The sequence below is a fragment of the Lysinibacillus sp. NPDC097279 genome, assembly GCF_044761745.1.
GTDB lineage: Bacteria > Bacillota > Bacilli > Bacillales_A > Planococcaceae > Lysinibacillus.
In genome coordinates, this window is record NZ_JBIWDA010000001.1 from 1,139,137 (window position 1) to 1,254,479 (window position 115,343).

Annotated in this window: 111 protein-coding genes, 1 pseudogene, 1 riboswitch and 1 other annotated feature (2 of these 114 only partly in view); of the genes and pseudogenes, 85 read left to right on the plus strand and 27 right to left on the minus strand. The window is 35.7% G+C overall.

The window, feature by feature from the left end:
• The 12 genes and pseudogenes from ACIQ1H_RS05815 to ACIQ1H_RS05870 form a co-directional block, all read left to right on the plus strand.
• Positions 1-3,584 carry the 3' portion of a DNRLRE domain-containing protein gene (locus tag ACIQ1H_RS05815; RefSeq protein WP_402887218.1) on the plus strand. The gene continues 403 nt to the left of window position 1, outside the view, so 3,584 of the gene's 3,987 nt are visible here — the last part of the coding sequence; its start codon lies off the left edge, out of view; it ends in the stop codon at positions 3,582-3,584.
• 13 nt (positions 3,585-3,597) lie between these two features.
• Positions 3,598-4,008 carry a hypothetical protein gene (locus tag ACIQ1H_RS05820; RefSeq protein WP_402887219.1) on the plus strand — a complete coding sequence of 137 codons (411 nt, stop codon included), beginning with the start codon at positions 3,598-3,600 and terminating at the stop codon, positions 4,006-4,008.
• A gap of 251 nt (positions 4,009-4,259) precedes the next feature.
• Positions 4,260-4,745: an RHS repeat domain-containing protein gene (locus tag ACIQ1H_RS05825; RefSeq protein ID WP_402887220.1), complete on the plus strand. Its 486-nt coding sequence runs from the start codon at positions 4,260-4,262 to the stop codon at positions 4,743-4,745.
• Entirely contained in the window at positions 4,738-5,595 is an 858-nt protein-coding gene (locus tag ACIQ1H_RS05830; RefSeq protein WP_402887222.1) for an RHS repeat-associated core domain-containing protein, read from the plus strand. Before ACIQ1H_RS05825 ends, ACIQ1H_RS05830 begins: the two co-directional genes overlap by 8 nt.
• A 617-nt stretch (positions 5,596-6,212) precedes the next feature.
• Positions 6,213-6,323 (plus strand): annotated as a pseudogene (locus ACIQ1H_RS05835) (hypothetical protein); the annotation flags it as partial.
• 181 nt (positions 6,324-6,504) lie between these two features.
• Complete coding sequence (locus tag ACIQ1H_RS05840) at positions 6,505-6,627, plus strand: hypothetical protein (protein ID WP_402887224.1); 123 nt, start codon at positions 6,505-6,507, stop codon at positions 6,625-6,627.
• Positions 6,628-7,183: 556 nt separating this feature from the next.
• Positions 7,184-7,654, plus strand: coding sequence for a hypothetical protein (locus ACIQ1H_RS05845; RefSeq protein WP_402887225.1), 471 nt, complete (start codon positions 7,184-7,186; stop codon positions 7,652-7,654).
• A gap of 214 nt (positions 7,655-7,868) precedes the next feature.
• A complete protein-coding gene (locus ACIQ1H_RS05850; RefSeq protein ID WP_402887227.1) occupies positions 7,869-8,603 on the plus strand; it encodes a metallophosphoesterase in 735 nt (244 codons plus the stop codon).
• Between the two features lie 612 nt (positions 8,604-9,215).
• A complete protein-coding gene (locus ACIQ1H_RS05855; RefSeq protein WP_402887229.1) occupies positions 9,216-9,905 on the plus strand; it encodes a FadR/GntR family transcriptional regulator in 690 nt (229 codons plus the stop codon).
• 4 nt (positions 9,906-9,909) lie between these two features.
• Positions 9,910-11,154 carry a CynX/NimT family MFS transporter gene (locus ACIQ1H_RS05860; RefSeq protein ID WP_402887231.1) on the plus strand — a complete coding sequence of 415 codons (1,245 nt, stop codon included), beginning with the start codon at positions 9,910-9,912 and terminating at the stop codon, positions 11,152-11,154.
• Between the two features lie 149 nt (positions 11,155-11,303).
• Positions 11,304-11,465 carry a hypothetical protein gene (locus tag ACIQ1H_RS05865; protein WP_402887233.1) on the plus strand — a complete coding sequence of 54 codons (162 nt, stop codon included), beginning with the start codon at positions 11,304-11,306 and terminating at the stop codon, positions 11,463-11,465.
• Between the two features lie 239 nt (positions 11,466-11,704).
• Entirely contained in the window at positions 11,705-13,192 is a 1,488-nt protein-coding gene (locus ACIQ1H_RS05870) for an MFS transporter (protein ID WP_402887235.1), read from the plus strand.
• A gap of 218 nt (positions 13,193-13,410) precedes the next feature.
• On the opposite strand, the gene ACIQ1H_RS05875 is transcribed toward ACIQ1H_RS05870, so the two are convergent.
• Positions 13,411-14,031 (minus strand): flavin reductase family protein, encoded by a 621-nt coding sequence (locus tag ACIQ1H_RS05875; RefSeq protein ID WP_402887237.1) that lies wholly within the window; start codon positions 14,029-14,031, stop codon positions 13,411-13,413.
• A gap of 178 nt (positions 14,032-14,209) precedes the next feature.
• Here ACIQ1H_RS05875 and ACIQ1H_RS05880 point away from each other — a divergent pair, with 178 nt between their 5' ends.
• From ACIQ1H_RS05880 to ACIQ1H_RS05900, 5 genes are all read left to right on the plus strand, one after another.
• Complete coding sequence (locus ACIQ1H_RS05880; protein ID WP_402887239.1) at positions 14,210-14,533, plus strand: pyrophosphohydrolase domain-containing protein; 324 nt, start codon at positions 14,210-14,212, stop codon at positions 14,531-14,533.
• Between the two features lie 68 nt (positions 14,534-14,601).
• Complete coding sequence (locus tag ACIQ1H_RS05885; RefSeq protein WP_402887241.1) at positions 14,602-14,943, plus strand: hypothetical protein; 342 nt, start codon at positions 14,602-14,604, stop codon at positions 14,941-14,943.
• Positions 14,944-15,324: 381 nt separating this feature from the next.
• Entirely contained in the window at positions 15,325-15,579 is a 255-nt protein-coding gene (locus tag ACIQ1H_RS05890; protein ID WP_402887242.1) for a hypothetical protein, read from the plus strand.
• A 92-nt stretch (positions 15,580-15,671) separates the two neighbouring features.
• A complete protein-coding gene (locus tag ACIQ1H_RS05895; RefSeq protein ID WP_402887244.1) occupies positions 15,672-16,211 on the plus strand; it encodes a hypothetical protein in 540 nt (179 codons plus the stop codon).
• Between the two features lie 111 nt (positions 16,212-16,322).
• Complete coding sequence (locus ACIQ1H_RS05900; RefSeq protein ID WP_402887246.1) at positions 16,323-17,171, plus strand: hypothetical protein; 849 nt, start codon at positions 16,323-16,325, stop codon at positions 17,169-17,171.
• A gap of 77 nt (positions 17,172-17,248) precedes the next feature.
• On the opposite strand, the gene ACIQ1H_RS05905 is transcribed toward ACIQ1H_RS05900, so the two are convergent.
• The 4 genes from ACIQ1H_RS05905 to ACIQ1H_RS05920 all read right to left on the minus strand — a co-directional run bounded on the left by ACIQ1H_RS05905 (position 17,249) and on the right by ACIQ1H_RS05920 (position 18,946).
• On the minus strand, positions 17,249-17,710 hold the full coding sequence (locus tag ACIQ1H_RS05905; protein WP_402887248.1) for a nucleoside deaminase: 462 nt from the start codon (positions 17,708-17,710) through the stop codon (positions 17,249-17,251).
• Positions 17,711-18,020: 310 nt separating this feature from the next.
• Complete coding sequence (locus tag ACIQ1H_RS05910; protein ID WP_402887250.1) at positions 18,021-18,194, minus strand: hypothetical protein; 174 nt, start codon at positions 18,192-18,194, stop codon at positions 18,021-18,023.
• 158 nt (positions 18,195-18,352) lie between these two features.
• The gene (locus tag ACIQ1H_RS05915) at positions 18,353-18,547 is read right to left on the minus strand and encodes a hypothetical protein (protein WP_402887252.1); all 195 of its coding nucleotides are present in this window, start codon (positions 18,545-18,547) and stop codon (positions 18,353-18,355) included.
• A gap of 99 nt (positions 18,548-18,646) precedes the next feature.
• Entirely contained in the window at positions 18,647-18,946 is a 300-nt protein-coding gene (locus tag ACIQ1H_RS05920; RefSeq protein WP_402887254.1) for a hypothetical protein, read from the minus strand.
• A gap of 754 nt (positions 18,947-19,700) precedes the next feature.
• Between ACIQ1H_RS05920 and ACIQ1H_RS05925 the strand changes: the two genes are divergently transcribed.
• The 7 genes from ACIQ1H_RS05925 to ACIQ1H_RS05955 all read left to right on the plus strand — a co-directional run bounded on the left by ACIQ1H_RS05925 (position 19,701) and on the right by ACIQ1H_RS05955 (position 28,060).
• Complete coding sequence (locus tag ACIQ1H_RS05925; protein WP_402887256.1) at positions 19,701-20,441, plus strand: N-acetylmuramoyl-L-alanine amidase; 741 nt, start codon at positions 19,701-19,703, stop codon at positions 20,439-20,441.
• 366 nt (positions 20,442-20,807) lie between these two features.
• Positions 20,808-22,322, plus strand: a complete 1,515-nt coding sequence (locus ACIQ1H_RS05930) for a lmo1851 family serine protease (RefSeq protein ID WP_402887258.1) — start codon at positions 20,808-20,810, stop codon at positions 22,320-22,322.
• 68 nt (positions 22,323-22,390) lie between these two features.
• Positions 22,391-23,293 carry a CobW family GTP-binding protein gene (locus tag ACIQ1H_RS05935; RefSeq protein ID WP_402887260.1) on the plus strand — a complete coding sequence of 301 codons (903 nt, stop codon included), beginning with the start codon at positions 22,391-22,393 and terminating at the stop codon, positions 23,291-23,293.
• A gap of 378 nt (positions 23,294-23,671) precedes the next feature.
• Complete coding sequence (locus ACIQ1H_RS05940; protein WP_402887262.1) at positions 23,672-24,361, plus strand: CAP domain-containing protein; 690 nt, start codon at positions 23,672-23,674, stop codon at positions 24,359-24,361.
• Between the two features lie 170 nt (positions 24,362-24,531).
• On the plus strand, positions 24,532-25,965 hold the full coding sequence (locus ACIQ1H_RS05945; protein ID WP_402887263.1) for a spore germination protein: 1,434 nt from the start codon (positions 24,532-24,534) through the stop codon (positions 25,963-25,965).
• Positions 25,962-26,999 carry a GerAB/ArcD/ProY family transporter gene (locus ACIQ1H_RS05950; protein ID WP_402887265.1) on the plus strand — a complete coding sequence of 346 codons (1,038 nt, stop codon included), beginning with the start codon at positions 25,962-25,964 and terminating at the stop codon, positions 26,997-26,999. The genes ACIQ1H_RS05945 and ACIQ1H_RS05950 overlap by 4 nt, the downstream gene beginning before the upstream one ends.
• Positions 26,981-28,060 (plus strand): Ger(x)C family spore germination protein, encoded by a 1,080-nt coding sequence (locus tag ACIQ1H_RS05955; RefSeq protein ID WP_402887266.1) that lies wholly within the window; start codon positions 26,981-26,983, stop codon positions 28,058-28,060. Before ACIQ1H_RS05950 ends, ACIQ1H_RS05955 begins: the two co-directional genes overlap by 19 nt.
• 69 nt (positions 28,061-28,129) lie before the next feature.
• Here ACIQ1H_RS05955 and ACIQ1H_RS05960 read toward each other — a convergent pair whose 3' ends face one another.
• Positions 28,130-29,479: an MATE family efflux transporter gene (locus ACIQ1H_RS05960; protein ID WP_172771554.1), complete on the minus strand. Its 1,350-nt coding sequence runs from the start codon at positions 29,477-29,479 to the stop codon at positions 28,130-28,132.
• 175 nt (positions 29,480-29,654) lie between these two features.
• Between ACIQ1H_RS05960 and ACIQ1H_RS05965 the strand changes: the two genes are divergently transcribed.
• Entirely contained in the window at positions 29,655-30,731 is a 1,077-nt protein-coding gene (locus ACIQ1H_RS05965; RefSeq protein WP_402887267.1) for an undecaprenyldiphospho-muramoylpentapeptide beta-N-acetylglucosaminyltransferase, read from the plus strand.
• 54 nt (positions 30,732-30,785) lie between these two features.
• Here ACIQ1H_RS05965 and ACIQ1H_RS05970 read toward each other — a convergent pair whose 3' ends face one another.
• The gene (locus tag ACIQ1H_RS05970) at positions 30,786-31,334 is read right to left on the minus strand and encodes a GNAT family N-acetyltransferase (protein ID WP_337981176.1); all 549 of its coding nucleotides are present in this window, start codon (positions 31,332-31,334) and stop codon (positions 30,786-30,788) included.
• A gap of 550 nt (positions 31,335-31,884) precedes the next feature.
• Between ACIQ1H_RS05970 and ACIQ1H_RS05975 the strand changes: the two genes are divergently transcribed.
• The 9 genes from ACIQ1H_RS05975 (at position 31,885) to ACIQ1H_RS06015 (ending at position 44,453) form a co-directional block, all read left to right on the plus strand.
• Positions 31,885-33,912 (plus strand): diguanylate cyclase domain-containing protein, encoded by a 2,028-nt coding sequence (locus tag ACIQ1H_RS05975; RefSeq protein ID WP_402887269.1) that lies wholly within the window; start codon positions 31,885-31,887, stop codon positions 33,910-33,912.
• Between the two features lie 110 nt (positions 33,913-34,022).
• Complete coding sequence (locus ACIQ1H_RS05980) at positions 34,023-34,700, plus strand: response regulator transcription factor (protein WP_402888556.1); 678 nt, start codon at positions 34,023-34,025, stop codon at positions 34,698-34,700.
• A complete protein-coding gene (locus tag ACIQ1H_RS05985; RefSeq protein ID WP_402887271.1) occupies positions 34,697-36,082 on the plus strand; it encodes a sensor histidine kinase in 1,386 nt (461 codons plus the stop codon). Before ACIQ1H_RS05980 ends, ACIQ1H_RS05985 begins: the two co-directional genes overlap by 4 nt.
• A gap of 232 nt (positions 36,083-36,314) precedes the next feature.
• Positions 36,315-39,137 carry a 2-oxoglutarate dehydrogenase E1 component gene (locus ACIQ1H_RS05990; protein ID WP_402887273.1) on the plus strand — a complete coding sequence of 941 codons (2,823 nt, stop codon included), beginning with the start codon at positions 36,315-36,317 and terminating at the stop codon, positions 39,135-39,137.
• Between the two features lie 97 nt (positions 39,138-39,234).
• Complete coding sequence (gene odhB / locus ACIQ1H_RS05995; protein WP_402887275.1) at positions 39,235-40,485, plus strand: 2-oxoglutarate dehydrogenase complex dihydrolipoyllysine-residue succinyltransferase; 1,251 nt, start codon at positions 39,235-39,237, stop codon at positions 40,483-40,485.
• Positions 40,486-40,834: 349 nt separating this feature from the next.
• Positions 40,835-41,020, plus strand: a riboswitch (Lysine riboswitch).
• 119 nt (positions 41,021-41,139) lie between these two features.
• Positions 41,140-41,991 carry a transporter substrate-binding domain-containing protein gene (locus ACIQ1H_RS06000; RefSeq protein ID WP_402887276.1) on the plus strand — a complete coding sequence of 284 codons (852 nt, stop codon included), beginning with the start codon at positions 41,140-41,142 and terminating at the stop codon, positions 41,989-41,991.
• Between the two features lie 278 nt (positions 41,992-42,269).
• The gene (locus ACIQ1H_RS06005; protein ID WP_402887277.1) at positions 42,270-42,995 is read left to right on the plus strand and encodes an amino acid ABC transporter permease; all 726 of its coding nucleotides are present in this window, start codon (positions 42,270-42,272) and stop codon (positions 42,993-42,995) included.
• A gap of 13 nt (positions 42,996-43,008) precedes the next feature.
• Positions 43,009-43,740 carry an amino acid ABC transporter ATP-binding protein gene (locus tag ACIQ1H_RS06010; RefSeq protein ID WP_402887279.1) on the plus strand — a complete coding sequence of 244 codons (732 nt, stop codon included), beginning with the start codon at positions 43,009-43,011 and terminating at the stop codon, positions 43,738-43,740.
• A gap of 515 nt (positions 43,741-44,255) precedes the next feature.
• A complete protein-coding gene (locus ACIQ1H_RS06015) occupies positions 44,256-44,453 on the plus strand; it encodes a DUF6501 family protein (protein ID WP_172771545.1) in 198 nt (65 codons plus the stop codon).
• A gap of 65 nt (positions 44,454-44,518) precedes the next feature.
• Here ACIQ1H_RS06015 and ACIQ1H_RS06020 read toward each other — a convergent pair whose 3' ends face one another.
• The 4 genes from ACIQ1H_RS06020 to ACIQ1H_RS06035 all read right to left on the minus strand — a co-directional run bounded on the left by ACIQ1H_RS06020 (position 44,519) and on the right by ACIQ1H_RS06035 (position 48,564).
• Positions 44,519-45,592 carry a toxic anion resistance protein gene (locus ACIQ1H_RS06020; RefSeq protein WP_402887281.1) on the minus strand — a complete coding sequence of 358 codons (1,074 nt, stop codon included), beginning with the start codon at positions 45,590-45,592 and terminating at the stop codon, positions 44,519-44,521.
• Positions 45,589-46,239, minus strand: a complete 651-nt coding sequence (locus tag ACIQ1H_RS06025; RefSeq protein WP_172771543.1) for a 5-bromo-4-chloroindolyl phosphate hydrolysis family protein — start codon at positions 46,237-46,239, stop codon at positions 45,589-45,591. The genes ACIQ1H_RS06020 and ACIQ1H_RS06025 overlap by 4 nt, the downstream gene beginning before the upstream one ends.
• 273 nt (positions 46,240-46,512) lie before the next feature.
• Entirely contained in the window at positions 46,513-46,794 is a 282-nt protein-coding gene (locus ACIQ1H_RS06030) for an acylphosphatase (protein WP_172771542.1), read from the minus strand.
• Between the two features lie 42 nt (positions 46,795-46,836).
• Positions 46,837-48,564 carry a methyl-accepting chemotaxis protein gene (locus ACIQ1H_RS06035; protein WP_402887283.1) on the minus strand — a complete coding sequence of 576 codons (1,728 nt, stop codon included), beginning with the start codon at positions 48,562-48,564 and terminating at the stop codon, positions 46,837-46,839.
• 128 nt (positions 48,565-48,692) lie between these two features.
• Here ACIQ1H_RS06035 and ACIQ1H_RS06040 point away from each other — a divergent pair, with 128 nt between their 5' ends.
• The 3 genes from ACIQ1H_RS06040 to ACIQ1H_RS06050 all read left to right on the plus strand — a co-directional run bounded on the left by ACIQ1H_RS06040 (position 48,693) and on the right by ACIQ1H_RS06050 (position 50,084).
• The gene (locus ACIQ1H_RS06040) at positions 48,693-48,974 is read left to right on the plus strand and encodes a DUF1033 family protein (protein WP_402887284.1); all 282 of its coding nucleotides are present in this window, start codon (positions 48,693-48,695) and stop codon (positions 48,972-48,974) included.
• Between the two features lie 223 nt (positions 48,975-49,197).
• Positions 49,198-49,398: a cold-shock protein gene (locus ACIQ1H_RS06045; RefSeq protein ID WP_004230088.1), complete on the plus strand. Its 201-nt coding sequence runs from the start codon at positions 49,198-49,200 to the stop codon at positions 49,396-49,398.
• 206 nt (positions 49,399-49,604) lie between these two features.
• Entirely contained in the window at positions 49,605-50,084 is a 480-nt protein-coding gene (locus ACIQ1H_RS06050) for a YkvA family protein (protein WP_402887286.1), read from the plus strand.
• 105 nt (positions 50,085-50,189) lie between these two features.
• On the opposite strand, the gene ACIQ1H_RS06055 is transcribed toward ACIQ1H_RS06050, so the two are convergent.
• The 6 genes from ACIQ1H_RS06055 to ACIQ1H_RS06080 form a co-directional block, all read right to left on the minus strand.
• The gene (locus tag ACIQ1H_RS06055) at positions 50,190-50,471 is read right to left on the minus strand and encodes a hypothetical protein (protein WP_402887288.1); all 282 of its coding nucleotides are present in this window, start codon (positions 50,469-50,471) and stop codon (positions 50,190-50,192) included.
• A 10-nt stretch (positions 50,472-50,481) separates the two neighbouring features.
• Positions 50,482-50,871 (minus strand): SHOCT-like domain-containing protein, encoded by a 390-nt coding sequence (locus ACIQ1H_RS06060; RefSeq protein WP_172771539.1) that lies wholly within the window; start codon positions 50,869-50,871, stop codon positions 50,482-50,484.
• A gap of 13 nt (positions 50,872-50,884) precedes the next feature.
• Positions 50,885-51,250 carry a DUF2089 domain-containing protein gene (locus tag ACIQ1H_RS06065; protein WP_402887290.1) on the minus strand — a complete coding sequence of 122 codons (366 nt, stop codon included), beginning with the start codon at positions 51,248-51,250 and terminating at the stop codon, positions 50,885-50,887.
• A gap of 296 nt (positions 51,251-51,546) precedes the next feature.
• Complete coding sequence (locus tag ACIQ1H_RS06070; RefSeq protein WP_402887292.1) at positions 51,547-52,425, minus strand: S1C family serine protease; 879 nt, start codon at positions 52,423-52,425, stop codon at positions 51,547-51,549.
• A gap of 59 nt (positions 52,426-52,484) precedes the next feature.
• Complete coding sequence (locus tag ACIQ1H_RS06075; RefSeq protein ID WP_402887294.1) at positions 52,485-53,156, minus strand: hypothetical protein; 672 nt, start codon at positions 53,154-53,156, stop codon at positions 52,485-52,487.
• 41 nt (positions 53,157-53,197) lie between these two features.
• The gene (locus tag ACIQ1H_RS06080; RefSeq protein WP_402887296.1) at positions 53,198-54,193 is read right to left on the minus strand and encodes a S66 family peptidase; all 996 of its coding nucleotides are present in this window, start codon (positions 54,191-54,193) and stop codon (positions 53,198-53,200) included.
• Between the two features lie 230 nt (positions 54,194-54,423).
• Here ACIQ1H_RS06080 and ACIQ1H_RS06085 point away from each other — a divergent pair, with 230 nt between their 5' ends.
• Entirely contained in the window at positions 54,424-54,897 is a 474-nt protein-coding gene (locus tag ACIQ1H_RS06085) for a DinB family protein (RefSeq protein WP_402887298.1), read from the plus strand.
• 96 nt (positions 54,898-54,993) lie between these two features.
• On the opposite strand, the gene ACIQ1H_RS06090 is transcribed toward ACIQ1H_RS06085, so the two are convergent.
• Positions 54,994-56,598 (minus strand): ABC-F family ATP-binding cassette domain-containing protein, encoded by a 1,605-nt coding sequence (locus ACIQ1H_RS06090; protein ID WP_172771533.1) that lies wholly within the window; start codon positions 56,596-56,598, stop codon positions 54,994-54,996.
• 238 nt (positions 56,599-56,836) lie between these two features.
• Positions 56,837-57,053 (plus strand) — a binding site (T-box leader).
• Positions 57,054-57,096: 43 nt separating this feature from the next.
• Here ACIQ1H_RS06090 and argS point away from each other — a divergent pair.
• Both argS and ACIQ1H_RS06100 read left to right on the plus strand, forming a co-directional pair.
• Positions 57,097-58,776 carry an arginine--tRNA ligase gene (gene argS / locus ACIQ1H_RS06095; protein ID WP_402887300.1) on the plus strand — a complete coding sequence of 560 codons (1,680 nt, stop codon included), beginning with the start codon at positions 57,097-57,099 and terminating at the stop codon, positions 58,774-58,776.
• Between the two features lie 168 nt (positions 58,777-58,944).
• Positions 58,945-60,126 (plus strand): MFS transporter, encoded by a 1,182-nt coding sequence (locus ACIQ1H_RS06100; RefSeq protein WP_402887302.1) that lies wholly within the window; start codon positions 58,945-58,947, stop codon positions 60,124-60,126.
• A gap of 428 nt (positions 60,127-60,554) precedes the next feature.
• Here ACIQ1H_RS06100 and ACIQ1H_RS06105 read toward each other — a convergent pair whose 3' ends face one another.
• The gene (locus tag ACIQ1H_RS06105) at positions 60,555-61,703 is read right to left on the minus strand and encodes an MFS transporter (RefSeq protein WP_402887304.1); all 1,149 of its coding nucleotides are present in this window, start codon (positions 61,701-61,703) and stop codon (positions 60,555-60,557) included.
• A gap of 246 nt (positions 61,704-61,949) precedes the next feature.
• Here ACIQ1H_RS06105 and ACIQ1H_RS06110 point away from each other — a divergent pair, with 246 nt between their 5' ends.
• The 12 genes from ACIQ1H_RS06110 (at position 61,950) to recQ (ending at position 73,334) form a co-directional block, all read left to right on the plus strand.
• Complete coding sequence (locus ACIQ1H_RS06110) at positions 61,950-62,909, plus strand: VOC family protein (RefSeq protein ID WP_402887306.1); 960 nt, start codon at positions 61,950-61,952, stop codon at positions 62,907-62,909.
• A gap of 31 nt (positions 62,910-62,940) precedes the next feature.
• A complete protein-coding gene (locus ACIQ1H_RS06115; RefSeq protein ID WP_402887308.1) occupies positions 62,941-63,678 on the plus strand; it encodes a PIG-L deacetylase family protein in 738 nt (245 codons plus the stop codon).
• Positions 63,679-64,407: a 4-carboxy-4-hydroxy-2-oxoadipate aldolase/oxaloacetate decarboxylase gene (locus ACIQ1H_RS06120; protein WP_402887310.1), complete on the plus strand. Its 729-nt coding sequence runs from the start codon at positions 63,679-63,681 to the stop codon at positions 64,405-64,407.
• Positions 64,394-64,774 (plus strand): RidA family protein, encoded by a 381-nt coding sequence (locus ACIQ1H_RS06125; RefSeq protein ID WP_402887311.1) that lies wholly within the window; start codon positions 64,394-64,396, stop codon positions 64,772-64,774. Before ACIQ1H_RS06120 ends, ACIQ1H_RS06125 begins: the two co-directional genes overlap by 14 nt.
• An 85-nt stretch (positions 64,775-64,859) precedes the next feature.
• Complete coding sequence (locus ACIQ1H_RS06130; RefSeq protein WP_402887312.1) at positions 64,860-65,885, plus strand: TRAP transporter substrate-binding protein; 1,026 nt, start codon at positions 64,860-64,862, stop codon at positions 65,883-65,885.
• 164 nt (positions 65,886-66,049) lie between these two features.
• The gene (locus ACIQ1H_RS06135; RefSeq protein ID WP_402887313.1) at positions 66,050-66,565 is read left to right on the plus strand and encodes a TRAP transporter small permease; all 516 of its coding nucleotides are present in this window, start codon (positions 66,050-66,052) and stop codon (positions 66,563-66,565) included.
• Entirely contained in the window at positions 66,565-67,845 is a 1,281-nt protein-coding gene (locus ACIQ1H_RS06140) for a TRAP transporter large permease (RefSeq protein WP_402887315.1), read from the plus strand. Before ACIQ1H_RS06135 ends, ACIQ1H_RS06140 begins: the two co-directional genes overlap by 1 nt.
• Before the next feature lie 66 nt (positions 67,846-67,911).
• Positions 67,912-68,553 (plus strand): GntR family transcriptional regulator, encoded by a 642-nt coding sequence (locus ACIQ1H_RS06145; RefSeq protein ID WP_402887317.1) that lies wholly within the window; start codon positions 67,912-67,914, stop codon positions 68,551-68,553.
• A gap of 341 nt (positions 68,554-68,894) precedes the next feature.
• Positions 68,895-69,044 (plus strand): hypothetical protein, encoded by a 150-nt coding sequence (locus ACIQ1H_RS06150; protein WP_402887318.1) that lies wholly within the window; start codon positions 68,895-68,897, stop codon positions 69,042-69,044.
• Between the two features lie 344 nt (positions 69,045-69,388).
• Positions 69,389-69,982 carry a DUF6241 domain-containing protein gene (locus ACIQ1H_RS06155; protein WP_402887320.1) on the plus strand — a complete coding sequence of 198 codons (594 nt, stop codon included), beginning with the start codon at positions 69,389-69,391 and terminating at the stop codon, positions 69,980-69,982.
• Between the two features lie 461 nt (positions 69,983-70,443).
• A complete protein-coding gene (locus ACIQ1H_RS06160) occupies positions 70,444-71,547 on the plus strand; it encodes a TcaA NTF2-like domain-containing protein (protein ID WP_402887322.1) in 1,104 nt (367 codons plus the stop codon).
• A gap of 8 nt (positions 71,548-71,555) precedes the next feature.
• A complete protein-coding gene (gene recQ, locus ACIQ1H_RS06165; RefSeq protein WP_402887324.1) occupies positions 71,556-73,334 on the plus strand; it encodes a DNA helicase RecQ in 1,779 nt (592 codons plus the stop codon).
• Positions 73,335-73,408: 74 nt separating this feature from the next.
• On the opposite strand, the gene msrA is transcribed toward recQ, so the two are convergent.
• Complete coding sequence (gene msrA / locus ACIQ1H_RS06170) at positions 73,409-73,930, minus strand: peptide-methionine (S)-S-oxide reductase MsrA (RefSeq protein WP_402887326.1); 522 nt, start codon at positions 73,928-73,930, stop codon at positions 73,409-73,411.
• A gap of 172 nt (positions 73,931-74,102) precedes the next feature.
• Between msrA and ACIQ1H_RS06175 the strand changes: the two genes are divergently transcribed.
• The gene (locus ACIQ1H_RS06175; RefSeq protein WP_172771528.1) at positions 74,103-75,053 is read left to right on the plus strand and encodes an LCP family protein; all 951 of its coding nucleotides are present in this window, start codon (positions 74,103-74,105) and stop codon (positions 75,051-75,053) included.
• 73 nt (positions 75,054-75,126) lie between these two features.
• On the plus strand, positions 75,127-76,326 hold the full coding sequence (locus ACIQ1H_RS06180) for an AI-2E family transporter (protein ID WP_172771527.1): 1,200 nt from the start codon (positions 75,127-75,129) through the stop codon (positions 76,324-76,326).
• 99 nt (positions 76,327-76,425) lie between these two features.
• On the opposite strand, the gene ACIQ1H_RS06185 is transcribed toward ACIQ1H_RS06180, so the two are convergent.
• Positions 76,426-77,589: an aminotransferase class I/II-fold pyridoxal phosphate-dependent enzyme gene (locus ACIQ1H_RS06185; RefSeq protein WP_402887329.1), complete on the minus strand. Its 1,164-nt coding sequence runs from the start codon at positions 77,587-77,589 to the stop codon at positions 76,426-76,428.
• Positions 77,590-77,834: 245 nt separating this feature from the next.
• Between ACIQ1H_RS06185 and ACIQ1H_RS06190 the strand changes: the two genes are divergently transcribed.
• On the plus strand, positions 77,835-78,647 hold the full coding sequence (locus ACIQ1H_RS06190; protein ID WP_172771525.1) for a hypothetical protein: 813 nt from the start codon (positions 77,835-77,837) through the stop codon (positions 78,645-78,647).
• A 47-nt stretch (positions 78,648-78,694) separates the two neighbouring features.
• On the opposite strand, the gene ACIQ1H_RS06195 is transcribed toward ACIQ1H_RS06190, so the two are convergent.
• Positions 78,695-79,489, minus strand: a complete 795-nt coding sequence (locus ACIQ1H_RS06195; protein ID WP_402887331.1) for an enoyl-CoA hydratase/isomerase family protein — start codon at positions 79,487-79,489, stop codon at positions 78,695-78,697.
• 357 nt (positions 79,490-79,846) lie between these two features.
• Here ACIQ1H_RS06195 and ACIQ1H_RS06200 point away from each other — a divergent pair, with 357 nt between their 5' ends.
• The gene (locus ACIQ1H_RS06200) at positions 79,847-80,722 is read left to right on the plus strand and encodes a tyrosine-type recombinase/integrase (protein WP_402887333.1); all 876 of its coding nucleotides are present in this window, start codon (positions 79,847-79,849) and stop codon (positions 80,720-80,722) included.
• A 44-nt stretch (positions 80,723-80,766) separates the two neighbouring features.
• Here the strand turns inward: ACIQ1H_RS06200 and ACIQ1H_RS06205 are convergent, their stop codons facing one another.
• The 3 genes from ACIQ1H_RS06205 to ACIQ1H_RS06215 all read right to left on the minus strand — a co-directional run bounded on the left by ACIQ1H_RS06205 (position 80,767) and on the right by ACIQ1H_RS06215 (position 84,092).
• Positions 80,767-81,621 (minus strand): transglutaminase family protein, encoded by an 855-nt coding sequence (locus ACIQ1H_RS06205; protein ID WP_337981196.1) that lies wholly within the window; start codon positions 81,619-81,621, stop codon positions 80,767-80,769.
• Positions 81,622-81,682: 61 nt separating this feature from the next.
• Positions 81,683-82,648 carry an alpha-E domain-containing protein gene (locus ACIQ1H_RS06210; protein ID WP_402887335.1) on the minus strand — a complete coding sequence of 322 codons (966 nt, stop codon included), beginning with the start codon at positions 82,646-82,648 and terminating at the stop codon, positions 81,683-81,685.
• Complete coding sequence (locus ACIQ1H_RS06215; RefSeq protein WP_402887337.1) at positions 82,602-84,092, minus strand: circularly permuted type 2 ATP-grasp protein; 1,491 nt, start codon at positions 84,090-84,092, stop codon at positions 82,602-82,604. Before ACIQ1H_RS06215 ends, ACIQ1H_RS06210 begins: the two co-directional genes overlap by 47 nt.
• Before the next feature lie 76 nt (positions 84,093-84,168).
• On the opposite strand from ACIQ1H_RS06215, the gene ACIQ1H_RS06220 reads away from it, so the two are divergent.
• The 10 genes from ACIQ1H_RS06220 to ACIQ1H_RS06265 all read left to right on the plus strand — a co-directional run bounded on the left by ACIQ1H_RS06220 (position 84,169) and on the right by ACIQ1H_RS06265 (position 92,067).
• On the plus strand, positions 84,169-84,582 hold the full coding sequence (locus ACIQ1H_RS06220) for a hypothetical protein (protein ID WP_402887339.1): 414 nt from the start codon (positions 84,169-84,171) through the stop codon (positions 84,580-84,582).
• Positions 84,583-85,039: 457 nt separating this feature from the next.
• The gene (locus tag ACIQ1H_RS06225; protein WP_402887341.1) at positions 85,040-86,002 is read left to right on the plus strand and encodes a tyrosine recombinase XerC; all 963 of its coding nucleotides are present in this window, start codon (positions 85,040-85,042) and stop codon (positions 86,000-86,002) included.
• 70 nt (positions 86,003-86,072) lie between these two features.
• The gene (locus ACIQ1H_RS06230) at positions 86,073-86,576 is read left to right on the plus strand and encodes a DinB family protein (protein WP_402887343.1); all 504 of its coding nucleotides are present in this window, start codon (positions 86,073-86,075) and stop codon (positions 86,574-86,576) included.
• Between the two features lie 322 nt (positions 86,577-86,898).
• The gene (locus ACIQ1H_RS06235) at positions 86,899-87,048 is read left to right on the plus strand and encodes a transcriptional regulator (protein ID WP_401011309.1); all 150 of its coding nucleotides are present in this window, start codon (positions 86,899-86,901) and stop codon (positions 87,046-87,048) included.
• 353 nt (positions 87,049-87,401) lie between these two features.
• Entirely contained in the window at positions 87,402-87,572 is a 171-nt protein-coding gene (locus ACIQ1H_RS06240; RefSeq protein ID WP_402887345.1) for a transcriptional regulator, read from the plus strand.
• 359 nt (positions 87,573-87,931) lie between these two features.
• Positions 87,932-89,653 carry a putative bifunctional diguanylate cyclase/phosphodiesterase gene (locus ACIQ1H_RS06245; protein ID WP_402887347.1) on the plus strand — a complete coding sequence of 574 codons (1,722 nt, stop codon included), beginning with the start codon at positions 87,932-87,934 and terminating at the stop codon, positions 89,651-89,653.
• A 237-nt stretch (positions 89,654-89,890) separates the two neighbouring features.
• The gene (locus ACIQ1H_RS06250) at positions 89,891-90,169 is read left to right on the plus strand and encodes a CD3324 family protein (protein ID WP_402887348.1); all 279 of its coding nucleotides are present in this window, start codon (positions 89,891-89,893) and stop codon (positions 90,167-90,169) included.
• A gap of 125 nt (positions 90,170-90,294) precedes the next feature.
• Complete coding sequence (locus tag ACIQ1H_RS06255; RefSeq protein ID WP_402888558.1) at positions 90,295-90,729, plus strand: GNAT family N-acetyltransferase; 435 nt, start codon at positions 90,295-90,297, stop codon at positions 90,727-90,729.
• Between the two features lie 14 nt (positions 90,730-90,743).
• Positions 90,744-91,316, plus strand: coding sequence for a GNAT family N-acetyltransferase (locus ACIQ1H_RS06260; protein WP_402887350.1), 573 nt, complete (start codon positions 90,744-90,746; stop codon positions 91,314-91,316).
• 241 nt (positions 91,317-91,557) lie between these two features.
• Entirely contained in the window at positions 91,558-92,067 is a 510-nt protein-coding gene (locus ACIQ1H_RS06265) for a GNAT family N-acetyltransferase (RefSeq protein ID WP_402887352.1), read from the plus strand.
• 500 nt (positions 92,068-92,567) lie between these two features.
• Here ACIQ1H_RS06265 and ACIQ1H_RS06270 read toward each other — a convergent pair whose 3' ends face one another.
• Positions 92,568-93,035, minus strand: a complete 468-nt coding sequence (locus ACIQ1H_RS06270) for a MarR family winged helix-turn-helix transcriptional regulator (RefSeq protein WP_172771510.1) — start codon at positions 93,033-93,035, stop codon at positions 92,568-92,570.
• A gap of 224 nt (positions 93,036-93,259) precedes the next feature.
• Between ACIQ1H_RS06270 and ACIQ1H_RS06275 the strand changes: the two genes are divergently transcribed.
• The 6 genes from ACIQ1H_RS06275 (at position 93,260) to ACIQ1H_RS06300 (ending at position 98,641) form a co-directional block, all read left to right on the plus strand.
• Positions 93,260-94,471 (plus strand): MalY/PatB family protein, encoded by a 1,212-nt coding sequence (locus ACIQ1H_RS06275; RefSeq protein WP_402887354.1) that lies wholly within the window; start codon positions 93,260-93,262, stop codon positions 94,469-94,471.
• Positions 94,472-94,479: 8 nt separating this feature from the next.
• Entirely contained in the window at positions 94,480-95,766 is a 1,287-nt protein-coding gene (locus ACIQ1H_RS06280) for an amidohydrolase (RefSeq protein WP_402887355.1), read from the plus strand.
• Between the two features lie 39 nt (positions 95,767-95,805).
• Positions 95,806-96,012, plus strand: a complete 207-nt coding sequence (locus ACIQ1H_RS06285; protein ID WP_172771507.1) for a DUF3311 domain-containing protein — start codon at positions 95,806-95,808, stop codon at positions 96,010-96,012.
• A gap of 1 nt (position 96,013) precedes the next feature.
• Complete coding sequence (locus ACIQ1H_RS06290; RefSeq protein ID WP_402887357.1) at positions 96,014-97,501, plus strand: sodium:solute symporter family protein; 1,488 nt, start codon at positions 96,014-96,016, stop codon at positions 97,499-97,501.
• Positions 97,502-97,564: 63 nt separating this feature from the next.
• Positions 97,565-98,221, plus strand: a complete 657-nt coding sequence (locus tag ACIQ1H_RS06295) for a carboxymuconolactone decarboxylase family protein (protein WP_402887359.1) — start codon at positions 97,565-97,567, stop codon at positions 98,219-98,221.
• A gap of 33 nt (positions 98,222-98,254) precedes the next feature.
• On the plus strand, positions 98,255-98,641 hold the full coding sequence (locus ACIQ1H_RS06300) for a RidA family protein (protein WP_402887360.1): 387 nt from the start codon (positions 98,255-98,257) through the stop codon (positions 98,639-98,641).
• Between the two features lie 58 nt (positions 98,642-98,699).
• Here ACIQ1H_RS06300 and ACIQ1H_RS06305 read toward each other — a convergent pair whose 3' ends face one another.
• Entirely contained in the window at positions 98,700-99,314 is a 615-nt protein-coding gene (locus ACIQ1H_RS06305) for a TetR/AcrR family transcriptional regulator (RefSeq protein ID WP_402887362.1), read from the minus strand.
• A 167-nt stretch (positions 99,315-99,481) separates the two neighbouring features.
• On the opposite strand from ACIQ1H_RS06305, the gene ACIQ1H_RS06310 reads away from it, so the two are divergent.
• The 13 genes from ACIQ1H_RS06310 to ACIQ1H_RS06370 form a co-directional block, all read left to right on the plus strand.
• On the plus strand, positions 99,482-100,666 hold the full coding sequence (locus ACIQ1H_RS06310) for a YhgE/Pip domain-containing protein (RefSeq protein ID WP_402887363.1): 1,185 nt from the start codon (positions 99,482-99,484) through the stop codon (positions 100,664-100,666).
• Positions 100,667-101,407: 741 nt separating this feature from the next.
• A complete protein-coding gene (locus ACIQ1H_RS06315; RefSeq protein WP_402887365.1) occupies positions 101,408-103,450 on the plus strand; it encodes a helix-turn-helix domain-containing protein in 2,043 nt (680 codons plus the stop codon).
• A gap of 414 nt (positions 103,451-103,864) precedes the next feature.
• Positions 103,865-106,033 (plus strand): acetate--CoA ligase family protein, encoded by a 2,169-nt coding sequence (locus ACIQ1H_RS06320; protein WP_402887367.1) that lies wholly within the window; start codon positions 103,865-103,867, stop codon positions 106,031-106,033.
• Positions 106,034-106,037: 4 nt separating this feature from the next.
• Positions 106,038-106,493, plus strand: coding sequence for a MaoC family dehydratase N-terminal domain-containing protein (locus ACIQ1H_RS06325; protein ID WP_402887369.1), 456 nt, complete (start codon positions 106,038-106,040; stop codon positions 106,491-106,493).
• A 69-nt stretch (positions 106,494-106,562) separates the two neighbouring features.
• On the plus strand, positions 106,563-106,979 hold the full coding sequence (locus ACIQ1H_RS06330; RefSeq protein WP_402887371.1) for a MaoC/PaaZ C-terminal domain-containing protein: 417 nt from the start codon (positions 106,563-106,565) through the stop codon (positions 106,977-106,979).
• A gap of 26 nt (positions 106,980-107,005) precedes the next feature.
• Complete coding sequence (locus tag ACIQ1H_RS06335; RefSeq protein ID WP_172771497.1) at positions 107,006-108,169, plus strand: thiolase C-terminal domain-containing protein; 1,164 nt, start codon at positions 107,006-107,008, stop codon at positions 108,167-108,169.
• Positions 108,170-108,180: 11 nt separating this feature from the next.
• Entirely contained in the window at positions 108,181-108,597 is a 417-nt protein-coding gene (locus tag ACIQ1H_RS06340) for a Zn-ribbon domain-containing OB-fold protein (protein ID WP_402887373.1), read from the plus strand.
• A gap of 36 nt (positions 108,598-108,633) precedes the next feature.
• Complete coding sequence (locus ACIQ1H_RS06345) at positions 108,634-109,830, plus strand: acyl-CoA dehydrogenase family protein (RefSeq protein ID WP_402887374.1); 1,197 nt, start codon at positions 108,634-108,636, stop codon at positions 109,828-109,830.
• Between the two features lie 18 nt (positions 109,831-109,848).
• Positions 109,849-110,985: an acyl-CoA dehydrogenase family protein gene (locus ACIQ1H_RS06350; protein ID WP_402887376.1), complete on the plus strand. Its 1,137-nt coding sequence runs from the start codon at positions 109,849-109,851 to the stop codon at positions 110,983-110,985.
• A gap of 102 nt (positions 110,986-111,087) precedes the next feature.
• On the plus strand, positions 111,088-112,566 hold the full coding sequence (locus ACIQ1H_RS06355) for an aldehyde dehydrogenase family protein (RefSeq protein ID WP_402887378.1): 1,479 nt from the start codon (positions 111,088-111,090) through the stop codon (positions 112,564-112,566).
• A gap of 70 nt (positions 112,567-112,636) precedes the next feature.
• Positions 112,637-113,917, plus strand: a complete 1,281-nt coding sequence (locus tag ACIQ1H_RS06360; protein ID WP_402887380.1) for an MFS transporter — start codon at positions 112,637-112,639, stop codon at positions 113,915-113,917.
• Positions 113,918-114,204: 287 nt separating this feature from the next.
• A complete protein-coding gene (locus ACIQ1H_RS06365) occupies positions 114,205-114,843 on the plus strand; it encodes a LysE family translocator (RefSeq protein WP_402887382.1) in 639 nt (212 codons plus the stop codon).
• A 451-nt stretch (positions 114,844-115,294) separates the two neighbouring features.
• Positions 115,295-115,343: the beginning of a spore germination protein gene (locus ACIQ1H_RS06370; protein ID WP_402888560.1), read on the plus strand. The gene runs 1,307 nt beyond the window's last position; only the first 49 of its 1,356 coding nucleotides appear in the window; it begins with the start codon at positions 115,295-115,297; the stop codon falls past the right edge of the window.

Genomic DNA, 115,343 nt, shown 5'->3' on the forward strand with positions numbered 1-115,343 from the left:
TACAAGGGTGGATTAATAATCCGTCTACAAACTATGGTTTGCTATTAAAGGGTGATAATGAAGCAACACAAATTTATAAAAAGTTTGCTAGTAGTGAACAATCAACATTAAATAAATACAAACCTCAACTAGTAGTTACGTATAAAACAACTGCAAGATTAGGTTTAGAGGATTACTGGGATTATGATTCACGACCATTGGTGAATGGTACAAATTATGTAAACTTAACAACAAATAATAATATTTTACAATATGAAGATATGTTTATTTTAGGGCGTGCTGATGCTAGCTTAACTTTTACTAGAACTTACAATAATAAGGACTATGAAAAATCAGCTTTTGGTTATGGCTGGAGCTTTACTGGTGATGAGAAGGTTTTCATTAATACAGGTAGTCAAGGTAATCAACTACAGTATAAAGATGCCGACGGTACAATTCATGTTTTCACTTATGACACACCAACAAACCAGTATAAAGGTGATTACGGTAATTACGACAAAATAAAGAAAAATACAGAAGATACATTTACTCTTTACGATTTATACGGCAACCAAACAATTTTTAAAGTTCGTGAGTCCACAACTGATACAGATGTAAAAGTTGCTTATATTACGACTCAAATAGATCGTAACAATAATAAAATCAATTATTCTTATGATACTAGTAATAAATTGACAGAGATTGCAACGGATTTAGGTAAGGATGTCTTAAATAAAAAACTTCAGTTTGGTTATGATAAAGATGGCTTAATTAGCACAATGACTTATGGTGACCAACAAATTACGTATCGATATACTACAGATGGCTATTTACAATATGTAGATGTGTTGAAAGACCGCAAGGATAACAAAATTTCAAAAACTACAACACAATTTATGTACACGAATAAATTTCTAACGACAATTGTTGATGCAAATGAAAAACGAACAAAATTCGAATACAACGGTGCAGATTTAAAATATGTGTACGAACCAACTGAAGATACTGTAAATCAACCGAAAACAGAATATTCATTGGATCGAGCAACGGGCGTTGCAACAATTACCGACCCAGAACAAGGTGTAACAAGATATTTTGTTAACAATAATTATGTTGTAGAAAAAATCATTTCTCCTTCTGGGGAGGAGAGAACGTATAAACTCGATCAAAACTACAACCTTTTGCAAGAAACAGAGACTTTTGATGGTGTTTCTAAAGTTTTGCAGACGAATGAATATGATGTTAACGGTAATCTATTAAATACAACGGATGCGGAAAACAACAAGCAATCGTATACGTATACTGCATTCCAAAATGTTGAGACGCATACGGATTCGGGAAATAAGGTAAGTAAGTATTGGTATGATAAAGGGAATTTAACAAAGTCAGAAATACCATCTACTTCAGGTATTGCTACGACTAATTATAAATACGACAACTTTGGTGATTTAGAATGGATGGAGACATCCGATGGGGTTAGGGAAAATTACGCAACAAATTATAAGGATTCCCAAAAAGTCATTACCCATACGGATGCATTTACTAACATGACAACTACTGTGCAGGATTTGTCTGGCAACATTTTATCATCTAAAGACGGCAAGCTAAATGAAACAAAGTATCAATATAATTTGAAAAATGAACTAGAAACCGTAACCGATGCAAATCAGCAGAAAACTGCCTATGAATATGATGGAAATGGCAATTTAAATAAGATAACGAATGCAAAAGGTTTTACGACAACATTTGAATTTAATGGTAAAAATCAAATTACGAAAGAAACAAATCCCAATAATAATACAACTTCTTATCAATATGATGAAAATGGTGAGTTAGTCCTGCTTCAAACTGCTAATAAAAATCGTATTGAATATAAAATTGACCAAGAAGCTCCTAGTTCAACAGTTGTTATTAATGGAAAAGTAGTGTGGCGTTATACAAAAGATGGGGACGATCAGCTAATTTATGGAGAAAATGAATCCACTTTAAAACGAATTAGCTACTATGATAATGGATTATTAAAATCAATCGATAAAGGGGATATTGACGGGGATATTAGCTACGAATATTTAGGTAATGAATATTTATCAAAACTGTCATTCCCAGGGTTTAAACGATATAATACATTAGAATATGAACCAGACGATGCTTATAATACTAAGCAGATAAAGTTAAATGACAATCCACTTGCAACATTTACTTATGACAATGTTACCGGACAATTAAAAGATACTAATTTCACAAACGGTAGCAAATTATCAAAAGTCTATCAAAAAGGCCGTTTACAACAAGAGACATTATCGTCAGATAGTTTATCTGAATGGAATAAGTTCACATATGAGTATGATGCAAACAACAATATTAATAACATTGTTAATAAAGTAAATTACACTTATGATGCCTTAAACCAATTAACGCAAGAGACATATATTGATGGTCCACAAATGGACTATAAGTATGATGAGGTTGGAAATCGTCTTACAAAAAGCGTGAAAAATGCAGGGAAAACGGAATCCACTACGTACCAATATAATGATGCGAATCAAATATCGTATGTAAACAATCAGCAATACTTGTACGATGCGGATGGAAACTTAACAAGTGATGGAAAGTATACGTATGAATGGAATGCATTTGATCAGCTGACGAAAGTAAAGAGTAATACTGGCACTATTGTTGCCGAATATGGCTACGATGAAAAAGGAAGAAGAATCTATAGTAAAGATAGTAATGGACCTATTTACTATGCTTATGATGGAGATAGCAATCGCGTTCTTTATGAAAAGGATAAAAGCTCCTACGCAGTTAAAAGTTATGTTTACGATGATAACGGTCACCCACTCACAATGATTTACGAAGGCGTGTCTTATCATTACCTTACAAACTATCGTGGTGATGTACTAGGGATGACAGATGCAAGTGGTAAGCTTGTAGCATCTTACACATATGACGCATGGGGTAACATTTTAACGCAAAGTGGTATAGATCATATGGACTCTATCAATCCATATCGCTATGCTGGATATCGTTATGATGAAGATACAAAGCACTACTATTTAATGGCACGTTATTATAATCCTGATAATGGTGTATTCATATCACTAGATTCTATGCGTGGAAATACAATGAAACCTGTAACATTGAATGGTTATAGTTATGCAAATAATAATCCAGTAATAAATGTGGATCCTGATGGAGATTGGGCACAAATATTAATTGGAGGTGCAATAGGAGGTATCTTAGAGGTTATCGGGTACTATGCTGGTTTAATAGCTAAATACGGAAAAAAGAATTACAGATCACATGTAAATAAATGGACCGTAATTGCTAGATTAGGGAAGGGATTCGCTCTAGGTGCTATAGGAATGGGACTCCCGAGCCAGCTAATGAAAGCTGCAGGTATTACGTCTAAAATTACAAGCGCATTTTTTGCAGGACACTTTGCAGGAATAACTTATTTACTCTCAAATATTCGTGGTTTGAACAAATTAAGTGTACGAGGCTTTACTGAAAATCAAATTCTATCATTTTTTAGAGCAGAAGCAAGTGGTGTTTGGTATATGGTAAGTAGTGAAGTAAATAAGTTATATAGAAAATATAGATAAGTAGGTGAGATAAATGAGTGAAATTGTAAATGTAGTACTTTTTTCTTTCATTGGTTTGATTGTATCGTTAGTAATAATGGTTATATTTTTTAAAAGAAAAAAACAACATAAAGATTTCAAAGCAGTAATCGTTACTTTCAGTATCTTCTCATTAATTTGTATATACCTAAGTGTATCAGGGATAATTGATATTATGAATGTGAGGAATGGACAAACTCAATCTTCAAGTGGTTCCTGTGAAATTGTAAAGATGGACAATATTGGTGGTAGATTTGGCAGTGACACGATCTTTCAAGTATTAGTCAATAATTTAACAGTTGAAGCCAATTATGAGGAATTCTCTTTTTTAGAAGAAGGAACATATAGCTGCACGATTCATTATAGTGAAAAATCACATTATTTGATAGATATTAAATTTAATTAAAAGTAACAATATCTTCCTATCTATCGGCACAATGAAATTCCATATTTTGTTAAATTCCTTACTAAGATAAAGACTAAAGGTTTTTTGGGATTTAGTTTAACTAAATTAGTATTAATGAAAGGTTGAACGACAAAAGTTTTGCGTTCGACCTTTCAATTTTTTATAGTAACAATAGCTATGCTTTCTTTAAAAGGGATTCATATTAGCCCTTACATAATAAAAAAGTAAATTTATTTAAAGGTAGCTCTTAGTTGGAGAAAACAGAGGGCTATGATACTAATTTCACAAACGGTAGCAAATTATCAAAAGTCTATCAATCAGGCCGATTACAAGAAGAGACATTATCGCTAGATAGTTTATCTGAATGGAATAAGTTCACATATGAGTATGATGCAAACAACAATATTAAAAGCATTATTAATAAAGTAAATTACACTTATGATGCCTTAAATCAATTAACGCAAGAAGCGTATATTGAAGGTCCACAAATGGACTATACGTATGATGAGGTTGGGAATCGTCTAACAAAAAGCGTGAAAAATGCAGGGAAAACGGAATCTACTACTTATCAATATAATAAAGCGAATCAATTATCATTTGTAAACAATCAGGAATACCTGTACGATCCAAATGGAAACTTAACAAGTGATGAAAAATATACGTATGAATGGAATGCATTTGATCAGCTAACGAAAGTAAAGAGTAATTCTGGTACTATTATTGCCGAATATGGCTAATGATGAAAAAGGAAGAAGATTCTATAGTAAGGATAGTAATGGACCTATTTACTATGCTTATGATGGAGATAGCAATCGTGTTCTTTATGAAAAGGATAAAAGCTCCTTCGCAGTTAAAAGTTATGTTTACGATGATAACGGCCACCCACTCACAATGATTTACAAAGGCGAAACTTATCATTACCTTACAAACTATCGTGGTGATGTACTAGGGATGACAGATGCAAGTGGCAAGCTTGTAGCATCTTACACATATGACGCATGGGGTAACATTTTAACGCAAAGTGGTATAGATCATATGGACTCTATCAATCCATATCGCTATGCTGGTTATCGTTATGATGAAGATACAAAGTTATATTATTTAATGGCACGTTACTATAATCCAGATACTGGTGTTTTCTTATCATTAGATCCTGTGCGTGGGGATACAATGAACCCTTTAACGCTGAATGGATACAATTATGCGAATAATAATCCAATAATAAACATCGACCCGGATGGCGAATATTGGAAAAATGCTTGGTGGAATAAAAAGGGGTTTTTATCTAAAACAATAAATGCTGTAATATTTCTTGCAGCAGCAGCAGTAGGCGGAAGCGCAACAAAAATATTAGGAAGCTATGCTAAAAAACAATTAAGTAAAGCTAAGCGCATTGTGTTTGCTAATTCCATAAAAAAAACACTAATTAGGAGAGGTGTATCTGCAAATATTGCTGCTTATATTGTTTCTGCGGTAACCTTTGCTGCTAATCTTGCTGGATTTTATTTCGACCCAGGCACAAACATTTTCAATTATTTAGATCGAAGAGATAAGTATCCTAAAAATGGTTATTTCAATGGTTTCTAACAACATTAGGAATGAGGGGAGTAAAGAGTGAAAAATCAATTAATAAGAGTGTCTTTGTATAGTATATTTATACTAATATTATTATTTTTAAATAAATTAAATTTTTTATTGTTAGCTAGTTTATATTTTATATTTATGTCACTAGAATTTATTTTTAGTTTAAAGGATTATAAGATTGATAATAAGTATATAGTTTTAGGGTATCGAACCCTCTTTATTCTAATAACAATAATTGTGTTTTTAATAGGGAAAATATTATAAGATAATAATGTGAAGTAAAAAGGGAAGTGATTTTGGGACTGCTTAATTTACCGTATTTAACCATTATTACGACCGTTTATTTTCAATTCATTATGAAACACTTTTTAAGTGAACTGGGATAGCATGCTATGTCCTTTTCCTTGAAAAGTGCTTTTTTATTCTTGAGGAAAGGGGAGGGAGAAAGAGCCCGACAAATGGATGATAAGAGTTATTACAGTGACGAATGCAGGGGTTTATCTGGACCTATTTATTATGTATGCTTATGATGGAGATGCAATCGAAGTCCTTTATGAAAAGGATAAAACCTCTTAAGCAATAAAAAGTTACGTTTATGATGACAATGGGCATCCACTAACAATAATTTACGAAGGCATGTCTTATATCGATATAATGAAGATGCAAAATTATATTACTTAATGGCCCGTTACTATAATCCAGTGATGAATGTGGATCCAGATGGAGAGTTCAGTATTCGAACATCAGTCTTGATAACTGCAATTGATTTATTGGTTTCAACAATACCTGGATTATATGGGATAAACAAACTTATTAAAGCTGGAAAACCTAAAAAAAATGGTTTTTAATTTGTTAAAGGGGAAACAGAATACTCTTAAATTGAAAAAATATTTTACTCAATTAGGTGCAAAAATGAATGTAGCAATAGCTCAATCAGGAGTAATTGTAAATGGATTGATGACTGTTTTTAGTACTTCCGTAGGTGGTATTGCGGTATGGGTAGTTAAGCGCTATTTCTTCCAATCAGTATTATAAAAAAGCAAAGAGATATGGTAGTTGGGGCCATTAGTGAAATATGATTATATTGACTTCGGTAAAAGAAAATAAGAAAGAGGCACACACATGCTCGAATTTTTCCAAATAGTTTTTTTAAAATCGATTATAGCAGTTACCATAATCATATTGGTTTTGTTAATTTTTGAAAATAAAAGAACAATAAAATTTATTAGAAATGATATCAATAAAACATTAAAAAACTTTAATATTATTATTATATTGTCCATAATAATTTGTGCTTTAAATATAAAATTAAGTATTATTTATTTAGAAATTAATGTTCTGTTTCTACTAAACATTATGATAGTTCTGATTAATTTTAAATTCAATAAGTTGAATAAATTTGGGGTGATAACTTTAATTGGAACATTTCTAGCTTTAACAATTATACGATTTATTTATCAAAATCAATGAGTAGTTAATACCATCAACCCATATTGTTATGCAGGGTATCGTTAATTTTTTACGTCAAAGAGGTTTCAAAGTATAAAAATAATATCAGAACAGAATGTTTCAGTAAATAAAGGAGCAAATCATGAAAAAATTTCGTGGGAAAAAGCGCTATTTTAAAAAATTATCGATAGAAATTAATGCATCGCACTATGATTTAGATTTTGGAGAGGAAGGATGGTTTGATATCTGGCATACTCATCTTGATTATTATGGACTTGGAGATAGTAGTATTAAGTTAAGAAGAGAGCATGTTAAGGCTCATCTAATTTTATACAATAGCTTATTAAATAAACTTATTTTATTTAAAAAACCTTTTCAATCTTGGATAGAATTAGTTGATGAGGATGCTGAATCAGATGGAGTTTATATCCATACCCCTAACAATAATGATAACAACTTCCCGCTTAAGTTAGAAGATATAAAATGGGATTGTACTATTCCAAAACAATACATGGATTTAATAAATCTAAATGAGTATAATGTAGGGCATTATACTGGAGAATCGAATAGTTACTTTATAATTCAATCAAAAAATCATGGGGTAAGATTATAGTGTTTTATTGAGCCGTAAATTATCAATAAGAATTGTGGGGATTGTATTATACTTGTTCTCAAGCACGGATAGTTTGATTTATATATAAGAATATATGAGATTAAGTAAGTATCAGGTATCTTTGCAATCATTTATAATCGAAAAAGGTCGAATTTTGTAACATTCTTCTCTATAATGAAAAGTAACGCCTGTTATACTAGAAAGGATGCTTTTTATGACACGTATTTTAGCCATTAGTGATATACATGGGGAATTAGAACTTTTAGAAGAATTATTAATAAAGGTAAAGTTCGATGCTGCACAAGATAAACTATTTTTGCTCGGGGATTATATTGATCGGGGACCTGCTTCATGTGGTGTGTTGAATATAGTTGCTGAGCTACAAGCCACTGGGGCACGTGTGCTAATGGGAAATCATGAAGCACTTATGCTAAAAGCATGTCGTTTAGGGACTCCAAAAGCTTGGAATCATTGGGCTGCAGTCAATGGCGGGGATGCGACACTTGCTAGCTATGGCTATCATATGGAAGATTTTGAAGATGCTATTCTCACTAATACATTACCTAGTTACATTCAAACATTACCGAAGCTCGAAGAACATTTACAGCTTATAGAAACTTTTGAAACGTATATAGAGTTAGAAGATGCAATTTTTGTCCACGGTGGTGTTGTGCCGGGCGTAGCGTTAGCGAACACAGACCCCTTACGACTTTTATGGGTTCGAGAGGAATTTCATACTGGTTATAAAGGCGAGAAAACTGTGATTTTTGGGCATACACAAACATATGAGTTGCATCAAGACCCAACAAATTACGATGTTTATTTTGGTGACAATAATATTATTGGCATTGATGGCGGAGCTGTATTTGGAGGGCGACTTCACGCACTCGAATGGCCGAATCGTCAAATTATATCTGTTGAAAGTAAAAATCCAACAAGGTTAGAATAACTTGTTGGATTTTTTTCGGTTTTACGTATATAACTTATAAACATGGAAGTGGTTATTCAGTAAAGCTGTTGTATAAAATACATGCTGGATACTCTGAAAAGTAGGGTGAGTAAAATCAACACGTTTAATGGACGACAGAGAATTAAATGTTGAGAAAATCAAAATTCCAAAGCACAGTGCTACCTTCCAATAGGCGCATAAAGTCAATAAAAAAACTACCTGTTTTTATAGGTGGTTTTTATTTATGTTTTAATTACATACAGCAACTAAATTAAAGTAGATTTGTATCTATCTTATTTACTTTTATAATTTGTTGATTTCCAACATAACGAGGACCATCTTTACTTTGCGTTATTCGTTCTACAAAATTTAAGTCATTTTCTCAATTCAGTACTATTAAAACTTAGAGCAGATGATTCCCTCACTAATTTAATTCTCCTTTAATTTACAATTCGAAATTTTATTCCTACCGTCAAGTTAAAATTCATATGCGCACTTTACCTATATATCTCAGCAATGTTAATAAGGATGTACATCGGATTGACAATCCTTTTTCTTTATGTTAACTTTACCAACATACCAATCATCCTACAAATTTAAGGAGGCGTAATTATGATTCAAAAAACAAACAGAATGAACCTAGTAGAACAGGTGGCTTCTCAAATAGAGCAGTTAATTGAATCTGGAAGCTGGCAAGTAGGGGAAAGAATTCCTCCTGAAATGGAATTGATGGAAAAGTTTGATGTCAGCCGTAATACACTTCGCGAAGCAATTCGTGCATTAGTACATGCAGGATTACTTGAAACGAAACAAGGCAGTGGAACAACCGTACGCTCTGCCAATTCCCTTGGAGCAGCACTTAAACGTTATGTAAAAAAATCAGCGTTGCTTGAAATCCTTGATGTGCGCTTAGCTTTAGAAAAACAGGCTGCCCAGTTGGCTGCTGAACATAGGACAGAAGCGGATTTAGCAAAACTTGAATCATATATTCAAGATTCGCTTCAAGCTGCTGAAAAGAGTAATCGACAACACTTTATAGAATTAGATATTAGTTTTCATAAAGCGGTTGTAGTGGCTTCTAACAATCAGCTCTTAATTGATTTATACGAGCCATTGTTAGAAATCATCTATTCGTTTGTGGAAGATTTACTGACAATGAATGCGCCTTTTAAATTTGAAGAAGAACTTCATATTGAGTTATATACAGCCATTCGTAGTCAGGATAAAGTAGCTGCTGCAACCTATGTTGAAAACTATATGGAGGCATTAAGAAAAGTAATTGTTAAATTGATGGAGGAATAACAACATGAATAAGGAAGCCATATCATCCACATTAAATAAAAATACAAGAAATAGTTGGTTATTACTGATTGGTATAATCTTAGTAGGGTCTAATTTAAGAGTGCCATTAACTTCTGCTGGGTCACTTATACCTTTGATACGAGATGATCTTGGTATCAGTAATGCGCTTATAGGAACGATTACAACAGTGCCTTTACTTGCCTTTGCACTGCTTTCACCGTTTGCTCCAAAAATAGCAAATCGGATTGGCATGGAATTAACGATTACTTTATCCCTTATATTACTTATAATTGGGATTGCAATTCGCTCATTTTCAGGAATCTTCTCATTATTTTCTGGTACTATTTTAATTGGAGTTGCAATTGCAATGGGTAATGTACTTATTCCAGGCATTGTAAAAATGAATTTTCCACAAAAAATCGGTTTAATGACTGGGATTTATGCAATATTTATGAACCTATTCGGTGCGCTTGGTTCTGGGGTAAGTGCACCTATTGCTTCTGTTGGTAATTTTGGATGGCAAGGTGCGCTTGGCATATGGGGAGTGTTGACACTCATTTCTTTATTACTGTGGTTACCACAGCTTAGTAAACGACAAAAAGGTGAGAAAGTACAAGTTAAAGTAAATATAAAGAAAAAAGGTAGTTTGTGGCGTTCTCCACTCGCTTGGAAGATAACGATATTTATGGGTGGACAATCACTCATGTTTTATACTTTAATCACATGGTTACCAGATATTTTAAATATGAAAGGGTATAACTCAAATGCTGCTGGTTGGATTGTTTTTCTAATGCAGTTCTCACTTATTCCTATAACCTTCATTGTTCCAGTACTAGCGGAAAAAATGAAAAATCAAGTTGGTCTAAGTATTACAACGGCCATTCTATTTATTATTGGATTAGCAGGGCTACTGCAAGGAAATAGTGTGCTTGTTCCTTTATGCGCTATCATTCTTGGAATTGCGGGAGGGAGTGCCTTCAGCCTATCCATGATGTTCTTCACACTAAGAACAAATGATGGAAAAGAAGCCGCAGAAATGTCAGGAATGGCTCAGTCTTTCGGTTACCTTTTAGCGGCAGTTGGACCAGTGTTGGTTGGCACATTGCATGATATTACAGGGGGATGGTCAATCCCACTTATTTTACTCATTTTTTTATCTTTCGTTCTGTTAATTGTCGGAATTGGGGCAGGAAAAGAAGGACGTGTTACAAATGATGTAGATCAACATCATACTATGTTGAAGGAGTAATCCTGACACGAATCTTTGATGGTGTAATTAGCTGTAAAATTATTGCAGATAAATTATAAAAAAGAACAATGATGTTTCCATTTGAAAATAATAGTTTAATTGACTCGGGTATATCTTTATTTTTCTATCGATAGAAAGGAGTATGTATTTTGGTCAAATTAATCATTAAAATATTGATTACGCTGTTTGGTGCGATTGTCATTATGACAGACTTAAAAGAAAATGCTATATGGTTATTTAGCTTTTGGGTTGTACTCGCATTGTATATGATTTTCGAAGGATTTTTTTCTAAAAAGAAAAATCTGCAATGATATGTTTAGTGAACTTAATAAGGTGTAGGATGATTTGATTTACAAATGTTTTAAAAGCCTTCCACATAATCGGTGGAGGGCTTTTCTTATATAAATAGGAACCAGGCACTTTAAAAGAAACATTTTAAAAGCTTTTTGATGAAATTTTGTATTTTTGTATGAAAGAAATTAATAATAAATTACATATTGGATAGCTTAACAATAGTATGTATTAATTTTAACAACGAGGAGGCTTTCGATTGGCTGATAATAATAACGATAATAGCCCAAAATTGAAGAAAAAATCGAAACCAAAGTTGAAAAAAGAAGAAATTACTGTTGTTGACACAAGTTCCGCCCGTAAAGCTGTTATAGCAACTGCTGTTGGTAATGGTATGGAGTGGTTTGATTTTGGTATTTACTCTTATTTAGCTGCTACTATTGGACAAGTATTTTTTCCTGAAGTCAGTGGTCCTATGCAATTAGTATTTTCTTTTGCGACATTTGCTGTCGCCTTTGTTGCTCGACCTATCGGAGGAATTTTCTTTGGGATGCTTGGGGACCGATTAGGCCGTAAAAAGGTGTTAGCTATTACCTTAGTTATGATGGCACTGGCGACGTTAAGTATTGGCTTAATTCCATCCCATTCATCTATAGGGTATACTGCCACAGTGCTTTTACTCATAGCACGTTTAATTCAAGGATTTTCATCGGGGGGAGAATATTCAGGTGCTATGACGTTTATTGCTGAATCCACTCCTGATAAGAAAAGAGGATTTATGTCAAGTGGCCTGGAGGTTGGAACTTTAGTTGGCTATATCGCAGGGGCTAGTCTTGTTACTTTACTTACTTATATTTTAGGCCAGGACACAATGCTGGAATGGGGTTGGCGTATTCCATTCTTCTTATCAGCTCCTATTGGTTTAATTGGCTTTTATTTGCGAAATAATTTAGAAGAAACTCCTGCTTTTGAGGCAATGAAAGAGAAGACAGAAGAGGAAAATACTATATCTGTAAAAAATATTTTACAATTCCACTGGAGAGCAATCGTTGTCGGTATGTTTGTTGTTTTCTTTTATATTGTTGTAAATTATATCGTGTTATCTTATATGCCATCTCATTTAACGGCTGTGCTTGGATATGGCGAAGCGGAAGGGCTTTTATTAATTGTCATCGTCATGGTCATAATGATACCGATTGTTCTACTAATGGGGTATTTTAGTGACCGCATAGGAGCGAAAAAGATTATTCAAGGAGGGTTAATTGGGCTAATCCTTTTAAGTATACCTTCGTTTAATTTAATTGGTAGTGGAAATACATTGCATGTATTTTGGGGATTATTGATTCTTGCAGTATTTTCCGCTTCTTTTCAGGGAACAATGCCAGCGCTATTGCCGTCTCTATTTTTCACAAATGTAAGAAATGGGGCATTGGCGATTACATTTAATATTTCTGCGTCATTGTTCGGTGGTACTACACCACTACTTGTATCATGGTTAATTAGTAAAACGATGAATGAAATGGTACCTGCCTACTATGTGATATTTGCATCTGTTGTCGGTATTATTGTTGTTTCCATCTTTCTAAAAGATACTTCTGGCATGGCACTTCGAGGTTCACCACCAGCTGTTGAAGAGAAAGCTGAAATAAAAGAGATTTTAGAAGATCCCGAAGAAGCATTATGGTGGCATGAAGAAAAGAAAGTTATAGAAGAGCGTATTGAAGATCGTTTGGATGATGGAAAGTAAATTTAAACATCAATTTTTAAATCGTCACACTAAGAAGCTAGGATAAAATGTAAAGCATAAAAATAAAGCAACCGACTACTTGCGACCATTGAAGAAAATGAAATCAAAGTAGTAGGTTGCTTTCTCTGTATATTTATCTTTCGGTTACATATCGTATAAGGGATTTTTTGCTTAGGGCAGATTCTCTTATGAGCGATACTGTTCAAACTTCGAAATGGCTATGCTCGAAAATTTTTACCTAAGTTGTGACCAAGAGCAAAATAATGACGGAAATTATAAATAAGTGGGCTCCATTTATTTGGATCAATATGATTTTCTTCAATAACAATTTCTGTATGTGCGTGTACTTGTATTGCTTGTGTCTCAACAATGGCAAAATGAGAAGAATAGTCTGGTTTGCGAATGTGTGTAACTTTTGCTTCAATTTGAATGGGACACTCCATAATTCGAGTGGGTTTTACTAATGTAGCTTTCATAGGTGTTAAACCACTAATATTATATTTTTCTTTTTTATAAGTATAGCCATTTTGCTTTTTAAATTCTGGAACTGGATTTTTTCCTGTAAAAGGGGCTAATTGTTCAACCTTTTCCCACAGTGAGGGGTCTGGTATATTAATGACACATTCAGGATGACGTTCTAAATTTTCAATGGCCTTCCCATCAATACCGATACCTAATACTATATACTCTCCCAATGCCCAAGAAGAAGATAAAGGGCTAATATTCACTGTTCCATCCTCATTCAAAGTGCTAAGTAAAATAACAGGGAATCCATAATATAAAATTTTCGGATTTATCATTTTTGTATTGGGAATTGTTATTTGCTTGTTTATTTTCATTTTTAGTTCCTCCTACTAAATATCTTTTTTTCAAAATTCATTGTAAACTCTTAATATTTCAAGTTGTATCGAAGTGTCGGTTACATAATCATATAATTGAAGTTTGGTTAATAGAGCGGTGAAATAATTTGAAATATATTACAATGAGGTTGTAATGCCACTATAAAGGAGAATGCCAATGCCTATTTATAATAAGTTAGTACGAGATCGGATTTTAGAAATTATTGAAGCAGATGGTTTACAGTATAATGCAAGAATTTTAGAACCACAGGAGCTTCTAGTAGAAGTAAAAGCAAAAATAATAGAAGAAGCTAAAGAATTTCATATGACCGTAAACGTTCAGGAGGGCGTTGAAGAATTAGCTGATCTTTTAGAATTAATACATACAGCTATCAATGCGTTAGGTGTAAGTTATGAGGATCTAGAAGGAATTCGTGAGCAGAAAAAGGCTAAACGTGGGGGTTTTGACAAGGCGATTTATTTAATGAATGTAGAGGAATGAAAACTGGAACTATTTGTATAATCTAAACGTCTACATGCTAAAATAAAGATAAAGAGGGGGCTTTAGAAATGATTGGTTTACTCAATGTTGGTAGTCTAGTGATTGGTCTAATTGCATGGCTACTTCCTGTTGTTGGCCTTATGCAATCTAAAAAGAACGACTATATAATATGGGGATTGCTTTCTAGTTTGAGTTTGAGTGCTTGTGCAATTGCACTAATTTTTCAATTGTATTATCAATATCATCTCGTTAACATAGAAGATTGGAGTGCACTTATGGACACAACAGGCGCTGTAATTTTCGCTGCGACTGTCCTTCTCGTTGTAACTGTCTTATTAAATATTTTAACACTAATTGTATTTCGTAAAAGATTACAAATTGCTAGGTCAAAGACAATAGGGCAGGATTAGTTGTTAAAAATCTTGAAAAACCTACGACAATGACATTGTTCTTTATTCTTACTTTGCATTTCTTAAATATTGCTGGAATCCTGATTCCAGCAAATAGTAACGGCTATTGCTCTTTTTGGAGTCCATAGGTTAAAGAGCCAATATGTCATTTTCCATTCAAGATATGCCAAAACAAAAGTCCATTTTTAATAGATATTTTCATTGAAAACAATTGTCCAAATAAGGTCAATCGCTTCTTTTACAATTAAAGCATATATATACACTAAGTCCATGATGAATGTAGCAATTTCTAACTTGCGGGTTCTACGCTTTTATTAATTGTGCATGTGTGTAATAGATGTATTGACTCTGTGAAAGTTGACCACAGAAGGGAATTGAAATATGAAAAAATCGAAATTTGAAAAGATAAAAATCGTTTTTGGTATTGTTCTTTTACTGCTTGCACTACTTGGTTTCATTTTTGAACATCTTACAAATATTACTTTGACCATTGTATCAATCATAATACTAGTATCTAAAATACAAGAATTGAAAAAAGGCAAAAAAACAATTTCAAACTATTTGCTAATGGGTGTATGGATATTATTAACCATTGCAATATTTCTAATCACAATTATGGATATGATTAATTCCTAAATTTTTTAATTCGCAGTAACGATAAAGGAAGATAGGATAATGAAAAGTTTTTGGGAGAAAATATACCTAAAGTTAATTTAGGAGCGATACAATTGAAGAAAAATAAACTGCTTACATTGTTATTAATAAGCGCTTTACTATATGGAACAATTAATGAAACAGTAAAAGCAATATCGAATGATCGTCCCCAACCTTTAGAGGAATTTCTCCCACAAATCGGATACAAAACAATAGAAGCTGCCATAAAAGAATTTGAGCAACATTTTAATCAAGAACTTAAGCTGCCACTTAGAATACCTCCAATAAGCTTTACACATCAGTTCGGAAGATTTAATTCTAAAAATCATTTAGAGGTAACGATGCTAAGTGAGGAATTTCCGCAAAACCATTATAAAATTGATGTTCGGCCGATTGAGCAAAAAATAAAATTTGATACGTATATGTCAAAAATTTATAAGTTAAAAAATGGTGGGGATGCACTTTTTATAGATCGTCCGAAAATTGGCTTTAATTTGTTAGTTATCGAAAGAGATGATTGGCAATATGTGTTTAGTATCGATAAAGATGTAGCTGATATAGTAACGCCTGAAATCCTTCTTCAAATAGCCAATACGATAGATTTTGCACAATAATAAGCACAAGAATTGTTAATTTTTTAAGACCGCAAATGGCGGTCTTTTTCGTTTGCCAAAGCATTTACTTCTCTTCATACGTCCATACTAATTAAAAGTAGGAGGGATATAGTGAAGAGAATAATGCTATTTACCATACTATCACTCGTTGTAGTGAATGCTATATCGACCGTTGTTCATGCGAACGAGCAACGAGAAGACGACTTCATGGAAATTGTTAAATCCTTTATGCCGTCGAACTCGTCACTTATCAATCCCAATAAACCAGTCTCAACAAAGTCGATTCAATTTTATGACTTTAACAACGATGGACAAAAGGAAATCATTTTTACATTTGAAATTAAAGGAAAGGAACAACCTGCACCTTCTCAATTTGGGGCAATCATTCTCAAAAAGGATCAGACTGGATGGCATAAAGTGATGGAAACAATAACGAAAGGTGTAAGTTTGGACTTTTCTAGTTTGAAGGACATAACGGGAGATGGCATCAAGGAGTATTTATTCGGCGTTACAATCGGTGCTGCGAGTGGAAGTGAACTTGACGTGTACCAATGGAGTGATACTTCATTTAAAAAGATTGCCAACATACCATATCATAAAATGGATGTTAGTAATGGAAATCAAAATTTCGCACTAGCGGTTTGGCAATTGTACATTGGTGATAGCTATTTAGTAGATGTCCTCAAATGGAATGGCAAAAAGCTAGCTTATGATGAAGCTTCCTATACAAAATATTATCCGAAAATCGAAAACTTTTATTACAATAAAATTTCTCAAATGGATGCATGGTTTTATTGGTATTGCCTCGCAGATGCACAAATAAAAGCCAATAAATTAGAAAACGCATATTATTCTATTCAAAAGGGTATTGCATTAGCTAAACGATTGGATGTGCAAGATGCAATTCAAGACTTTGAAGAATTAGTTAAAAAATTGGAACAAAAGAAAAACAAACAATAACTTCTTCATCTAAAGGATGCGAGAAGTTATTGTTTATCGCTAATGAACGCAGTATTTTACTTACTATTGAGAAAACATTAATGGCTAAATGAGTAGCCTTCAAATACCTTTAAGCCTTCAGCGTTTAATACTTGCTCAACTAAAATTGGTTTATGCGGACTTTTTTCAATTACTTCTTTACTTGAAATCATAATATTGCTACCTGCAATTTTGGCTAATTGATCATGCGATACACTGTATACGATTTTTCCTAATTTAGACCAGACCATCGCACCTGTACACATGACACAAGGCTCACAGCTCGTATATAAAGTATAATCGCTCAAGTCGAAAATGTTATTTTCAGAGCAAAACGTCCTAATTAGGCCGATTTCAGCATGATGTGTTGGATCGCAAAAACTATTAATTTTATTTTCACCATACATGACAATTTCATCGTTTTTTACTAAAATAGCGCCAAATGGTTCATTGCCAGCTTCTCTAGCATTTAAAGCCATTTTAATAGCTATTTTAATAAATTGTTCATCAATTTGTGTCATAACTAATACCTCCGATTCAATGCCATTATAACTGATTGAACACCACTTTGAATACATTTTTGAACGCGTTAGCATAGCCCATTACTTAAGCTTTCTTTTAGAATAAATCGTGAACCAAATAAAATACAAGATAGTAACAGTTGAAAGACCTAACGAAGTATAGCGATTATGTTCATAAGGCAAAATAATATAAAGCGCTATTGCGATTAAGATTGCTGGGAAAACCGTATAAAACCAAACCCTCACGGCTTTATTTTTAAACGACATGTCAAATCTCTTCATACAAACACCTCTGCATAGTTTACTACTTTTAAATTTTTGCGATTTTTACAAGATAATATAATCCTGCTACCATAATTAAAAAACCAAAACCTTTATAAGTAATTGTTTTAAATGGTTCATTAAAAACTGTAATATTCATAAAAAGTGATCCAATAGAAGTAATCACGATACCTATAATGGCATTCACTATCTTCACAATCATCTAACTCCTCCAATGCTTTGAAAGTAAGGCCAGTATATCCATGAACAGGGGGATACACTAAGCTGATTATGGTTGAGTATAAGTTGTTGTTTGAGGTGACATCCTCACACTACCACAACATACTTAATAGATATGTACATGAAACCGTCTTCCATCAATTACTCTCCATCGTAAACAATACTGTAAGAAATATTGAGTTTGGTACAGACCCACGATGTAAAGATTTTATCTATCGCCATTTTCGTTGCTTCGTTATGCATCTTTTCGTCTATTCCCAATTGTTCAAATGTAAATGTCTCTAGTATCCTTTCTTCATATTTCGTATCCACCGTAAATGTCACTGTTCTGCTCATTATAAGTATCCTCCTTTCTGTATGGAAACTTGGTGTGACAAAACTGGACTTACTTCTAGGGAAATCAGTCCTAAACGCAAGTCCAGTCTAAAAAGTATATTATTGTTTTACCGTTTCGCTTTTTAAAGCTTCTTCATTACTATTTTGTTTCTTTTGGATACTTAAAATAATGAGTGCTTGTACAGTCATCGCAAGTACGATAAAAATTAAATGTGTATTATGAAAGAACCATTTTGATATGAAATAAAATATAGGTGCAGATGATAAATAGGAGATATATTGATTTTTCGTTGCAATAAAAATAATCGTCGCTATACAAGAAGTAACTAATAAAAGTTCTACTAAAATACCGATTGAACTACTGTCTAGGTAGTATTGTAATTCGTTCACATAGGACATGCCAAGTTCACCTCGCTTTGTTATCAAAAGTTTTACAAAAATTGTAACATAATATAATGTTAATTGGAAGATAATTGGTAGGTGGAGTATTATCTTTTATAATCGCTTTATCGTTTAGGTCCTCTAAAAAACTAATACTGCTATTATCATGCTCTTCTAAAGGGCTATGTCCGTAATTGTCAATTCTATTCGAATTTAACGTAGAACTTAAATGAGCATCATTTTCTCTCCATGCCAAATTGATAGAATTTCTACGTTGTCCTCTCCCGATACATCCCGATACATATAGTTGAAGTTAAGTAAGTAGTTGCATTAAAAAAGAGGCTTTTTGAGTAGCCACGCTATTTTTTATTCCCACAAAGCAAGTTCATAGTTAAATATTGGCGATTTTGTGTAGAAAGGGTATATCATGAAAAAAAACGAGGTCGGAGAAACATGAACGATTTGGAAATTCTAAAAGGGTACTATAGGAAATAAAACGTAGTGAGTAAATAGAGCAGAAAGAATTTCGCTCAATTAGTCTATGCAATAGATTTATGAGTTTTTTACATAATAGAGTGTATATAAAAACACAAATGAATTTGTCGTTACAACATACTATAAGAATAACTTGGATGCACAAGTGACGAGACAAAGAGCAGTTAGTTGAACACTATTGCTCGTTATGTAGACCGATTACAGCATAAGTAGTCGGTTTTCTATTGAAAAACAAAAGGGAATTGAAACGCCATTTAATTAGGAAGGGGGTAATTGCGTGGTATCAATAAGACAAAAATTAGTACCTGCAAACCAAGCTGCCAAAATTACAAATGGGAAAAACAATGCAAAAAAATATATCGTTGTCCATGAAACAGATAATACAAGCGTAGGAGCGGATGCGGATGCGCATGCTCGACTACAATTTAATGGTAATAGTCGTGCGGCAAGTTGGCACTGGCAAGTAGATGATCATGAGGCAGTACAATCTTTTGAGCACTATTGGGAATGCTGGGGAGCGGGAACTTATATAGGAAATACGCAAGGAATTCAGGTTGAAATATGTGTTAATAGTGATGGCGATTTTAATAAAGCTGTCGAAAATGCAGCAGCTTTAATAGCAAAAATAATGAAAGATGAACATATTTCAATCCAAAATGTCGTGCAGCATCATTATTTTAGTGGCAAAAACTGTCCAAGAAATATACGTGCTGGAAAAGTTTCCTGGACTAATTTTTTGAAGATGATTACAACTATTGAAACGCCACAGCCCGAAAAACCACCAACCGAATCAATGAAATACCGTATTATTACTGGAACATATAGCACACGAAATGCAGCTGTCAGCGTAGTGGATGTAATGAAGAAACGTTTTGGCTGGGTTGCTTATATTGAGCAGGATGGTGCGCATTATCGTGTCAAAACAGGTACCTTCACAGGATTAACTGCTGCTAAAAGTGCAGAATTAAAAATAAAAACAGCTAAATTAGCACAAGTAACATATATTGTGGAAGCGTAATTAGTATAATACAAAATCTATGAGTATTTTAGTTGACTGCAAATAGGAAATGAGTAAAATAGAAAAGCAGTACTATTATATTCCATAAACTTAGCAGCTAAGAGCATTCACGTGCCTCAGTAAGGTATCTGAGGCACTTTTTATTTATAAATTGTAAAATAGGTAGTATTTTAAAGACACTATGCTATTTATAGAAAATGGTCTAGGAAAAAGTACCTTATTAATGTGCAATTTTATGAAGTTAATAGAGGGACAAGAGTTGTCATGAAATTTTGACACGCTTTTTCTTTTCGTCTTCTCTATAACCTGTTAAGATGGTAATAGTGTGACAACAAGTTAGTGTATATGAGAGTGGTGACAATCAAGATGGATGAACAGAAAAAAGATGGTTTAGAACAACAAGAGCAAACACAGCAAGTAGAGGTAAAACCAGCGGGACAATTTATTCAGATGAAACCGTTTAAATTTATTATGCTGATGTTCTTTACAATCTTAATTACCGCAGGCTTAACAATTTTTGCGTTAACATTCGGTGAAAAGAAAGTAGTAGAAGTAAAAGTTCCGATAGAACGTGCGGAATTTACAAAATTATACGAAGCATTTGATATGCTAAAAGACAAATACTACAAAGATATTGATGATGAAAAAGTAGTGGATGGTGCTATTAACGGCATGTTTGATGCATTAGAAGATCCGTATTCTGATTTCATGGTGAAAGATGAAGCAGAACAGTTTAACTCTGGATTATCTTCAAGCTTCCAGGGAATCGGAGCTGAAATTCAAGAACGTAATGGTTTCATTACTGTTGTGTCACCTATTAAAAATTCACCTGCTGAAAAAGCAGGACTATTACCAAAAGACATAATTTTAACTGTTGACGGCAAAAGTATTCAAGGATTTAGCGCTTCTGAAGCAGTTGCTTTAATCCGTGGTGAAAAGGGTACTCCTGTTAAACTAACAGTGAAACGTGGAGAAAATGCTGAGCCAATTCAAATGACGATTGTTCGGGACGATATTCCTGTTGAAACGGTTTATGGTGAGATGCTAGATGGAGATATTGCACATATTCAAATCACATCGTTTAGTGAACAAACAGCAGCAGAGCTAGAAAAAATACTTGCTGAATACGAAGGAAAAGGCATGAAAGGGATTGTCCTTGATTTACGCCAAAATCCTGGTGGTTATTTAAATGCAGCAGTAGAAATTTCGAATTTATTTGTGCCAGAAGGCAAGGCGATTGTACAAGTGCAACAAAAAGACGAAGAGCCTGAAATTACAAATGCTGCATCAGGGAAAAAATACAATTTACCTGTCACTGTATTAGTCGATAATGGAAGTGCTTCAGCATCAGAAATTTTAGCTGCCGCTTTAAAAGAGTCGGTTGGTGCGAAAATTGTTGGAGAAACTTCTTTCGGTAAAGGGACAGTCCAAAATGTTACACCATTAAAAGATGGTTCTAATTTAAAATTCACTACTGGTAAATGGTTAACACCGAACGGTAACTGGATTAATGAAAAAGGTATTGAACCAGATGTAAAAGTAGCTTATCCTGCTTATGCTTCTTTACCAATTATAGATCCAACAATTGAAATGAAAGATGGCATGCAATCAGACTCCATAAAAGTGGCTGAAGAAATGCTAGAGGTGCTAGGATATGAGCCTGGTAAAGCCGACGGTATTTTTGACAAGTATACAGAACAAGCAGTGAAAAAACTGCAAGCTGATAATAAGCTTGAAGAAACAGGCATTTTGACGAATGAAACTACTTACGCATTAATGGATGCATTACGTGCAAAAATGAAATCAGATGACCCTCAACTGTTAAAAGCAAAAGAACTTATTTCTGATGCAAAAGAACAAACTGAGAAAAAAACAAACTAACACTGTAGCTGTCGCAGAAGTCGTCTCGTACGGCCAATGCGATGGCTTTTTTTATAGGAGGAATATTTGTGAAGGACGTATACTTATTTAGTGGTTTTCTAGGAAGCGGCAAGACTTCTATGCTGACAGACGTAATTCGACAACTAAAAGAAAAGGGGTTAAAGCCAGCTGTTATTATGAATGAGCTTGGAAAGCTTCCTTTTGACTCACAAGCAGTGGAGGAGGATGTTCCTCTAAAAGAGATGCTAGAAGGCTGTATTTGTTGTTCAGGTGCTGAAAAAACAGAGGCTCAAATACAATCTCTACTATTAGATAGTGAATTTGATGTCCTTATTATCGAAACTACTGGAGCTGCTCATCCTGTAGAAGCTTTGGATGCTGTCTATTCTCCCATTTTCGCCGAGCAGTTAAATGTTAAAGGGATTGTCACGGTTGCGGACTCGAAGCTATGGTTAAATCGTGAGACACTTACGCCACAAGTTCGTACGTTGTTTATGGAACAAATTCGCCACGCACATTTATTACTGGCTAACAAAACGGATTTACTAAGTGAAGCGGAGCAAGCTAAGGTAGTTTATGAGCTACAAGGTTTTAATCCACATGCTTTTATATTGCAAACTACAAATGGACGTGTGCCATTACATTTACTTGAAAGCTTAAAGGCTACAGCACAAACTGATAAACAAAATATTACGACAGCAACGATTTCATCAATGCATTTAGGCTCCCGTTTAGTGGAATTCGACGGTGTTCACTTTACACAGGAGCAATTTGAGGATTGGGTACGGACATTACCAGATACGGTTTATCGGATGAAAGGGTATGTTCCAATCGAAGGTATTAAAAATCCAATGCTGTTTCAATATGCCTATGGAATGGTGCAATGGCTTCCAGAATACATTAAAATGCCAGCAAAACTTGTTTTAATAGGTGAAAATATTGGAAGTGTCAATGTTATTGGTATAGATTAGATTAAGCTAATAATAGGTTTTATGAGTATTTCTGCGTGTGTTCTTACTAGAAAGCGACAAGCTTTCTAGCAGGAGCGGGCAGATTTTTTTAATTTTATTCGGGTTTTATAAAATTATAGTAATTCTTTAAAGGCCTGCTACAGTCATAAAATGATCTTTTTAATAAAACTGAAAGTCTATAAATAGCTTCATTTTAAGTATTGTCAACCCTATATAAAACGTAAGTATTTCATAGCATGGTGAAACTTGCTAAAAATTATAACAAAAAAACCCCTGTTTCACGGAAACTTCTTTTCTATTGGAGAAGCTAGCAGATGTTGGGAAGATTTTTAATAGAATCGTACTTTACGATAGGTTGCAGAGAGGAGAGATTGCAAAATGAAAAAAACACTTACTGCAATTTGTGCAACATTTCTTTTAGCAGCTCCAATTCAGTTGGCTTCTGCTGCTTCTAATACTACAGAGGGGAACTCAGCAAATCAAACAACAAACTGTAAAGTTTACTATAATAATAATTGGTCAAATCACAAGTGGGTTATAACTAAACCACATACGACAACACCATCTAAAGATACTCAAACTAATACTAATCAACAAAATAATCAACAAAATAATCAACAAACAAATCAACAAAATAATACAACAACGACACCACCGACTACTTCTACACCGACGACAACTACTTCGGATGTGAATGCTTTTGAACAAGAGGTAGTAAAATTAACGAATGCTGAGCGTACTAAAGCTGGTTTAAAAGCATTACAAACAGATGATAAATTAATGGCTGCTGCTCGAGAAAAATCTCAAGATATGCAATCAAAAAAATATTTCTCACATACTAGTCCAACTTTTGGTTCACCATTTGATCGTATGAAAGCTTTAGGTATTACTTATAAGAGTGCAGGCGAAAATATCGCTCAAGGTCAACGTACACCACAAGAGGTAGTACAAGCTTGGATGGATTCACCAGGACACCGTGCGAATATTTTAAATGCGAATTACACGCATATTGGTGTTGGTTATGTGAAGTCTGGTAACTACTGGACTCAACAGTTTATTCAAAAATAATCAGTTGAATGTTTCATAGAAACAATACAAAAATAATTAGGATGTCCAATAAGTCTGAGACTTATTTGGGCGTCTTTTTATTTTGCACAGGAAAGAAAATGGGACATTAGTGACATAGCCGTTTGAGAAAAGCCTTTTTTGCCTATACTTCCAAGTATAGGAGGCGTTTTATGGATAAAGTGGAATTAATGATGAAAAGCCTACAAAAAGCATTTAATCATTCATCTGATTTTACAGTGAGACAAGTAGATTGGCGAGAAGGAACGTCTGCTATTTTATGCTTTTATACCTCGCTCGTAGATGCAAAAGAAGTGCAAAGAGTACTCGATACGATTTATGCACGCTTAGATACAAACAAGCCCTTTTGGAGTGAAACGTTAATCACCACACTTGAGCCATTTTCTCTACCACTAGCGATTGAGCACATTTGTAATGGAGAAACTCTAATCGTAATACCTGAAACTGGTGAAATGCTTTCTCTTACTGTTATGAACCAAGTACAACGAAACCCTGACGAGCCAAATAATGAGCATGTTCTTCGAGGTTCACATGAGGGGCTTGTCGAGAGCCTCGAAACAAATCTGGCATTATTACGGAAACGAATTCATAATCCAGCGCTAGTAGTTAAATCTTTTTCAATCGGTAAAGAGACAAATACGAAAGCGTATTACTTATATATAGATGGGGTCATAAAGCCTGAAACTTTGGATGAGATTGAAAAACGGATTGACGCCATTAATATTGATTATTTTTATAGTGTTGGTCAATTAAGTGATGAATTAGAGGATTCTGTTTGGTCACCTTTTCCTCAATTGCTAAATACGGAGAGACCTGACCGCGTGATGGCTAATTTAGTAGAAGGTAAAGTCGTATTGTTAACGAATATTTCCCCGACAGCCTTAATAGCACCTGTAACGTTTTTCTCTTTTTATCAATCGCCTGATGATTATAATGGTCGAGTGTTAGTTGGTACCTTTTATCGGATAGTTCGGTTGATGTCGTTTGTTGCAGCAGTTTTCTTACCTGCCTTTTATATTGCTATTATCAGTTTTCACTTTGAAGTGCTTCCTTTAGAGTTGAGTAATCAAGTAAAAAATGACGTAAATGAAATACCGTATCGACCGTTGATAGAGGCACTTATTTTAGAGATTATTATGGAGCTCATTCGAGAATCCAGTATACGATTGCCACAATCAGTAGGTCAGACGATAGGCATCGTTGGAGGATTAGTAATAGGGGATGCGATAGTAAGTGCTGGCTTAGTCTCAAATTTAATGGTAATAGTGGTCGCTTTAACCGCAATTTCAAGCTATGTCGTGCCTTCGGTAGAGCTAAATACATCAATTCGTATGCTTCGATTTCCATTTATGCTGCTCGCCTCTTTATTTGGATTTTTCGGTATTGTCATTGGCGTTGTTGTCCTATTGATTCATTTAATTAATTTAAGTTCATTAAAACAACCATACTTTGCACCAATTGTGCCATTTCAGCCAAAGGAAATATACAAAGTTTTTGTACGAGGACCGTATTTTAAACCAACTGTCCAAGTCACAACTTTTAGTCCACCGAAGGATAACAGTGTAAAGAATGGTGATACACCTTGAATTTTTCCCTATCTAAAGGACAATTTTTTTTACTATTATTTTTTATTGAAACAGGGTTTATTTATATATCCTTTCAAACACCTTTAATAAGCGAAAGTGAAAATATGGCATGGGTGCTCTTCATCGTTGCAGCAATATGGCATTATTTTTTATTAATATTTTTTGAACGTTATTATAAGTATTTTTATTTAAATACATTTTTTCAATGGGTATATAAAATATACTGGTTTCTAATGATCGCGTCATTTATAGCCTATATGGAGTTTGTATTAGCATCATGGGTTTTACCTCAAACACCCGAATGGATTGTCATCTTTTTTATAGTAGCACTATCGTTATATGCTAATTTAAGTCGACCAGAAACAGTCATTAATATCGGTGTTATGCTTATTCCACTCGTATTTATTTTTATTATTTTTTTAATGCTAGCGGTACCAGATCTCACTTGGACAAACTTGTTTCCGCTTGATTTTACTAATAAAAAACAAATCATTCAGGGCTTTATTCATGGTGCATTTGCATTTATGGGTGCAGAAATGTTTTTAATATTTCGCCCCTTTTTACAAAGGGAGTTAACATTGAAGGGCAAGCCGATATTCCTATATCAGCTTGTAATTTTTGTATTCTATTTTATCTCAGTGCTTTTTTCTCTCATGTTTTTTACTATTGAGGAAATCAAACTAGTACCAGAGCCGATCATTTATATCTTAAAATCGCAAGAAGTGACTTTTGTGAAGCGACTTGATATTTTCTTTGTGTATATTTGGTTATCTTGGTCAATCGTTACTGTAATGATTGTAAATTTCACCTTTAGAATCATTCATTTTGTAAAAGAAAGAAAACGACCTAAGTTGCAAATTATGATTTATCATGTGTTGCTAGCGATTGTTCCACTTTTTTTTGTAAAATTTAGAGTGATTGAGTTGATGAAAAGTTCCTTCCATTATATATTTTTAATTTTTACCTTTCTATTACCTATACTCATTATTTTTTGGAATAAATGGAGGGGGAAAGAGTGTATCGAAAAGGGATAATACTACTGTTGATTGTATTCCTTGCTGGTTGTTGGGATGAGCGTTTATATAAAAACTCGTCAGTTGTGTCACTCGTTGGAGTTGAAGGGAAAGTAGGGGAATATAAAGGATATTACGCCTACCCTAAGTTAATTGATGATAAAAGTAAAATAATGGTAATAGAATCAGAAGGGATTTCTCCACGTGATATCCGAAATAAAGCTGACATGAAAGTGGAGCAAACATTAGATTTGTCTGAACTAGCGACACTTCTTATTTCAAGTGATACTGTAAAGGAACCTCTTTATGACATTTTAGATATTTATTTTCGTGATCCTCAAAATCCAATATCTATTAAAGTTGCGTTGACGGAAGGGGATGTAAAGCCTTTTATTGAGTTAACTAAGGAAGTAACAGACAATGCAGGAGGGTACTATCAGCGCTTTATTGAAAGTACTGAGAAAAATACAATTTACCCCAAACTTGATTTACAAATGATTGGCTCGACGCTGTTTGATGATGCAATAGATATTTCAATTCCCTATATCAAAATGAATAAAGAAAAAAATATAGCAGATGCAGCAGGGGTTGCATTGTTTTCTGGCCAGATATTTACTGGGAAAATATTAAATCCTAAACAATCATTAAGTATGCTTTTATTAATGGATGAAGCAAGTCAACATGCACGTATTGAATATATGATGAATTTAAATGATAAGGACATACCTGTCACTTCAGAGGTCATTCATTTAAAGAGAAAGTGGACAATTTACGAAGACATGAAAAAAATAACGATGGACTATAAAATCGATTTAGAAATTGATGAGTTTTCACAGGATCATTTGTATAAGAAGGACATATTACAAACGCTAGAGGAAAATTTTCAACAAAGGATTCAAGCTGACTTTGAGGAAGTGCTTCAAATACTTCAAGAACAGAAGTCAGATACATTAGGGATAGGGCGATACATTCGTGCCTATCATCCAAAAATGTTTAAGGATGACTGGCACGAGCAATTTGCTTCACTAACATTAGAGCCGAAAGTGAAAGTTTCGATTATTCGTACTGGAATTCTCCGATAGGAATGGTTTTAGTCTTTTAATACAGAAAACAACGCAAAAATGTCCATATTCAACATTTTTGCGTTGTTTTTATCGTAAAACGAATCTTTTTTGTACGAGCAGTAGGCGAATTAATAGTGTAATTGCACCAGCAGATAGACCAGCTACAAGTCCAAGCCAATAGCCAACTGGCCCGAAATCGGTATAGTTAGCTAGTAAATATCCTGTAGGCAATCCGATAATCCAATAGGAAATAATCGCCATAATGAATGTGATAGTTACATCTTTGTATCCTCTTAAAGCGCCTTGCACTGGAGCCTGAATAGAATCTGACAGTTGGAAAATGGCAGCATACACTAAAAATTGTTGCGCATATTTTAATACGAGCTGATCCGTTGAATACATTGTTGCGATTTGTTCGCGTAGTAAGTACAGAATACAAGCTGAAAAAAAGCTAAATACAATGGCTGTCCCGACACATAAATAACTATAAATTTTTGCATCACGGAGTCGACCCGCGCCAATTTCAAAACCTACTAATATCGTAACACCCATTGAAATACTTAGGGGAACCATGTATAACAACGATGTAAAGTTTATAGCAATTTGATGTGCTGCTATGATTTCCGTACTAAAGCTACTCATCATCATCGTTACGGCAGAAAATATACTTGTTTCCGCGAATAAGGAAATGCCGATTGGTACACCGATAACTAATATCTCTTTCCAGCTTAACCATTCCAGCTTTGGCCATTCTCGGAATATATTAAAGTGTTCAAAAGGCACTCGTTTCGCAATGATCCAAACTGTGATAAAGAACATTAACCAGTAGGTAATAGCTGTAGCGACACCAGCGCCCACACCGCCAAGCTCTGGCGCACCAAACTTGCCGAATATGAATATATAATTTAGTAAAATGTTAATAGGTGTTGCTAGTAGCGTAATAATCATTGTTACCCGTGTTTGACCTAACGCATCGATAAAGCAACGTAGGACAAAAAATAAAAAAAGTGGAATAAGTCCAACGCACATAGCGTGAATATAGGATTTGGCAATGTTATGTACTGCTTCTTCTAGTTGCATATTTCCAAGTATCCAATCAAGTCCGACAAATAATAAAATAAATATTAAGGCAGAAAGGACAAGGGCAACATATAAGCCTTGCTGAACAGCCTTTTTCGCAGCATGTTCTTTTTTAGCTCCAACGAGCTGGGACACAATCGGTGTTATCGCTAATAAAATGCCAGAAAGTCCCGTATAAATAGGCATCCAAATGGACGAACCTATCGAAACCCCAGCTAAATCGGCTGTTCCGTAACGGCTAGACATTAAAATGTCGAAAAATGAAATAAGATAAATTGCTACTTGGGTGACTAAAATTGGCAAAATGATTTTTAAAATTAAAGCATACTTCTGTTTTAACGTTGTAGTTTTATCCATAATGAGTAACTTCCTTTATAAGCATAATGAATTAGTATAGCATAGAGTAGACAAAATATGACTGAAAAATTAAAAGCTTCATCTATATCTTTTCTTTCGCATATAGTAAAATAAAAGACTGTAAACAAAAAGTAGCGTTTGGCTACAATGGCTTTTAAGGAATAGGAGAATTTACGTGAAACAACTAACAATCATTTTAACCGGTGGTGGGACAGCAGGCCATGTATCACTTAACCAAGCGATATTACCTTCTTTACTTGAACTAGGTTATGATGTCCACTATATTGGTTCAGAGCAAGGTATTGAAAAAGAATTAATCGGCGAGGCATTTCCTAAAGTCCCTTTTTATGGGATAGCAAGTGGGAAGTTGCGTCGTTATTTCTCTATGAAAAACTTTACAGATCCTTTTAAAGTGCTTGCTGGTATTATGCAAGCGTTTAGTATTATAAAAAAAGTGAAGCCAGATGTCATCTTTTCAAAAGGTGGATTTGTCTCTGTCCCTGTTGTGATGGCAGCGAAATTGGCTGGCGTACCCGTTGTTATACATGAATCAGATGTAACGCCTGGCTTGGCAAATAAAATCGCCCTTCCTTTTGCATCTCATATCTTCACTATTTTTGAAGAAACGCTACAGCATTTACCAAAGGAAAAGGCAACTTGTACTGGTTCTATTATTCGCGAAGAATTATTTAACGGTAACAAAGCAAAGGGCCTTTCTTTTTGCGGTTTTACAACAGCTAAACCCGTTCTTTTAGTTATGGGAGGAAGCCTTGGCTCAGTTGTATTAAATGATGCATTACGCCATAATCTCCCTGAACTATTGCAAACGTTCCAAGTTATTCATTTATGTGGAAAAGGGAATAAAGATGAAAGCTTGGAGGCAATGCCTGGCTACAAACAATATGACTATGTAACAACAGAATTACCTGATTTACTGCATGCAGCCGATTTTGTCGTTTCGCGTGCAGGGTCAAACTCTATTTTTGAGTTTTTAGCACTTCATAAGCCAATGTTATTAATCCCTCTTTCTGCACAAAAAAGTCGAGGCGATCAAATTTTAAATGCGAACTTATTTAAAAAACAAGGATATGCTGAAGTATTACAAGAAGAAGAATTAACAAAGGAATCGTTTATGAAATCGGTCTATACATTAACAGAGCGAAAAGTCGAAATGATTGCGACGATGGAAAAAACACAAAAACCGAAAACGCCAGATGAAATGGCGATGTTAATATTACAATATAAAAAATAAAAGCAATGTGTACTGTTAGGATAAACAGTACACATTGCTTTTTTATTGTTACTATTACATTGCTTGTTCTTCGCCCTCTTGTGTTTGATTGGCAGTTGTCAGATAGAACAAATCGCGAGGGATTTTATATAAATCAAATTGTGCCTCTCCACTATTAACTTGTGCTAATAAAGTAGGGTGACTATCATTTGCACACACTACATAAGGTAACTTTAATGCGGCACGTTGTGATTTTAAATTTTCAACTCGAATACGAAGGAAAACCGTATTGAAATTATAATCAAAAAATAATTCATTCAAAAAAAGCATTTTTGCCTTTTGGTTATAACCTTGCCCTTGATAAGGGAGCCCTATCCACGTTCCGAGGAAGCCTGCACCGTCCTCAACATCATGAATGCTAATGGTGCCGATTGGTTGCCCCCAATCGTCGGTAATTGTCCTTGAGATAGCGAGCCCTCTCGCTTCTTCTTCGATTAGTTGCTTGGTCATAAACCAGTATTCATCCGCCGATTTGGCTTTTTGACGGACGAAGGGAAAAACAGATGGATGCGATAATAGCTCATAAAGCTCTGTACATTCATGTAGGTCTCGATGTTTAAGCATACGAAACGCCTCCTTTACAAGGGTAGTTAAAACAATTCCGTTAAAGCATAAAGAATAAAACTAAAATTCGTACTGGAATTAAAAACCCAAAGAACTAGACGTTATAACTATGATATCCATAATCTCCCGCTGTCTTACTGATTTTGCGACCATACCGAAAAATGGCTAGTTTTATTGATATAATATAACAAGTCTACTGCTTCGTGCAATCAATTTGCTCTTTTAAACAAAAAATAAGTTTAATTGTCAGTTAATTCAGAATAATAGAAGGGGAGTATCATTTGTTTTCTTATGTTATATATGGATAAAAAGTCTTTTATAGTATTATTTTACATCAAAATGGCGAAATTGGCATTACATTAGTATTGTTTTCCCGTTTTTTAAGTAAAATATCATCAAATTTTTCCTCAAAAAGGATAGAATCTTTCTTAATTCAAGAAAGTTAAACGATTCTAAATATGATATAATATTAGTGTAATTTTTATGTTATAAATATATCCCATTTATAACGAATTTATATATATGTGACTTTATAATGGAGAGTGACATTATGGAATATCTTTTAAGCGAAAAGCTTTTCAATCAACTATTTATTGGAGAAGATTTCGTCTATTTAATGAAAAAAGTAGGAGACGATTATCAATATGTTCGCTTAAATCAGGCTGCCCAAGTTCTGGTATCTGCAAGTGCCATTGGGAGAATGCTGTCTGCTGTTACTTCTCGTCGGAATTTTGTCATTATTCAAGAAAATTATCACCGAGCTATTGAACAGCATCAACAAATCGATTATGTGGATTATGCCTATGTTAAATCTGAAGTTCGAAAATATGAGACCTCTGTCAGACCTATAAAAGACGGGGAAGATTACTATATTTTAGCTATAACAAAAGAAATATTATATGACAGAAGTATTGAAGATAAATTTTTATTTATGCGATCGATGTTTGATCATGCTTTTTTTTCAACAGTTATCTTATCTGAAGAAGGTGCTATATATGAAGTAAATTCAAGCTTCATAGAAGATTTTAATTTAGATAATGATATGGTGAAACATCAGCCGTTCATTAATTTACCTATTATCCCTCAAGAAGAAATTGAAAAAATACAAAACTACTTACAGAGGGCTGCGATGGGCGAAAATATTGGTGAAAAGCTTATTAAGCTTCATACATTGGATAAAAAGGAGCGCATGTATTTAGTATCGTTGTCACCTGTAATGCAAGGTGATAACTCCTTTGCTATTTTTCTTATCATGCAAGATTTCACACAATTTACTGAGCAAAAGGCAGCGTTACGCTCAAAAACCCACGGTCTCGAAGTGTTTAAGGCGGCCTTGAATTTTGCAACTTCTATAGCTATTTTGGATAATGAAGGCACGATTATAGAAGTGAATGATTTATTTTTAAATGCTTCTGGATTTACAGCTGAAGAGCTAATTGGGCAACCTTATAATCTTATCGAGCCACGTAATAATAAAAAAGGAGTTTTTCAAACGATTAACGAGTCCCTTGTTCTGGGGGAGGTATGGCGAGGGGAGCTGTGCTATCGCACCAAATATCATGCAGACTATTGGGTAGAGGCAGCCATTGTGCCATTGAAAAATGAATTTGGCAAAGTGGAACAATATTTATCCATTAACTATGATATTACGGACAAGAAAAGAATGTTAACGGAATTAAAAAATATTGAGCGTACTTTCCGATTAATTACAGAAAATACAAATGATTTAATTGTTATTATCAATGAGGATGGCATTATTATTTATGCCTCACCGTCATATAGGATGTACTTAGGGTATGAGATTGTTGAATTACAGGGACAGTTTTACAATAGTATAATTGACGAGCAAAGTAAGCCTGCCTGGCAAGCATTTTTAAATGATTTTACAACGAAGTCGGACACACAGTTTGAGCTTTTACTAAAGTCAAAAGATGGTACCCCCGTGTGGACCGAAGGAAATGTGACGGTCGTTCATGATACAGAACGTGCAACGATTTCCCAAATAATTATGGTTTCACGTGAAATTACTCATCGAAAAGAACGAGAAAATGATTTACTCTATTTAGCCTATCACGATAGTCTAACACAGCTACCAAATCGAAGGTTTTTATTGAAAGAATTCCCGAAGATACTGTCAGATGCACAAGCAAAAGACACTTGTATCGCCATGCTGTATATCGATGGAGATGATTTTAAAGATGTGAATGATCAATATGGGCATGATATGGGGGATGATTTTATCCGCAATTTCGGTAATGTGCTTATATCATCTGTACGTAGTCATGATTTAGTGATCCGAATGGGCGGAGATGAGTTTATCATTATTTTAACGGGGTTAACCCGAAACCAAGAAGAGAGACAAGTCCAGATAATGCACATTATTAACCGTATCCGCAATGAATTGAAAAATGGCTGGACTATAGAACAGTATTTTTTTGCACCTACTGCATCTATTGGGATTGCTTACTATCCTGATCATGCAATAACTCTTGAGTCGCTCATGGATTTAGCAGACCAAGCTTTATATAAAGCGAAGGAATGCGGAAAAAATAATTTATTTATTACTGGTCCACTTTAATAAAAGTCTGTACAAACGAGTATTTACTTGTGGTACAGGCTTTTTAATTGATGTTATGCTAGGACTATGATAGAAAGGATGTCTATATTTTGAAATTAGAAGGTGATCAGATGCCTAAAAAAATACTTTTAGTAGAAGATGAGAAGCATATTGCCCGTTTTGTAGAATTAGAGTTACAACATGAAGGCTATAATGTAACTGTTGCCTTTGATGGGCGAGAAGGGCTAGCAATTGCCACAACAGACAATTATGATGTGCTATTACTAGACGTAATGCTACCTAGTATTAATGGAATTGAAATTTGCCGTAGAATACGTACGCAATCCCAAGTACCAATTATATTACTGACTGCTAGAGACGCAGTTATGGATAGAGTTGCTGGTTTAGATGCTGGGGCTGATGATTACATAGTGAAGCCATTTGCCATTGAAGAATTACTTGCACGCATACGAACTATTTTACGTCGTGCAGAGCCGAACGAAAAAATAGGAGGAGATACACTGCAATTCCGAGATATCGAAATTGACATTGATGCATATGAGGTATTAGTGCAAGGAAAAAAACTTGATCTGACAAAAACAGAATATGATTTATTGAAGCTATTAATAGAACATAAAAATCGTGTTTGTACTCGTGAGCTTATTCTAACTTCTGTTTGGGGATATGATGCTGATATTGAGACCAATGTCGTTGATGTATATATACGCCATTTACGGACAAAACTACCTGGTGATTCGAATGCTTATATCGAAACTGTTCGTGGAGTAGGATATGTGATGCGCGAATGATCAAAATAAAAGAATATTTCACTAATCTATCATTACAAAGAAAATGGATGCTAACATCTAGTGCGGTTATTTTTATTAGCTATGCGATTATTTGTATAGTCGTTTATGTATCATTGCATACTTGGCTTTTAAATGATGAAGGAAGTAAAGTGAAACGAACAAAAGATGATGTTGTTTCATTTTTAGAGTCCCAAGGGCCAAACATTTCGGTACAACAACTACAGCAAAATACTGGTTTATTAAAATCAATTGTCGACCGTGATCAAACTGTAAGACTTTTTAATAATGATGGAATTGAAATTTTACGTATTAATAATGCCTCACAAGCTGCACCACTTACGTCAATGGGTTCCATTGTACAAATGACCATTGATAAAAAAGACGCATATGTCGTAAATGAACCGTTACAGCTTGGTTTTTTTCAGGTATATATACAGGTGATACATCCGTTAACACGTTTTGAATCATTAATGCGTTATTTGTTAACTGCTATGCTTATTGCAGGTGTTGGTGCACTATTACTTTCAGGTTCCATTGGTTATTATTTAGCAAACTATTTAACAAAGCCCCTTCATGCATTACGTGCATCAATGAAAACCGTAATGGACCAAGGTTTTAATGAACCAATTCAGTTATCCTATACATCACATGATGAAATTGGTGATTTGTTGAAAATGTATAATGCGATGATGAATGAACTGCAAATATCGTTTGCACAACAGCAACAATTTGTCGCAGATGCTTCGCATGAATTAAGGACACCGATTCAAGCGATAGAGGGGCATCTTTCATTGTTAAAACGTTGGGGTAAAGATGATCCAGCTATTCTTGAAGAGTCTATCGAGACGTCATTAACAGAAATTACACGTATGCGGAAAATGATTGAAGAGTTACTGGAGCTTGCCAGACGGGAAGAAAAAGATGAGATGAGTGAAGCGAATCCGATAGATGTAATTGACAGTGTAATAGCAGAAATGGAGTTATTACATCCGACAGCCAAAATAACTTTGTCGAAAATTGGTGAAATAGCTCCAGTTTTTATAACATCCAATGCACTTAGTCAGATCGTTCGCAACATAGTTGAAAATGCAATTCGTTATTGTGAAAAAGTTCCAGAGGTGAATATTTCCCTTTTAACTTTAGATGATAAACTGCAAATTCAAATCGCAGATAACGGCATTGGTATAGCTGAACAAAATCTCCCGTATATTTTTGATCGTTTTTATCGGGTTGATGAGGCGAGAAATCGCCAAATTGGCGGTACAGGCTTAGGGCTTAGCATCTCGAAAATGTTACTTGAAAAATACAATGGATCAGTAGAAGTCAAGAGTGAAGAAAATGTTGGAACCGTTTTCTTGTTGAGGATACCGCTAAAATATTAAGGAAAATGCGCGGTTTATTTAAGTTTTTTAGCCTTCGGGAAAAAAATTGCTTAATTTGCTAAAAAGTGTTGTATTTTTTGTGAAGAGTAGTAAGATTGAGATGGAAAAAACGTTCTTTAAAATATGGATAATTTGTGTCGAACGTCCTTTAAAAGAACGGGATAATATTATATAATTAATTGTAATTTAATTAATGGAACTGCCGATAGGCAAAATTTGGAGGTCATTTTTCATGTCGAACAACGTTACAACTGTAAGTTCTCCATGGTCAGCTTTCTCTGGTCCTAACTTAGGATATGTGATGGAGCAATACGACTTATTCTTACAGTCTCCTGAAGAAGTAGAACCGGAGTTAGTATCATTATTCCAACAATTTGGTGCACCAGTAGAAGTAGAAGGTGATGTAGCTGTAGTAAGTGGTTCAGCAGCTCCTGCTGGCGATTATAAAAAGGTATTGGCAGCTGTAAAATTAGCTGATGTAATTCGTACTCAAGGGCATTTAGCAGCAGATATTTATCCTTTAAAAAATCGTGCACTTCAAACAGCACAAATTGAAGAAAGTGCTTTCAACTTAAGTCCTGCGGATTTAGCAGAAATACCTGCTGCTATCTTCTTCAAAGATGTGCCAGCGGGCGTGAAAAATGGTAAGGATGCAATAGACTTTTTAAAATCTGTATATACAGATAAAGTAGCATTTGAATACGGTCATGTTGTTGCAACTGAAGAACGTGAATGGATTCAAGCTCAAGTTGAATCTGGTTCTTTAAAACAAGCTCTAACTTCAGATGAGAAAAAAGCGCTTTTAGATCGTTTAACACGTGTTGAAAACTTTGAAAAATTCATTCACAAAACATTTGTTGGTCAAAAACGTTTCTCTGGTGAAGGATTAGATACTCAAATCGTCCTTTTTGATGAAATTTTAAAAACAGTAGAAGCAAATAATGTTGAAAATGTTCGTATAGGAATGGCTCACCGTGGTCGTCTAAATGTCCTAACACATATTTTAAATAAACCATATGACATGATGTTCTCAGACTTTGCACATGTTTCGAACGATTTATTTATGCCAGAGCATGGTCGCCTAGAAATTACAAAAGGTTGGACTGGCGATGTGAAATACCACATGGGTGCTTCATACACTCGTGAATCAGGTATGAACGTAAAACTAGCTTATAACCCTTCTCACTTAGAAGTTGGAAATCCAGTTGTATTAGGTGCTACTCGTGCAACACAGGATGATACATCTAAACCAGGGCAAGCTGTCCACAATCCCGATAAAGGCTTAGGTATTCTTGTCCACGGTGATGCTGCTTTCCCAGGGCAAGGTATTGTAACGGAAGTATTAAACTATTCGAAAACAGAAGGTTTCTCAACAGGTGGAACAATTCATATCATTGCAAATAATATGATTGGATTCACTACGGAGCTTCAAGACTCTCGTTCTTCTGTTTATTCTTCTGACCCAGCTAAAGGTTATGAAGTACCTGTTGTTCATGTGAACGCAGACAGCCCAGAAGCTGTATCTCAAGTAGGTCGTTTTGCAGCAAGCTACCGTCAAAAATTCGGTAAAGACATTGTTGTTGACTTAATTGGTTACCGTCGACATGGTCATAATGAAACAGATGACCCAACAGTAACAAATCCAGAAACGTACAAACTTGTAGCAAAACATGAGACTATTCGTGCATTATATGGTGCACAGTTAGTAGCAGAAGGATTAGTTACTGCTGAAGAAGTTGCAGCACTTGATTCAGCTATTTATGCGGAAATGCAAGTTGCTTACGATCACGTAAAAGAAATGGCAGAAAAAGATGAACACAAACATGTAGAAATGCCAGAAGAATTAAAAATTAACTTCCCACAAATCGATACAGCAGTAGGTGCTGAACGTTTAGAAACGATTAATGAAGAACTATTAGTATTTGAACAAAACTTCGAGCCACAAAAGAAATTAGGCAAAATTTTAGAAAAACGTCGTGATGCATTTGCGTCTGCAAAAATTGATTGGGGCCATGCTGAAACATTAGCATATGCTACAATTATCCAAGACGGTACACCTGTACGATTTACTGGTCAAGATGCTCAACGTGGTACATTCTCACAACGTCATTTAGTATTACATGACAAAAATAATGGTAACGTATTTACACCACTTCACCACATTTCTGGTGCAAGCGCTTCATTTACGGTACACAATTCACCATTAACAGAAGCTGGGGTTGTTGGGTATGAATACGGTTACAATTTAGAAAAAGGCAACGTACTTTCAGTATGGGAAGCACAATTTGGTGACTTTGCGAATATGGCTCAAGTGATGTTTGATAACTTCATTTCAGGGGCACGTTCTAAATGGGGCCAAAAATCAGGCTTAGTTATTCTTTTACCTCACGGGTATGAAGGCCAAGGTCCTGAACACTCTTCAAGCCGTATGGAGCGTTACTTACAAATGTCTGCTGAAAATAACTGGTTTGTGGCAAACTGCTCAAATGCAGGAAACTACTACCACCTATTACGTCGTCAAGCAGCAATGTTAGAAACAGAAGGTGTGCGTCCATTAGTTGTTGTATCACCAAAATCATTACTTCGTCATCCATTAGCTGCAGCAAATGCTGAACAATTAGCAAATGGCGCATTCCAAGAAGTAATCGAACAACCAGGTTTAGGCTCAAAAACTAAATCTGTTGAACGAATTGTATTAGGTACTGGTAAAGTAATGATTGACCTAGCAGACCGCGTGAAAGATGGAGAAGGCTTCGATCACTTACACATTGTTCGTGTAGAGCAACTTTACCCATTCCCAACGACGCAAGTTGCTGATATTATTGCTAAGTATCCAAATGTTAAAGAAATTGTATGGGTACAAGAAGAACCTAAAAACCAAGGTACTTGGAATTACGCATTGGAAACATTATATGAACTATCTGAAGGTAAAAAGCTTCGTTATGTAGGTCGTCCTGCAATGAGCTCAACTTCAGAAGGTGATGCAGATTCTCATAAAGCAGCTCAATCAGCTCTAATTGAAGAAGCAGTTGCTGAAACGGTAAAAGTAAACTAAACATATCATTATTACTGGAAGCTGGGCTACATTGCCTAAGGCGGTAGCCCTTTATGTGCATGAAACGCATGCACGTTAATCAAAGGAGGAAATGAAAGTGGCTGAAATTAAAGTCCCTGAATTAGCAGAATCGATTACAGAAGGTAGTATTGCACAGTGGGTTAAAAAAGTGGGCGACCGCGTGGAAAAAGGTGAATTCATCGTTGAACTTGAAACAGATAAAGTAAATGCTGAAATCATTTCTGAAGAAGCTGGGGTGTTAACACAAATTTTAGCTGAAGAAGGCGATACTGTTCTTGTAGGCCAAGTAATCGCAGTTGTAGAAGCGGGCGAAGGTGCGGCACCTGCACCAGCAGCAACACCAGTTGCAGAAGCTCCAACACCAGCGGCTGCTCAAGCTGTAGCAGCACCAACACCAACACCAGCAGCAGCACCTGTTGTGGAAGAAACTTCTGGCGAACGTGTAATTGCATCTCCTGCAGCACGTAAACTTGCTCGTGAAAAAGGAATCGATCTTGCAGCTGTATCTCCAGTTGATCCACAAGGTCGTGTACGTGTACAAGATGTTGCAGCTCACGGTACAGCACCTGTAGCAGCACCTCAAGCTAAACCAGCTGCAGCGCCACAAGCAGCAGTAGCTGTTGATAATTCACGTGTAACAGTTGAAAAAATGAGCCGTCGTCGTCAAACAATTGCTAAACGTCTATTAGAAGTTAAGCAATCGACTGCTATGCTTACAACATTCAATGAAGTTGATATGACTAATGTTATGGCATTACGTTCTCGTAAAAAAGATCAATTCTTTGAGTCTACAGGCTCTAAACTTGGTTTCATGTCATTCTTCACAAAAGCTGTTGTTGCAGCACTTAAAAAGTACCCTTATGTGAATGCTCAAATCGTTGGCGATGAAATTCACTTAAATAACTTCTTTGATATTGGTGTAGCTGTATCAACTGAAGAAGGTTTAGTAGTACCAGTTGTTCGTGATGCAGACCGTAAAAACTTCGCTGAAATTGAGGATTCAATTGCAGACCTAGCTAAAAAAGCACGCGATAAAAAATTAGGTTTAGCTGATCTTCAAGGTGGTTCATTCACAATTACAAATGGCGGTGTATTCGGTTCATTAATGTCAACACCTATTATGAACGGTACACAAGCGGCTATTTTAGGAATGCACTCAATTAAAAAACGCCCAGTAGAAGTAAATGGTGAAGTAGAAATTCGCCCAATGATGTACTTAGCATTATCTTATGACCACCGTATTATCGATGGTAAAGATTCTGTAGGCTTCCTTAAAACTGTTAAAGAGTTACTTGAAAATCCAGAAGATTTATTATTAAATTCTTAATTCAATAAATGACATGCTAAAACCCTACAAAATGAACTGTTTTGTAGGGTTTTTTTGTAGTTCGTTTAATTTAAGATGTACTTTCGAAAAAAATACTTCATGGTCTAAAGGGCCTTTGTTGAACTTAAAAATAGATTCTTATGGTTTATAATTAATGTTTTTAATAATAAAAATTTGTTAAATAATGCTAAACATTTTTAATGATATTCTACTTAATTTATGGATTTAAGAAGGATTATAGGCTAATTTTGTCATTAGTCAGAAAAATGATAAAACTATCTTGACGAATATGCTAGCTTTATAGTAATATCTATATAACAATAAAATAAACAAACCTCACTTTTGTTTTTCGTGAGGTAGAGGCGCGGTATTTATTAGTCCATTGCTGAGTTAAAGCAAGCGAAGACGTAATGGAGAAGGAAATATCGCCGAAGTATAAAAGGAGCTCGTACTTTTATGCTGGGTCTGCAGTGAATAAGTGCAGGACTGTCCTAGTAAATATAATTCCAGTTTACTAGGTTGTGCTATCTCGGAAACATGGAAATTATAGTGAGGATTTGGGCAACTGTCAATAAAAGGTAAGACCTAAGTTCAGAACTTAGGTCTTTTTTTGTACAGTTGCTTTATTTTTTTTACAGAAAAGGGGAGTTTTAGATGAAAAGAAAATGGTTGTTATTTATGTTAACAGCAATGACAGCAATTCTGTTAGCGGCTTGTGGTACTAGTGACAAGGATGAAAAAGCAACAGGAGATGGTGCAAAGGATGAAAGCGGTGGAGAATTCCGCATTGGGATGGAAGCAGGTTATCCACCATTTAACTGGACACAGCAAGATGATTCTAACGGCGCAGTAAAAATTGCTGATAATGCAGAGTTTGCAGGCGGCTATGATGTACAAATGGCGAAAAAAATCGCTGATGGTTTAGGCAAAAAATTAGTCGTTGTAAAAATGGAATGGGATGGTTTAGTACCTGCGCTTCAATCCAAAAAAATTGATGCAATTGTAGCAGGGATGTCTCCAACAGAAGAACGTAAACAAACAATTGATTTCACTGAAAACTACTATACTTCTGATTTCGTAATGGTTATTAAAAAAGGTAGCAAGTATGAAAATGCCAAATCAATTCAAGATTTCTCAGGTGCAAAAGTTACATCTCAGCTAAATACATCGAACTATAATGTTATCGATCAAATTAAAGGTGTAGAAAAGCAAACAGCGATGGAAAACTTCTCTGCAATGCGTGTAGCGCTTGAAGCTGGCAAAATTGATGGCTATGTAGCTGAACGTCCAGAAGGTATTTCAGCAGCAGCAGCTAATGATAAATTTACATTTGTATCATTTGAAGAAGGATTTGATACAGATATTTCTAATACTTCTATTGCAGTAGGTTTACGTAAAGGTGACGCGAGTCTAGAAAAAATCAATGAAATTTTAAAAGGTATTTCAGAAGATGATCGCCAAAAAATTATGGAAGAAGCTATTTTGCAACAACCAGCAGCACAGTAATATCACTGGAGCTGTCCTAATCGAAAAAATAGTATACTGAGCTGTCTTCTCGTATGCTATTTTTTCATATTCAAGCAGTGCTTTACTTCAAAAGTTTAAGTGACTTTGGGACAGTCTCTATTATAAATTAGTTAATTCAGAGAGAAAGTCAAACTGAATAATGCATGTCTAAGAAGTGTGTCACATAATTTGAATAAAGCTTATTCATTCAAATGAAAAGATGATTTCGCTAAGGCATAATTGATATCAAGCAACAACACGTTGTTAGGAGGAACATCATGAGTTTAGAATGGATTATTTCTATTATAGAAAACAACTGGCAAATGTTTTTACGAGGAGCGTATTATACGTTACTCATTTCAACAATCAGTACAATTATTGGTGCATTCATCGGATTTTTTATTGGGATTATGCATACCATTCCAGTTCGTAAAAAAAATATAAAACATTTTTTATTAAAATGTATTAATTTTATACTGACATGCTATGTTGAATTTTTCCGTGGTACACCAATGATTGTACAAGCAATGGTCGTATATTACGGACTAGATATTGCCTTTGGCATCGATATGCACTTTATTACTGCTGGTATTTTAGTCGTTTCATTGAATACGGGTGCGTATATGGCTGAAATCGTACGTGGTGGGATTGTCTCAATCGATAAAGGACAATACGAGGCTGCTTCTGCGATTGGCATGGGGCATGTGCAAATTATGATGCATGTTGTATTACCGCAAGTTGCACGTAACATTTTACCTGCAACAGGTAACCAATTAATTATGAATATTAAAGATACTGCTGTTTTAAGTGTAATTAGTGTAACGGAATTATTCTTCCAAACAAAATCGATTTCGGGTAATAACTTCCGTTATTTCGAATCTTTCTTTGTCGCATGTGTGCTTTATTTCATCATGACATTTACGGCTTCAAGAATTTTGCTATATGTAGAAAAACGTCTTGATGGACCTGATGCATATCAAAAACAACTGAAAGAAATTGACTAGGGGGAACGAACAAATGGCAATCATTCAAATAGATCATTTAAGTAAATCATTTGGTCGTAACCAAGTATTAAAAGATGTGAATTTTAAAGTAGAAAAGGGAGAGGTTGTATGTTTAATCGGTTCATCAGGATCAGGTAAATCAACCCTTCTGCGTTGCATCAATTTACTTGAAACACCAAATGGCGGAGAAATTATTTATAAAGGGGAAAATATTTTACACGAAAAGCATAACATTCAAGCTTATCGGACGCATCTAGGAATGGTTTTCCAACAGTTTAATTTGTTTAATAATCACAATGTGTTAAAAAATTGTACTGTAGGACAGGTTAAAGTGTTAAAACGTTCGAAAGAAGAAGCTGAGAAAACTGCTTTGAAATATCTTAAAATAGTTGGGATGGACCAATATGTTAATGCAAAGCCACGACAGCTTTCGGGTGGTCAAAAGCAACGGGTGGCAATTGCTCGAGCGCTATCTATGAATCCCGATGTAATGTTATTTGATGAACCTACCTCTGCTCTAGATCCAGAAATGGTTGGGGAAGTGTTAAAAGTAATGCGTGAGTTAGCCGATGCAGGAAATACGATGCTGATTGTTACGCATGAAATGGAGTTTGCTAAAGAAGTTGCAGACCGAGTTGTATTTATGGATAAAGGCGTAATTGTTGAAGAAGGGCCACCATCCAAGGTGTTAGTAAGCCCAGAACACGAACGTACAAAAGAATTTTTAAAACGAACACTGAAGTAATTTCAGAGGAGGTTTATCTTCAGTCATTTTTGTTCAAGTACCGTTGATTTCTATTATGTGCAATGCTTTCCGCTGGCACTATCTTCGCTAACATGAGGTCGGTTGTGTCTTACGTATCAACTAGATATGGTGGTAACGAAACGCCTTGTTTAATTACTAATTACAGAGAATAAAAATTGCAATGGGCATCAAGTGTAAACTGCTTTATTACGTTTTTGTAGACAAAAATAAGTGAGTCCATCTAAATGGACTCACTTATTTTCTAGAATTCCATTCTGCAAATAAAATAAAGCAAATGGCAAATGCGACTGCGATGATAAAGAACCATTGCGGAACACCACCGAAACTCATAACAACACCTCGAGTATAGATTTTAATAAGTTGAAATAGGTAAACAATTCTTTATTAAGGACAAAATATAGCCTTCTATAGTTTTTTCTCCACAAAACAACCAAAATCGTATAAAATAAACAATAGATGTTAGCTTATGGCTAGTAAAGAGAGGTAGAGAATTTATGTTACATTTAAAATGGAAAGATGCACCAACAATTCGTACAGTTACTTGCAAACATACGAACGCATCAAAATATTTAGTATCAAACGTATTAACAGTTGGGAAAGAATACGAAGTGAAAAACGAAACGGAAGAGTTCGTTTTCATTATTGATAACACTGGTAATATTGGCGGTTACTATAAAGAGTATTTCGCATAATAGGATAAAGGGGTGTCTCACGTAATTGTTGAGACACCCCTTTATATAATTTAGCGCTCATTTTCTTATTCCGTTGTCTTTGATGCTTTCATGCCAGCTACATCCTGTTGTAAATGTTGTTTTTCCTTTTCAGTAGCAGTATGTAAAGCAAAAACGTCTTGAATGGCTATTTTTAGCTCATGTTGTGTTTCTTTAAATTTCGATACTTGTTGTTCAAAAGTGGGGCTTGTAAACCGCTCATTTGTACGTGCAAGTCGTTCTTCTAGCTGTGCATAATGATGATCCATATTCATCGAAAGCATCATAGCTAATTGATTTTTCCAGAGCGGAATAAGTGTGACGATTGAAAACTCGATTTTCTCAGCGAGTGTTTGATTTGCCTGTTGAATCATACGTATTTGAGGTGCTGTTTGTAAAGCTACCTGCTGTGATACTTGTAAATCATATATACGCTGATCAAGACGTTCAAGTTGCGCTGTGAAATCATTGAGCTGCTGAATAGCAAGCGGTTGTTTAGTCGTTTGTACGATGCTAACTTTTGCGGGTAACTCCACTTCAATAGCCTGGTGTTTTTTCATCTGACCAGCGGCAATCGCAGTTGCTAGCTCTTCAAAAAAACCACGATTATGTGTGTATAATTGCTCTAGCATTTCAACGTCTCTTATTAGCTGTAGCTGTGCACGTTCAAGTTGGACGCCTATTCGTTCAACTTGAATACTAATTCGTTCAAACTCAGTAAGGGTTTGTTTAACAGTTGGTTCTGTTTTGCCGAACATTTTTTTAAAGAAGGAAGGTTTTTTAGGCTCCAGTGCAGCAGGGTCAACTTGGTCTAACGTTTGCATTAACGAATCAAGCATCTGTCCAATTTTGGTGACATCTTTGTCCTTCACTTGTGCAAGCATACGATCTGCAAATTGAGAGACAGCACGTTGAGAGTCTTGACCTAATGTTAATACAGACTCAAAATTAGTTAGGTCAATTTGACTTGCATATAAAAGTGCCCGACTTTGAGCAAGTGGTGATAGCGTTTCATAGGTAGTCATTGCCTCTTGATTGGACGATTTTAAATAGGTTTGTACAAGAGGTGAGATGCCTGGCAATGATTCTAATGAATAGATAGAATCTCTGTTAGCTGTCATTTTTCATCGCCTCGCCATTCCAGTTGTTCTTTCCTTCTTAAATTGGAACGGTTCGCGAATTCAATTTCCATTTGAAGATGATCGATATCATTTGAAAGCGCATCTTTCAAATCAATTTGAAATGTAGAATTTAAATCCGATAACGTTTCACGTGTTTTAGATAATGTAACTTGAATTTCTTTATCTTTGACTGGTTGCTTAGATAGCATTGTGTACTTATCTGTTAATTCAACGGCAGAAGGGAGGTGCGCATAAAAAAATGGCTCCACATTGTAAAATTTTTGCGGATCAGTTTTTACAATTTTCACGATATTTTTTGAAATACGAGTCATTTCGAGTAATTGTTTAAAAGCAGAAACTGAACGTACGCGTAAATAGTTTTGACTTAATGTTTGAATATGTTTGTTTGCTGTTGAAAGTTGTAATTCAATATGTTTGTACTCATCCTTTGTAATACCTGCTATGTGCATAACTTTCCTTTTTTGATTATGTTTTAGCAACGCTGTGCTCGTTGCATATGTTCCCGCGAACAATAAACCACCAAGGAAGAATCCTGGATTTACCGCAAATGCTGCGATAGAAACAGTTGATAGAGAAATTAAAAGGCTAGCTGTATGTCTAGAGAAAAACTGTCCGATACTGAGCATGGTTTTCTTCCTCCTTGCTTTTCAATATGTCTATCTTTTAATACGTAATAATCGACATAAAGTTTCAATAATATAATAGTGCTTTCATTAATTTTACTGCTGTTTGCTAAGTTTCTCAATGAATATACTCTTGCGAATAAAGCTCTAAACTTGCCCAATGGTGTACTTATAACCTTTATAGTATGTTCGTTCTATAAAAAGACCATTACCATTAGTCCGTTCATTTTAAGTTTTTCTTGCGTAGAAAGGGAAGTAGAAAAAAAGAAGCCAGACTTAAACAATGTCCGACTCCATACGTACATAACCTTTTAAATCGTCAAAAAGCTCTAAAGCAAATGAGTTAGAGTCTGCCTGAGGGCTAACACCCTTTTGAACAAATAGAAGGAATTCATCAATGGCTTTTTTCGAGCCTTCCACTTCTACTTCAATTTGGTCTTGTGCATTTAACTTGCAATAACCCTTTAAGCCAAGCTCAATTGCTTTTTGTTTAATAAAAAAGCGATAGCCTGTCCCGTAAACATCTCCGAAAAATTTAATCAGCGCTCTTTTGTTCACGCTACAACCTCCTAAAAGTAGTAGAAGGGCAGTCCCTCCAACTTACTGCATAACACGTTCTTTTTCCAAATAAGTAATTAAGTTATTAATATAGAATAGAACTCGTTCAGAGGCTTCATCCACCTCTTGCAAATGGTTACTAGCTTTATCGATATTACCAGCTTTAAAGGATTCTGCAGCCAGCTTAGCCGATTGATGTACTCGTAAATGATATTGATCTAATTCACGATAATCTTGTAAATGACCAAATCGTTCAATTGTACGGGATGCAGTGTACCATTTACCTAAACGACATTCAGTATGTGAAGATACATCGCTTGGTTGCACGTCTTCTAATCCAAGGAACATATTATAAATACGCCATTTCCATAAAATATGATCAGCTTTCGAAAGTTGCAATAGGGCAATGGAGGAAAGCTGGACATTATTATTGGAGATAATGTCATTACGGAAGCGATTAATCTCTTTTCCAAGTAAGTGAATATCGCTAGATGTATTAGAACTATAAATGCGAATATCATCTTGAAGGTTCGAGATTTCAATCATTCTGGCAGATACTTCATCAATGGCGGCTGCTTGCTCCTCAGAAATAGCAGCAGTGTTCGTAACATCAAGATTTATGCCTTCAATTGCAGCAACAATGGCATTTAACAATGGTAAAGATTCTTTTGCTTCAATTGTGGCTTCTTTTATAATTGATGTTGTCTCTGTAATGGAATGTGAAACATCATTTGAGTAACTTTTTAGATGGTGAACATTTGTCGAAACCTCGCTTAAAGCAGTAACGGTTCCTTCAGCCAACTTACGTACTTCTTGAGCAACAACTGCGAAACCTTTGCCATGCTCACCTGCACGAGCAGCTTCAATCGAAGCATTCAGTGCTAGTAAATTTGTTTGATCGGCAATTTGGTTTATTAATGTTACGACGTGTTCAATATCATTTACACGTTTTTGTAACTCCGTAAACGATTCAACAATTGTAGTAAACGTTTCTTCTGTTTTAAAAATTTCGGATAATGCATGTTCAATTGCATTTTTTCCCTTAACGGCATGGTCAACGGATTCCGTGGTTTTCTCAGAAATATGAGAAGACATACGGGCTACTTCATTGATTGAAGCGGCAATTTGCTCAGTTGCAGCTGTAGATGATTGAATTTCTTCGTTCTGCTTGTCTAAGCTATATACTAAATCTTTCATGTACATAATTTTTGCGTTGACATCCATGAGAGAAGAAATTTCAGAGACGACGTTTTCAACAATTCGTTCTGTTAGTACTTCCACAAGCAATTCTTGGTCAACATTGACTGCAGATTGGAAAGATTTCATATAGTCGAAAGCTTTGTTTGGTTTTAAACCAAAGTTATGTAAAATATACGTCGTAATATAAAAGGCAAATTGGTTGAAAACAACGATGAGTTTACCAGGTTCAAAATGGTTTTTTCGAAACAAATTGAAAAACTTGACTGTTTCATCTACATATTCATCATCACGTGTAGCTAGAAAAAATTGAGTTAAATATTGATTTATATTTTCTTCGCTAATCGTTTGTTGGGAGGAGGGAGAAATCTCACTTAAATAATTTTTAAATATTGCATTCATAGAGGGTGTAATATCTTTTAATTTATAAAAGAGTGCTTTTAAATTTTCTTCATCTTGTAAATTAAAGTGATTAAAAGCCAATGTCTTATTGAATCGGCCAGTTGCACTTAAATTAGTACCACGCTTTAATAATTCATCTAGTTCGGCCTTAGGTCGAATACTTGAAAACATAAAAAAAACCTCCAAAATAAATAATGAATAATAAGGTAATAATAGCATATTGCAGGGTGTTTTAATAGACATTTCAGGAGCGTTTGCTAAAATTAGAATATCTTATTACAGCAAGGAATGTGGCAAATATGTATATAATACTTTACATGAAAGCTGATTATGAGCCTTGGTGGAAATTTGAAGGCTGGGAAGCTTTTATTCAAACGAAAGAAACGTTTGAAACAAAAGAACAATTTGAGCAAGCATTACAACGGAAATTAACCCATTTCCGTTCAGCATATCAATATGAGGCGAGTAAGGACGGAGGATATTGGGCTTTTTGGTCTGAAGACGAAAGTTTTTACTGCGAAGCCTGTGATGATGATGCACAAGTATATCATGGCATAATGGCATTTGAAGAGCATAGTTAAAATAATTTTCAAATTAACTAAAAAAACAATTTTCTTTATTTGACAAATTTATGAATGGTGGTATACTTAACTTAACAATTTAATTGCTTCACCGGAAACATGGATTCACATATTACAAAAAGTGATCGCGTTAGTTCGGTACTCTTTGTAATATGTGAATTTTTTTAATTCTGTTGAAGAAATTACATATTGTTCACTTTTATTTTTTTGGAGGTTTTTTCACATGAAACAAGGTACAGTAAAATGGTTTAACTCAGAAAAAGGTTTTGGATTCATCGAAGTTGAAGGCGAAAACGACGTATTCGTACACTTCTCAGCTATCCAAGGCGAAGGTTTCAAAACTCTTGACGAAGGTCAAAAAGTGGAATTCGAAGTTGTAGATGGCAACCGCGGACCACAAGCTGCTAACGTAACTAAACTTTAATTCTCAGTAATTAAAATTACTTTCGTTAAAAAAAAAGCACCCTATTTTTATAGGGTGCTTTTTTTCTATACTTTCATCACATACCGTATTGCAAATGTTGGTATTTTACTATTGACTTACTTTACAATAACGGCTTTTTACCTACAGTTACGATTAAATTATTGATTTTTGGGTAATAGGTAAAGAGAGCAGGAGGAGGAAGAGCAATGGAAGACTATCGAAACATACCAAATGAGCAGGAGCAAAAAGATTTTTATCAAAAATTGCGAAAAAAATTAGCACAATTTCTTGTATCAAAAACAGGAATGAAACACAAATATGCTGACTATTTGTTGTTTGTGCCTGATATTTTTCATTTATTAATTAAAATAGTAGCAGATCCTGCTGTTGACTCTAAAAGTAAGTCATTAATTGGGGCTACAATCGCGTACTTTATTTTTCCTATGGATTTTCTACCAGAAGGGATATTTGGCTTTGGAGGCTTTCTCGATGATATGATGTTAGCCACGTTTGTCCTTAATATGACGATTAATAAATTGGGGCCAGAAGTAATTGAAAAACATTGGACAGGGGATGAAAAATTACTGGAGCTTTTACAGAAAACCACTGAAACGAGTAATGAGCTTTTAAGTAAAATACCTGTAAAATCTATATTCACGAAATATATAAAAAATAAATCTAAATAATATAATTATGTAAACTAAAATATTGAAAATACAAAACCCCCATACAATCACGATGGGGGTTGTTGCCATAATTGAGCTTTTAATATGCATATCAAACGTTTGATTTTATAATTTGACCTTAACTTCGGTCCCATCCTGCGCTTTAACATCTACTAATATAATGCCCTTATAATTTTTTAGTTCATTGACAACAGGTTTCAGTGTTTCTTTATCTATAAGTGGGATCGTAAAGTCTATTTTTTTTCTTTCGAAGTGCTCTTTTGTCCATTTATTAGCAATTTTATGAACAAACTTTGAAAATAAGATAGAAATAAGGATATTTAACATGGCATATGGAATTGGGATGATAAACTTAAAGCCATTTGTCTTCACTTTTACATGCATCATAAGCAATTCACTATTCGATAATGACTGAAACGGTATCCCCGTTTGCAGATTTAATATCAACAATTTGACCATCTAATTCATTTTCAATTGCTTCAATAATCAAGTTAATATCAATATCTTTAACGTATTTTTCCGATTGAGGGATACTTGCTGCAATGCTATGGCCAGCCATTAATACTACTTTGACAAGTTTTAGAGGTAAGTTGACCATCACATTATCATTTTCAGAAGAAACTACACGAACTTTTAATGTTTTATCTAAATACTTTGATGACTTTTCTAAAAGGTTATTTCCTGTATCTTCTTTATCCTTCAACGCTTGAATAAGTTCCGATCCCTTTTCTGCATCAAGCTTTCCTTCTTGAATCATTGTTAACACTCTTGCGATTTCCTCTTTCATTATAAGTTCCTCCTTATTCCTCTTTTAAGAGCTTTATGGCTTCCTCTGGCGTAATTTCGCCATTTTCTAACATAGTGACGATTTTTTTCTCGTCCACTTCATTTTTCTTCTTTTGTACATATCCAAGCGACGAGATGATTTCCGTTAGCTTCCCTCGAACAGTAGGGTACGAGATTCCTAATTCTTTTTCAACTTCTTTAATATTACCTCTACATGTTAAAAACACTTCTACAAAATGAAGCTGATCTTTTGATAGTGAGGCAAGCTTTGATAATTCAAACTCATTTTCAATCGTAGTGTGACAGTGAGAACAATGGAGCTTGGTAATTTTTAATGTATTATTACAGACAGGACAATTCGTAATTACTTTATAAGCCATAGTGAAATTCCTTTCTTTAATTTAATTTGATTATACATTAAGGATTTAATAAAATAAACAATAAATTTCAATTTATTTAATCTTTTAATTAATTATTTTAATTTATCGTTTAATATTATTAATTTATTTAAAGGATGTTTTAGTCAAATTAAAGTTTGTAGTTCAATACTAAAAAATTGGCTAAATGTAAAAGGGAAGAGTGTTAAAAATACACCTTATGGGATGTGATTACAATCTTAAAATGTTGTGTGAATAAAAGATGAACCGTGTCATGTTAAATGGACACGGTTCATCTTTTAAATAGTGTGGAAAAGAAGCGGGGAAGCTTCTTTTGATTCCAGTGAGGGATTTTTTAAATTCTGCTTATATTGCTGGAAATAAACTTCTAACACATGTACAGGTACAAACAATCCAACTCGTCCATAGGGTTCCTTTTTCATCGTGGCGAAAATAATGCCGATTACCTCTCCATCGCTATTAAGAACAGGGCTGCCACTATTGCCTTTGTATACAGGTGCTTGCATCATCATGACAGGCTCCTGCCAATTTTCAAGATAAGTTTCTTTAAGTAATGTGCCTTTATTAGCAATACCTGTGAAGGACAGTGGGTTACCGATGAAATAAACAGACTCATCCTTTTGATAACTAGGACTATTTGCGAGAGTTAGTGAGGGGAGATTGCTAGCCTTAACTTGCAAAAGTGCTAAATCAACTTCGGGAAAGCTTTGCAGTAACTGAGCTTCCATAAGCCCTTGTTCAGGAAATACAACGGACAATGTAAGGGCGTCTTCTATTACATGAGCATTCGTAACAATTAGACCATCAGGTGAAATAGCAAAGCCTGTACCTTTACTTGAGCCTGTAGAAACCTCTACAATCGCTTTTTTATATGTTTGAATATCTTCTTGTTGCGATAACTGACTGGAGACCTTTATAAATTCGATAGCTGGAATGGAGTAAATTTGAAAAATAAGCGCAAACGTATTAAAAAATAGTACGAATGCCATAACCCACATCATCCATTTTATCATCGGTTTTTGTTTCTTAGTCTTTTTACCACTGAGGTGTCGTGCTCTTTCCTCAGCTAGCGCTTTTTGTTGCTCTGCAAGTACAAGTTCTATGAATTCCTCTTCTGTTAATTCTTCCTCTGTAGAGTGCTTATGTATGTCGCTCATGAATAGCTACCTCCTTACGTAAGAAAAAAGGCGCCAAGCAAGACGCCTGCTCAGTCATTTCATTCGATTTTTTGCAAAGTGGAAGTAATGGTAAATGATTCACCATTATTTGTTACCATTTCGTCTTTTGTATAGATTAATCCCACACCTTTAGCAAAATATTTAAAGGTCGTCATATTGTCCTTTGTTTTCTTCAGCTCAATGACATCGTGAAAAGTAGTTAAGCCCGTTGTTATTGTGGCTGTAGTCGAAAGAATTTCCCAACCATCGAAACGGCTTCCAACCTCTAATGGCAGATGTAAAATGGTTTCAATAACTGGTAATGTTGCTATTTCTTGTATTGTTGGCAATATTGGCGTTTCATCGACTGCTTCCATATAAACAAGTTCTACAGCAGACTTCGTAATCCGATAGACCTTTAATAATGTGACACCACCGTTATTTTCTAATTGTGCTATTGTCATATCATCAATATAGGTTGTTTGAAGTGTGTAACTAGCAAACTCGTTCCCTTCCCCTTGAAAATAAGCCGTTGTTCCATCTGGTGGGAAATAGGTAGTGAGAAGACTACTAAATGGTCGATTCGTTGCTTGTTCTTTAACATTTTGTTCATCAGATTTAGTCGAATGGCTAGACTGTGGGTTTGTAGTCGGACTCGTTGTACAGCCGACAAGTATTATTGCTAGAGAAAATAAGAAAAAGATTCGAATATTATCAAACTCCTTTAGCAATTTTCTTTAAGTATACGTGAAGGAGTGCCTATATACGAATATTAAGTGAACCAACTTTCTAACAACAAAATGCGTTTATTTGTTGCATCCACTTTCACACGTAAGCCGATTGGCAATGGGTGCAGTGGATGTGTGTGACAACAATCTACCTCAGCCAAGATTGGTATAGGGTTCCCGTCCAGCAGTTCTACTAAAACATCATAAGGTTTTCGACCAGTTCCTTCATCATCATACTGCTCATGCTTGCCTAAAATAATCGCTGCAATTTTGTCGAAGTAGCCATGTAACTTTAACATAGCAAAGTTTTTTTCCACGACAGCAATTGTTTTGGATGTATCTTCTAATAATAAAATATCGCCTTCTTGAATTTGCGGGAAGTAGGGGGTTCCTATAAAACCATACATCGTATTAATATTACCTCCGATTAATCGACCTTCGGCACTCCCTCGTTGAACAGTTATCCAAGAATTATCGTGTTGCGTTTTTTCTGCTGTTTTTTCAAGCCAATTAACTCGGTCATCTGTCCAAATAGGGGGAATCGATACTTCATAAGGAATAGGTATAGTTTGCATAAAGAGATCGATGAAATATTGTTCTGTGTAATTCACAAATGGTGGGAATTCACCAAATGTAGATGCAACAGAAGGGCCATAAAATACTGGCACGTCGGTTTTAGCATAGATGGCAAGGAGAATGGCCGTTACATCCGATAAACCAACTAGTATTTTGGGGGATTGTTGAATCGCTTCATAATCTATATAAGGCAACATACTATTGGCATTTGTGCCGCCCATTGTAGGCAAAATCATTTTCACTGTAGGGTCATGTAATAGTTCATTGAGCTCCTGTGCACGTTCCTTAGGTGAACCAGAACGATAAATATCATTTGTGCCAGTTAATGAACCTTCTTTAATTGAAAAGCCAAGTGCTTGTAATCGTGCCTTACCTCGCTCATATCGAGCATGAGCAATAACGGAAGCTGGTTTGGAAGGCGAGTAAATGCCAATTGTATCGCCTTTTTGTAATGGGGAAAACATAAAATACCTCTTTCTATTAGTTTAAGTTGTAGCCCATTATACATCATTTAACAAAAATATGGGCAAAGTCTTTAACTTGAGGAAAGAGAGGTAAAAATCAACTGAAATTTAGAACAAGCGTAGTAAAGTTGAACACAAATAATATTTTTATGTAAACTAATAGCGCAAACTTGCGATACAGTTAGGATTTTACTATGATAATAAAGAGTTAAAATTTGGGGGGCGATAATATGTATCGACATGTAGATGATTTTTTAAGCGAATGGACGGTTGCAGCGGAAGGTACTGCTAAAGTGCTGAAAGCAATGTCAGATGAATCACTAGGTCAAAGCATTGTTGAAGGTCACAATACTCTTGGTTGGTTAGGTTGGCATTTAGTTGGCGCTGCAGGCTATTTTAGTTATTTAGCAGGTTTAAAGGTACCTATGATTCGACAAGAAGATCCTATTCCAGCATCAGCAGGTGAAATTGCTGCGACATATGAAAAGACAGCTACAAGTATTAAAGAAGAAGCGGCTAAGCTGTCAAATGAAGATTTACTGGAGGAAGTAAATGGTTTTAACGGACCGATTACTCGAGGCGCATTATTACGTGCACTAATTGACCACCAAACACATCATCGTGGTCAAATGACAGTATTATTACGTCAAGCTGGCTTACCAGTTCCAGGTGTACTTGGACCAACAAAAGAAATGCAAAAATAGCAACAGACAGCAAATACGAAAAGTATTTGCTGTTTTTTCATTCTACTTAGAAAAAAGCTCCCCCGAGTGAACGGGGGAGCTTAATTTACGATTGGATTAGTTTAAGCCTTGGCTATCTTTCCACTCTAAAAACTCATCATATGTTAATTGTTTGTCTAAAATTGAACCATCTTCACGGATTTCAATGACACGGTTTGCAATTGTTTGAATGAACTGATGGTCATGAGATGTGAAAATCATGGCACCTTTAAAGCGGATTAAGCCTTCATTTAGTGCTTGGATTGATTCAAGATCAAGGTGGTTTGTTGGCTCATCTAGTAAAATGACGTTGGCTGTTGCTAGCATCATTTTTGAAAGCATACAACGCACTTTTTCTCCCCCAGATAATACAGAAGGAGATTTTTTCACTTCTTCACCAGAGAATAGCATACGACCTAAGAAACCACGTAGGAAGCTTTCTGTTTCATCGTCAGGTGAATATTGACGTAGCCATTCTACTAAAGACTTTTCTGAACCTTCAAAGTATTTATCGTGATCGTTTTCGAAATAGCTTTGAGATGTTGTAACACCCCATTTAAATGTACCAGCATCAGCTTCTTTATCTTCCATTAAGATATCAAGAAGAGCTGTTTTAGCCATTGGGCTACCAAGTAAAACGATTTTATCATCTTTATTCATTGAGAAACGAATGTCTTTAAATAAAGTTTGACCATCTTGACTTGCTGTAAGACCATCAACTGTTAATACATCATTACCGATTTCGCGGCCGATTTGGAAGTTGATGAATGGATATTTACGGCTAGAAGGTTTAATGTCATCAAGCTCGATTTTATCCAACATTTTTTTACGTGATGTTGCTTGTTTTGACTTTGATGCATTGGCAGAGAAACGAGCGATAAACGCTTGTAATTCTTTAATTTTTTCTTCTTTTTTAGAATTTTGGTCTTGCGCCATTTTTTGTGCTAATTGAGAAGATTCATACCAGAAATCATAGTTCCCTACATATAATTGGATTTTTGAGAAATCAAGATCCGCAATATGTGTACATACTTTGTTTAAGAAGTGACGGTCATGGGATACGACGATAACTGTATTTTCAAAGTTAATTAGGAATTCTTCTAACCATTGAATTGCTTTTAAGTCAAGGTGGTTGGTAGGCTCATCCAGTAATAGTACATCTGGTTGACCGAATAATGCTTGTGCTAATAATACTTTGACTTTGTCAGAACCTTCAAGATCACCCATTAACATGTAGTGAAGATCATCTGAGATGCCTAAACCGTTTAATAATGTTGCAGCTTCTGATTCTGCTTCCCAACCGTTTAGCTCTGCAAATTCACCTTCTAATTCAGCAGCACGCATGCCATCTTCATCAGAGAAATCTTCTTTTGCATAAATTGCATCTTTTTCATTTTTTACGTCATATAGGCGTTTGTTACCCATAATCACCGTATCAAGCACTGTATGCTCATCGTATTCGAAGTGATTTTGTTTAAGGACAGATAAGCGTTCGTCCTTACCCATTGATACATTACCTTCTTGTGCTTCAATTTCACCAGAAAGTATTTTTAGGAATGTTGATTTTCCTGCACCGTTTGCCCCGATTAAACCGTAGCAATTACCTGGTGTGAATTTTATATTTACGTCTTCAAATAGTTTACGATCGCCATAGCGAAGACCTACATTACTTACTTGAATCATGCAAGTTCCTCCTTTTTTCACAATGGCTCTAGTATATCATGAAATATGTTCCATAGTCTATAAACATTATGACATCAACGTTTACCGCTCATAGTTCAGTACTATATAGCACAATTAATAGTACAAATTACTTGTTTTTCATTGAATAAAGATACAATTAATCACTTTTTAAGAAAATATATAGATGTAGTTGACTTTCAAGATTGGATAATATAGAATATTCCAAAATCAATAGTTGTTAAATTCTATGAAAAAGAAAGTAGTTCATTTTGTGCTGCAAAGCGAATTAGGGATGGTGTGAGCCTAATGCAGTCTATTTGAATGAAACGCACTTTGGAGAAATTTCCCGAAATATAAGTAGGGAATATCGGGGAGTCACCTCGTTATCAACAGAAAGTGGTCATAATTTTGGCAACTAGAGTGGTACCACGGGAATCTATGCTCTCGTCTCTTAATTGAGACGAGGGCTTTTTTTTATATAAAAGGGGGAATAAGTACATGAATTTACAAATTGCAAAAAGTATTGCTAGTGCGTTAAATAATCAAGTGGAAGTAGAAGAGATTGAAAAATTACTTGAAAAACCTAAACATGTAGACCTTGGTGATTTTTCATTACCATGTTTTAAACTGGCTAAAAAGCTCGGGCAATCTCCTCAACTAATTGCATCTAATATTCAAAAAAACTTAACGTGTGATGTGATTCAGTCGATTGAAATAGTCGGCGGATATGTCAATTTATTTTTAAATCAACACATCATTACACAACAAGTATTAAAGCAAATTTTGAAAGAGCAACATTTATATGGCACAAGTTTAACGAGAAAAGGGAATGTTGTGTTCGATTTTTCTTCTCCTAATATTGCGAAGCCCTTTTCCATGGGGCATCTACGTTCAACTGTTATTGGTAATGCACTCGCCAATATCGCTGAGAAAAATGGCTATAACGCTATTCGTATTAATCATTTAGGTGATTGGGGAACACAGTTTGGAAAATTAATTGTTGCGTATAAACGATGGGGACATCAGCAAACAATTGAAGCTGCACCAATTGAGGAATTATTGAAAATCTATGTAAAGTTTCATGAAGAGGCAGAGCGAGATACTACTTTAATTGAGCAAGCGCGTGTTGCATTTAAAGCGTTAGAGGATAAGGACGAAGAAGCACTTGCGCTTTGGCATTGGTTTAGAGAAGTATCGTTAGAAGAATTCAAAACACTATATCAGCTTCTTGGCATTCAATTTGATGCATATGATGGTGAAGCTTTCTATAATGATAAAATGCACACGGTAGTAAATGAATTACAAGAAAAAGGATTACTTACACTTTCTGAAGGTGCATATGTAGTTGAATTAGAGAAAGAGGAAATGCCTCCTTGTATTATTACTAAAACAGACGGTGCTACACTATATGCTACGCGTGATTTAGCAGCAGCTTTTTATCGTATTCAACAGTATCATCCTGAAAAAATAGTTTATGTTGTAGGACATGAACAAACGCTTCATTTCAAGCAGTTATTTAATGTAGTGGAGAAAATGGGTTACGATTGGGCAAGTAATTTATGTCATGTAGCTTTTGGGATGATTCTAAAAGAGGGCAAAAAAATGTCAACGCGTAAAGGCAAGATTGTGTTACTCAATGATGTGTTGACTGAAGCAATTGCTACAGCAAAACAAAATATTGAAATGAAAAATCCTAATTTACAAAATAAAGAAGAAGTAGCGAAGCAAGTTGGTGTCGGTGCTGTGATTTTCAACGACTTAAAAAATTATCGCTTACATGATATTGAGTTTTCAATCGAGCAAATGATGCAATTTGAAGGTGAGACAGGACCCTATATTCAATACACATATGCTCGTATTTTTTCTATTTTAGAAAAAGCGAATGGGCAACTGGGGGAGATGACTTATCAACCAGTAGGCGTGCAGGCATGGCCAGTCATTCTATTACTAGAACAATATCCTCGCGTTATTACTATTGCTTATGAACAAGCTGATCCGTCAGTAGTTGCTAAATATGCTTTACAATTAGCACGATCGTTCAATAAATATTATGCAACTAATAAGATATTATCGAATGATGATGGACAAAGTTCTCGTTTAGCTTTATGTCATTGTGTAGCAATGATTCTAGAAGATTCGTTAGCTCTTCTAGGCATTAACGCTCCTAAAAATATGTAATGTCTGATTTAAGCAATTTAATGAGGAATTCCTGGAAATATTGACGTTATGTAGAAAAAATGGTAAAAATAAATATAAGAAATCAAATGTCTGACAACGATAGTAGTAAATCAAGTGCAGGTTGAATGACGAATAATGAAATTGGCATGAAGAAAGGTATTAAATGTTATGAATAATAAACAATGGACGGCTTCAATAGTATTCGCTGTTGTTAGTATATTTTTCGTTGCCCTCAATATGCGCCCTGCTGTAACGGGCATTGGCCCCTTGTTTAATGTATTAATGGAGTCGCTACAAGTATCCAATACACAAATGAGTCTACTAACATCCATTCCAGTGTTCTGTATGGGACTGTTTGCACCAGTGGCTGTCCCGTTACAAAAACGTCTTGGTACGAAGTCTGCTATTGCATTGCTTTTAGCCCTGCTTGTATTTGCTAATGGATTACGGTTGTTAAAAGAAAGCTATGCATTGCTAGTCGTGACAAGTTTTATAGCAGGGTTTGCTATTGCCATTATCGGTCCGATGTTAAATGCATTTATTAAAGAAAAATTCCCGAGTCGCTTTACTACAGTTGTTGGGGTATATTCTTTTGGTATTGGAACAGGTGCCACATTAAGCGCGGCATTAACAGTATCATTTTACAATGGCTATCATCAAAATTGGACAGTTGCACTTGGTAGTTGGTCAGTGCTTGCAGTAATTGCTCTTATGATTTGGTTGCTTGTTATCCAAAACAAACAAGGTCATCAGTCTGTACAAGGAGAATATCCTAAAAAGGAAACTGCACGTAATCCGTGGAAAAACGGTCGAGCGTGGACGATTTTACTTTATTTTGGTCTGCAAACATCGCTCTTTTTCTCTATGATGTCATGGTTAACACCAATGCTACAAGATAAAGGCTTCTCACTTGTGGCTGCTAGTTCGATGCTTACATTTCTATCTATTGTACAAATGATCGGAAATATTGTCGTACCGATGCTAATGGAAAAATGGCGAAGTCGTATTCGTTGGCTTTTAACATTAGCCATTATGGGGGTCATTGGCTTTGCATTATTATGGGTAGCAACAGGATTAATGTTATGGGTGGCTGTCTTCATTATAGGGGTAGTACTTAGCGGATTGTTTCCTATCGGATTATTATTACCGTTGGATGAAGCACGGAATAATGAAGAAGCAAACAGTTGGTCATCGATGGTAATGTCAGGTGGATTTATGATGAGCGCTATTATTCCAACATTAATCGGTTATTGCTATGATTTAACGGGCAATCATTCGTTTACCTATGCAATATTTTTAGTTTTAATGATAGGTATTATAGGTACATCACTCGTATTAAAGAAAAAATAAATACATGACGGGCATGCTTGAATAATAGGGCATGTCTTTTTTTATTGAATTCACTACTGTATCTTTAAAACAAAGTTTAACCGTTTTGAAAAAAGTAGTACCGTTTATAAAAAAGATGAACTATTTTTTAGAACTTTGAATGATAATTTATAAAAGTTTGAACAAAAATCCTGTTATATGCAGGATTTTTCCTTATTCAGCAATCGGGCCAGATTGTTACAGAACTCCTTCATGTATCCAAGTAATCATGTTGTAAGGAACGAACAGCTAGTTCTAAGACAATGAGTTTATGTAATGCGGAACGATCTAAAAGATTATTGCTTAATTATTTTTCCAGGTGATTGAGCGACGTGGATGTATACCATGTGTTTGGAGAAACAAATGTAAAAATGATTGTATCTAAAAAATAAAAAACAGGTAGCAAAGAATTATTCTGCTACCTGTTTTTTATTGAATTTACGAAGTAATGTAGCGCCGCCTGCGCCAAGTAAGGCGGTATTGAACCAAAAGATAAGGAAGAAGCCTAGGAAATAGAGACTTCCGAAAATAATCGGCACTGAAAATTGTACGGCTTTGTTGACGGTTAGGCGAATGCCGAGTACTTCACCGGAATGTCCAGCAGGTGAGTAGTCGTAAGCCATGACAATCGAGAGTGGTTGGCAGCAACCTAGTCCGAGTCCCATGACGAAACTAATGATAGCGAGTAGCCAAATTGTTTCGGTAAAAGGTAGGGCGAAAAAAGCAACAGCAGCAATGCTGAGGCAACCGCCAATGATGTGCTCTGGACGATAATTTTTTTGCAGTGGCCGCATAACGAGACGACTAATAATAAAGGCCAGCGCATTCAATGAAACGAGCATACCGATTACAGTTGCTGAAATGCCAAGTGAGTCGATATAAATTGGAAAATAAAATTCGAATAGTCCAACACCTGTTAAAATAATGCCACTCGTGACAAACACAGTACGTAGCTGCAGATTGAGCAGGAGCTGTAAAAAGCTTTTACTCACAACGTTTTGACTCGCATCTGGACGACTAATTTGTAATTGAATCCATATAAAGAATATACCTGGAATCGCTGCAAAAATCGCCATCACTAAAAAGGACGTTTCATAGGTAAAGGCATCAATCGTAATACCGACGATAAGGGGACCGATTAGATTAGCAATTGAAACGCCTAAAGTATAGCTGGCGTAATTTTGACCACGATTATTGCTTGTTGATAACATACCGACTAAGTTTTGGCTACTGACGACGGTAATGATTTGGAAAAAGCCGAATAATAGTTGGACAATTAATAGGGCGACAATACTTTTTGGAATAAAGTATATGGCAGCAAGCGATGTGGAACTGCCGAGCATGCCGACGATTAGTAGAAGTCGAATAGAAATTTTATCAGATAGGCGACCAACGATGGATGCGAATAGCATCGGCATAACGGAGCCAGCTGCGCTTATGATTCCGAGCATTGTTGGTGAAGCCTGCAAATGTAAACCATAAAGCGGCATAAGTAAAATATTGCCTTTTAAAGCGATTTGGAAAAGTAATGTTAGAAAAACAATGAATTTAAACGGCATGTAAACACTTCCATATAACAATTTTGTTTAACAATCTGATTTTTTAAAATTGTATCATATTATGTAAATAAGTTAAACAGAGTATTTATTTCACTTAATATTGATAAATATAGATTGAAAGAGAGGAATAAGTGTTCTAATAAAAAATAACTAAATAAAATTTTCTGAAAATTATTGACACTTTTTGATAATTATTTATATAATTGTTTACAAGATTGTTTAACAATAATGAAAGGTGGTTATCGAATGACTGGAAATTTTGTAGAGCATAGTGATGATATTGTACATATCGGACACGTGGAGTTATTTACTCCTGTGCTGGAAGAAAGCGTTAAGTTTTTCTATGAAAGCATTGGACTAGAAATTGTTAAACGAACAAATGAAAAGGCTTACTTACGATGCTGGAATGATTATGAGCAATATTCGATTGTGTTAACACAGGCGGATGAGCCAGGTGTAGGACACACTGCTTTCCGTACTAAAAGTCCAAAGGCTTTAGAGCGTCGCGTACAGGTGATTGAGGAGGCGGGTATTAAGGGCGCATGGATTGAGGGTGATTTTGGCCATGGTCGTGCTTATCAGTACCGTGGTTTAGATGGTCATTTAATGGAGCTATATTTTGACACTGAAAAATATGTAGCGCCTGAAGCGCTAAAGCCAACCCTAAAAAATCAGCATCAGAAGTTTATGGGGCGTGGAGCAGCCGTAAAAAATTTAGATCATATTAATTTTCTAAGTTCAAACCCAGATGTAGATGGCGATTTTGCGGAGCAGGTGCTAGGCATGCGTTTAACAGAGCAAATTCGCTTAGATAATGGAAAGCGAGGTGCGGTTTGGTATCGTACCAATGCAAAATCATATGAGCTTGTCTATTCACATGATGCAACAGGAACAAAAGGACGTTTCCATCATTTAGCGTTTGCGGTGGAACACTTTGATGCGATTGCGCGTGCGGCAAATTTATTTGTAGACCAAGGTGTGCATATCGAGTTCGCACCGAGTAAGCATGCCATCAACCAAACGTATTTCTTATACGTGTATGAACCGGGTGGTAACCGTATTGAGATTTGTGCAGGCGGCTATTTAGTACTAGATCCAGAATTTGAGCCAATTACATGGACGGAAGAGGATCGTAAACGTGGTCAAGCATGGGGCAATAAAACAATTGAGTCGTTCCACACTTATGGCACGCCAATTGTTAAATAAACAATCAAGTAGACACATGGAGGTAATGGATATGATTGATAGCAAGACAAATGTTTTAGTAGTAAGTGCACACGCAGCGGACTTTGTTTGGCGTTGTGGTGGGGCGATTGCGAAGTATGTGAAAAATGGGGCAAATGTACACTTGGTTATTTTAAGTTACGGTGCACGAGGAGAGTCGAATGATCTTTGGAATGTAGAAGGTCAAACTCTTGAAAATGTTAAAGAGACGCGTAAAGGTGAACTGTTAGCAGCAGTAAAATGCTTAGGTTTATCTGAAGATAAAGTCGATATTTGGGATTACCAAGATTATCACATGGATATTACGGAAGAGCGGATGGAACAACTTACTCGTAAAATTCGCGAGGTACAGCCGCATATTATTATTTCACATGGTCCACGAGATGCGTTTAACCCAGACCATGAGGCAGTATCGAAGTTTGTGTTTGATGCTGCTGTGTTATCGACGTCTAACGGTGTACGTTTAGAAGGGACAAAAACATGTAAACAGGCGAAGTTATTCGGCTTTGAGCCACATCAATCGGAAATTTCTTCATTTAATCCAGATGTAATTTTAGATATTACGGATGTGTATGAGCAGAAGAAAGAGGCGATGGCGTGCTTTAAAGCACAAGGGCATTTAATTAGCTACTACGGCTATAAGGCAGAGCTTCGTGGTAACCATGCTCGTCGTTGTTCTGGTAATAACAGCTATAAGCAAGCGGAAGCCTTTTCTCGCTTCTTCCCGCTAGTTGGAGAGGAGCTACTGTAAATGGAAAAGTATGTTGTACGGAATATTGAACGTCCATCAAAGGCAATTTTAGATGCTTACAATAAGCTCGATGTGTCGACAGTGTATGAGGCGCAAGGCAAACAAGGTATTTTAGATCCAGAGTTAAAGCCGATTTTAAAAAATACGATGATTGTTGGACCGGCAGTTACAGTCGTTTGTCCAGCAGGCGATAATTTGATGATTCATGCAGCCATTGAAGTTGTAAAACCAGGAGATATCGTTGTTATTACGACAGAAGGTAATAATGTCATAGGCATGGTTGGTGAATTGATTGTAACAGCACTCATGAAAAAGGGTGCAAAAGGAATAATCATGGATTCCGGTATTCGCGATGTACGTCAAATTCGCGATATGGGCTTCCCAATTTGGACGCGCGAAGTGTTATCCCAAGGAGCTCAAAAGGGACGTGGGGGCTGGGTAAATGCTCCGGCAGTGTGTGCGGGCATATTGATTCATCCAGGTGATTTAATCATGGCGGATGATGATGGCGTTGTGGTGGTGAAAAAAGAGGATTTCGAGTCATCACTAAAGCTGTCACAAGCACGTGTAGCGAAGGAAGCTGGCACAATCGAGAAAATCGAAAGCGGCCAAATTAGCTTAGATTTTTATAATTTACGACCAGTGCTAGCGTCAGAAGGTGTTGTCTATTACGAAACAGAGGAAGAACGTCTAGCTGCGAAAGAAGGTGTCGCAAATGGCGAAGCGTGAAGTGTTACACATTAAGGGCTCGAAGCATGACAATCCGATTCCAGTTGCTGTGAAGATCGGAAATATGGTCTATACATCAGCGATTATTGGATCTGATCCGGAGACAGGTATTGTGCCAGACGATGTCGATCAGGAAATTCGTAATTTATTTTACTACTTAGAGGAAATTATGAAGGCTGCTGGCGGTACGACAGATGATATTGCGCATTTAAGCGTTAATATGGTGGACCGCAAGTATAAGGACAATGTCAATATTGAGTGGCTGAAAATGTTCCCAAACGAAAATAATCGACCTGCACGCCATACAACAGAGAAAAGCTTAAAAAAGGGACTGCGTGTGCAATTTGAAATGTCGGCAGTATTGTAATAGGAGTTGTAGATAGTCTTTATCGTGGATGGAAAAGTCAATTTATCTTAAATTTTGCAAGTGTACAAAACAAGGGGGTTAATGTATGAAAAAGTGTTTATTCATGTTAATGCTAGCAATGTTAACAGTTGTTTTAGCAGCATGTGGTGGTAGCTCGGCAGAAGGAGAAGCAACGGGGAACAATGCTGGTGACACAGCAGATGATTCTGCTAAAACATATACGTTTAAGCTAGGCCACGAAGCTGCAGAATCGCATATTAAATTCGACGTAGCTGAAAAGTTTGCAAAAGATCTTGAAGCTAATTCAAACGGACGTATGAAGGTTGATATTTACCCAGCGAACCAGCTAGGTAAAGAGAACGATATGCAACAGCAAGTAGAGTCAGGTACATTAGACTTTGCGATTTTAAGTAATGGTACAATATCAAGCATTTCCGAATCAATTAACGGCTGGTTCATGCCATTCTTGTTCGATGATTTATCTGAGGCAGCTGCAGCGGCTTCAAGTGAGCCCGCAAAGCAAATGATGACAGATTTAGAAACGAAAAACATGATAGGCTACGGTGTATTCTTTGCAGGTCAACGTCATATTTTATCGAGCAAGCCTTTAGCAACATTAGCAGATTTCAAAGGTTTAAAAATTCGTATTCCTGGTAGCCCAGTATTCGAATCTTATTACAAAGAAGTAGGTGCTGGTCCGGTGTCTATGCCGCTTCCAGAAGTTTACACATCTCTTTCAACGGGTGTAATTGATGCAGTTGATACAGACTTCAACGCAGCAGTATCTCAAAAATTCTATGAGTCAGCAGACATTTTAACGCTTTCTGGACACATCGTGTTCCCAGAGGTTGTTATTGGTTCAAAAAAGTTAATCGATGGTTTAAGTGAAGAAGATAAGAAAACCGTTGCCGATACTTGGGCTGCTGCTATTGATTGGGGCGTAACTGAAGGTATCGCGAAAAACGAGCAATTATTAAAGGATCTAGAAGCTGCTGGTGTAACTGTAAATGAATTAGCGAATGTTGATGAGTTCAAAGATTTAAGCCAAAAAGTTTACGATCAGTATTCTTCAAACGCTACAATCAAAGCGTTTATCGAAGCGAACCAATAACGTTTGACTCATACTTGCAAAACGGTAAGTATGACGGGTAGCTTAAGCAAAGCCCACGCTTTTGTTGCGTCATCGGGATTTATGTGTGTAGGGCGGTAGGAGACAATTCCTACTGCCCTATTTTAAACAGTTTTAGTGGAGCACGCTAAAAAGGGGGATTTAACATGAAATTTATGACACTAGTAAGCGATACGTTATATAAATTCGAGAAACTATTGTCGGTCATTTTAATGTCAGTCATGCTGGGAAGTATTGCTTTAGGTGTTGCATTTCGTTATATCGTAGATAGTCCATTAACGTGGACAGACGAATTAGCGGTGTATATGTTAATTTGGTTAACGTTTGTAGGGGGTAGTATGAGTGTGAAAACAGGGCGTGCAGCTTCATTAGATTTAGTGTTTGATCGCATGAATTTATTATGGAAGCGAATCTTTTTAATAGTTGGTTATTTGAGTTTAGTTGTCTTCGCGATTATTATTGAGTATGTAGCAATTCAATGGATATCGAATCCTTCCGTAAAAACATCGTTATCACCAGGCTTGAAAATTTCGATGTTTTTGCCATATATGGCGGTACCATTCGGCATTCTATGCTTACTTGTACATGCTATCAATCACTTAATTCAGGCCTTTACATACAGAGAAATAGAGTCAGTTAAGCTCAAAGGGGGCGATGAATAATGACATTAGCCCTTATTATTTTCTTAGTATTATTAGTCATTAAAGTACCTATCGCACTTATTTTAGGGATTATTTCACTCGTCTATATTTTTTCAACTGGACAAACGCTGTTGTTGAATAATATTTCTCAACAATTGTTCTCTGGGGTACAAAGCTTTAGCTTACTAGCGATTCCACTATTCATGTTAGCGGGTGAATTGATGAACGCGTCAGGAATTACGGTGCGTTTAATTGATTTTGCGAAAAAAGCAGTAGGTCACTTTAAAGGTGGTTTAGCGTATGTAAATGTTATTGGGAACACATTTTTAGCATCAATCATCGGTTCAGCAACAGCACAAACAGCGATGATGAGTAAAATTATGGTGCCGGAAATGGAAAAGGCGGGCTATAAGCGTGAATTTGCAGCAGCAACAACTGCTTCTGCTGCACTTATGGGGCCAATCATTCCGCCATCAATGCTTTTCATTATCTATGCAGTGGGTGCGAATGTATCTGTTAATGATATGTTTATGGCAGGTATCTTACCCGGAATATTATTGGCCTTTTCGTTCATTATTTTAATTATCATTTTAGGTATTAAAAATGACTATCCACGTTCAGAAAAAGCAGCGTTTATGGAAGTGATGAAATCATTCGTGCGTATTATTCCGGCATTATTAGTTCCCGCTTCTATCATCGTAGGTACTTTATCGGGTGTTTTTACAGCGACAGAATCAGCAGGTGTTGCGTGTGTCATGGCGATTTTAGTCGGTAAGTTTTTCTATAAAGAACTGGATTTCAAAGAGTTTCCTTCACTGCTTGTTAATGCGACAATTGCAACAGCAGTTGTAACGCTATTAATGTCAACAGCGAGTGTGTTTGGGTGGATTTTGGCGTTTGAACGAATTCCTCAAACAATTGTTGAAATTATGGGAGGAATTTCATCTAATCCCCTTGTATTCTTATTATTAGTGAATTTATTCTTATTAATAACAGGTGTTTTCTTAGATGAGTTAGCAGTAATGGTTATTTTACTGCCGATTTTTATGCCGTTAGTTCATAGTTTCGGTATCAATCCAGTGCATTTCGGTGTTATGCTATGTTTAAATGCAACAATCGGTTTATTAACACCTCCAGTAGGTGCAGGACTGTTCATTGCCTCGAGCGTCGGGAATGTAAAGATGGAAAAGCTTATCAAGGCTGTTATACCGTTTTTATTTGTTTCATTAATTGTGCTTATAATGGTGACTTATATTCCATTTTTAACAACATGGCTACCAGAGTTGATGACAAAAAAGTGAAGTGTTTGAAGGTGTCACTGTAAAAAGTTACGGTTTGATCGTGCGATTTTGAAATGAGGGATTTATATGAAGCGACCAGCTGAGATTGCATATGATTTTATTAAAGAGAGAATTTTGGATGGGGTTTATTACCCTTCTCAAAAATTAATTGAAAATGATTTGTCGCTTGAAATAGGCGTTAGTAGAAATACGGTGAAAAAGGCGCTGCTTAAGCTTGAACAGGAAAATCTTATCGTAATGGAGAATAATAAAGGCGCAACGATTAAAGCGTTTACGTTAGATGAAATAAGCAATTATTTAAAAATTCGCGAGGTTCTTGAAGGGCTAATTACTGCAGATGCGGCAGCTAATATTACGGATGTACATGTTGTGGAGCTGGAGAAGATTCTAGAACAGATGCGCAGTGATTTAGCATTGAAAAACTTTGATGCTTATTCGCAAGGCAATTTGAAGTTCCACGAAATCATTTATAAAGCGTCTAATAATCAGCAGGCTGTGGACCTGGTGAAAATTATTAAGCAGCAGCTAAAGCGCCTGCAGTTTAAAACAATTTTAGTGCCAGGGCGTAATGAGGATTCATTCAAGGAGCATAGCGATATTTTAAGTGCGCTGCGGAATCGTGAGGTCGAGCTGTCTGAGTTTCTCATGAAAAAGCATGTAAGGAACGTTCGTGAAACCATTTTAAAAAATTATAGTGTGTTGATTTAAGAGAGGAGCTAGGTTATTGAATCCTAGCTTCAGACTGTAGACAAACTCAAAATTTCGAGTTGAACTGCCAAAGGGATTCCTCTTATTTATTGTAAAATAAGGGTTTGTGAGGTATTTTTGCTCAAACTTTATTGCAAAGCAACAACTACATGTTAATTGAAAAGGCAGTAACGGTAAGGATTTGACCTTTAACGTTACTGCCTTTTGTTGATTTTAAGTTTAGTAAATATATATAAGTATGAAATTTTAAAAAAAGGTTGTTAAATCGAATCAAAATTGTCCTTTAGATAGCGTTAGAAGGTTAGCTAACTCTAGCAATAAAAAAATATAGGAGGAATAAAATGATGAGATGTAGTAAAAGTTATGTTGAAACTGGAGCAAGTGAACCAGTTATATATACTTGCGTGGCTAAGGACAGTAAAAATGTTTATGTGACATTAGAGGGTGTAAAAGGCGAGACGTGGCCGTTCCAAGGATATGTTAAATTCTAATTACAACGTGAAGCGGACAACGCAGATGTTTGGTTAGATGTGTCAACCAAAAAGGTGGTTACTGGGCAAATTCAACAACTGCGAAAAAAATTTTATATTTAGCAACATTGGATATATAGGAAAAGTTATGTTGGTTACAGCAGAATTTTATGCAAATAGCAACTATACTAGAAAACTCAAATCATCCGCCTCACATATGTTTGTGCGATAATCGTAAATTTATTGTTTATACAAGGAATAGGAGTCTGTCGTTTAGGCGGGAGACTTCTGTTTTGTGTTGAAAATTAGGAGACGATATGATAATTTTGGGGTAATTATTAATTAATAAAGAAAGGTGGCAAAAAATGAAGTTGATTCATGTTTTAGCTATAGTTGTTTTAACGGCGTTCCTGAGTATAAGTGGTACTTTTTTGATTATGAAAAAGAACTATGAAAACGAAGTTTCTAAAAGTGCCGCGATTCAATTAGAAAACAGTCAATCAATTTCAAACGTAGATGATGAGGAAGAGTTTGTATCAACAGTGGATATCAATTTTGGTTGGGAGAGCCCTACGTATTCCAAAATGCTTGATGAATGGAAAAGTGGAGATGAACCCTTTATTGATAACCTAGTGCAAGAGATTATTCAACAAATGTCCCTTCAAAAGATAATTGTTGATGAGAAAGAATCATCCATTAGGATTACCCCCAAAAGAATTAACACATTGCTGCAAATAGTAAAGGAAAATAAAGATAGATTCGAACATAGTGATAAATATTTAGAAATATTAAATCGTTGGAATCAGGGTGACTTTTCAACGGTAGATCAAGACCATAATGATATGTGGTTTATTCAAGGGACTAAACAAGGTGGTATCGCCACTGGAATTGCTTCAAAAGAACAAGAGCAAGACTACATTTTCCGAGTTTTTGGTATTCCAATAGAAAAACAGAATTAATTTCTGTTTGGCTAATAATGATACATCGTTATTAATACAGGCAAGCCCTAACACACTTTTCATGGTTGGGCTTGCCTTGTTATATTCCCATATATATGTGAATAATAAAAAGCCTTTACTAGTTGATAGGAGTGGAAGTCGCTCCGGCAGGAACAGCACGAGCTGAAATTCCATTTTTGAAGCGCAAGCCTCAAAAATAAGTTGAAGCCGTTCATGTGGAAAGGGAGTGTCTGGAAAGAAAATCATCAGTTTACTAAATTTTTACTATAATTATTACTTTAATCAAGAAATACGTAGTAAGTTGTTGCTATTAATTATTGATAATTTTTACTCTTTTTTAATCGTTAGTGTCTATAATGGATAAGATAATATAATAATATTATTATGTAAACTTGAAACGAATCAAAACCTTGTTTATGATAGAAAGGAAAGAAGATGAGAAAGAAAGTACTGGTGAATGTATGCGAAACAAAATGCTAATTGTTGGAGCGGCAACCTTCCTATTAACAGGCTGTGGTGATCAGTCCGTTGCAGAAATGTTTAACAAGGAAAAGGCTGAAGTGAAATCGGAAAAGCCTGTGGAGAAGCAGGAGGAAAAGCTTGTTCCAGAGGTAAAGGTTGTAGGAGAGAACGGTATTGGTGCGGGCATTATCGTGAAAAAAGAGCCAAAGATGCTCTATATTGTAACGAATGGAGCACTCGTATCCTCAAAGCCAACAGCACTTGTGCAATTTAGTAACGATAAGCTTGTAGAAGCTGAAGTACGTTATATGTCGACAGCCTATAATATAGCGGTACTACAAGTGAAGTATAACGCTACGGTCAACGTTCCAACAGTTTATAATGGGAATTTGGATAACCTAGCCGTGTATGTCGATGGCTTGCCACATACAATCAAAAAATATAATGACAAGGTAGCTGCGTATTATATAGATGGAGAGGAAGCATTACCACCTGGTAGCCCTGTAATGGAGGCAGAGAAAGGTCAAATCGTGGGCATTTATTTTAATCGACAGCAACAAGGTGTTTCACAACCATACATATTGCCATTGCAAGATATAGTACAGTTACTTGATGAATGGATTACAGACGGCATGAAGGCAAAAGATCGTTTGTCTCAATCAAAAAATCTATCTACGTATAGTGAAAACGGAGACAAAGAAGCAGTGCAACAAGCTATCGAAAAATATGGTAAGGATGTTTTTGCGTATAATGAGGACGAGGTAAAAATATTTATTGATACCTTCCATGAGCATCTAAAAGCAGCTGTTGCGATTAATGATGCAAGCGTAATGAAGACTGTTACAGGAGCAGAGGATTTACAGAGCACGCTTGATGACATGGTTGCCTATTATGCGTCTAAGCAAGCAAAAATTCATTTTTCTAATACGACTATTAAACGTATAGAGAAAGTTGGACAAAATATTGTTGTGCGTGCAAAAACAGAATATGTGCTGACTAATTCAGCGGGCCAGGAGGCACTGGCCAATTCCATCATGACATATGAAATTTTTAAAAATGCTCAAGGCGAGTATAAGTTAATTCGTCTAACAGCAGAGGAGTGAGAAATAATATGGAGCAAGCAAGACAAATGCTACAGCACCACTTTGGGTACGATTCGTTTCGCAACGGACAAGCCCAAATTATAGAGCAAACGTTAAGTGGACAGTCGAGCCTATGTGTCATGCCAACAGGTGGAGGAAAATCAATTTGTTATCAAATCCCTGCACTAATGCTTGATGGCTTAACGATTGTTATCTCACCGTTAATATCACTCATGCAGGATCAGGTAGAATCATTGCGAGCAGCCAATATACCTGCAGCCTATATTAATAGTACGCTATCGTCTCAAGAAGTAGATGAAACAATGCAGCTAGCGAGTGCAGGCTATTTAAAGCTTTTATATATTGCCCCTGAAAGATTAGAAAGTGCAACCTTTTTACAGGCGTTATCACAATTATACGTACCATTGTTAGCGGTCGATGAGGCGCACTGTATCTCACAATGGGGACATGATTTTAGACCAAGTTATCGTGCGATTCAAAAATTGTTTACACTATGGCCACAAAAACCAACTGTTCTCGCATTAACGGCTACTGCGACACCTGCCGTTTGCGAGGATATTCGTCAATTATTAACGATTGATGAAGAGGCAACACTTATTACTGGCTTTGAACGTGAAAACTTAGCTTTTACAGTATTGATCGGTGAAAATAAAGAACGATATATAAAAAATTATATTGAAAAAAATAAAAGTGAAGTAGGTATTATTTACGCTGCGACACGTAAATCAGTCGACGGTTTGTATGAAGTTCTCGCACGTGCAGGTGTGTCGGTAGCCAAATATCATGCAGGGCTATCAGAGGATATGCGCGTGTCTGAGCAGGAACGTTTTTTAAAGGATGAGGCACGTATTATGATTGCGACGAATGCGTTCGGTATGGGTATAGATAAAAGTAATGTGCGCTTCGTTATCCATTATCAAATGCCGCGCAATATGGAGAGCTACTATCAAGAAGCGGGGCGTGCAGGACGAGATGGACTGCCAAGTGCTTGTATATTGCTTTATGCTTCAGGAGATGTACAAACACAACGATTTTTAATTGAGCAAACACGTGATGAAACACGTATTGCACAGGAATTAGAGAAATTACAAACAATGGTTGATTATTGTCATACAGAAGGTTGCCTTCAAAATGCAATCTTAACGTATTTTGGAGAAGAAGCCGACGAACCGTGTAATCGATGCAGTAATTGTAATGATAGCCGTGAAGTAAAGGATGTCACAGTAGATGCACAAAAGGTTTTAGCTTGTGTCGTACGGATGGGGCAAAAATTCGGTAAAACGATGGTAGCACAAGTATTAATTGGCTCTAAAAACCAAAAAGTTCTTGAATTTGGGTTTTCCAAACTATCAACATACGGCATTTTAAAAGGTCAATCTTCAAAAGAGGTTTCAAATTTTATAGAGTTTTTAATTGCGGAAGGATTACTAGCAGTGAAGCACGGGACATTCCCAACGATTTATGTTTCAGAGGAAGGAAAGTCCGTACTGTTAGGCAGTCGAATAGTTATGCGAAAAGAAGCGATTACTGTTCGAGTACTTGCAGAAAATGACCCACTATTTGAACACTTACGATTATTACGTAAAGAGATTGCGGATGAAGAAAAGGTGCCACCATTTGTTGTGTTCTCTGATAAAACATTGCGTGAGCTATGTGATAAAAAGCCTTTAGAACTCGAAGGACTTAGACAAATAGGCGGTATCGGTGAAGTGAAATTTGAGAAATATGGTAAGCGTTTCTTTGAGGCAATGCAGTCATTTACCCTTACTTCTAAAATAAACGATTAAATGTAAAAATCCATTGTGTGAAAAACACAATGGATTTTTTGTTGTAAAGGGAAACTGTACCGTTACATAGATGCTTATTTCTTCCAATGGTCAGCAATAAATTCATCTCGCCCTGAAATTTCGCGATCTTGCTTATAATGCTCTGATTCCTTTTTATAATAATCTTGATGGTAATCTTCTGCAGGATAAAAGTGTTGAGCATCACGAATAATGGTTACAATAGGTTTATCGAAGCGCCCACTGTTTGCAAGTTTTTCTTTCGATGCCTCAGCAATTCTTTTTTGTTCTTCAGAATAAGTGAAAATTGCTGTGGAGTAGGATTCACCTCTGTCGTGAAATTGACCATAGGCATCTGTTGGATCAATTTGCATCCAATAAATATCTAGTAATTGTTCGTAGCTAAATATCGAAGAATCAAATTCGATTTCTACAACTTCTAAATGACCTGAGTCGCCCTTTTTAACATCTTCGTATGTTGGATTTTCTAAATGGCCACCCATATAGCCAGATGTGACTTTATGTATACCGTCCCACTCAACAAATGGCTTTACCATACACCAAAAACAGCCACCTGCAAATGTCGCTTTTTCAATCATGTTCATCATCCTTTCTTTCGTGAAAATATTATAGCATTATTTTACTCATAACTGGCAAATAGGGTGTAAAATAACGAATAGAGAGATGTGGATGAAGTTAGAAAGAAAAATGAAACTTTCCTTACTAGCAATCGTTACATTAACTATAAAAAAATAGAGGAGTTATATTGATATGGAAGAGCAAGAGTATACAAGACGCTCGCAACGACCGAAAAAACGTCGATTGCGTAAAGGGAGAGCATTGTTTACGTTCTTATTACTCTGCGTCATTGTAATTGCAGGATATAGCATTATGCAATATCGCAGTGGTTTACAATTAGCAACTGACACAAAGGTAGCACAAGAAGATTTTAATGGAGATCAAATAAATGGTGATATTGAAAACTATTTATTACTAGGAATTGATACACGTGGTGAAGAAAAATCACGAACAGATACAATGATGGTATTATCTTGGAATAAGAAAAACAATGATATCAAGCTTGTTTCATTTATGCGAGATATTTATGCAGACATTCCTGGTTACCAATCCTATAAACTAAATACCGCTTACTATTTAGGTGGCGTTCAACTGTTAAAAGATACATTAAGTAATATGTTTGGATTACCAATTCATCATTATGCACTTGTAGATTTTAAAAATTTTGAATCACTTGTTGATATTTTAGCACCGAATGGTGTGGAAATAGATGTAGAAAAAGATATGTCTGAAAAAATTGGCGTTACGCTAACTAAAGGTACACATAACCTTAATGGTCAAGAATTATTAGGCTATGCGCGGTTCCGTCATGATGCGGAAGGTGACTTTGGTCGTGTAGCACGCCAGCAAAAAGTAATTGAAGCATTAAAAAATGAAATAGTAGCACCCCAAAATGTATTGAACTTACCAAAATTCGTCGGTGCAGCCCAAGGCTATGTGACAACTGATTATTCGTCTGCAGGTGAAATACAACAAGTTTTAAAAATGGTGTCTAAAGGGAAAATATCAATAGAGAAAGCGACAGTACCAATTGAAGGCAGCTATGATTTCCAAAACTTTAGCCATGCAGGGTCAGCAATTGTTATTGATGAACAGAAAAATAAAGAGTTTTTAAGTAAATTTTTAGGGATTTCCTTAGAGTGATGTTTCGCAAAAGCCAACATTATCCTGTAAAATATAGGTGAGCGTTGGTGAGCATTTGGATTGGGGTGTGAATATGAAAGAACAAAGACCAAGAGAGCATTCAAACTTTTTTTCGACGAAGTTTATCCGCTTTTTAGGTGGTAAAAATTTATTATTTACGTTAATTATTTTATTATTACTCGCATGTGTGATTTTTATGTTTGGAAAAGTTTCCTTCATATTTACCCCGCTACAAGTATTATTCGAAGTTGTTATTTTACCAGGGGTGCTTGCCGTAATAGGATATTATTTATTACGACCATTATTAGGAATACTTGAAAAATGGCGTATCCCAAGAGCATGGGGCATCTTAATTTTATATATCGGTGTCATTGGCGTCATTACGTTACTCGTCGTGCTCGTTTATCCTTTTTTACGGGATCAATTTACGAATTTAGCACAAGAATTCCCTGTGTATTTTATGGCACTAACTCAAAATATTGTGGAATACTTGAATAACTCACGCGTAAATGAGTATTTAGCCAATATGGATTTTAACTATGAAAAAGTTGTGATGAATTTCACGACAGATATTATCGAAACAGTAAAAGATACTGCGGCAAATTTAGCCCAAGGTGTTGCTACAGGTATAACAGGATTTCTATCAACGTTAACGGGTATTATATTGTCGCTCGTTACAGTACCGTTTATTTTATTTTATTTACTGAAAGATGGAGAAAAACTACCGAGATTTGTCATGAAAATTTGCCCTCCGCGCATGCGCGACGGTTTACATGATGTTTTACACGATATGGACAAGCAAATTAGTTCTTACATACAAGGGCAAATTTTAGTTTCAATGTGTATCGGTGCAATGGTGACAATTGGCTTCTTAATTATCGGCATGAAATATGCATTGCTACTTGGCTTCCTTGCGATGATTACTAGTGTCGTTCCATACTTAGGACCAGTAATCGCTATTACACCAGCAGCCATTATCGCGCTTGTAAATTCGCCATTTATGCTTGTAAAACTAGCCATCGTTTGGACAGTTGTACAGTTGATTGAAGGGAAGTTTATTTCTCCTCAAATAATGGGGAAATCATTGAGCATCCACCCAGTATCCATCATTTTCGTATTACTAACAGCAGGTTCGCTATTTGGTGTACCAGGTGTTATTTTAGGGATTCCAGGCTATGCGATTTTTAAAGTTTTAGTAACTCATTTATTTAAGTTATTTAAGAGACGATACAATCGCTATGAGGATGAAGAAGTCCAAAAATATGATGTGTAACAAAACACAGCTACTGCGTGGATGCGGTAGCTGTGTTTTTAGTAAAAAAAAAGCATGTGAAAGGGGAGAACCCCGTATCACATGCTTTTTGAATTAATATTAAATTGAAACGTTTTTCAAACGATCTACTGCTTCTTGCAATACATCCTTTGGCTGCACAAGTGCTAGGCGCAAATAACCTTGTCCTGCTGTTCCAAAAACTGTTCCTGGTACTGTCACAACACCGATTTGCTCGATTAGCTTAAATGCCAATTCAGTACAGTCAATATCGTATGGATATTTTGCCCAAACGAACATACCACCATCTGAAGGGGCTGCATCCCAACCTAAGTCATGTAAGCCGTTCATTAATGTTTTATGACGCGCTGAGAAAGTGGCACGCAAGTTTGCAGTAATTTCTTCTGCATTATCTAATGCAACAACTGCAGCATCTTGAATTGGTTCAAAAATACCGAAGTCTAAATTTGATTTTAGTTGCTTTAATATAGCAATCATTTCGGCATTACCAGCAATATAGGCAATGCGTGTTCCAGCTAAGCTGAAGCTTTTTGATAGCGAATTAATTTCCATCCCTACTTCTTTTGCGCCTGGTGTTGCTAAAAAGCTAATTGGACCTTCACCAGTAAAATAAAACTCTGAATATGCTGCATCATGTAGCACAATTACGTTATATTTTTTAGCAAAAGCAATGACCTTTTCGAAATAAGCAAGAGAAGGCATCGCAGGTACTGGATTCCCAGGGAGATTTAAAATAAGTAGTTTTGCTTTTTGGGCAATCTCTTCTGGCACTGCATCTAAATCTGGTAAATAATCGTTTTCGGCTGTTTGAGGCATATAGTAAGGTGTTGCACCTGCTAGATGAATGCCCGCATCATAAGCAACGTACGCTGGGTTTGTTGACAGTACGATGTCTCCTGGATCACAAAATGCGATAGGCAAGTGGACTAATCCTTCTTGAGAGCCTATTGTTTGAATAATTTCACTTGCAGGATCCAAATCAACATTACTACGGCGTTTATAGTAACGGCTCACTGCAGCGTAAAAACGTTGTGTGCCACTTAACGTATAGCCATATGATTCTTCTAAGCTAGCTCGATACGATAAATGCTCGCGAATTTTCGCATGTGGTGGAAGGTCTGGGCTACCTAAGCTTAAATCAATCAAAGACATTCCTTTTTCTTGTTGTTGCTTTGCAAAGCTCTTTAAATCTCCAAAAATTGCTGGTGTAAATAAAGACATTTTTTTTGATGGTACGATTTTCAAAACTAGTACACTCCTTATAGTTCTATAACAGAATAGTAGTTCACATTTTAACATACTAAAGCACAGAAAGGGAAAGTTATTCTGAAAAAAGAATATATTCTATTAATGGAGAAGATGCTTGCTTAGGCTAGCGTAAATATTTAAGCTAATATGAGAAAAACTTGTGTACATGATCGTATCTTGTTTATATTAGCAAATAAAAGTGTTAATTCTGCTATTATGAAACGAGGAAGGTGGTTGTATTGATGAAGGTATGTTCGTTAAGTGGACCGAGTGGAACAGGGAAAAGTACTAGCGCTCTTGTTTTTGCACATAAAATCGGTGTAGAAGCGATTATCGATGATGGTTTACTTATCGTCAATGGTGTAAAAGTAGCGGGCATATCCGCAAAATTTGAAAAAAATACGATAACAGCTGTACGACGTGCAATTTTCACAGAGGAAACTCATCGTGAGGAAGTTATAAAAGCGCTCGATACATACAATGTACAATCTATTTTACTCATTGGCACGTCAGATAAAATGACGAAAAATATTGCTGCGCGTTTACAGCTAGGACCTATTGAAACGTATTATTATGTTGAAGATATTCGCTCGCAAAAAGAAATTCAAAAAGCGAAATTTATTCGCCAGACACAAGGTAAGCATGTTATGCCGATACCGTATCGCCAAGTCGAGCAAAATTTCTTTAAACGACTAATTCAAAAGGGGAAAGAGATTTTCACTCCTAAGCGTGAAAAAATCGGTGAAACAACAATCGTTCGACCTGATTTCCAACAAGAATATATTGAAATTGAAAAACAGGTATATGTACAGTTACTTACGTATTGCTGTAACGAGCAAGATATCGTGCAGAAGGTTGAGCATATCCAATTTAGTCTTGGAGAACAGGCTAAGGCAACTATATCATTGCAATTAAAAATGCCAATTGATTATTTATTACCAAGACGACTCTATCTATTGCAAGAAGAAGTACAACGTTCGTTCCTTCAGCATTTTGGCTATGAACTAGATGTCATTAATCTTTATGTTCATCCCGCGATGCATAAACGCAAATAAAATAAAGGTACTCCATACGCAAAAAGGCGAGAAGAGTACCTGTATTTTTATTTTGATGGGCGAGTAAATTGTGGTTGACGTTTTTCGACAAAGGCGCGACAGCCTTCTGTAAAATCGCTGCCTACAAATGGTGTAGAGCCTTTCCAAAGTGCTGGTACACTATCGATACATTCTTGTACAGATTGTTTTACAGCTAGTAATGATTCTGGTGACATACCAGCAACAAGCTTACCCATTCGAATCATATATTTATTTATGTCCTTTTCAGCAACTAAGTAGTTGAGCATGCCAAGTTTAAATGCTTCCTCAGCTTTAAACATACGACCAGTAAATACTAAATCCTTCGTTGTAGAAGGGCCGACAAGTTGGACAAGGCGTTGAGCGAATTTGTTATTTAATGTGATGCCTAATTTACCTACTGGAATGCCTAATTTCGTTTTTTCAGAGCCGATACGAATATCACAAGCTAAAGCCAGCTCTAAGCCAGCGCCCATCGCAGGACCATTAATAACACCTATAGTAGGAATTGGTAAACGTTCTATCGTTGAAATCGTTTTTTCCATATGTAAAAATGCTTCCTCAGCTTTTTCAAGTGAAATGGCGTTAAATTCTTTAATATCAGAACCAGCAGTAAAGTTTTCACCAGAACCACGTAAAATTAGCACTTTATTTTTCGGATTATCTAACACTTTTAGGGCGATGTTAGCTAATTGATCCCACATATTTGCTGTTAACGCATTTTTCGCCTGCGGTCTGTGAATAGTGATAATCGCAAGCCCTGCCGTTTCCTGATAAATAATTTTGGCATCCTCAGCCTCAAGACGAGTCGTTCTTACTTGCATAATTGAAAAGCCCCCTACATTAAGATAGTACTTATATTATATAACACAAAGAAGGGGAAACACTAAATAATACGAATTTTCATGTATTTTTAGCCTGTTATACAAAATTACAAGCATATTCAAGCGATTGTACTACAACAGAAGATTGCTATTGTAATAAAGCAAAACATATGAGAAACTATTATAGGAACATTTGTTTCTTTTTAACTAAGAGACATTTCCAATCGAGAAGCGGTCATTTATTCCTTTGTAACAGATTATCCGACACTATTGTTTATGAAAAAAACTTAGCTATACGCCCTCTATATATTATAAAATAGAACTATCTTACGCCCAATCTAATAAGGAGGGAGCAAAATGGTGAAATTAAAGGAAGCATGGCAAAGCTATTTATTGCTTTTAGATTCTTTAAAGAAAAGTGCAGCTACTAAAAAGCAATACAATATAGATGGACAGCAATTTTTAGCATTTGCAAGTGAGCAAAATATTGAAAATGTAGACAGCCAATTCAAAGAATTAATATTTATATATAGTAATTATTTAAAGGAGCACTATCCAAATGTAAATACATTCAATCATAAAATCGCTTCACTTCGTAGTTTTATAGACTTTATTTTTTTGCGAGAATGGGTAGAACCATTCGATTATGAAAGTATTTTACAGCCTAAAAAGAGAGGTAAGGACACATTAAAGTTGCTTACGAAAGAGCAATTAATGAGCATTGTAGATGTATGGCCAACATATTTTCAATATGCGAAAACACAAGAGCATGCTTGGCTTGCACGAAGAAATGGTTGTATTGTGCAAATGTTTATCGAGACAGGTTGTAAGCCAGCAGAACTTGTTCGCATGAAATGGACACATCTCTCCTCGGATAATTTACATATGTCTATTGCCAATCGAAATGGAAAAAGAGAAATGAAGCTTTCAAATGTGTTAATGGAAATGTTGCTGCAGTATAAAGGGGCAACAGAGGAATTGCATGAGAAAAAAATGGGCGAATGGCTTTGGGTTAGTGAGGCTAGTCAAACAAAACCGATTACAACGAAAACAATAGAGCGGATATTTCAAACGATATCTAAAGATATTGGCACGAATGTACGAGCGACGGATGTCCGTTATACTGTACTCCAAAAGGCTTTACAAAGTGAAAAAACAATTGAAACGATTCAACAAAACATGGGCTATGTTCGAAAATGGGTGCTAACGGAGCGTGGAGAAAGATTTAAATAAATGTGCAGTAAAAGATGTTCTCACATGATTTACTGCACGCTCTATTAAAAATGTGTTAAAGCTTTTACATTTACTTTGACCGTCAAATTATGTTTGCCACCAGAATAGACACCTTCGACGGGACTAATATCTGTGTAGTCTCGACCAATGCATAAAATAATGTGATTTTCTAATACTTCCACATTATTTGTAGGGTCTAAGCCAATCCACCCGATACCAGGTATCATTACTTCAACCCAGGCATGTGTTGCGATATCACCAATTAAAGCTGAATTTTCATCAACATATAAATAGCCACTTACATAACGAGCAGGGATTCCTTTAGCACGTAAAATCGCTAACATGACATGGGTAAAGTCCTGACAAACACCACGTTTTAAATCAAATGCCTGGCTTGCAGTCGTCGTGACATTGGTCGCTGTTGGATCATATTCAAATGTCGAATATAAATATTGCATTAAATTAAGTGAAAATAATACTGGATTTTCTGCATGACCGATGGCATGAAAAACTTCTTCTATTTGTGCATCCGTCATGTAGGTAAAGCTTGTCGACTTTAAATAGGGCAAATAATGTTCATAAAATAGTTGAGAATGGAAAATCGTCTGCATTTCAGGTGAATATTGAATCCGATGAATAAATGGGGCTCGTTGAATACTGACGATAGACGTAGTTTCTATTTCTAGCTCTTGATGTTGCTCAGGAATATAAAATGTCCCGACTGTATTGCCCCAAATATCCGCATGCTCACGCGTCAACGAGGAAGGTGAAATAGCAATTCGATAGGATAGCAAACGCTGACGCTCATCACTCCGAGGCTTTAGGCGGATAGTATTCAGGCTTTGATCGACTTCAGATTCATATTGAAAAATATTTGTATGTTGAATTTCAAATTTCATTGTATCCGCTTCCTTTTGATTACTGACTTGCGTGTTGAAAAGGAGCTGTGAATTGTTCCTTTCAAGATTGTAGGCTGGGTTCATATAAATGATAAATTGTAGAAAATGTATGACCAAAATCAATACATTGACACAATCTTTCCTCCATTGAAAATATTGCTTCCTCTAAGGAAGTTGTCGATAAGTCGATATTGTTAATGGCAGTTAACAAAGCTCTTAATGGCGTATTAAGTGCTAAAAATCTAGCAGTTAGATGGTCTTCTTCGATGTGCATAAATGCCTCTTCCAGTTTTTTAAGGCAAACAATTACAGAGCGTGGAAAATGCTCATCATGCAATAAATATTGAATAACATGTGTCAAATATGTTTGATGATGCTTGCGAAGGTAGGGCTCTGTCGCTTTCGCTAAATCAAGTAAAAACGTTCCGTCTGCCTCTTGTAAATTGCTCGCCATTAGTTTTTGTTGCTCTAGCATAATTAATATCATTCGAATCATTTTCTCTACCCGTTCAAGCCATTTACCAACTTGCATAAAATAAAAAGGTAAATCCCGTTCCATAGAGCCCTCAATTAAGCCCGTAACCGTTAAGGATGTCTTCCGAACATTGTGTAAAAAATAGTTTAAAGAAATTAACGGAAAAGGCCGTTCACGTACAGTAATCTCTTGCTGCATATATAAATAAAAAGCATTGTGTAATTCCCAAAGCTCAATAGGGATACTATCTCGTGTAATGCGTGCATTTTCTCGAATTGCTCTTAATGTTGCATGTAAAGCATTGCTATTGTTTTCCGAAAATAAAAGGTATTCAATAAGAGGATTGACACGAATGACCTCATAGCTTGATATAAACTCTTCTTTTGATGCACAAATATCTAAGATGGCTTCCCAGTGATCGAGATATTCATTTTCTTTACCTGATTGCTCCAGCATATTCAACAGCTGTACTTGTAATATATGAGCATTCGTTTCTGTTCGTTCACTATATCTTGCCATCCAATATAGTGCGTCTGCTACTCGACTTAGCATGCTGTAATTCCTCCTTTAGTATCCACGTATCTTTAGCGCCGCCACCTTGCGATGAATTGACGATTAATGATCCTTCTTGCAGTGCAACACGCGATAATCCTCCTGGAAGCACAAAAATATCAACACCATTCATAACATAAACACGTAAATCGACATGACAAGGATAAAATTTGCCATGCTGATAGGCTGGTGCACGAGATAATTGAATTGTCGGTTGGGCAATGTATTGTTTAGGATGCTTTACTATTTTTTCATAAAAGCTTGCGATTTCCTCTGTACTTGCATGTGGTCCAATTAGCATATCGTAGCCACCTGAAGCACTAACATTTTTGATGACTAATTCATGTAAGTGGTCAAGAACCCATGCGCGCTGTCTTTCATCATCTAAATGATACGTCGTCACATTTTCAATAATTGGCTCCTCATGTAAATAATATCGAATCATATCTGGCACATACGCATACATCGCTTTATCATCCGCAACACCATTGCCAACTGCATTCAAAATTGCGATATTTCCCGCCTTATAAGCCTCAATTAAATGGGGCACTCCTAGTAAAGAATCTTCTCGAAAGACAGTAGGGTCTAAGAAGTCATCATCGATGCGTCGATAGATAATATCAATTTGCTCAAGACCGTAAATCGTCTTCATATATACTTTAAAATCTTGAACGATTAAATCCCGTCCTTCCACAAGCTGAATATTAAGTTGTTGTGCTAAAAAAACATGGTCGTAATAAGCAGAGTTATACATTCCTGCTGTTAAAAGTACTGCTTTTGGTTCACCGTGTGCTTGTAAAGCAGGTGGTCGATGCGAGAGGAGAGCTTTTTTCATAATGGCCATTTGTTTTTCAAGCGATTGGATTGTATGTTTTGAAAAAAACTCAGGATATACTTCCTTCATTACATAACGGTTTTGAAAAACATATGAAATGCCTGAAGGATTCCGTAAATTATCTTCCAGTACACGGTATACACCATTCTCATCGCGAATGAGATCGATGCCAGCTAAAAAAATATGATTATTTATAGGCACTTGTACACCAAGCATTTCTGGATAATAAAATGGATTTTGTTCGATAAGATTTCTAGGAATAATCCCATCTTTAACAATTAGCTGTTTATTATAAACATCCTGTAAAAAACAATTTAAGGCTTTTACTCGTTGTTTCATTCCTGTTTCAATTAAGTTCCATTGCTCATGCGGAATAATAATCGGTACAAAATCAAATGGCATCGTCCGCTCCGTCCCACCCTGTGCACCATATACTGTAAATGTTATACCTTGTCTAAGAAAGCTTGATTGTGCTTGCTGATATTTCTCTTCTAGCTGTTCTTCGGAAAAAGCACTAAGTTTACGATAGAATGAGCGATAATGTGGTTTCGGCTGATCACCATCTAACATTTCATCAAAAAAAGAACCTGAATTATACAATTTCATCATGTGAACCGCCTCCGAATTTAAGTAGTAGAAAAAACGTGTTACACTAATAAGGAATACATAAAAGGAGCTAGTAAAAATGACAAACATTAACTTAATGCAAGCTTATGAATTAGACAAACTATCAAAACTAGATTTAACTGACGAGGAGATATTACAGACATTACGAACTGGGGATGTGTCATCATGGCGTAATTTCGAACCAAAATATGAATTTAATGAAACATTGGCACTTTATAAAGAAGGGGAACAAACTTTTCTTGATGCCTTTCACGGTAATTATCGAATTAAATATGTAACATTACCAGGCATTCAGCGTTTACTACATCTTCGTTTTGAATTAGAAGCAACAAAGAATTTTGACGTAGAAGATACAGGAATTAAAAATTTATCTTGCGACGAAGAAATTATTTCGAAAATTCAAAACATGTTATCTATTAATTGGAAGCTAACGAAGCAAATAGATGGTACATACAGCATTTTCGCTAAATAATTACAATTATCCAAATAATTCCACGCGCGTTGTGAGACGAATCGACTTGTACCATTACCCAGCCTTCACAATTTCGATTCGTCTCAGCGCATAGTAGTATACTAGAGTTTAATATTCATTTGGCGAGCAGATTATGCATAAAAAACGAAAGCTAATGGAAAAAATATGAAGAGGGTAAATCTTTTTCTCTAGTCAATAGATTTCCTTGTGTTTTGATTAACACAAAGAGATAGTTAAAACCATTTTCGAATGAAGCTCGCTGTATAATGTTAATTGCATAACAGTTGTCGTTTTACAAAGATGATTTCTAATTACTTAGAAGTCATCTTTTTTTGGTAGACATTAAAGAACACTTGTTCTTATTATCGTAAAAAGGCACATTTTTATTAATAAAGTTCCCAAATTTATATTTGGGAACGTTTTTTCGTGGTAAAATAGAGAAAATAGAGGTGATTTTATGCAAAAAACGCAGCTGCCAAAAATAATGAAAGATTTCCTTGTCTACTTGACGACGATTAAAGGCAAATCTCAGCGCACTAGAAAAGAATACGAATATGATTTAACATTATTTTTTCGTTTCCACTTAGCTATGGGAAACGATATGGATATAACACAAATAGATAAAATGAGTATTGCAACTATTACAATAGAAGAAATCCGTAATATTACATTAGAAGATCTCTACTTATTTATGGAATATTGTGAAGTACAACGACAAAATTCCGCTTCTGCTAGAGCGCGGAAAGTAGCTACATTAAAATCGTTTTTCAAATACATTAAAGGAAAACGCCGTTTAATTGAAGAGAATCCTGCCGAAGAATTAGAAACACCCAAAATCGGTCGAAGAAAACCTATTTATATGAACATGGATGAGGCAACACAATTTATCGAAGGCATTCAAATACATCGTGCATCGCCACGCAATTATTGCATGATGATGTTTTTCTTAAATCTAGGCATTCGAGTTTCCGAACTTTGCCAACTTAATACGTCATCTATACAAGGACGCTATTTAACTGTTATCGGAAAAGGGAATAAGGAACGGACAGTATATTTGAATGATAGCTGTATTTTAGCGCTACGAAATTATGAACAAAGCGGCAAAACGTCATACAAAGGGGAAGGAGAAGAACCACTTTTTATTTCGCAAAAAGGAACGCGCTTTACACGCCAAACAGTGGCCAAAATCGTCAAACAAATAAACAAGCAATCGGGGCTTCAAAAGGATCGACTAACGCCTCATAAACTGCGACATACATCCGCAACAATGATGTATAAGGCAGGAGCCGATATTCGCAGTTTACAGCATATACTGGGCCACTCTAGTGTCGCAACGACGCAAATCTATACACATATTGAGGATGAACAACTACAACATGTTCTAGAGAATAACCCATTTAATATTGTCGATAACAGCTAGAAAAGGAGCATACGAAATAGTACAGCGCATATATTCAGAGTAGGACCTTAAAATAGAAAGGGGATAGAGTATGATATCATTATTACTTGAACAATTAAGTACCACAAGAGAGCAGTTATTAAAGGAGATAGCAATTTACAACGATACACAATTCAACCAAAAGCCTGATGCAGATAGCTGGAGTATAGCCCAAATATGCCATCATTTAGTGCTAGTAGAAGCTTCGACAATCAAGGCAATTGCTTGGGCGTTATCTTCACAGGAAAATACGAATCCCGAACGTCAAAATGTTCAGCAAATAAAAGATAGAACTAGAAAGCTTACAGCGCCAAAAATCGTTGAACCTGCTTCTACGCCTTTTGAAAAGCATGAAATTTTGACGCTACTAGCTGATACAAGAAAGCAATTTACTGCTTTTTTGCATGGGATAGAAGATCCTTCTTTGCTAGCAAAAAAAGCAGTGAAGCATCCTGCTATCGGTAAATTACCACTCGACCAATGGATAGAACAAGTGTATCTGCATGAACAAAGACATATTGAACAGATACATGAAATGAAGCAAATCGTTGGCTAATCTGTATTAGGAGTTAACATGAAACAAAGAAAGATAAAGTTGTACACAAAAAAGTGCTTAACAGAACTTCGAAACACTCTATTATTTGAAGTAATCTGGAATATCATGTTATGGATTCCGAGAATGGTCTTTCGGCTATTGAAACAGTTATGGTAGAACAAATAAATAAAAGTCCGATTTCTCATCTTTTAAATTTACTGAGAAATCGGGCTTTTTTCATCATTTTAAATGAATAACCTATTGACGAACAACATAATCTGTTATATATTAAATAAAAATAAATACAACTGTTATAAAACAGTTTGTATAGGAGGAATTTTTGATGTCAAAATATCGAGATGGTTATGAGTTTTATTGTGAAATGTGTGATCGTTATGGGCTAGAACCAATTTCTTTCCGTTATTACGTTATCCAACTATCACAAGAACAACTTTCAGCTTATAATATGCAAGCGAAACAATTAGGAATTTAAAACATTAACTACAAAGGATGTGGTTATGACGGACGCCAACGTGAATAGTTTATGAAAAGCCCAGCCATACTAATTTAGTAGACTGGGCTTTTATAAATATGAAAGAAATTTCAGAAATTATTATTGACTTGATAACATAACTGTTATATATTATTTATACAAATAAATAACTGTTATAGTACAAAGAAAAGGGGAATAACAATGGCACAGTATAGAGAAGGTTACGAATTATATTGCAAAAAATGCGAGCAATTTAATTTAGAGCCAATTAATTTTCATTATTATATTAATAAGTTATCGCAAGAGCAATTAAAATATTACAATGAAGCTGCATACGAAAGGAAGTTCGCCATATGACAGACTATCGACAAGGCTATGAATACTATCGACAAATATGTAACAGCCATGAATTAGAGCCAATTAATTTTCATTATTACATGTTAAATTTATCACAGGTACAACTTGAAGCTTATAATGAACAAGCGAAAATGGTAGGAGGTCAAATTGAATATGAATTCTATTAACATGTAAAATGCCTTACTGCCCAGCTATGACAGTAAGGCATTTTCACATATAAATATATTTGGTCATTTGTGATTAACAAGGTAAATAGTATTTCTATAGTTTAAATAGTAGTACAAATGTAATTAAGTAAAATGGTAAATTGCTGAAACACGTGCGTTTAAAGTCATTCTTTTTTGTCTAATTTATAGAAATCTATTAATTTTGATAGGTACAGTTTGTATATTTGGGTTGAATTAACTGCTTTTCTAAGACTATAATATAATTACATAAAAAAGGGCCATCTACCACAACTTTATACCTCACTGTAATATAAAGAATAAGTACTAAACCCTCTTATTTTAATGAACGGAGAATGAAGATGATGAATATCACGCCTAGTAGTATTAATCAAGTAAACTACAGCCTGAAAGAATTACAAGATATTTTTTCAGCAATGAACAGTTCGATCATAGTAGCTATTACAGATCGGACAGGAAAAATTACCTTTGTTAATGATCATTTTTGTAAAATTTCTAAATATAAGCGTGAAGAATTAATTGGACAAGATCATCGTTTACTAAACTCGGGTTTCCATCCTAAATCATTTTTTAGAGAAATGTGGAAAACAATCGGAAAAGGTGCCATGTGGAATGGTGAGGTATGCAACCGTGCAAAAGATGGCAGTCTATACTGGGTGAAAACAACAATCATTCCTTTTCTCGATGATAATGACAAACCATATCAATATATTGCTATTCGAGTAGATATTACTGCACAAAAGGACATAAAAAAAATTACACATATTGCGTATCATGATGAATTAACAGGGTTACCAAACCGTCGTAAATTAGAACAACGTTTAGAAAATGAATTCCATCAATCCCGACGTACAGAAGAGAAGTTTGCGTTATTTTTCATTGATGTCAATCGTTTTAAAAACATTAACGACGGACTTGGCCACATCATAGGTGATATGTTCCTAGTAGAAATGGCAAACCGTTTACGCAATATAGATTTCACATCCAATTCATTTTATAGGCATAACAGTGATGAATTCGTCATGATTTTAAATGATGTTTCTCGTATCGAGGAAATGGCAAAAGAAATTATTGCCGTTTTCAATGACAGTTTCATCGTTGATGCTTACGAATTTTATGCAAGTATTAGTATTGGAATTAGCATTTTCCCCGATCATGCTAATTCAATTGAAGATTTATTAAAAAATGCTGACATCGCAATGTATGCTGCAAAATCAACACGTGGGAATCAATATAAGCTTTATCGACATAATATGGATGAGGCAAATGATAAATGGTTATTGCTTGAAACCAAACTTCATCAAGCATTAAAAAAGGATTTATTAGAGCTACATTATCAGCCAAAAATTGATTTAAAAACAGATCAAGTGGTAGGTATGGAAGCATTGCTTCGTTGGTATGATCCAGAATTAGGACAAATGCCACCAGATCGTTTTATCCCATTTGCGGAAGAATGTGGGCTTATAAATGATATTGGTATATGGGTATTACATAAAGCTTGCGCACAAGTTTGTGCATGGAACGAAACATTTCAATTAAATTTACGTGTAGCTGTTAATATTTCACCAATCCATATTAGTACACCAGGTTTTGTTGAAATGGTACGCGATGTAATTGAAAAAACAAAAATTGACCCACATTCATTAGAAATCGAAATTACAGAAATGAGTATGCTTGATTATACAGAAGAGCTGATAAATACGATTGAGCAGCTACGAGCATTAGGCATTACGATTGCATTAGATGATTTTGGAACGGGCTATTCATCATTAAATTATTTAAAAAAATTCCCTGTAGATGTATTAAAAATAGATCGGGCATTTGTGCGTGATATTCTGCCTGAGAAAACAGGGATAGCGATGATTTCCGCAATGATTTCGCTGGCGCATGCTTTAAACCTCAAAGTAGTGGCAGAAGGAGTCGAAGAGGAAGCTGAATTAAACGTGCTTCGTGAGCATGGCTGTGAGTTCGTCCAAGGCTATTATTTTAGTAAGCCGTTATCCGTGAAGGACTTCACGACGAACATTTTAAAACAATCACTAACAATTAAATCTAGCTCCTAATCGGGGCTAGATATTTCAATATTACATTAGTTTACATAATAATATTATTAATAAAAATATTGTTTATATTTTTTATAACAGATATGGTACAATTTGTATTGTGAACTTTCTAGTTAAGGAGGCTTGATCGTATGAGAAAGCATACTTTTTTTGCATAGCAAAGGCTATTGCAAAATATTGAAATCAAATAGCCTTTGCTCTTCCTAAAAGAACGATAAAACATTTAGGAGTGCAAACATGAGCTATAAAAAAGCAAATAATCTGTTACCAGCAGAATTAATCGCGTTAATACAAAACTATGTTGATGGTGAATATATTTATATACCTCGAAGACAAGATAGCAAGAAGTGTTGGGGGGCAGGCACGACAACAAAAAAAGAATTAGAAGTAAGAAATAATAATATTTATCAGGATTATCTTTCAGGCACTGATATGGAGACATTAAGTGCAACATATTATTTATCTTTAAAGAGTATTCAACGCATCCTACTTAAGGAAAAAAGAACAAATGGATAAAATAAGCTATGTGGTTGATTGCCACATAGCTTATTTTTATTTATGAAACAAATATGAGGTATTTTCATGGTCTATCATTCAACTATAATCTAACTAACAAGGTAAGCTAAAAGGAGAAATGAATGATGACTTTTTATGTAACGCAAGAGATAAATGAAAATGCTAAACAGCTAGTTAATAACGCACTTTATAAATTTAATTTAAAGCATTTTCCAGTAGATTTAAGAGGTAATTACGAAGAAATGAATATATTCCTTAAAGATGAAAACGATAATGTTCGTGGCGGCATTCTTGCAGAAGTATGTTGGAATTGGCTAGAAATTCACACTTTAATGATAGATGAGGACATACGAAAATTGGGATTTGGCACAAATTTATTACTAGAACTTGAGCATATGGCTTTAGCAAAGCAGTGCGATTTTATTAAGGTAGATACATTAAGTTTTCAAGCATTAGAATTTTATAAGAAGCACGGTTATCAAGTATTTGGGACTTTGGATAATGTAGGTAGAGACTTTAAGCATTACTATTTGAAAAAAGATTTAACGAAGAAGAAATAAATGGAGGTTTAACAATGCATAATTTATTTACAGTTGACTGTGGTGATATTTTTTTAAGAGAGTTTTGTAGTGATGATGCCGATGGGATTTATAAGCTTACTTCACAACCAGAAGTATATGAGTTTTTGCCAGATTGGCGTTCTACGAGAGAACAACGATTAAACTGGATCATTAATGATGAAATACCATCCAACAAAGCTTTTTTATCTGCTGTTCCTAATATTAACGGTCATAATTACTTAAAACTAGCAATTATATTAAAGGAAACGGGCGAAGTGATTGGTTTTTGTAATACTGGAACGAAAGAAGAGCTGAGTGAACCAAATCAAGAAATTGCCTATGCTATGTCAAAACATTTCAGAAATCGGGGCTACACAACTAAAGCAGTAAAAGGCTTACTACATTACTTGTTTGAACAGACAAATATTGAACAACTAAATGCTATCATTCAACCGCGTAATGTCAGCTCTTTGAAAGTACTTGAAAAATGTGGTTTTGGTTTCGAAAAAACGATACAAATAGATTCACTAATGTATGGACATTACACTTTGCATAGGGAGGTTTGGAAAAATAGAAAAGTTCAATAGTTGTATTGAATACTTTTGAATGTAGCTAAAGTAGTCACCCTTAAGTAGAGCTAATCATATACTTAATTTACAATAATTATAATTAATGATAAAATCTATTAACCAATTAATATAGCATTACATTATGTAATTCCACCATTAATTTGGATTAAAAGTAATAGGAGTAGCTGCCAATAACATAAACCTATTTTAATATTTTTGTCTTAATAATGACGTCAAAAATGATAATAGGAGAATAAGTATGAATGAATTGAACACAGAAAGATTAAGAATACTTGCGCTAAATGAAGAAAACCTAAGATTACTCATTGATGACCCAAAAAAGTTAGAGCTTCAATTATCTTTAATGGAATCAGTTAGCTATTTAGATGCAGAACTTCAACAAGCGATGGAAATTCGACATTCTAAGTTAGTACGAGATAAGGAAAACTATATTTGGTATACCAATTGGTTAATTGTGTCGAAAAGTCAAAACTGTAGTGTTGGCGGAATTATGTTAAAGGGTCTTCCTAACGACTCTGGAGAGGTAGTAGTAGGGTATTACACTTTGCCTGAATATCAAGGGAATGGCTATATGACAGAAGCGATTCATTCAATGAAAAACTGGTTGTTAAGCCAGCATAAAGTGAAGTTTGTTGTTGCTGATACTGAAAAAGATAATATTGCATCTCATAGAGTATTAGTAAAATCAGGCGCTGTACTTTATAAAGAAACAGCGGAATTATTGTATTGGAGGTTTAGCAGAAAATAATTTCATAATATAACGTCTTCCTATTATTATGGGGATTCTTAAACTTTTTATAAAAGGGGATAGTGATTCTTTTGATAGACTTAATATTAGTCTTATCTTTTATGCTTAATCCAATATTCGCAATTGTTTTTTGCTTAAATTAAACTAGTTATTTGAAAAAGCTGATTGTCACAAAGGATGTAAAGACAAAATATAATATTATTTGGATGTGTATTGCTTCAACGTATATCGTGTTCATGTTAACTTGGATGTTACAAAAATTAGTGTGTAATTAAAGTAATAAGGTAGGGAAAGAAGATAAGGGATTATTTCTTTCCATCCTAAGGCCTACAATTATCGAAAAATTTCTTGCTAATCCTAAACAATGGAAAAGGGGTTTTAATTAGCTCTACGGTGAGGAAACTCAACATTTACTAAACGGAAACACTAAAGAGCCATCGTATTTATGATGGCTCTTTTTGTTATGAAAAGGCCTGTATAGTACTAACCGCTACATGGCATTAATCTCTATCATTAAGCACTTTTCGTGTCCTTCGATTAATGACGTTTAAAATCGTAATATAATTTTGAAAATCTTCCACAGTAAATTGTTCAAGATTCTTCAAATGGCTTCCATACTCTTCTTCATCTAATTTTTTATGATATTCGTATACTAACTTGCCTTTTGGTGTTAATTCGATAGTCAATTCTCGATAATTGTCAGGATTTCTATATTTAAAAGCTAAGTCCTTTTTAATTAGTTTATCGACCATTTGAGAAACTGCACTTTTCGTTCGGTTCGTTAAATCAGCAATTTCAGAAGTATTTGTTTTTACTTGATCACCAATTAAGTTTAGCGTATGTACTTCTATCATATACAGCTCGTCTTCAGTCCCATATTTTCTAGGAATGTTTTCGTAGGAGCTTATTAGTCTAGATGTCTCGTAAAGCGTTTCCATTAGTTCATAAAAAACTTTCTCCTTATCCATTCGATTAATCTCCTTTCAATATTTTTAGACATAATGATTTTATTCTAACATATTCGAAAATCTTATAATGATAGTTACTTGCAAAATAGATATTTTTTAAAAAATCTGAATTTTTTTATTGACCATTTTACAGTTAAGGTGCTAAACTGAGAAAAATTAAATTCAAACGTTTGAAAAAATGCTTTATAAAAGAAATATTGGTGAAAGTTAGAGGAGGAAATAAAATGCAATACAATTTTGATGAAATGGTTCAGCGCCGAAATACGTATTCCTTAAAGTGGGACGGTGAGGAGTTAATAAAAGAAATTGGTTATACAGAAAGATATGATCATGAGACGATTCCATTGTTTACGGCAGATATGGATTTACCAGTACCTCAACCATTGATAGAGGCGCTTCATAAAACCGTGGATCATCGTATTTTTGGTTACTCCGTATTTCCAAACGAGTACTTTGAAGCGATTCAGCATTGGTTTAAAAAAAGACATGATTGGACTATCAATAAGGATGAAATTGTATACAGTCCTGGTACGGTGCACGCATTGAATATTGCGGTTAGAGCGTTAACTAAACGCGGGGAAGGTATTATTATCCAACGTCCTGTTTACCCACCATTTACAGCAGCTATTGAAGGGAATGGCAGGATTGTTCGTAATAATGCAATGATACGTAACAGCGATGGCTATTACACAATTGATTTTGAAGATTTTGAAGCCAAGGCACAAGAAGAGAACACTAAAATGTTTGTTCTTTGTAATCCACATAACCCGACAGGAAGAATTTTTACGAATGAAGAATTGAAAAGGCTTTCAGATATTTGTGAAAAAAACAATGTCATCGTTATTGCAGATGAAATACACGGAGACTTGATACGAAAAAATCAAACCTTTACACCATTAGCTAAAATTGTGAGTAGTACAGACCATATTATTACTTGCACGGCCATTAACAAAACATTTAATGTCGCTGGTCTACACTGTACGAATGTAATTATTTCGAATCCTGAAATGAGAAATAGCTTTAGCGAAAAAATGGGCATGCAGTTACCATCTCCGTTTACGATATCTGCACTGATTGCTGTCTACAATGACGGGGAAGAGTGGTTAGATCAACTAACACAATATATTGATGACACGATGGACTATGTGAAAAGTTTTCTAGCTGAAAAGTTGCCGACGGTGAAAGTCACAATACCTGAAGGAACCTATGTCATGTGGATGGACTTTAACGGATACGGTCTTTCAGCACAAGAAATTCATCATCGAATTTATAATAAAGCGAATGTGCTGCTTGAAGATGGTGACCTATTTGGAAAAGAAGGTGAAGGGTACCAACGTATTTGTATTCCATCACCGAGACCACTTATTCAAGAAGCGCTTGAAAGAATTGCTAAGGAATTTCAGGATATCGAAGCAAACAATCAATTGGAAAGGTGAGAAGTATTATGAAAACATCCTATAGTATTGATTCGTTAAAAATGGCACAACAATTAGAGGATTATGTAATTGGTATAAGACGAGATCTTCATAGACACCCCGAAATTGGTTTACATGAAGTGCGAACAATAAAAGTAGTTACAGAAGAACTAAGAAGCATGGGAATCGACTACGAAATTGTGCCTGATGGCGGCATTATTGGCTTTATAGAGGGCAATCAAGCTGGGAAAACATTAATACTTAGAGCAGATTTAGATGCATTACCAATGAAAGAAGAAGAAACGAATTTAAAAATGAAAAAAGTAGTCGTTTCAAATACTGACCAAGCTGCTCATACTTGTGGACATGATGGACATACCGCCATGCTTTTAGGTTCTGCGAAAATTTTAAGTCAACATAAAGACAAAGTGAAAGGTAAAGTGCTGCTCGCTTTTGAGCAAGGGGAAGAAATGGGCGGAGGCATTTTTAACCTTTTAAAGCGCTTATGCGAAATTGGGGCAGATGGTGTTTGGGGAATCCATTTAAAATCTGATATGCCGTCAGGAAAGATATCTGTTGAAGCAGGGCCGAGAATGGCAGCTTCGTTTAGTTTTAATGTTGTCATAAAAGGAAAAAGTGGTCATGGCTCACGACCAGATTTATCAGTTGCGCCTTTAGATTGTTTTACAGACTTTTATAATAATTTAAAAGCGATGCGATTAAGCTCTTTAGATCCCTACAAAACGATTACTTATTCAATTGGAACAATTCATTCGGGCACTGCAATAAATATTATCCCAGAAAGTTTACAGTTTTCGGGCACTGCAAGATATTTAGATTTTGAACAAGGTGCACATGCAGCTAATGAATTTAAGAGAATACTAGAAAAGGTTAGTGAGTTGCATCATTGCACCTTTGAATTTATTACTGAGCCTAAGGAATGTGATTTAATTGTCAGCAATCAAAATGATTGTGCTCAACTAGCAATGGCCGCTGTAGAAGATGCAGTTGGGGCAGATGCATTGTACGCTACACCAGCTTGGATGGCTTCCGAATCATTTGCATTTTATGAAAAATATTTTCCAGGTGTCTTTGCATTCGTCGGTATACAAAATTTAGAAAAAGGAGTCGGAGCAGAACATCATAATGTTTATTTTGACATAGATGAAGATGCATTAAAGTTTGGTGTAGCGGCTACTGTACAATACGCACTTCATTTTTTAGATAATGAAAATCCTATTGAATTTACTCCTGATAAAAGAGATATTAAAAGTTTATTTGTTGAAAACGGTTTTGCGCAGTTAGTAAGACAATAAGCTACATTCATAAATCGATGGAAAAAAGGAGATAGAAAAATGACACGAAAAAGACTTTGCTACTTATTATCGTTCATTGCATATTTTGGCATGCCTATAGGCATCCCCTTTATAAGAAGTGCTGAACCTTACGTTTTAGGTCTTCCATTTCTGCTATTCTGGATGGTTTTATGGATTTTATTAGGGACAGGCATAATGCTAATAGTGCACCGAATAAATCCTAGTGCGAGAGAGGAGCTAGAATAATATGATTATTTCAGTAGGAATCATTGCATTTTTCTTATGTGTTGCTTTACTTTTAGGTGTTATTGCAAGTAGAGGAAAAGATATGAGTCTCGAGCAATGGAGTGTTGGGGGCAGGGGTTTTGGATCTATTTTCATTTTTTTATTAATGGCAGGTGAAATATATACAACGAGCGCATTTTTAGGTATTAGCGGCTGGATGTATGGAAAAGGCGGCGCAGCATTTTACAATATTATGATGCTAAACTATGTTATTGCCTATTGGTTAACGCCGAAAATATGGAGCTATGGAAAGAAACATAAATTACTATCACAATCTGACTTTTTTGAAAAGGCCTATAAAAGTAAAGCACTAGGTATGCTAGTAGCTGTAGTAGGGTTAGCCGCTTTAATTCCTTATTTAATTATCCAGCTAAAAGGTCTAGGCATTATCGTATCTGAAGCTTCCTATGGTGCGATTGATCCGAAAATCACGATTTGGATTGGTACAATTGCGATGATTGTCTATGTGATGGTTTCTGGTATCCATGGCTCAGCTTGGACAGCTGTAATTAAAGATTTTCTTATTTTAGGTGTTGTATTATTTTTAGGGCTATACTTACCTTTCCATTATTATGGGGGGATACAACCGATGTGGGAGGCAATTGAAGTTGCTAACCCAGGGTTTCTATCGTTGCCAGACTCTGGTTTAAGTGCCTCATGGTATGTATCGACGATGATGTTAACATCCTTAGGATTTTATATGTGGCCTCATACATTTGTTGCTACATTTTCAGCAAAAAGTGGAAATGCCTTAAGGAAAAATGCAATTATGCTTCCTATTTATGCTTTGTTCATCTTATTTGTACTATTTGCGGGAGCAGCCGCTATTTTACAAGTACCAAATCTTTCGGGTGGTAATGTCGATTTAGCATTATTTAAAATTTCCACACAAACGTTTAATCCTGTTATCGTTGGCTTTATCGGAGCAGCGGGGCTATTAACTGCTATTGTGCCAGGATCATTAATCTTGATGTCAGCAGCAACGCTCTTTGCGAAAAATATATTAAAACCGCTTCGTCCTCAAACTACGGATCAGCAAATTGGCATCATTGCACGTTATACAGTTCCTGTGGTGGCATTGATTGCATTGTATTTTACGTTTAGTGGTGGTGGAGCTATTACATTATTATTCTTAATGGGGTATGGTCTCGTTACGCAATTTGCACCTGCCGTAGTCTTTAGCTTTTTGAAGAAAAACCCATACACAGTACAAGGCGTATTTGCAGGGATTATTGTTGGTGTGGCGATTGTTGGTTGGCAGGCTGCTACAGGTACAAATTTAAGTAAATTGTTCCCAAGTTGGCCATCTTATTTGCAAGATATCAATATCGGTTTTCTTGCATTAGGCGTTAATATTTTTGTAAGTTTAACTGTTAGTGCATTTACGAGAAAAGGCATTGTTATGAATGACGAGTCTTCTAATGAAAATGCAGTAGAAAGTATTTCTTAATCATTATTTTCAGAATATTTTGAATTTATTTCAACGAATAATAAGTAAACGGAGGCATTTTTAATGGAGAATAATAGTTTATATCAAAAATCATATATTCGCAGATTACCTGAGCTTGCCAAACTAACACCAACGACGTTTAAAGCATTTGCTGATTTCGATAAATTAGCACTTTCTGATGGAATCATACCTAAAAAAACGAAAGAGTTAATAGCTATTGCTGCTGCACATGTCACTGGATGTCCTTATTGCATCGATGCACATGTTGCGAATGCAAAAAAATTACACATTTCTATGGAAGAAATAGCAGAGGCGATCATGGTGGCTACTGCATTAAAGGCTGGCTCTGCTATAGCACATGGCTTAAATGCATTACAGGCATATGATGGAGAGAATAATGAAGATTTATATCAACAATCTAATATTGCTCGCTTTAAAGAAATGAATGATTTAAGTCCCGAAGCTTTTCGTGCATTTAATAAGTTTGATTTAGAGGCATTGAAGCCAGGGCTCATAAGTAAGAAAGATAAAGAGTTAATTGCTGTTGCGATTGCGCATATAACTGGTTGTGCATATTGTATTGAAATTCACGTCAAAAATGCAAAGAAATTAGAAGTTTCCCGCGAAGAGTTAGCTGAAGCGATTTTCGTTGCTACTGCGCTAAAAGCAGGTTCAGCACTTGCTCATAGCGTAAATGCACTTAACGCTTATGACTTGTAACACGAAACAATTAGAAAAAGGATGGATTAGCAAATGACACAAATTATTTATACGGACAAGGCACCAAAGGCCATTGGTCCATACTCTCAAGGGGTTATTGTAGGCGATTTACTATTTTTATCAGGACAAATTCCTGTTGACCCTACAACTAATGAAGTAGTCGAAAGCGATATGATAACGCAAACCAATCAAGTAATGATAAATATAGCAGCTATTTTAGAGTCTCAACATCTTTCTATTAAGAATATAGTTAAAACGACAATTTTTTTAAAGGACATGCAACAATTTGCACTTGTAAACGAGGAGTATAGTAGACATTTGGGAGATCATCGTCCTGCAAGATCAACAGTAGAGGTAAGTCGACTACCTAAAGATGTACTCGTAGAAATAGAAGTCATTGCATCAATAAAAACTAAATGAAGTAATATGAAAGTTATGAGACATTTCCTATTAAATTAGGAAATGTCTCTTCTTTATTTTATTTCTTCAAGCCTGCTGCGAAAAAAGGACCATTTAACGTAATGGTAGATAATATTTGAGCCATTTCTTGTGGGGTTTCTTTTCGATCTTCTAGCAACCATTGTTGAATAACACCGATATGTGCTGAGGCAATATAAGAAACTAAGTATTCCCCTGGGACTAGCAAATTGACCTGCTTTATGGGATTTTCAGTACTTTCAAATAACGTTTTCCACATGAAATTTTTTAATTTTGTTTGAAAAGATAAATCACCATTTGGACCTAAAATCGCCTTAATAAAATTTCGATTCCGCTCCAAAAATTCAAATATTAACACGGCAATTTCAAGTGGCTGTAAGATTGAATTATTCGTATTTATGCTTGCCACCAATTTAGCTATATTTTGTTTTGCTATATTTGACATTTCTAGCATAAACTCTTCTTGGCAACGATTCATTAAATCGTACTTATCCTGATAATGTGCGTAAAATGTTCCTCTATTGATTTTCGCTTTTGTTGTAATGTCCTTCACTGTAATTGACTCAAAGCCTTTTTCTTCAATTAATGCTACAAAGGCTTCTTTAATGGACTCAATTGTACGAACTACGCGTAAATCATTGTAGTTTTCTTTCACATTTGCTCCTCCTAAATTTTATCCGACATATTACTGAAATGTGTTCTATAAACGACATCAAGTTCATTTTTGATTATTGAAAGCATACAAACCCACACTTATAATTCAAATTGTAATAAACAACAGGTTGTTCATTATTATAACTCAAAAAGAGAAGAGGTAATGAAATGTTTAAAAATAAAATGGTTTGGTTTGCGCCTATAATTGCAATTGTCGTTATTTTTGTTTTTTCACTCACTTTATTTCCGTCAGTGCAAGCAAAACCAAAAAATTTACCAATAGCGATAGTTAATGAGGATCAGGGAGTGGAAATTCCTAATCAACCGAAAGTAAATTTAGGTAAAAACATCGTTGACATGATTCAAACTACAGCGGGGTCGACAAAAGATGAAGAACCTGCAGTAAAATGGGTTATTGTAAAGAGTAATAAAGAAGTACAAAAGGGATTAGATGAACAAAAATACTATGCCGCTCTAGTATTTCCGAAAGATTTTAGTGTAAAACAGGCATCATTACAAACTACGAATCCAACTTTACCCGAAGTTCAAATCTATATTAATCAAGGTATGAATATGGCGGCTTCCACAATAGCAGGGCAAGTTGTCAACGGGGTAGTTGATAATATTAACAATAATGTACGCTCACAGCTTTTTGCAGCCATAGCATCGCAAGGAGAAACTTTAACGGTAGAGCAAGCTTCCAATTTAATCACACCCATTTCAAAAACCATTACAAATGTAAATGCAACAGGAGAACATAGTGCAAACGGTAATTCCCCTGTTTCTATGTTTCAGCCTTTATGGATGGCTATTATGGCAAGTGCAGCAATCGTCTTTATTGCAATAAATAAAATAGACATTAATTCACGAAAAGAGAAGCTTACGATAATGGGTGGTCAAATTATTATTGGGGCGATTGTAGCTTTAATTGTAGGCTTCGGCCTTACATGGTTAGTTGAGAGTATGATAGGAATTGACATTCCAGCATATATGGACACTGCCTTATTTTTAACCATTACTTCCTTTAGTTTCTTCTTATTAATAACGGCAGTTATTTCATGGCTCGGCATTCAAGGAATAGCTATTTTTGCACTCATGCTATTCTTTGGGGGACCACTGCTTGCGTTAGCGCCTGAAATGATGTCATCCTTTTATCATGACTGGATTTATCCATGGTTACCAATGCGATTTATGGTTGAAGGTTTACGAGAACTTTTCTTCTTTGACAAAGGATTTTCTTGGAACACATCCGTATCGGCCCTTACATGGATTGGTATAGTTAGTTTAATCGTTATTTTCGCTTCCGTTATAAAAATACAACCAGTGCGTCTAGAACAAGGCGTACAAGAGTAAATTTTAAAGTGTAGACAAACGGCATCAAGAAGTTAAACTTGATACCGTTTGTCTTTTTTATATACTTTGACTAAATGTAAATGAAAATTTCTTTTCAATGTGTTCTGGTGATTGAAGTGAAGGGCTAGCCCGTAGTGGAAATCAAATGCAGAAATCTTCTATATTCGTTTGCCTACGCCTCTTCCTATGCTAAAAATCTTTTATTAGAAGAACTTTTTCCTTGCCCATAAAGGTGTTGGAGTGAAGGGCTAGCGACTCCTGCGGGAAAGCACAAAACGTAAGACGCAACAAACCGCGCGTCAGCGAGGGTTGCGGCTTACGTTTGTGCCCGCGGAAAGCGCTAACCCGTAGTGGAAATCAAATGCAGAAATCTCTATATTTATTTTGACTATGCCTCTTCCTATGCTAAAAAATCTTTTATTAATAGAAGAACTTTCATTGCCCATAAAGGTGATTGGAGTGAAGGGCTAGCGACTCCTGCGGGAAAGCACGAAACGTAAGACGCAACAAACCGCGCGTCAGCGAGGGTTGTGGCTTACGTATGTGCCCGCGGAAAGCGCTAGCCCCTAACGGAAATTAATTTTGCAGAAATCTTCATTTAATAGATAAGATTCCATGTAAATAAACACTATCAAAAAGATAAATATAGAATATTCTGTTAACTGGTGATAAAATTACATTTATAAACATATAGTACAAGTTAAACGTCATACTGTTCGCATTTTTTTCAAGGAGGTATTCATGATAAATAAAAATGATTACGAGAATGTTGCCTTTAACCAATTGGAAATGCTTCGAAATGAAATAAATAGAACGAAAATGAATAGAAATTTATTCAATAAAATTGATAACTATTATGTACTTTGTATTTATGAACAACAGAAAATCACAAGTAATGATCATGTGACCAAAGCTAGTACATTGACCAAAAATGTCATCACTAATTCTTTTGTCATCTGGGATCATACCTATAAAGAAAGTGAGCAATTATTCATGAATTTACGTATTTCTTCTAGAAATCGCGTAATTACTGAAATTGCAAAAAACATCGTTTCATTTTTACTGCAACAATACGAGGACCAGTTAAACGAATCACAAAAGCGAAAATCAACGCATCGTAATGCACTTCAAGTTGAAAAATATATCCATCGTATGGAAAATATGATCAAGGCTAACACTTTCCTTGGTGAAGATACAGCTTGGGAAGAGTTTTGCTCATGGTTTCAAGTATATTTAACAGAATGGGTACTTGAAGAACTAGAAAGTTTGATTGGCTATGACATGATGAATCAGATGAGCAATGAGGATTTAAATGAAGTATTTTATCAGCAAATGACGAAAAATCTATCATCAAATGATATGTTTATTTCAAAATATACAAACATCGTGAACAACTATATGACAGAGTGGTTTCACAACATTATTGAATCAATGAAGCTAGCAATTTTAACAACAGAAGAAATTGAATCTATGTTACAAATAACTACACCTAAAAATCAGGATACTCTACCTCTTAGTAAAAGTATTGCTCTCTCATTAGGGGTAGAACAACATTTACACGTCATGAATAATGCCCCTTATCAATATGTAAGGGAAGCACTTTATAAAAATAATTTTCAACGTATAGAAAATACTCCTTGGCCTACTACACCTTTATATAAAGGCAATCTAGAAGGAATTATTCAAATACGTCCATTTCAATCTACCGAGCATTCCTTCGCCACACAATTATTGATTGAGAAAGCACAAAATCAAGTGCAAAGCTTAACAGATTTAGACGTAGATATGTTTGATGCATTATGTAGTATCTTTTTATCGAAAGCTCGTTATACAGAAGATATTATTGAAATACACTTTACTGATTTATTAATGATTCGTGGGTTAAAGCCGAAGTTAGGAGGCGAGGGGAGAAGGGGCGGATATGAACAACAACAAAAGGACAAGGTTTTGCAATCGCTTACAAAAATTCAAAGCTTATGGCTCGAATTAAATAAAGCAACGGTCTATGAAAAAGGAAAAGCTGTACAAACGCAGCTTCAAGGACGAACATTTCTTTTTGTCGATCATAATCGAATTGAGTATGATATTGCTCAATTAGATAAACACAAAACATTTACATTTACAGTTGATAAAGTTTTTACAAAGTATTTATATGGATCAGGACGGCAAATTGCCCTTTTACCTATTCAAACATTACATTATAATCCATACAGTCAAAAGTGGGAAAAAAGATTAGCAAGATATTTTAGTTGGCGATGGCGTACACAAGCAAGAAAGGGAGATTTCTTGCAACCAAATAAAATCCGAACTTTATTAGAGGCAATTGGGGAAAATGTAAATGAACGCACACCATCTCGTACGAGGGACCGTTTAGAAAAAGCATTGGATCAATTGCTTGAAGACGGCGTTCTGTCTGCTTGGCATTATCATAAATGGGATGAAACGATTGCTAATAATAAGGGCTGGGTTCGACTATGGTTAGATTCAACCATTCTTGTGGAACCACCTGAAATTATTAAAGATCAGTACCGTTCTATTGAAAAAACAAAAAGTACATCCCATTATTCACTTAATTTCCAAGACAGTGCTCAACATAAAGCAAAAGGAGTCACAATTGGCAATCAATTACGAGCAATACGTAAGCAATTTAATTTATCTCTTTTACAAGTTTCAGAGGAACTAGAAATTTCCCCTTCCTATATAAGTAATATAGAAAGAGGGGTTAAAACTCCTTCTGTCAAAATTCAAAATAATATAAGTCGCTGGATGCAAAAATTTATGTAAAAATTGCATGCAAAAACTGCCTACATCTATCGAGTGTTTACGATAAATGTAGGCAGTTTTTTTAATTTGAAGCTGTAAATCTTCAAATTTTCCACTTTTCCTTATTTGACATTTCAGTTGCTATTATCTTGTACTTAGGGATTTATCTATATAATGAATATTTCAGTTTTTGCTTTTATCCTTCCCATAAGTCGAGGTTATCGTGTGTAAATGTCGTGTGTAGTGTGTACAAAAAATAAAATACAAATTTTTGAACCCTTGCTATATATACGTTTACTACGTGTTTTTCTTTTTTTTACTCCCTAATAATTAAATCATTTTACATACTTTTGTTTTCAGAATATTTGAAACACATCCATTACAATGAACAACATAATCAATTGTTTTTCTATTATTCGAAACCGAGGTGAAATAATGAATAAAGAATTGAAAGCTTACGAATCATTAGAACCATTATTTAATCCGAAGTCTGTGGCAGTACTTGGTGCTTCTACAAATCCGTATAAAATTGGATACATTCAATTGAAAGCGCTTATAGACGGCGGTTTTGCTGGAAATATTTTTCCTATTAATCCGAAAGCTAGTGAAATAGAAGGCCTTACTTGTTATCCTTCCATCACAGCTGTCCCAGAGGAAGTAGATTTAGCAATATTTTGTGTAGGTGCAGAACAAATTGTGGACAATTTAAAGGCATGTGCGAAGAAGAATATAAAAGCAGCCATTATATTTGCATCTGGATTTTCTGAAACTGGGGAAGAGGGCGTACTGTTACAGCAAGAGTTAGCTAACATTGCAAAGGAAAACGGTATCCGAATTATAGGACCAAACTGTGTTGGGTTAGTTAATACAACGAATGGTATGATTGGGACATTTTCACCAGCTATTTTAGCAGTGCCATTACATGAAGAAAAGGCTGTTGGTTATGTTTCACAAAGTGGTGCATTTGGTGTATTAACATATATGGCGGCAGCACAAAATGGTTTAAGCTTTAATTATTTTGCAAGTGTCGGCAACGAAATGGAAACCGAATTTTCAGATGTAGTAGAGTACATGATTCATGATCCAAAAACAAAAGTCATTACAGGCTATTTAGAAGGGGCTAAAGATACTAAAAAGCTACGACGTTTAGCAAAAGAAGCTCTTCAACTTAACAAGCCAATTGCGTTGATGAAAACTGGAAAAAGTTCAGCTGGTAGTAGAGCAGCGGCTTCACATACAGGCTCGCTTGCTGGATCAGATTTAGTTTACGATGCGTTTTTCAGGCAGAGCGGTATCGTTCGAGTTGATGATTATGAAGATATTATTACGTTTTCAAAGTTATTTTTATCTAATAGACTACCACAAGGGAAAAATACGGTATTAATTACAAGCTCAGGTGGACGAGGTATTAATGAAGCAGATCGCTGCGAAGGGCTAGGATTAAATATTATTGCGCTAAGCGAAAAGACAAAGGCAGAAATTAAAAAGCATGTTCCATCTTTCGCAAGTGCAATCAATCCAATTGACTTAACTGCAGCCGCTTCAGTAACGAATCCTGAATTATATATTGCACCACTTCGAGCACTTGTAGCTGATCCAGAAGTTCATAATATTATCCTTACTGAATTTCCTTTGTACTGGGAAGCAGATAATCCATATTTACAAGAGTTTATTGACATATGCAAAAACTCAGATAAATTTGTCTTCATTACGACATTCCCATTAGAAGGCATGTCTGTACCTAAAGGAAAAGCTGAACTTGAGAAAAATGGCATTCCTGTCATTCCAGGTAATTTAAATCCAATCAAAGGCTTAGCAAAGCTTGTTGAATATAGCGAGAGTTATAGAAAACATCAACAAGCAACAATCCAAGAAGAGGAATTACCTAAGAAACGAATAAACATGTCACATGTAACAGGCTCGACATTAAGTGAAGCTCAAGCAACTGACATTTTAGATTTGTACGGGATTCCAACAACAAAACGAACTGTCGCTAAGACGGCCGAGGAAGCTGTTCAATTTGCAAATTCGATTGGTTACCCAGTCGTGTTAAAAGTTGATTCAGCGGATATTCCACATAAAACCGAGGCAGATGCGATTCGACTAAATGTACAATCAGCAAACGAAGTTATGAAAGCGTTTACTGATATTTATCACAATGCAAGAAACTATAAAGCAGATGCTAACATCAATGGTATTTCTGTTCAAGAGATGCTTCCTGAAGGGACAGAGGTAATTATTGGCGCAACAAAGGATCCGAATTTCGGACCAGTCGTCATGTTTGGCTTAGGTGGCATTTTCGTTGAAGTATTTAAAGATATTTCATTTAGAGTGGCGCCACTAACAAGAACCGATGCTGTTGAAATGATTGAAGAGGTAAAAGGCAAAGCACTTCTGACAGGTGCTCGTGGGAAAGCCCATGGCGATATTGAAGCGATCATTGATGTATTACTGAAGGTTTCGAAGCTTGTCACTGAAAATGAAGAGATAATAGAAGAATTAGATATTAATCCTTTAATCGTCTATGAAGATGGCGTAAAAGCAGCAGATGCAATGATCGTCGTGCAAAAAGATGTGTTAGAGAAATCAGCAGTCAGGGGGTAAAGGTATGGATCTAGATCAAAGCTTAATAGGTTTAACAGGACCACAATATGTTTTTGAAGTAGAAAAAAGGCACATTCGTCAATTTGCCGAAGCTATCGGGGATTCGAATCCATTATATGTAGATGAAGAGTATGCAAAATCAACGATTTATGGGGGTATAATTGCACCTCCAAGCTTTCCAGTAGCAATAGGGGCTGATAGTGGGCAAGGGGTAGAGCTACCTTTGGATTATAGCCGTATGCTACACGGCGAGCAAGAGTTCATTTATCATCGACCAATTCGCGCAGGTGATCGTTTGTCCTGTCAGATGAAAGTGACAGATGTATATGAAAAAGAAGGAAAAAATGGACCAATGCAGTTTTTAGTAATGGATACAGAAATGAAGGATGAAGAAGGCGAGCTAGTGGTGATTAGTCGTACTAACATCATTTATCGAGCTGTAGCGAGTAGTAAAGTGTAAATAAACTGTTGAACGAAGATACTGATGTCTTCGTTCAATTTTAATCCATCATTAAAGGGGGAAAAAATTATGCTTGAATTTAAAAGTTTACAAGAAGGACAAAAGCTTGAACCACTTGTGAAGCCTGCTGTGACAAAGGTACAGCTTGTGAAATATGCTGGTGCATCAGGGGATTTCAATCCTTTACATACAGATGATGCATTTGCTCAAAGTATCGGAATGTCAGGGGTTATTGCACATGGCATGCTTGTTATGGGCTTTCTTGGTCAATATATGATGGACCTAGCAGGTACTTCTGCTGCACCGACTAATTTTAAAATGCGCTTTGGGGCGATGACAAAACCAGGCGATGAAATTACTTGTTCTGCTATCGTCAAAAAAATATATAAAAACGAAGCTAAACAATTCGTCGATTTAGAGTTATATGCAGAAAAAGCGCCAGGAAAAGTTGTTGGATTTGGAGAAGCGACATTACAAATGATTTAACAAATGGAAACAAGGAGGTTGGCAATATGGCTACTATTAAAGATCGCTATGCCATAGTAGGCGTAGGAGAAAGTGAACGTTCGAAAAATTCAGGTACAACACCTTTACATTTAGCATTAGACGCTGCACGTGCTGCATTACAAGATGCAGGTTTAGAAGCAAGAGAAATTGATGGCTTTATGAGCTACTCTGAAAATGACTCTTGTACATCTCATCAATTAGCAACCTATTTAGGTGCACGACCTAAATATGTAAAAGATATTATGGGAGGCGGAAGCAGTACTGAAATGTTAATTGCGGATGCCATCGGATTAATTGAAACAGGTCAAGTGAATACCGTGTTAATTTATCGTGCCATGAATGGTCGTTCTGGCGTTCGTATGGGCGGTGGCGGCTGGGATGTCAATATGCTTCAAGGGGCAATGGATGGCGGAAGTTTTTTCATTCCTTACGGGGCTGGTGGACCAGGGCAATGGTTCGGCTTATTCGCAACGCGTCATATGCAACAAACGGGAATTACACAAGAACATTTAGGGCACGTCTGTGTTAGCTTTTATGAGCATGCGCAACGGAATCCGAAAGCCTTCTTCTATGGTAAACCGTTATCGATGGAAGAGTATTTAAAAACACCACATTTAAGCTATCCATTCACTAAACATGATTTTTGCTTGGAGTCGGACGAGGCAAATGCCATTATCGTCACATCTGCTGAGAAAGCAAAAGATTGTAAGTCAAAACCTGTTTATATTATGGGTATTGAAGCGAGACGTACCGTATCACATGCACATTACTGGACGAATTTAGATGAAGTAGCATCGGACTTTGTTGCACCTTCTCTTTATAAAAAGGCAGGAGTTACACCACAAGATATTCAAGTAGCTTCGATATACGATTGCTTTAGTTGGGTAGTATTGCGCCAATTAGAGGCATATGGCTTTGCAGCACGTGGCGAAGTCGGTGATTTCGTTGCAAATGGCAATCTGAAAATGGGCGGTAAGCTTCCGACGAATACAGCAGGGGGCATGCTTTCTGAAGGTTATACACATGGCATGAACAATGTCCTTGAAATTGTACGTCAAATTCGTCACGAATATAAAGGAACAGATCGTCAAGTTGAAAATTGCGAAATTGGCATTTGTACTGGCTGGTCAGGTCCAGATATTGCGGGTGCAATGATTTTAAGAAACTAGGAGGAAAAATCATGAGTTATCAAAAACCGATTCCACTTAAAACACAAGACAACCAACCATATTGGGATGCAGCTGATCGTCATGAGCTAGTCCTACAAAAATGTGAAACATGTAATGCGTATAATCACCCACCTGGTCCAGCTTGTTCAAAATGTGGTGCTACAGAACTTAGCTGGGAAAGTCAAGGTTCGGATATTACGGGCACTATCTATTCGTATGTTGTGTCATATCGCCCCTTCCTACCAGGCTTCCAAGATGATTTACCAACGATTATTGTTGTCGTACAACTAGACAAATTGAACGAAGTAAAAATCATTGGCAATGTGCTTGCATGTCCACCAGAGGAAATTAAAATTGGCATGCCTGTAAAAATGACTTGGCAGGATATTACGGAAGATCGAGCTCTTCCACAATGGATACAAGCTTAACAAACCTATTTCGGTTTAATAGAAAGGAATGATTAGATGGATTTTTCATTTACGAAAAAGGAAGAGCAATTTCGTCAAGAGTTAAGAACTTGGCTAGAAGCGAACTTACCCGATGGATGGTTACAAGGAGAAGTGCAATTAGATAAGGAATCGAAGGAATATGAGTTATTTTTACGAGACTGGCAAAAGAAACTATATGAAGGTGGCTGGGCAGCGATTGCGTGGCCGAAACAATATGGTGGACGCAATGCAACGCTTATGGAGGAGATTGTCTATCAACAAGAGATGGTACGTGTGAAAGCACCACCGTTAATTAATTATGTAGGTCTTCATATGGTTGCGCCGACATTAATGCAAATCGGTACAGAAGAACAAAAGGAAAAATATATCGAAAAAATTATTACAGGTGAAGAAGTGTGGTGCCAAGGCTATTCAGAGCCGAATGCAGGTTCCGATGTAGCGGCTATCCAAACGACTGCTGTAAAAGATGGGGACCGTTGGATTATTAATGGGCAAAAGGTTTGGACGAGTTTCGGTCATGTAGCAGATCGTTGCTTTTTAATTACTAGAACGAATCGTTTAGAGAAAAAACATAAAGGCATTACTGTATTCCTTCTCGATATGCATCAGCCAGGGGTTGAAACTCGACCAATTGTCTCAATGGATGGTCAAAAAGATTTTAATGAAGTGTACTTAAATGATGCCATTGCGTATGATGCAGAAATTATTGGTCAAGTAGATGAAGGCTGGAAGGTTATTATTGCCCTGCTAATGCATGAACGAACTGGCATTGGTGGTCAAGTATTTACGTTAGAGCAACAATTTAATGATTTAGTAGCGCTAGCTAAAGAGTTAAATGATGACGATGAACCACTTATTAAAAATCCATTTATTCGTAAAACAATGGTGGATCTATATACGCATTCACGTGGCTCACTATTAAACTATTATCGAAATTTAACAAAGCAATTGAAAAATGGCCATCCTGGTGCAGAAAGCTCGATGGATAAGCTACTCGTTAGTGAATTAACAAAAGAACTGTTTGCTCAAGCAATTTCGATGCAAGGTCATCATGGCGTACTATGGAAAGAAAACGCATTGATGGATCGGTCTTATTGGCAGGACAATTATTTGTACTCTTTTGGTCAGACAATTGGCGGAGGAACAAGCGAAATACAAAAGAATACCATTGCTGAAAGAATTTTAGGTTTACCAAAAGATATGGGTCGATAAAAAGCGGGGGTGTCATATATGGATTTTTCTTTGAATCAGGAACAAGAAATGTTTCGAAACTATGTACGCAAATATTTAGATGATGTCGGACAAACGAAAGTAGCCCGCGAGTTTACAGAAGGGAATACAAGCTCTTTCCAAGCGCTGTATGCTGGTTTAGCGGAACTTGGCTGTGCAAGTGTGAATGTGTCAGAAGAAAATGGTGGGATGGGACTAGGTCAGTTAGATTTAGTACCGATTTTAGAAGAGACTGGTCGTGCATTGTTACCAGGCTTATATTTAGAAACAAATGCTTTAGCGGTACCGCTTCTAGAGAAATTTGGAACGGACGAACAAAAAGCAAAATATTTATCTGCTATTGCTAGTGGTGACCATACGTTTACTGTTGCGTGGTTGGAGCCTAGCGGAAACTACAAGCCTTCAAATGTGAAATTACATGGTACATTGCAAGATGACGTTCTAACGTTGAATGGTGTGAAATCATTAGTACCAGACGTAGAACTTGCTAATAGCTTACTCGTACTAGTGCGTACTTGTGAAGGGCAAGGTGCGGAAGGAATATCATTAGTCATCGTGGATTGTGATGATGTGACACTACTTGTGGAGCCTCAAAAAAATATGGATGAAACACGCTTGCTTGCAGAAGTGACTTTTAACGATGTTCAAGTTTCCAGTCAGCAAATTCTTGGCACTATTGATCATGGGTGGGATGTTTTACAAGAGGGTTTATTATCATTTAATGCAGCCCTTTGCTCATCGATTGTTGGAAGTATGGAAAAAATCGTTGAAACTGCCGTTGAATATGCGAATATTCGTGAACAGTTTAATCAACCAATTGGAAGATTCCAAGCGATTAAACATCGATTAGTCGATATGAAAATGGATTTAGAAACCGCTCGTTCATTAGCCTATTATGCCAACTGGGCAATTGAAAGTAATGCAGATGATAAAGTAGAAGCGGTTTCAAGTGCTCGATTATTTGCTACCGAGGCATTTATTAAAGTGGCATCGCAAAGTATTCAAATTCATGGTGGTATTGGTTTTACAGAAGAACTTGATTGCCATTTATACGTGAAACGCGCTCGTTTCTATGAGAATTATTTAGGAAGTACACAGCAATATTATGAACAGGCAGCAGTTGCATTAGGTTGGTAATATCAGCAAGTTGATTATCTTGCTTCTTACATATTGTAAACGCAGCATTCTCAATGTGTAAGACTGTTAGAAATCTTATATTTGAAAGGGTGGGGAAAGACATTGAAAACATTGAATAATTTGAAAGACTATCAAAATGTCATTAACGGTAAGGCAATTCCATCATCTTCAGGTAATAAAATTGATAGCTATGATCCCGCAACTGGTAAAGTATGGGCAACTATTCCTTGTAGTACTATTGAAGATGTTGAAGCAACTGTGACGGCAGCGCGTACTGCCCTTCCAGGTTGGTCAGCGCTTCCTGCTAGTGAAAGAGCAAACTATTTAAGACGTATTGGCGATATGATTTCACAATATGGCGATGAATTGGCTGAACTCGAAACAAAAGACAATGGTTGGGTTATTCGTGAAACGAAGTTCGGGCTTATTCCTATCCTCTCAAGTATGTGGTATGATGCTGCTGCCGCTGCTATAAATGTTGGAAGCAAAGGCGAAACAGTACAGCTTGGGCCAAACACAGTAGGATTTACAATGCGTGAACCTTTCGGGGTTGTCGTAGGCATTATTCCTTGGAATTCAGCATTGTGGACATTTACGGTAAAAGCAGCTGCAGCACTTGCAGGTGGGAACACAGTGATTATTAAACCTTCTGAGCTGGCAGCAGCAGCACCGCTCCGTTATGGTGAAATTATTCAGAGTATCTTACCACCTGGTGTATTAAATGTAATTTCTGGAACAGGTGCTGAAGTGGGCGATGCACTTGTTCGTCATCCGAAGGTTAATAAAGTAAGCTTAACGGGTTCAGGAAAAACTGCGCAGGCAATTGTCCAATCTACAGCGCAACAACCTAAGTCAATGGTATTCGAACTTGGTGGAAAATCACCAAATATCGTTTTTGAAGATGCCGATTTAGCTAAAGCAGCAAGTGGTGTCACAGTAAATGGAATTTTTACTGGTAATGCAGGGCAACTTTGTGTCGGAGGCTCTCGTATCTTAATTCAGCGCTCTGTCTTAGATAAAATGATCGCTCTTATGAAAGAAGAAATGGCAACACATATTCAATTAGGCAACACATTAGATATGCAAACGCCAATGGGACCAGTTGCCAATGAATTGCAATACAAAAAAGTTTGCTCGTATATTGAGTTAGGGCAACAAGAGGGTGGAGAAATCATCGTGGGTGGTCGCTATGGTGGTGCCAGCTTGTTACCAGGTCAAGAGGAGCTAAAGGATGGCTATTGGATTGAACCAACCTTATTAAAAGTAGAAAGTAATAACTTGCAAGTTTGCCAGGAAGAAATTTTTGGACCAGTTGCCGTCGTAATTCCGTTTGATACAGAAGAAGAGGCACTTGCGATTGCCAATGATACAGAATTCGGACTAGGTGCGGGCGTTTGGACTTCTGATTTAAATCGTGCACATCGAATGATTCGTTCGATCGAATCTGGCAATGTATGGGTGAATACGTATCGCATCGTTGGAACTGAACTGCCATTCGGTGGCCAAAAAGCGAGTGGTTTTGGTACAGACTCTGTACTGGAATTTACACGTGAAAAAACATGCTATATTCAAATTGGCTAATAGGTAACGACCAATATAGAGGTATGGAAAATATAGTCGTAGGAAAAGTAAAAATGAAACGGGGAATAGTATGCCACAAGCAAAAAATGGGCTATTTTATGGATGGTATATTGTTTTAACAAGCTTCTTAATTATGTTTTCGGCATTTTCCATTGTAAATTCTCTCCACAGTTTATTTCTTGTGCCGGTAACAAGCGAATTGGGCATGACAAGAACGACTTTTTCCATTGTTCTTTCCGTAGGGGGTCTAGGTGTCGCCATCGCATCACCTTTTATGGGCAAGCTACTTACTAAAGGCAACATGAAGTTAATTATGTCTGTATGCGTTATTTTTGCAGGCTGTGGCTTTATGTTATATTCTTTTGCACAATCGGCAATTTATTTTGCCATCATTGCTTTTATTATAGGAGTATGTGTTGCTGGATTTTCCAATATTCCGATATCCATTATGCTGACGAATTGGTTTTATGAAAAAAAGGGGCTAGCTATGGGGTTAGCATTTGCTGGTTCAGGCGTTGGAACGGCTGCCCTTAGCCCTATTTTAACAATGTTGATTTCTAATTATGGTTGGCGAACAACATATGTGATAGCAGGTGTACTAATTATCGTCATATCGCTACCATTAATTTTATTTTTCACAAAGAAAAACCCTGCAGAGAAAGGGACAACGGCACTTGGGGCAGATCATATCGAAGAGGAGCAAGCAAATACTACCCAATCAGGTTTAACGTTGGCGGAGGCAAAGAAATCAGGCATGTTTTGGCTATTTATTTTCGGTGTCGTATGCTTTGCCCTTGTTGCAGGCGGAGTTCAAATGCATATACCAGCTTATTTAATAGATATTGGCCATCCTGCGCTATTCGCTGGAACAATTTTCGGTCTATTATCTTTATCTAACACGGTCGGTAAACTGATTCTCGGAGCCATTTTCGATAAATTTAGAACAACTGGCGGAATACTATTCGTAGGTGTTTGTATGACAATAGCGATGGTGTCATTGCTATTGTCAGGAGCTAAGAGCTTTGCGTTCGTATTCGCTATCGCATACGGATTTAGTATAGTTATCGCATCGATTGGCCCTCCATTTATGACAGATGATTTGTTTGGTAAAAAAGATTTTGGTGCCATCTTTGGCTTTGTACAAATATTCTTCGTTGCAACGAGTTCACTTGGCGTAATTGTATCTGGTCTTATCTACGATCTTACGCAAAGCTATAAAGTAGCATGGATTATTTTTTTAGGATTATTTATACTTAGTGTGCTATGTATTTTACTCGCAACTAGTATGACAAAGAAAAAGCGCTTAAATGTTGAAGCGATTGTCATGGAAGAAAGCGTTGAAGGGATTTAACATCGTTCCTAATTTACAGATATTTATAAGCAATGAAAAAATGCTAATTTCCTAGCGTTTTTTCATTGCTTTTTTTAGAATCTAAATTTTTCTATAGCATTTTCACCACTTCCTCTGCATTAATTTAATATAGGTTTGAAAGATGAAGACAATGTAAGCGTAGTTTTAGCTTTCTGACATGCTGTTTTGTCCACTATTGTACCTTCCTTTTTATTAGGTTGTACAATATTATTCTTTATCAGATATTTATTTTTATCGAAAATCTTCATAACAAGGAGTTGAAAAATATGGAATTTTATACAATTTGGCTATTTGTCGTTGCTGCCATTACGCTGTTAATTATACCTGGACCAGCAGTTATCTATATTATGGCAAGGAGTATTGATCAAGGAAAAAAAGCAGGACTCATATCCGTCCTTGGTGTTTCTCTTGGTGGTTCTATTCACGTTGTTGCTGGAGCAATTGGGGTTTCTGCTATCCTAATGACATCTGCAACCGCCTTTCATATCGTTAAATACATAGGGGCAGCTTATCTTATTTATCTAGGCTATAAAGCACTAACTTCAGCAACTGAACATATGCCCATAGAAACCCCAAAATCGGCGCATAAACAATTAGTAAAAATTTTTTACCAATCTGCTATCATAGAAGTCATGAATCCGAAGACAGCTCTCTTTTTTTTAGCATTCTTTCCACAATTCATTTCTCCGTCTGCTGGATCGGTCACAGAACAATTTTTACTTTTAGGTACACTTTTTATTCTTCTAGGCTTAATGAGTGATGGCCTATATGCTGTTCTCGCAACAACTATTAGAAACTGGCTTTTAAAGCGCAATGTTAATTCGAAGTTACAAAATCGAATAACAGGTTATTTATATATTGTTCTAGGTGTTTTCTCCTCTTTTGCAAGTCCATCCAAAACGTAAGTGACATTTGTAGCGATTTCGTCGCTATCATTAAAAAATGTAAACAGAAAAGGCAGAAATGTTGAATTATCAGCATTTCTGCCTTTCGATTATAAACTGTTTGGCTTTGGTAACACATATTGTAGGCTCTAGCTATGAGCGTGCCAACAAATGAAAAATAAAGCTAGTTTTCAAAAAACCTTCTATCATTTAGGTAATACACAGGTTAAATTAAATGACCATGGTTCATGGTTCAGTGTTACGGTGAGACTATTCTTTAACAAACTTTATCCAAATCATAAAGGGATATACTACTCCTCAACTTCAAAAGCACTACACGGATATCCTAACATCCTTAAGCCTAACATTTCACGATAAACGAGCGATTAGAACGTTTAGTATAAAGTGCATACGGTTAACCTATTCATACTAAATCAAATATTTATATGGAGGTGTATATTACTTGGATAATATGGCTAATTCGAAATTTCCTCCGTTAATGATTGAGCTATCTGAAAAGT

What these genes read in the sequence shown, in the direction of transcription:
- ACIQ1H_RS06270 (WP_172771510.1), bottom strand. Translation starts at nt 93,035, where the DNA reads ATGGATAAGGAGAAAGTTTTTTATGAACTAATGGAAACGCTTTACGAG.
- ACIQ1H_RS06200 (WP_402887333.1), top strand. Translation starts at nt 79,847, where the DNA reads ATGGTGAAATTAAAGGAAGCATGGCAAAGCTATTTATTGCTTTTAGAT.
- ACIQ1H_RS06225 (WP_402887341.1), top strand. Translation starts at nt 85,040, where the DNA reads ATGCAAAAAACGCAGCTGCCAAAAATAATGAAAGATTTCCTTGTCTAC.
- ACIQ1H_RS05845 (WP_402887225.1), top strand. Translation starts at nt 7,184, where the DNA reads ATGAAAAAATTTCGTGGGAAAAAGCGCTATTTTAAAAAATTATCGATA.
- ACIQ1H_RS06245 (WP_402887347.1), top strand. Translation starts at nt 87,932, where the DNA reads ATGATGAATATCACGCCTAGTAGTATTAATCAAGTAAACTACAGCCTG.
- ACIQ1H_RS06140 (WP_402887315.1), top strand. Translation starts at nt 66,565, where the DNA reads ATGACATTAGCCCTTATTATTTTCTTAGTATTATTAGTCATTAAAGTA.
- ACIQ1H_RS06120 (WP_402887310.1), top strand. Translation starts at nt 63,679, where the DNA reads ATGGAAAAGTATGTTGTACGGAATATTGAACGTCCATCAAAGGCAATT.
- ACIQ1H_RS06300 (WP_402887360.1), top strand. Translation starts at nt 98,255, where the DNA reads ATGACACAAATTATTTATACGGACAAGGCACCAAAGGCCATTGGTCCA.
- ACIQ1H_RS05945 (WP_402887263.1), top strand. Translation starts at nt 24,532, where the DNA reads ATGGATAAAGTGGAATTAATGATGAAAAGCCTACAAAAAGCATTTAAT.
- ACIQ1H_RS06020 (WP_402887281.1), bottom strand. Translation starts at nt 45,592, where the DNA reads ATGACAGCTAACAGAGATTCTATCTATTCATTAGAATCATTGCCAGGC.
- ACIQ1H_RS06295 (WP_402887359.1), top strand. Translation starts at nt 97,565, where the DNA reads ATGGAGAATAATAGTTTATATCAAAAATCATATATTCGCAGATTACCT.
- ACIQ1H_RS06000 (WP_402887276.1), top strand. Translation starts at nt 41,140, where the DNA reads ATGAAAAGAAAATGGTTGTTATTTATGTTAACAGCAATGACAGCAATT.
- ACIQ1H_RS06255 (WP_402888558.1), top strand. Translation starts at nt 90,295, where the DNA reads ATGACTTTTTATGTAACGCAAGAGATAAATGAAAATGCTAAACAGCTA.
- ACIQ1H_RS06230 (WP_402887343.1), top strand. Translation starts at nt 86,073, where the DNA reads ATGATATCATTATTACTTGAACAATTAAGTACCACAAGAGAGCAGTTA.
- ACIQ1H_RS06130 (WP_402887312.1), top strand. Translation starts at nt 64,860, where the DNA reads ATGAAAAAGTGTTTATTCATGTTAATGCTAGCAATGTTAACAGTTGTT.
- ACIQ1H_RS06240 (WP_402887345.1), top strand. Translation starts at nt 87,402, where the DNA reads ATGACAGACTATCGACAAGGCTATGAATACTATCGACAAATATGTAAC.
- ACIQ1H_RS06070 (WP_402887292.1), bottom strand. Translation starts at nt 52,425, where the DNA reads ATGAGCGACATACATAAGCACTCTACAGAGGAAGAATTAACAGAAGAG.
- ACIQ1H_RS05905 (WP_402887248.1), bottom strand. Translation starts at nt 17,710, where the DNA reads ATGACACAAATTGATGAACAATTTATTAAAATAGCTATTAAAATGGCT.
- ACIQ1H_RS06205 (WP_337981196.1), bottom strand. Translation starts at nt 81,621, where the DNA reads ATGAAATTTGAAATTCAACATACAAATATTTTTCAATATGAATCTGAA.
- ACIQ1H_RS05820 (WP_402887219.1), top strand. Translation starts at nt 3,598, where the DNA reads ATGAGTGAAATTGTAAATGTAGTACTTTTTTCTTTCATTGGTTTGATT.
- ACIQ1H_RS06315 (WP_402887365.1), top strand. Translation starts at nt 101,408, where the DNA reads ATGATAAATAAAAATGATTACGAGAATGTTGCCTTTAACCAATTGGAA.
- msrA (WP_402887326.1), bottom strand. Translation starts at nt 73,930, where the DNA reads ATGATTGAAAAAGCGACATTTGCAGGTGGCTGTTTTTGGTGTATGGTA.
- ACIQ1H_RS06280 (WP_402887355.1), top strand. Translation starts at nt 94,480, where the DNA reads ATGAAAACATCCTATAGTATTGATTCGTTAAAAATGGCACAACAATTA.
- ACIQ1H_RS06110 (WP_402887306.1), top strand. Translation starts at nt 61,950, where the DNA reads ATGACTGGAAATTTTGTAGAGCATAGTGATGATATTGTACATATCGGA.
- ACIQ1H_RS06035 (WP_402887283.1), bottom strand. Translation starts at nt 48,564, where the DNA reads ATGTTTTCAAGTATTCGACCTAAGGCCGAACTAGATGAATTATTAAAG.
- argS (WP_402887300.1), top strand. Translation starts at nt 57,097, where the DNA reads ATGAATTTACAAATTGCAAAAAGTATTGCTAGTGCGTTAAATAATCAA.
- ACIQ1H_RS06155 (WP_402887320.1), top strand. Translation starts at nt 69,389, where the DNA reads ATGAAGTTGATTCATGTTTTAGCTATAGTTGTTTTAACGGCGTTCCTG.
- ACIQ1H_RS06025 (WP_172771543.1), bottom strand. Translation starts at nt 46,239, where the DNA reads ATGCTCAGTATCGGACAGTTTTTCTCTAGACATACAGCTAGCCTTTTA.
- ACIQ1H_RS05940 (WP_402887262.1), top strand. Translation starts at nt 23,672, where the DNA reads ATGAAAAAAACACTTACTGCAATTTGTGCAACATTTCTTTTAGCAGCT.
- ACIQ1H_RS06150 (WP_402887318.1), top strand. Translation starts at nt 68,895, where the DNA reads ATGATGAGATGTAGTAAAAGTTATGTTGAAACTGGAGCAAGTGAACCA.
- recQ (WP_402887324.1), top strand. Translation starts at nt 71,556, where the DNA reads ATGGAGCAAGCAAGACAAATGCTACAGCACCACTTTGGGTACGATTCG.
- ACIQ1H_RS06235 (WP_401011309.1), top strand. Translation starts at nt 86,899, where the DNA reads ATGTCAAAATATCGAGATGGTTATGAGTTTTATTGTGAAATGTGTGAT.
- ACIQ1H_RS05975 (WP_402887269.1), top strand. Translation starts at nt 31,885, where the DNA reads ATGGAATATCTTTTAAGCGAAAAGCTTTTCAATCAACTATTTATTGGA.
- ACIQ1H_RS06275 (WP_402887354.1), top strand. Translation starts at nt 93,260, where the DNA reads ATGCAATACAATTTTGATGAAATGGTTCAGCGCCGAAATACGTATTCC.
- ACIQ1H_RS06085 (WP_402887298.1), top strand. Translation starts at nt 54,424, where the DNA reads ATGTATCGACATGTAGATGATTTTTTAAGCGAATGGACGGTTGCAGCG.
- ACIQ1H_RS05840 (WP_402887224.1), top strand. Translation starts at nt 6,505, where the DNA reads ATGAATGTAGCAATAGCTCAATCAGGAGTAATTGTAAATGGATTGATG.
- ACIQ1H_RS05980 (WP_402888556.1), top strand. Translation starts at nt 34,023, where the DNA reads ATGCCTAAAAAAATACTTTTAGTAGAAGATGAGAAGCATATTGCCCGT.
- ACIQ1H_RS05920 (WP_402887254.1), bottom strand. Translation starts at nt 18,946, where the DNA reads ATGTCCTATGTGAACGAATTACAATACTACCTAGACAGTAGTTCAATC.
- ACIQ1H_RS06210 (WP_402887335.1), bottom strand. Translation starts at nt 82,648, where the DNA reads ATGCTAAGTCGAGTAGCAGACGCACTATATTGGATGGCAAGATATAGT.
- ACIQ1H_RS06290 (WP_402887357.1), top strand. Translation starts at nt 96,014, where the DNA reads ATGATTATTTCAGTAGGAATCATTGCATTTTTCTTATGTGTTGCTTTA.
- ACIQ1H_RS06260 (WP_402887350.1), top strand. Translation starts at nt 90,744, where the DNA reads ATGCATAATTTATTTACAGTTGACTGTGGTGATATTTTTTTAAGAGAG.
- ACIQ1H_RS06090 (WP_172771533.1), bottom strand. Translation starts at nt 56,598, where the DNA reads ATGATTCAAGTAAGTAATGTAGGTCTTCGCTATGGCGATCGTAAACTA.
- ACIQ1H_RS06105 (WP_402887304.1), bottom strand. Translation starts at nt 61,703, where the DNA reads ATGCCGTTTAAATTCATTGTTTTTCTAACATTACTTTTCCAAATCGCT.
- ACIQ1H_RS06175 (WP_172771528.1), top strand. Translation starts at nt 74,103, where the DNA reads ATGGAAGAGCAAGAGTATACAAGACGCTCGCAACGACCGAAAAAACGT.
- ACIQ1H_RS05885 (WP_402887241.1), top strand. Translation starts at nt 14,602, where the DNA reads ATGATTGGTTTACTCAATGTTGGTAGTCTAGTGATTGGTCTAATTGCA.
- ACIQ1H_RS05915 (WP_402887252.1), bottom strand. Translation starts at nt 18,547, where the DNA reads ATGAGCAGAACAGTGACATTTACGGTGGATACGAAATATGAAGAAAGG.
- ACIQ1H_RS06050 (WP_402887286.1), top strand. Translation starts at nt 49,605, where the DNA reads ATGGAAGACTATCGAAACATACCAAATGAGCAGGAGCAAAAAGATTTT.
- ACIQ1H_RS05830 (WP_402887222.1), top strand. Translation starts at nt 4,738, where the DNA reads ATGGCTAATGATGAAAAAGGAAGAAGATTCTATAGTAAGGATAGTAAT.
- ACIQ1H_RS06190 (WP_172771525.1), top strand. Translation starts at nt 77,835, where the DNA reads ATGAAGGTATGTTCGTTAAGTGGACCGAGTGGAACAGGGAAAAGTACT.
- ACIQ1H_RS06250 (WP_402887348.1), top strand. Translation starts at nt 89,891, where the DNA reads ATGAGCTATAAAAAAGCAAATAATCTGTTACCAGCAGAATTAATCGCG.
- ACIQ1H_RS06010 (WP_402887279.1), top strand. Translation starts at nt 43,009, where the DNA reads ATGGCAATCATTCAAATAGATCATTTAAGTAAATCATTTGGTCGTAAC.
- ACIQ1H_RS06005 (WP_402887277.1), top strand. Translation starts at nt 42,270, where the DNA reads ATGAGTTTAGAATGGATTATTTCTATTATAGAAAACAACTGGCAAATG.
- ACIQ1H_RS06100 (WP_402887302.1), top strand. Translation starts at nt 58,945, where the DNA reads ATGAATAATAAACAATGGACGGCTTCAATAGTATTCGCTGTTGTTAGT.
- ACIQ1H_RS06360 (WP_402887380.1), top strand. Translation starts at nt 112,637, where the DNA reads ATGCCACAAGCAAAAAATGGGCTATTTTATGGATGGTATATTGTTTTA.
- ACIQ1H_RS06115 (WP_402887308.1), top strand. Translation starts at nt 62,941, where the DNA reads ATGATTGATAGCAAGACAAATGTTTTAGTAGTAAGTGCACACGCAGCG.
- ACIQ1H_RS06220 (WP_402887339.1), top strand. Translation starts at nt 84,169, where the DNA reads ATGACAAACATTAACTTAATGCAAGCTTATGAATTAGACAAACTATCA.
- ACIQ1H_RS06045 (WP_004230088.1), top strand. Translation starts at nt 49,198, where the DNA reads ATGAAACAAGGTACAGTAAAATGGTTTAACTCAGAAAAAGGTTTTGGA.
- ACIQ1H_RS05875 (WP_402887237.1), bottom strand. Translation starts at nt 14,031, where the DNA reads ATGAAAATAAACAAGCAAATAACAATTCCCAATACAAAAATGATAAAT.
- ACIQ1H_RS06160 (WP_402887322.1), top strand. Translation starts at nt 70,444, where the DNA reads ATGCGAAACAAAATGCTAATTGTTGGAGCGGCAACCTTCCTATTAACA.
- ACIQ1H_RS06055 (WP_402887288.1), bottom strand. Translation starts at nt 50,471, where the DNA reads ATGATGCATGTAAAAGTGAAGACAAATGGCTTTAAGTTTATCATCCCA.
- ACIQ1H_RS06180 (WP_172771527.1), top strand. Translation starts at nt 75,127, where the DNA reads ATGAAAGAACAAAGACCAAGAGAGCATTCAAACTTTTTTTCGACGAAG.
- ACIQ1H_RS06060 (WP_172771539.1), bottom strand. Translation starts at nt 50,871, where the DNA reads ATGAAAGAGGAAATCGCAAGAGTGTTAACAATGATTCAAGAAGGAAAG.
- ACIQ1H_RS05850 (WP_402887227.1), top strand. Translation starts at nt 7,869, where the DNA reads ATGACACGTATTTTAGCCATTAGTGATATACATGGGGAATTAGAACTT.
- ACIQ1H_RS05930 (WP_402887258.1), top strand. Translation starts at nt 20,808, where the DNA reads ATGGATGAACAGAAAAAAGATGGTTTAGAACAACAAGAGCAAACACAG.
- ACIQ1H_RS06285 (WP_172771507.1), top strand. Translation starts at nt 95,806, where the DNA reads ATGACACGAAAAAGACTTTGCTACTTATTATCGTTCATTGCATATTTT.
- ACIQ1H_RS06320 (WP_402887367.1), top strand. Translation starts at nt 103,865, where the DNA reads ATGAATAAAGAATTGAAAGCTTACGAATCATTAGAACCATTATTTAAT.
- ACIQ1H_RS06015 (WP_172771545.1), top strand. Translation starts at nt 44,256, where the DNA reads ATGTTACATTTAAAATGGAAAGATGCACCAACAATTCGTACAGTTACT.
- ACIQ1H_RS06310 (WP_402887363.1), top strand. Translation starts at nt 99,482, where the DNA reads ATGTTTAAAAATAAAATGGTTTGGTTTGCGCCTATAATTGCAATTGTC.
- ACIQ1H_RS06330 (WP_402887371.1), top strand. Translation starts at nt 106,563, where the DNA reads ATGCTTGAATTTAAAAGTTTACAAGAAGGACAAAAGCTTGAACCACTT.
- ACIQ1H_RS06215 (WP_402887337.1), bottom strand. Translation starts at nt 84,092, where the DNA reads ATGATGAAATTGTATAATTCAGGTTCTTTTTTTGATGAAATGTTAGAT.
- ACIQ1H_RS05960 (WP_172771554.1), bottom strand. Translation starts at nt 29,479, where the DNA reads ATGGATAAAACTACAACGTTAAAACAGAAGTATGCTTTAATTTTAAAA.
- ACIQ1H_RS06040 (WP_402887284.1), top strand. Translation starts at nt 48,693, where the DNA reads ATGTATATAATACTTTACATGAAAGCTGATTATGAGCCTTGGTGGAAA.
- ACIQ1H_RS06125 (WP_402887311.1), top strand. Translation starts at nt 64,394, where the DNA reads ATGGCGAAGCGTGAAGTGTTACACATTAAGGGCTCGAAGCATGACAAT.
- ACIQ1H_RS06365 (WP_402887382.1), top strand. Translation starts at nt 114,205, where the DNA reads ATGGAATTTTATACAATTTGGCTATTTGTCGTTGCTGCCATTACGCTG.
- ACIQ1H_RS06065 (WP_402887290.1), bottom strand. Translation starts at nt 51,250, where the DNA reads ATGGCTTATAAAGTAATTACGAATTGTCCTGTCTGTAATAATACATTA.
- ACIQ1H_RS06265 (WP_402887352.1), top strand. Translation starts at nt 91,558, where the DNA reads ATGAATGAATTGAACACAGAAAGATTAAGAATACTTGCGCTAAATGAA.
- ACIQ1H_RS05970 (WP_337981176.1), bottom strand. Translation starts at nt 31,334, where the DNA reads ATGCTTAAACATCGAGACCTACATGAATGTACAGAGCTTTATGAGCTA.
- ACIQ1H_RS05890 (WP_402887242.1), top strand. Translation starts at nt 15,325, where the DNA reads ATGAAAAAATCGAAATTTGAAAAGATAAAAATCGTTTTTGGTATTGTT.
- ACIQ1H_RS06340 (WP_402887373.1), top strand. Translation starts at nt 108,181, where the DNA reads ATGAGTTATCAAAAACCGATTCCACTTAAAACACAAGACAACCAACCA.
- ACIQ1H_RS06145 (WP_402887317.1), top strand. Translation starts at nt 67,912, where the DNA reads ATGAAGCGACCAGCTGAGATTGCATATGATTTTATTAAAGAGAGAATT.
- ACIQ1H_RS06345 (WP_402887374.1), top strand. Translation starts at nt 108,634, where the DNA reads ATGGATTTTTCATTTACGAAAAAGGAAGAGCAATTTCGTCAAGAGTTA.
- ACIQ1H_RS06195 (WP_402887331.1), bottom strand. Translation starts at nt 79,489, where the DNA reads ATGCAAGTAAGAACGACTCGTCTTGAGGCTGAGGATGCCAAAATTATT.
- ACIQ1H_RS05990 (WP_402887273.1), top strand. Translation starts at nt 36,315, where the DNA reads ATGTCGAACAACGTTACAACTGTAAGTTCTCCATGGTCAGCTTTCTCT.
- ACIQ1H_RS05910 (WP_402887250.1), bottom strand. Translation starts at nt 18,194, where the DNA reads ATGATTGTGAAGATAGTGAATGCCATTATAGGTATCGTGATTACTTCT.
- ACIQ1H_RS06335 (WP_172771497.1), top strand. Translation starts at nt 107,006, where the DNA reads ATGGCTACTATTAAAGATCGCTATGCCATAGTAGGCGTAGGAGAAAGT.
- ACIQ1H_RS06135 (WP_402887313.1), top strand. Translation starts at nt 66,050, where the DNA reads ATGAAATTTATGACACTAGTAAGCGATACGTTATATAAATTCGAGAAA.
- ACIQ1H_RS06350 (WP_402887376.1), top strand. Translation starts at nt 109,849, where the DNA reads ATGGATTTTTCTTTGAATCAGGAACAAGAAATGTTTCGAAACTATGTA.
- ACIQ1H_RS05855 (WP_402887229.1), top strand. Translation starts at nt 9,216, where the DNA reads ATGATTCAAAAAACAAACAGAATGAACCTAGTAGAACAGGTGGCTTCT.
- ACIQ1H_RS06080 (WP_402887296.1), bottom strand. Translation starts at nt 54,193, where the DNA reads ATGTTTTCCCCATTACAAAAAGGCGATACAATTGGCATTTACTCGCCT.
- ACIQ1H_RS05860 (WP_402887231.1), top strand. Translation starts at nt 9,910, where the DNA reads ATGAATAAGGAAGCCATATCATCCACATTAAATAAAAATACAAGAAAT.
- ACIQ1H_RS05880 (WP_402887239.1), top strand. Translation starts at nt 14,210, where the DNA reads ATGCCTATTTATAATAAGTTAGTACGAGATCGGATTTTAGAAATTATT.
- ACIQ1H_RS06325 (WP_402887369.1), top strand. Translation starts at nt 106,038, where the DNA reads ATGGATCTAGATCAAAGCTTAATAGGTTTAACAGGACCACAATATGTT.
- ACIQ1H_RS05985 (WP_402887271.1), top strand. Translation starts at nt 34,697, where the DNA reads ATGATCAAAATAAAAGAATATTTCACTAATCTATCATTACAAAGAAAA.